Source organism: Ruegeria sp. C2 (genome assembly GCF_056537765.1).
This window is the reverse complement of the sequence record NZ_JBQFRZ010000001.1, coordinates 565,774-681,116: the sequence shown is the minus strand read 5'-3', so window position 1 is coordinate 681,116 and position 115,343 is coordinate 565,774. Positions and strand designations below refer to the sequence as shown.

Annotated in this window: 105 protein-coding genes and 1 tRNA gene (2 of these 106 only partly in view); 59 read left to right on the top strand and 47 right to left on the bottom strand. The window is 57.7% G+C overall.

What is annotated here, in order from left to right:
• The 5 genes from ACR0IV_RS03385 to ACR0IV_RS03365 form a co-directional block, all read right to left on the bottom strand.
• Positions 1-17, bottom strand: the 5' end (the start) of a protein-coding gene (locus ACR0IV_RS03385) for an FAD binding domain-containing protein (protein WP_480657853.1). Its footprint begins 775 nt before the window's first position; the window shows 17 of its 792 coding nt (coding positions 1-17); the start codon lies at positions 15-17; its stop codon lies off the left edge, out of view.
• A 95-nt stretch (positions 18-112) separates the two neighbouring features.
• Positions 113-2,473, bottom strand: coding sequence for a xanthine dehydrogenase family protein molybdopterin-binding subunit (locus tag ACR0IV_RS03380; protein WP_480657854.1), 2,361 nt, complete (start codon positions 2,471-2,473; stop codon positions 113-115).
• A gap of 52 nt (positions 2,474-2,525) precedes the next feature.
• A complete protein-coding gene (locus ACR0IV_RS03375) occupies positions 2,526-3,011 on the bottom strand; it encodes a (2Fe-2S)-binding protein (protein WP_480657855.1) in 486 nt (161 codons plus the stop codon).
• A 154-nt stretch (positions 3,012-3,165) separates the two neighbouring features.
• Positions 3,166-4,167 carry a molybdopterin-binding protein gene (locus ACR0IV_RS03370; protein ID WP_480657856.1) on the bottom strand — a complete coding sequence of 334 codons (1,002 nt, stop codon included), beginning with the start codon at positions 4,165-4,167 and terminating at the stop codon, positions 3,166-3,168.
• Positions 4,164-5,132 (bottom strand): XdhC family protein, encoded by a 969-nt coding sequence (locus ACR0IV_RS03365; protein ID WP_480657858.1) that lies wholly within the window; start codon positions 5,130-5,132, stop codon positions 4,164-4,166. The genes ACR0IV_RS03370 and ACR0IV_RS03365 overlap by 4 nt, the downstream gene beginning before the upstream one ends.
• A gap of 207 nt (positions 5,133-5,339) precedes the next feature.
• Between ACR0IV_RS03365 and ACR0IV_RS03360 the strand changes: the two genes are divergently transcribed.
• Entirely contained in the window at positions 5,340-5,840 is a 501-nt protein-coding gene (locus ACR0IV_RS03360) for a hypothetical protein (RefSeq protein ID WP_480469971.1), read from the top strand.
• Here ACR0IV_RS03360 and ACR0IV_RS03355 read toward each other — a convergent pair whose 3' ends face one another.
• Positions 5,841-7,100 (bottom strand): vWA domain-containing protein, encoded by a 1,260-nt coding sequence (locus ACR0IV_RS03355; protein ID WP_480657859.1) that lies wholly within the window; start codon positions 7,098-7,100, stop codon positions 5,841-5,843.
• 58 nt (positions 7,101-7,158) lie between these two features.
• Entirely contained in the window at positions 7,159-8,067 is a 909-nt protein-coding gene (locus ACR0IV_RS03350; RefSeq protein WP_480657861.1) for an AAA family ATPase, read from the bottom strand.
• Between the two features lie 136 nt (positions 8,068-8,203).
• Here ACR0IV_RS03350 and pyrC point away from each other — a divergent pair, with 136 nt between their 5' ends.
• Complete coding sequence (gene pyrC, locus ACR0IV_RS03345) at positions 8,204-9,241, top strand: dihydroorotase (protein ID WP_480657863.1); 1,038 nt, start codon at positions 8,204-8,206, stop codon at positions 9,239-9,241.
• On the opposite strand, the gene ACR0IV_RS03340 is transcribed toward pyrC, so the two are convergent.
• The gene (locus ACR0IV_RS03340; protein WP_480657864.1) at positions 9,238-10,533 is read right to left on the bottom strand and encodes an MmgE/PrpD family protein; all 1,296 of its coding nucleotides are present in this window, start codon (positions 10,531-10,533) and stop codon (positions 9,238-9,240) included. The genes pyrC and ACR0IV_RS03340 overlap by 4 nt on opposite strands.
• Before the next feature lie 38 nt (positions 10,534-10,571).
• Positions 10,572-11,015, bottom strand: coding sequence for a type II toxin-antitoxin system RatA family toxin (locus ACR0IV_RS03335; RefSeq protein ID WP_480469976.1), 444 nt, complete (start codon positions 11,013-11,015; stop codon positions 10,572-10,574).
• Positions 11,016-11,087: 72 nt separating this feature from the next.
• Here ACR0IV_RS03335 and hpt point away from each other — a divergent pair, with 72 nt between their 5' ends.
• On the top strand, positions 11,088-11,627 hold the full coding sequence (gene hpt, locus ACR0IV_RS03330) for a hypoxanthine phosphoribosyltransferase (protein WP_480469977.1): 540 nt from the start codon (positions 11,088-11,090) through the stop codon (positions 11,625-11,627).
• Between the two features lie 171 nt (positions 11,628-11,798).
• On the opposite strand, the gene ACR0IV_RS03325 is transcribed toward hpt, so the two are convergent.
• Entirely contained in the window at positions 11,799-12,944 is a 1,146-nt protein-coding gene (locus ACR0IV_RS03325; protein ID WP_480657867.1) for an amidohydrolase, read from the bottom strand.
• Positions 12,941-13,891: a lipoyl synthase gene (gene lipA, locus ACR0IV_RS03320; RefSeq protein ID WP_480657868.1), complete on the bottom strand. Its 951-nt coding sequence runs from the start codon at positions 13,889-13,891 to the stop codon at positions 12,941-12,943. Before lipA ends, ACR0IV_RS03325 begins: the two co-directional genes overlap by 4 nt.
• Positions 13,892-14,155: 264 nt before the next feature.
• Between lipA and ACR0IV_RS03315 the strand changes: the two genes are divergently transcribed.
• The gene (locus ACR0IV_RS03315; RefSeq protein WP_480657870.1) at positions 14,156-14,704 is read left to right on the top strand and encodes a redoxin family protein; all 549 of its coding nucleotides are present in this window, start codon (positions 14,156-14,158) and stop codon (positions 14,702-14,704) included.
• A 50-nt stretch (positions 14,705-14,754) separates the two neighbouring features.
• On the opposite strand, the gene ACR0IV_RS03310 is transcribed toward ACR0IV_RS03315, so the two are convergent.
• Positions 14,755-15,678, bottom strand: coding sequence for a hydrogen peroxide-inducible genes activator (locus tag ACR0IV_RS03310; RefSeq protein WP_480657872.1), 924 nt, complete (start codon positions 15,676-15,678; stop codon positions 14,755-14,757).
• Positions 15,679-15,722: 44 nt separating this feature from the next.
• Entirely contained in the window at positions 15,723-16,820 is a 1,098-nt protein-coding gene (locus tag ACR0IV_RS03305) for a DUF6456 domain-containing protein (RefSeq protein ID WP_480657874.1), read from the bottom strand.
• Positions 16,821-17,061: 241 nt separating this feature from the next.
• Between ACR0IV_RS03305 and ACR0IV_RS03300 the strand changes: the two genes are divergently transcribed.
• Positions 17,062-17,361, top strand: a complete 300-nt coding sequence (locus tag ACR0IV_RS03300; protein ID WP_480657876.1) for a DUF6477 family protein — start codon at positions 17,062-17,064, stop codon at positions 17,359-17,361.
• On the opposite strand, the gene ACR0IV_RS03295 is transcribed toward ACR0IV_RS03300, so the two are convergent.
• Positions 17,362-18,906: a trimethylamine methyltransferase family protein gene (locus ACR0IV_RS03295; protein WP_480657878.1), complete on the bottom strand. Its 1,545-nt coding sequence runs from the start codon at positions 18,904-18,906 to the stop codon at positions 17,362-17,364. It lies immediately after the preceding gene.
• A gap of 135 nt (positions 18,907-19,041) precedes the next feature.
• On the bottom strand, positions 19,042-19,482 hold the full coding sequence (locus ACR0IV_RS03290; RefSeq protein WP_480657880.1) for a GNAT family N-acetyltransferase: 441 nt from the start codon (positions 19,480-19,482) through the stop codon (positions 19,042-19,044).
• A 70-nt stretch (positions 19,483-19,552) separates the two neighbouring features.
• Between ACR0IV_RS03290 and guaA the strand changes: the two genes are divergently transcribed.
• The 9 genes from guaA to ACR0IV_RS03245 all read left to right on the top strand — a co-directional run bounded on the left by guaA (position 19,553) and on the right by ACR0IV_RS03245 (position 28,857).
• Entirely contained in the window at positions 19,553-21,112 is a 1,560-nt protein-coding gene (gene guaA / locus ACR0IV_RS03285; protein ID WP_480657882.1) for a glutamine-hydrolyzing GMP synthase, read from the top strand.
• Positions 21,113-21,207: 95 nt separating this feature from the next.
• Positions 21,208-22,113 carry a DMT family transporter gene (locus tag ACR0IV_RS03280; RefSeq protein ID WP_480657883.1) on the top strand — a complete coding sequence of 302 codons (906 nt, stop codon included), beginning with the start codon at positions 21,208-21,210 and terminating at the stop codon, positions 22,111-22,113.
• A gap of 118 nt (positions 22,114-22,231) precedes the next feature.
• Complete coding sequence (locus ACR0IV_RS03275; protein WP_480469988.1) at positions 22,232-23,449, top strand: OmpP1/FadL family transporter; 1,218 nt, start codon at positions 22,232-22,234, stop codon at positions 23,447-23,449.
• Positions 23,450-23,546: 97 nt separating this feature from the next.
• Positions 23,547-24,443, top strand: a complete 897-nt coding sequence (locus tag ACR0IV_RS03270; protein WP_480657884.1) for a DMT family transporter — start codon at positions 23,547-23,549, stop codon at positions 24,441-24,443.
• 49 nt (positions 24,444-24,492) lie between these two features.
• The gene (locus ACR0IV_RS03265; RefSeq protein ID WP_480658567.1) at positions 24,493-25,365 is read left to right on the top strand and encodes an ATPase; all 873 of its coding nucleotides are present in this window, start codon (positions 24,493-24,495) and stop codon (positions 25,363-25,365) included.
• 38 nt (positions 25,366-25,403) lie between these two features.
• The gene (gene metA, locus ACR0IV_RS03260) at positions 25,404-26,321 is read left to right on the top strand and encodes a homoserine O-acetyltransferase MetA (protein WP_480657885.1); all 918 of its coding nucleotides are present in this window, start codon (positions 25,404-25,406) and stop codon (positions 26,319-26,321) included.
• On the top strand, positions 26,311-27,264 hold the full coding sequence (locus tag ACR0IV_RS03255; RefSeq protein WP_480657887.1) for an alpha/beta fold hydrolase: 954 nt from the start codon (positions 26,311-26,313) through the stop codon (positions 27,262-27,264). Before metA ends, ACR0IV_RS03255 begins: the two co-directional genes overlap by 11 nt.
• A 49-nt stretch (positions 27,265-27,313) precedes the next feature.
• Positions 27,314-28,183, top strand: coding sequence for a polyphosphate kinase 2 (gene ppk2 / locus ACR0IV_RS03250; RefSeq protein WP_480657888.1), 870 nt, complete (start codon positions 27,314-27,316; stop codon positions 28,181-28,183).
• 59 nt (positions 28,184-28,242) lie between these two features.
• Positions 28,243-28,857, top strand: a complete 615-nt coding sequence (locus ACR0IV_RS03245; protein WP_480469993.1) for a TetR/AcrR family transcriptional regulator — start codon at positions 28,243-28,245, stop codon at positions 28,855-28,857.
• A 4-nt stretch (positions 28,858-28,861) separates the two neighbouring features.
• Here ACR0IV_RS03245 and ACR0IV_RS03240 read toward each other — a convergent pair whose 3' ends face one another.
• From ACR0IV_RS03240 to ACR0IV_RS03185, 12 genes are all read right to left on the bottom strand, one after another.
• A complete protein-coding gene (locus tag ACR0IV_RS03240) occupies positions 28,862-29,920 on the bottom strand; it encodes an adenylate/guanylate cyclase domain-containing protein (protein ID WP_480657889.1) in 1,059 nt (352 codons plus the stop codon).
• A complete protein-coding gene (locus ACR0IV_RS03235; RefSeq protein ID WP_480657891.1) occupies positions 29,917-30,285 on the bottom strand; it encodes a group I truncated hemoglobin in 369 nt (122 codons plus the stop codon). Before ACR0IV_RS03235 ends, ACR0IV_RS03240 begins: the two co-directional genes overlap by 4 nt.
• Before the next feature lie 168 nt (positions 30,286-30,453).
• On the bottom strand, positions 30,454-31,224 hold the full coding sequence (locus tag ACR0IV_RS03230; RefSeq protein WP_480657893.1) for a hypothetical protein: 771 nt from the start codon (positions 31,222-31,224) through the stop codon (positions 30,454-30,456).
• Positions 31,225-31,614: 390 nt separating this feature from the next.
• Positions 31,615-31,704: transfer RNA gene (locus ACR0IV_RS03225), tRNA-Ser, on the bottom strand.
• A 57-nt stretch (positions 31,705-31,761) separates the two neighbouring features.
• Positions 31,762-34,197 carry a DUF3772 domain-containing protein gene (locus tag ACR0IV_RS03220; RefSeq protein ID WP_480657894.1) on the bottom strand — a complete coding sequence of 812 codons (2,436 nt, stop codon included), beginning with the start codon at positions 34,195-34,197 and terminating at the stop codon, positions 31,762-31,764.
• Positions 34,197-35,231, bottom strand: coding sequence for a cysteine synthase A (locus ACR0IV_RS03215; protein WP_480469998.1), 1,035 nt, complete (start codon positions 35,229-35,231; stop codon positions 34,197-34,199). Before ACR0IV_RS03215 ends, ACR0IV_RS03220 begins: the two co-directional genes overlap by 1 nt.
• Before the next feature lie 69 nt (positions 35,232-35,300).
• The gene (locus tag ACR0IV_RS03210; protein ID WP_480657895.1) at positions 35,301-36,416 is read right to left on the bottom strand and encodes an NUDIX domain-containing protein; all 1,116 of its coding nucleotides are present in this window, start codon (positions 36,414-36,416) and stop codon (positions 35,301-35,303) included.
• Between the two features lie 30 nt (positions 36,417-36,446).
• Positions 36,447-36,887 carry a TrgA family protein gene (locus ACR0IV_RS03205; protein WP_480657896.1) on the bottom strand — a complete coding sequence of 147 codons (441 nt, stop codon included), beginning with the start codon at positions 36,885-36,887 and terminating at the stop codon, positions 36,447-36,449.
• 15 nt (positions 36,888-36,902) lie between these two features.
• A complete protein-coding gene (locus ACR0IV_RS03200) occupies positions 36,903-38,111 on the bottom strand; it encodes a class I SAM-dependent methyltransferase (protein ID WP_480657898.1) in 1,209 nt (402 codons plus the stop codon).
• Positions 38,112-38,180: 69 nt separating this feature from the next.
• Positions 38,181-39,605, bottom strand: a complete 1,425-nt coding sequence (locus ACR0IV_RS03195; protein WP_480657900.1) for a cryptochrome/photolyase family protein — start codon at positions 39,603-39,605, stop codon at positions 38,181-38,183.
• 47 nt (positions 39,606-39,652) lie between these two features.
• Positions 39,653-40,879, bottom strand: a complete 1,227-nt coding sequence (locus ACR0IV_RS03190) for an aminotransferase class V-fold PLP-dependent enzyme (RefSeq protein ID WP_480657901.1) — start codon at positions 40,877-40,879, stop codon at positions 39,653-39,655.
• Between the two features lie 13 nt (positions 40,880-40,892).
• Positions 40,893-41,069, bottom strand: coding sequence for a hypothetical protein (locus ACR0IV_RS03185; RefSeq protein WP_480657902.1), 177 nt, complete (start codon positions 41,067-41,069; stop codon positions 40,893-40,895).
• A gap of 84 nt (positions 41,070-41,153) precedes the next feature.
• Between ACR0IV_RS03185 and ACR0IV_RS03180 the strand changes: the two genes are divergently transcribed.
• Positions 41,154-41,534 (top strand): VOC family protein, encoded by a 381-nt coding sequence (locus ACR0IV_RS03180; protein ID WP_480657903.1) that lies wholly within the window; start codon positions 41,154-41,156, stop codon positions 41,532-41,534.
• 36 nt (positions 41,535-41,570) lie between these two features.
• On the opposite strand, the gene pyrH is transcribed toward ACR0IV_RS03180, so the two are convergent.
• Positions 41,571-42,314: a UMP kinase gene (gene pyrH / locus ACR0IV_RS03175; protein ID WP_480470004.1), complete on the bottom strand. Its 744-nt coding sequence runs from the start codon at positions 42,312-42,314 to the stop codon at positions 41,571-41,573.
• Positions 42,315-42,411: 97 nt separating this feature from the next.
• Between pyrH and miaA the strand changes: the two genes are divergently transcribed.
• On the top strand, positions 42,412-43,305 hold the full coding sequence (gene miaA, locus ACR0IV_RS03170) for a tRNA (adenosine(37)-N6)-dimethylallyltransferase MiaA (RefSeq protein ID WP_480470005.1): 894 nt from the start codon (positions 42,412-42,414) through the stop codon (positions 43,303-43,305).
• A gap of 102 nt (positions 43,306-43,407) precedes the next feature.
• Here miaA and ACR0IV_RS03165 read toward each other — a convergent pair whose 3' ends face one another.
• Complete coding sequence (locus ACR0IV_RS03165; RefSeq protein ID WP_480470006.1) at positions 43,408-43,635, bottom strand: hypothetical protein; 228 nt, start codon at positions 43,633-43,635, stop codon at positions 43,408-43,410.
• Between the two features lie 12 nt (positions 43,636-43,647).
• Here ACR0IV_RS03165 and ACR0IV_RS03160 point away from each other — a divergent pair, with 12 nt between their 5' ends.
• The 4 genes from ACR0IV_RS03160 to ACR0IV_RS03145 all read left to right on the top strand — a co-directional run bounded on the left by ACR0IV_RS03160 (position 43,648) and on the right by ACR0IV_RS03145 (position 50,141).
• Entirely contained in the window at positions 43,648-45,318 is a 1,671-nt protein-coding gene (locus tag ACR0IV_RS03160) for an ABC transporter substrate-binding protein (RefSeq protein ID WP_480470007.1), read from the top strand.
• Between the two features lie 118 nt (positions 45,319-45,436).
• Complete coding sequence (locus ACR0IV_RS03155; RefSeq protein ID WP_480470008.1) at positions 45,437-46,483, top strand: ABC transporter permease; 1,047 nt, start codon at positions 45,437-45,439, stop codon at positions 46,481-46,483.
• Positions 46,484-46,496: 13 nt separating this feature from the next.
• A complete protein-coding gene (locus tag ACR0IV_RS03150; protein ID WP_480470009.1) occupies positions 46,497-47,960 on the top strand; it encodes an ABC transporter permease in 1,464 nt (487 codons plus the stop codon).
• A 93-nt stretch (positions 47,961-48,053) separates the two neighbouring features.
• Entirely contained in the window at positions 48,054-50,141 is a 2,088-nt protein-coding gene (locus tag ACR0IV_RS03145; RefSeq protein WP_480657904.1) for a dipeptide ABC transporter ATP-binding protein, read from the top strand.
• Between the two features lie 55 nt (positions 50,142-50,196).
• Here ACR0IV_RS03145 and ACR0IV_RS03140 read toward each other — a convergent pair whose 3' ends face one another.
• Positions 50,197-50,775 (bottom strand): lytic transglycosylase domain-containing protein, encoded by a 579-nt coding sequence (locus ACR0IV_RS03140; RefSeq protein ID WP_480470011.1) that lies wholly within the window; start codon positions 50,773-50,775, stop codon positions 50,197-50,199.
• Positions 50,776-50,975: 200 nt separating this feature from the next.
• Between ACR0IV_RS03140 and ssb the strand changes: the two genes are divergently transcribed.
• Both ssb and ACR0IV_RS03130 read left to right on the top strand, forming a co-directional pair.
• A complete protein-coding gene (gene ssb / locus ACR0IV_RS03135) occupies positions 50,976-51,464 on the top strand; it encodes a single-stranded DNA-binding protein (RefSeq protein WP_480470012.1) in 489 nt (162 codons plus the stop codon).
• Between the two features lie 19 nt (positions 51,465-51,483).
• Positions 51,484-52,554: a site-2 protease family protein gene (locus ACR0IV_RS03130; protein ID WP_480657906.1), complete on the top strand. Its 1,071-nt coding sequence runs from the start codon at positions 51,484-51,486 to the stop codon at positions 52,552-52,554.
• Positions 52,555-52,563: 9 nt separating this feature from the next.
• Here the strand turns inward: ACR0IV_RS03130 and aroB are convergent, their stop codons facing one another.
• Both aroB and ACR0IV_RS03120 read right to left on the bottom strand, forming a co-directional pair.
• A complete protein-coding gene (gene aroB / locus ACR0IV_RS03125) occupies positions 52,564-53,676 on the bottom strand; it encodes a 3-dehydroquinate synthase (RefSeq protein WP_480657907.1) in 1,113 nt (370 codons plus the stop codon).
• Complete coding sequence (locus tag ACR0IV_RS03120) at positions 53,676-54,266, bottom strand: shikimate kinase (RefSeq protein WP_480657908.1); 591 nt, start codon at positions 54,264-54,266, stop codon at positions 53,676-53,678. Before ACR0IV_RS03120 ends, aroB begins: the two co-directional genes overlap by 1 nt.
• 218 nt (positions 54,267-54,484) lie before the next feature.
• On the opposite strand from ACR0IV_RS03120, the gene ACR0IV_RS03115 reads away from it, so the two are divergent.
• From ACR0IV_RS03115 to ACR0IV_RS03075, 9 genes are all read left to right on the top strand, one after another.
• The gene (locus ACR0IV_RS03115) at positions 54,485-56,011 is read left to right on the top strand and encodes a hypothetical protein (protein WP_480470017.1); all 1,527 of its coding nucleotides are present in this window, start codon (positions 54,485-54,487) and stop codon (positions 56,009-56,011) included.
• A 2-nt stretch (positions 56,012-56,013) separates the two neighbouring features.
• Positions 56,014-56,970 carry a site-specific tyrosine recombinase XerD gene (locus tag ACR0IV_RS03110; RefSeq protein WP_480470018.1) on the top strand — a complete coding sequence of 319 codons (957 nt, stop codon included), beginning with the start codon at positions 56,014-56,016 and terminating at the stop codon, positions 56,968-56,970.
• 63 nt (positions 56,971-57,033) lie between these two features.
• Positions 57,034-58,341: an HlyC/CorC family transporter gene (locus ACR0IV_RS03105; protein WP_480470019.1), complete on the top strand. Its 1,308-nt coding sequence runs from the start codon at positions 57,034-57,036 to the stop codon at positions 58,339-58,341.
• 39 nt (positions 58,342-58,380) lie between these two features.
• Positions 58,381-59,136 carry an HpcH/HpaI aldolase family protein gene (locus ACR0IV_RS03100; RefSeq protein ID WP_480657910.1) on the top strand — a complete coding sequence of 252 codons (756 nt, stop codon included), beginning with the start codon at positions 58,381-58,383 and terminating at the stop codon, positions 59,134-59,136.
• Between the two features lie 73 nt (positions 59,137-59,209).
• Positions 59,210-61,618: a GcvT family protein gene (locus tag ACR0IV_RS03095; RefSeq protein ID WP_480657911.1), complete on the top strand. Its 2,409-nt coding sequence runs from the start codon at positions 59,210-59,212 to the stop codon at positions 61,616-61,618.
• A gap of 31 nt (positions 61,619-61,649) precedes the next feature.
• On the top strand, positions 61,650-62,252 hold the full coding sequence (locus ACR0IV_RS03090) for a nucleotidyltransferase family protein (protein ID WP_480657913.1): 603 nt from the start codon (positions 61,650-61,652) through the stop codon (positions 62,250-62,252).
• Positions 62,253-62,999: 747 nt separating this feature from the next.
• The gene (locus ACR0IV_RS03085) at positions 63,000-64,436 is read left to right on the top strand and encodes a DegQ family serine endoprotease (RefSeq protein WP_480657915.1); all 1,437 of its coding nucleotides are present in this window, start codon (positions 63,000-63,002) and stop codon (positions 64,434-64,436) included.
• A 166-nt stretch (positions 64,437-64,602) separates the two neighbouring features.
• Entirely contained in the window at positions 64,603-65,283 is a 681-nt protein-coding gene (locus tag ACR0IV_RS03080; protein ID WP_480470024.1) for a response regulator transcription factor, read from the top strand.
• Positions 65,276-66,637 (top strand): sensor histidine kinase, encoded by a 1,362-nt coding sequence (locus ACR0IV_RS03075; protein WP_480470025.1) that lies wholly within the window; start codon positions 65,276-65,278, stop codon positions 66,635-66,637. The genes ACR0IV_RS03080 and ACR0IV_RS03075 overlap by 8 nt, the downstream gene beginning before the upstream one ends.
• 58 nt (positions 66,638-66,695) lie before the next feature.
• On the opposite strand, the gene ACR0IV_RS03070 is transcribed toward ACR0IV_RS03075, so the two are convergent.
• The gene (locus ACR0IV_RS03070) at positions 66,696-67,919 is read right to left on the bottom strand and encodes a cytochrome P450 (protein ID WP_480657917.1); all 1,224 of its coding nucleotides are present in this window, start codon (positions 67,917-67,919) and stop codon (positions 66,696-66,698) included.
• Positions 67,920-68,016: 97 nt separating this feature from the next.
• Between ACR0IV_RS03070 and ACR0IV_RS03065 the strand changes: the two genes are divergently transcribed.
• On the top strand, positions 68,017-68,364 hold the full coding sequence (locus ACR0IV_RS03065) for a TfoX/Sxy family protein (protein WP_480470027.1): 348 nt from the start codon (positions 68,017-68,019) through the stop codon (positions 68,362-68,364).
• Between the two features lie 57 nt (positions 68,365-68,421).
• On the opposite strand, the gene ndk is transcribed toward ACR0IV_RS03065, so the two are convergent.
• Together ndk and ACR0IV_RS03055 are read right to left on the bottom strand one after the other, a co-directional pair.
• Entirely contained in the window at positions 68,422-68,844 is a 423-nt protein-coding gene (ndk, locus tag ACR0IV_RS03060) for a nucleoside-diphosphate kinase (RefSeq protein WP_155143779.1), read from the bottom strand.
• A 102-nt stretch (positions 68,845-68,946) separates the two neighbouring features.
• Positions 68,947-70,149 (bottom strand): multidrug effflux MFS transporter, encoded by a 1,203-nt coding sequence (locus ACR0IV_RS03055; RefSeq protein ID WP_480657918.1) that lies wholly within the window; start codon positions 70,147-70,149, stop codon positions 68,947-68,949.
• 109 nt (positions 70,150-70,258) lie between these two features.
• Between ACR0IV_RS03055 and ACR0IV_RS03050 the strand changes: the two genes are divergently transcribed.
• The 7 genes from ACR0IV_RS03050 (at position 70,259) to ACR0IV_RS03020 (ending at position 77,193) form a co-directional block, all read left to right on the top strand.
• Positions 70,259-72,112 carry an ABC-F family ATP-binding cassette domain-containing protein gene (locus ACR0IV_RS03050; RefSeq protein ID WP_480657920.1) on the top strand — a complete coding sequence of 618 codons (1,854 nt, stop codon included), beginning with the start codon at positions 70,259-70,261 and terminating at the stop codon, positions 72,110-72,112.
• On the top strand, positions 72,109-72,729 hold the full coding sequence (locus ACR0IV_RS03045) for a MarC family protein (RefSeq protein ID WP_480657921.1): 621 nt from the start codon (positions 72,109-72,111) through the stop codon (positions 72,727-72,729). Before ACR0IV_RS03050 ends, ACR0IV_RS03045 begins: the two co-directional genes overlap by 4 nt.
• A 42-nt stretch (positions 72,730-72,771) precedes the next feature.
• A complete protein-coding gene (locus ACR0IV_RS03040; protein ID WP_480658568.1) occupies positions 72,772-73,353 on the top strand; it encodes a retropepsin-like aspartic protease family protein in 582 nt (193 codons plus the stop codon).
• Between the two features lie 48 nt (positions 73,354-73,401).
• Positions 73,402-74,022 (top strand): ImuA family protein, encoded by a 621-nt coding sequence (locus tag ACR0IV_RS03035; protein ID WP_480657922.1) that lies wholly within the window; start codon positions 73,402-73,404, stop codon positions 74,020-74,022.
• A gap of 62 nt (positions 74,023-74,084) precedes the next feature.
• On the top strand, positions 74,085-75,299 hold the full coding sequence (locus tag ACR0IV_RS03030) for an MFS transporter (protein ID WP_480657924.1): 1,215 nt from the start codon (positions 74,085-74,087) through the stop codon (positions 75,297-75,299).
• A complete protein-coding gene (locus ACR0IV_RS03025; protein WP_480657925.1) occupies positions 75,296-75,892 on the top strand; it encodes a YceI family protein in 597 nt (198 codons plus the stop codon). Before ACR0IV_RS03030 ends, ACR0IV_RS03025 begins: the two co-directional genes overlap by 4 nt.
• Before the next feature lie 80 nt (positions 75,893-75,972).
• Positions 75,973-77,193, top strand: coding sequence for an MFS transporter (locus ACR0IV_RS03020; RefSeq protein ID WP_480657926.1), 1,221 nt, complete (start codon positions 75,973-75,975; stop codon positions 77,191-77,193).
• A 5-nt stretch (positions 77,194-77,198) separates the two neighbouring features.
• On the opposite strand, the gene ACR0IV_RS03015 is transcribed toward ACR0IV_RS03020, so the two are convergent.
• On the bottom strand, positions 77,199-78,086 hold the full coding sequence (locus ACR0IV_RS03015; RefSeq protein WP_480657927.1) for a hypothetical protein: 888 nt from the start codon (positions 78,084-78,086) through the stop codon (positions 77,199-77,201).
• A 211-nt stretch (positions 78,087-78,297) separates the two neighbouring features.
• On the opposite strand from ACR0IV_RS03015, the gene metG reads away from it, so the two are divergent.
• The 3 genes from metG (at position 78,298) to ACR0IV_RS03000 (ending at position 84,614) form a co-directional block, all read left to right on the top strand.
• Positions 78,298-80,016: a methionine--tRNA ligase gene (gene metG / locus ACR0IV_RS03010; protein WP_480657929.1), complete on the top strand. Its 1,719-nt coding sequence runs from the start codon at positions 78,298-78,300 to the stop codon at positions 80,014-80,016.
• A gap of 278 nt (positions 80,017-80,294) precedes the next feature.
• On the top strand, positions 80,295-81,473 hold the full coding sequence (locus tag ACR0IV_RS03005; protein ID WP_480657930.1) for an efflux RND transporter periplasmic adaptor subunit: 1,179 nt from the start codon (positions 80,295-80,297) through the stop codon (positions 81,471-81,473).
• 3 nt (positions 81,474-81,476) lie between these two features.
• Positions 81,477-84,614: an efflux RND transporter permease subunit gene (locus ACR0IV_RS03000; RefSeq protein ID WP_480657931.1), complete on the top strand. Its 3,138-nt coding sequence runs from the start codon at positions 81,477-81,479 to the stop codon at positions 84,612-84,614.
• A 47-nt stretch (positions 84,615-84,661) separates the two neighbouring features.
• Here ACR0IV_RS03000 and glpD read toward each other — a convergent pair whose 3' ends face one another.
• Positions 84,662-86,230: a glycerol-3-phosphate dehydrogenase gene (gene glpD / locus ACR0IV_RS02995; RefSeq protein ID WP_480657932.1), complete on the bottom strand. Its 1,569-nt coding sequence runs from the start codon at positions 86,228-86,230 to the stop codon at positions 84,662-84,664.
• A 182-nt stretch (positions 86,231-86,412) separates the two neighbouring features.
• Between glpD and ACR0IV_RS02990 the strand changes: the two genes are divergently transcribed.
• From ACR0IV_RS02990 to ACR0IV_RS02975, 4 genes are all read left to right on the top strand, one after another.
• Positions 86,413-87,183 carry a DeoR/GlpR family DNA-binding transcription regulator gene (locus ACR0IV_RS02990; RefSeq protein ID WP_480657933.1) on the top strand — a complete coding sequence of 257 codons (771 nt, stop codon included), beginning with the start codon at positions 86,413-86,415 and terminating at the stop codon, positions 87,181-87,183.
• A 92-nt stretch (positions 87,184-87,275) separates the two neighbouring features.
• Positions 87,276-87,638: a DUF3302 domain-containing protein gene (locus ACR0IV_RS02985; RefSeq protein WP_480470041.1), complete on the top strand. Its 363-nt coding sequence runs from the start codon at positions 87,276-87,278 to the stop codon at positions 87,636-87,638.
• A gap of 21 nt (positions 87,639-87,659) precedes the next feature.
• Complete coding sequence (locus ACR0IV_RS02980) at positions 87,660-88,805, top strand: HlyD family secretion protein (protein WP_480470042.1); 1,146 nt, start codon at positions 87,660-87,662, stop codon at positions 88,803-88,805.
• Between the two features lie 11 nt (positions 88,806-88,816).
• Complete coding sequence (locus ACR0IV_RS02975; protein ID WP_480657935.1) at positions 88,817-90,367, top strand: efflux transporter outer membrane subunit; 1,551 nt, start codon at positions 88,817-88,819, stop codon at positions 90,365-90,367.
• A gap of 3 nt (positions 90,368-90,370) precedes the next feature.
• Here the strand turns inward: ACR0IV_RS02975 and mprF are convergent, their stop codons facing one another.
• Positions 90,371-92,977 carry a bifunctional lysylphosphatidylglycerol flippase/synthetase MprF gene (mprF, locus tag ACR0IV_RS02970; protein ID WP_480657936.1) on the bottom strand — a complete coding sequence of 869 codons (2,607 nt, stop codon included), beginning with the start codon at positions 92,975-92,977 and terminating at the stop codon, positions 90,371-90,373.
• A gap of 89 nt (positions 92,978-93,066) precedes the next feature.
• The gene (locus ACR0IV_RS02965) at positions 93,067-93,495 is read right to left on the bottom strand and encodes an Lrp/AsnC family transcriptional regulator (RefSeq protein ID WP_480470045.1); all 429 of its coding nucleotides are present in this window, start codon (positions 93,493-93,495) and stop codon (positions 93,067-93,069) included.
• Positions 93,496-93,581: 86 nt separating this feature from the next.
• On the opposite strand from ACR0IV_RS02965, the gene rocF reads away from it, so the two are divergent.
• Genes rocF through ACR0IV_RS02950 form a run of 3 tightly spaced genes read left to right on the top strand, consistent with a single transcriptional unit; the run spans position 93,582 to position 96,472 of the window.
• Positions 93,582-94,502 carry an arginase gene (rocF, locus tag ACR0IV_RS02960; protein WP_480657937.1) on the top strand — a complete coding sequence of 307 codons (921 nt, stop codon included), beginning with the start codon at positions 93,582-93,584 and terminating at the stop codon, positions 94,500-94,502.
• Positions 94,502-95,422 (top strand): citrulline utilization hydrolase CtlX, encoded by a 921-nt coding sequence (gene ctlX / locus ACR0IV_RS02955; protein WP_480657938.1) that lies wholly within the window; start codon positions 94,502-94,504, stop codon positions 95,420-95,422. Before rocF ends, ctlX begins: the two co-directional genes overlap by 1 nt.
• Positions 95,423-95,428: 6 nt before the next feature.
• The gene (locus ACR0IV_RS02950) at positions 95,429-96,472 is read left to right on the top strand and encodes an ornithine cyclodeaminase (protein ID WP_480470048.1); all 1,044 of its coding nucleotides are present in this window, start codon (positions 95,429-95,431) and stop codon (positions 96,470-96,472) included.
• Between the two features lie 264 nt (positions 96,473-96,736).
• Here ACR0IV_RS02950 and ACR0IV_RS02945 read toward each other — a convergent pair whose 3' ends face one another.
• The 3 genes from ACR0IV_RS02945 to ACR0IV_RS02935 are packed head-to-tail and all read right to left on the bottom strand — an operon-like array spanning position 96,737 to position 99,849.
• Positions 96,737-98,140, bottom strand: a complete 1,404-nt coding sequence (locus ACR0IV_RS02945; RefSeq protein ID WP_480657939.1) for a TRAP transporter large permease — start codon at positions 98,138-98,140, stop codon at positions 96,737-96,739.
• A 3-nt stretch (positions 98,141-98,143) separates the two neighbouring features.
• Complete coding sequence (locus ACR0IV_RS02940; protein ID WP_480657941.1) at positions 98,144-98,773, bottom strand: TRAP transporter small permease subunit; 630 nt, start codon at positions 98,771-98,773, stop codon at positions 98,144-98,146.
• A 59-nt stretch (positions 98,774-98,832) separates the two neighbouring features.
• Positions 98,833-99,849 carry a C4-dicarboxylate TRAP transporter substrate-binding protein gene (locus ACR0IV_RS02935; RefSeq protein ID WP_480657943.1) on the bottom strand — a complete coding sequence of 339 codons (1,017 nt, stop codon included), beginning with the start codon at positions 99,847-99,849 and terminating at the stop codon, positions 98,833-98,835.
• Positions 99,850-100,246: 397 nt separating this feature from the next.
• Between ACR0IV_RS02935 and acs the strand changes: the two genes are divergently transcribed.
• The 8 genes from acs (at position 100,247) to ACR0IV_RS02895 (ending at position 109,643) form a co-directional block, all read left to right on the top strand.
• The gene (acs, locus tag ACR0IV_RS02930) at positions 100,247-102,211 is read left to right on the top strand and encodes an acetate--CoA ligase (RefSeq protein ID WP_480657945.1); all 1,965 of its coding nucleotides are present in this window, start codon (positions 100,247-100,249) and stop codon (positions 102,209-102,211) included.
• Positions 102,212-102,218: 7 nt separating this feature from the next.
• A complete protein-coding gene (locus ACR0IV_RS02925) occupies positions 102,219-102,902 on the top strand; it encodes an adenylate kinase (RefSeq protein ID WP_480658570.1) in 684 nt (227 codons plus the stop codon).
• Positions 102,903-103,085: 183 nt separating this feature from the next.
• Positions 103,086-103,370, top strand: a complete 285-nt coding sequence (locus tag ACR0IV_RS02920) for a DUF4212 domain-containing protein (protein WP_480470054.1) — start codon at positions 103,086-103,088, stop codon at positions 103,368-103,370.
• 7 nt (positions 103,371-103,377) lie between these two features.
• Entirely contained in the window at positions 103,378-105,162 is a 1,785-nt protein-coding gene (locus ACR0IV_RS02915; RefSeq protein WP_480470055.1) for a sodium:solute symporter family protein, read from the top strand.
• A 108-nt stretch (positions 105,163-105,270) separates the two neighbouring features.
• Positions 105,271-107,094 carry a DUF294 nucleotidyltransferase-like domain-containing protein gene (locus ACR0IV_RS02910; RefSeq protein ID WP_480657947.1) on the top strand — a complete coding sequence of 608 codons (1,824 nt, stop codon included), beginning with the start codon at positions 105,271-105,273 and terminating at the stop codon, positions 107,092-107,094.
• Between the two features lie 27 nt (positions 107,095-107,121).
• On the top strand, positions 107,122-107,640 hold the full coding sequence (locus ACR0IV_RS02905; RefSeq protein ID WP_480470057.1) for a hypothetical protein: 519 nt from the start codon (positions 107,122-107,124) through the stop codon (positions 107,638-107,640).
• 2 nt (positions 107,641-107,642) lie between these two features.
• Positions 107,643-109,055, top strand: a complete 1,413-nt coding sequence (locus ACR0IV_RS02900) for a 3'-5' exonuclease (RefSeq protein WP_480657949.1) — start codon at positions 107,643-107,645, stop codon at positions 109,053-109,055.
• A gap of 87 nt (positions 109,056-109,142) precedes the next feature.
• The gene (locus ACR0IV_RS02895) at positions 109,143-109,643 is read left to right on the top strand and encodes a flavin reductase family protein (RefSeq protein WP_480658571.1); all 501 of its coding nucleotides are present in this window, start codon (positions 109,143-109,145) and stop codon (positions 109,641-109,643) included.
• Here ACR0IV_RS02895 and ACR0IV_RS02890 read toward each other — a convergent pair.
• The 4 genes from ACR0IV_RS02890 to ACR0IV_RS02875 are packed head-to-tail and all read right to left on the bottom strand — an operon-like array spanning position 109,640 to position 112,006.
• Entirely contained in the window at positions 109,640-110,119 is a 480-nt protein-coding gene (locus ACR0IV_RS02890) for a DUF6505 family protein (RefSeq protein WP_480657951.1), read from the bottom strand. The two genes, ACR0IV_RS02895 and ACR0IV_RS02890, sit on opposite strands and share 4 nt — an antisense overlap.
• Positions 110,116-110,814 (bottom strand): biotin/lipoate--protein ligase family protein, encoded by a 699-nt coding sequence (locus ACR0IV_RS02885; RefSeq protein ID WP_480657952.1) that lies wholly within the window; start codon positions 110,812-110,814, stop codon positions 110,116-110,118. Before ACR0IV_RS02885 ends, ACR0IV_RS02890 begins: the two co-directional genes overlap by 4 nt.
• Positions 110,811-111,872 carry an Mrp/NBP35 family ATP-binding protein gene (locus tag ACR0IV_RS02880; RefSeq protein WP_480657953.1) on the bottom strand — a complete coding sequence of 354 codons (1,062 nt, stop codon included), beginning with the start codon at positions 111,870-111,872 and terminating at the stop codon, positions 110,811-110,813. The genes ACR0IV_RS02885 and ACR0IV_RS02880 overlap by 4 nt, the downstream gene beginning before the upstream one ends.
• Positions 111,869-112,006, bottom strand: a complete 138-nt coding sequence (locus ACR0IV_RS02875; protein ID WP_480470063.1) for a hypothetical protein — start codon at positions 112,004-112,006, stop codon at positions 111,869-111,871. Before ACR0IV_RS02875 ends, ACR0IV_RS02880 begins: the two co-directional genes overlap by 4 nt.
• On the opposite strand from ACR0IV_RS02875, the gene ACR0IV_RS02870 reads away from it, so the two are divergent.
• Positions 112,005-112,733, top strand: a complete 729-nt coding sequence (locus ACR0IV_RS02870; protein ID WP_480657955.1) for a hypothetical protein — start codon at positions 112,005-112,007, stop codon at positions 112,731-112,733. The two genes, ACR0IV_RS02875 and ACR0IV_RS02870, sit on opposite strands and share 2 nt — an antisense overlap.
• Here the strand turns inward: ACR0IV_RS02870 and ACR0IV_RS02865 are convergent.
• Positions 112,727-114,682: a 4Fe-4S binding protein gene (locus tag ACR0IV_RS02865; RefSeq protein ID WP_480657956.1), complete on the bottom strand. Its 1,956-nt coding sequence runs from the start codon at positions 114,680-114,682 to the stop codon at positions 112,727-112,729. The genes ACR0IV_RS02870 and ACR0IV_RS02865 overlap by 7 nt on opposite strands.
• A 251-nt stretch (positions 114,683-114,933) precedes the next feature.
• Between ACR0IV_RS02865 and ACR0IV_RS02860 the strand changes: the two genes are divergently transcribed.
• On the top strand, positions 114,934-115,343 hold the 5' portion of the coding sequence (locus ACR0IV_RS02860; protein WP_480470066.1) for a DUF3305 domain-containing protein. 145 nt of this gene lie beyond the right edge of the window; only the first 410 of its 555 coding nucleotides appear in the window; the start codon lies at positions 114,934-114,936; its stop codon lies off the right edge, out of view.

The window sequence follows — 115,343 nt, the reverse complement described above, 5'->3', positions numbered from 1 at the left end:
AACTCGAAACTGTACATTTCGCTTTTCCTTTCCGAAAGGCGCGGATCCGCCCTTCATCTGGCTATAAATATCCCGGGGGTCCGGGGGCTGGCCCCCGGTCCTCCCTCTCAACTCAGCTGTTCATCGCAGCCCATACGCGCGACGGGCTCATCGGCATGTCAATGTGATCAACCGCCTTGCCAGCCGAATTCAGCGCATCCAGCACCGCATTGACCACTGCGGGCGGCGAGCCAATGGCCCCGGCCTCTCCACAGCCCTTCACACCCAGCGGGTTGTGCGTACAGGGCGTCTGGCTGGAATGATCGACGCCATAGAAAGGCACATCATCCGCGCGCGGCATCGCGTAATCCATGTAGGATGCGCTCAGCAGCTGGCCATTTTCGTCATAGGCACAGTTTTCCAACAATGCCTGACCGATGCCCTGACCAATGCCGCCATGCACCTGGCCGTCCACGATCATCGGATTGACGATGTTGCCAAAGTCATCAGCTGCGGTGAACGCCTCGATACTCACCTTGCCGGTCTCGGGATCTACCTCGACCTCACAGGCATAGGCCCCAGAGGGGAAGGTGAAGTTGGCCGGATCATAGAACGCGGTTTCCTCCAGCCCCGGCTCAACTTCCAGCGGGAAGTTATGAGGCACATAAGCCGTCAAGGTTACATCGCCCCAAGCCACCGACTTGTCGGTACCTGCCACGCTGAACTGACCGTCCTTCAACTCGATATCGGCCTCGGATGCCTCCAGCAGATGGGCTGCGATCTTCTTGGCCTTGTCGATCACCTTCTCGGTCGCCTTCACCATGGCCGAACCACAGACCGCCAGAGACCGGGACCCATAGGTACCCATCCCAAACGGGATCTTCGAGGTATCGCCATGCACGATCTCGACCATCGACTCATCGATGCCGATCATGTCGGCCACAACTTGTGGGAAGGCGGTCTCATGCCCCTGCCCGTGGCTATGCGCGCCAACCATGACGCTGATCGAACCGGTCGCGTTCACCCGCACGGTTGCTGCATCATAGAGACCCGCTCGGGCCCCCAGCATTCCAACGATGTTCGACGGAGCAATCCCACAGGCCTCGATATAGCAGTTAATGCCCAAGCCCCGCAGCTTGCCATCGGCCTCACTCTGTGCACGACGCGCAGCAAAGCCCGCCAGATCAGCAGCGGCCTCCAGCTTGTCCATGGTCCCGTTGTAGTCCCCGGTGTCATAGGTCAACGCCACCGGCGTGTCATAGGGAAACTGCGTGATGAAGTTCTGACGGCGCAGCGCAATCGGATCAACACCCAACTCGCGCGCCGCCTTATCGATGACACGCTCCAGCTGATAGGTCGCCTCAGGTCGACCCGCGCCGCGATAAGCATCTACCGGCACCGTGTTGGTGAACATCGCCTTCACGTTCACCTGAATGACCGGCGTCTTGTAGTTGCCCGCCATCAGCGTCCCATGCAGCCAGGTCGGAACCGAGCTGGAGAAGGTCGACAGGTAGGCACCTAGATTTGCATAAGTGTTGGTGCGCAGACCGATAAAGTTATTATCCGAATCCAACGCCAGTTCGATGGTGCTGACATGATCCCGGCCATGCGCGTCCGACATAAACGCCTCGGACCTGCTGGACGTCCACTTCACCGGACGACCACAGGCCTTGGCGGCAAAGGTGCAGAACGCCTCTTCCGCATAGTGGAAGATCTTGGTGCCAAAGCCACCGCCAACATCCGGGGCCACCACACGCACCTTGTGCTCGGGCAGGCCCAGAACAAAGGCGCACATCAGCAGGCGGATCACATGCGGGTTCTGCGAGGTGGTGTAGAGCGTGTATTCATCCGTCCCACGCTTGTACTCACCCACAGCCACGCGCGGCTCCATCGGGTTGGCGACCAGACGGTTGTTGACCAGATCCAGCGTCGTCACATGGGCAGCATTGGCAAAGACCTCATTGACCTTGTCATTGTCCGCTTCACCCAGATGCCAATCATAGCAAATGTTGTTCTTCAGATCGTCATGGATGAGCGTCGCGCCGTCCTGCGCGGCAGCCTTCATATCCATGACGGCAGGCAGCTCTTCGATATCCACGTCAATCGCTTCGGCAGCGTCGCGGGCCTGTTCGAGGCTGTCAGCCACAACCGCCGCGATCGGGTCGCCCACATGACGGACCTTGCCCTGCGCCAGAATCGGATGCGGAGGTTCCTGCATCGGCGCGCCGTGCCGGTCGGTCACTTCCCAACCGCAGGGCATGCCGCCCACGCCTTCAAAATCCTTGCCGGTGAATACCTTGACCACGCCGGGCATGGCCTCAGCCGCCGAGGTATCAACGCTGTTCAAACGGCCATGTGCGATGTCGGATCTCAGAAAATATACATAAGCCTGACCGTGTACGTTGATGTCGTCGGTGTAATTGCCTGCTCCGGTCAGAAAGCGTACGTCCTCGCGCCGCTTGGAACTGGCTCCGATGCCACTGTCTTTGGGCATTGCTTGTTCTCCTCCCTGGGAAAAGAATTTTCGTCGAAAATTCTTGCCCGCCTTATTCGGCGGCGATGCTTGAAACGTCCTGGCCCGATGCGGCCATGATCGCTTTGACGATGTTATGGTAGCCAGTGCACCGACACAGGTTGCCTTCCAGATACTTCCGGATTTCACCTTCCGTCGGGCGCGGGTTCTCTTTCAGCAGCGCAGCCGCACTCATCACCATACCCGGCGTACAGAAGCCGCACTGAAGCCCATGGTGATCCTGAAACGCCTGCTGGATCACATTCAGTGAACCATCCGCATTCGCCTGCCCCTCGATCGTGCCAACATCGGCACCGTCTGCCTCAAGCGCCAGCATATTGCAGGACTTCACTGCTTCGCCGTTCACATGCACAACGCAGGCTCCGCACTGCGCCGTGTCACATCCAACATGCGTCCCCGTCAAAGACAGATGATCCCGTAGGAAGCTGGACAGCAATGTCCGCCCCTCCACGTCACCGCTAACGGCTTTCCCGTTCACGGTCATTGAGACCTGTGTCATGAAATCCTCCCTATTTGGAATTTTCCTTTGCGCCCAAGTTAAACACGGGAATTTTTGTTTGAGAACAAAAATATTTGCCCGTTTTTTAGGCCGATCAGCCACATAACCCTGTAATGATGAAGCAAGCCCGAAAAACGGCAAAGATGCCGTTACGTCACTTTACTTTCGCTGCACGCGGTTGCGGCCTGCTTGGGATCTCTTTCAGCAACCCACCAACGCCCATCGCTGCGATATCTGTTCCTGTTGTTTCGATCCCGCATGCCACGCGCGACAGAACCCAATCGGCTCCGTTCAGCGCAGGCGAGCGGGCGCAGCCGGGCAAGCCGATGACGGGACGGCCCTGCAATCCGCCGAGGAACAACAGGTTTCCGGGGTCAACGGGCATGCCGAATCTGTCCACATCGCCACCGGCAAGACGCACTGCTGTGGGCGCGACGTCATCCACGTCGGACGTGGCCGAGCCCGTGAGGATCATTGCAACGTCGCCTTGCAGCGACCTGAGCCCCTCCGCAAGTTCTTCCGTCTTGTGCTGAACGATCCGAATATCTGTCAGATTCATCCCCAGCGCCTCGACCCGACCGCGAATCGCGGCGATCCCTTTTTCGTTGGACGGGCCGCCGGGGATATCTGTCACGATCAGGCCCGCTGTCTGGAATCGCGGCATGGTCAGTCGCACGCCCCCCTGCGCCAGATCTGCAGCGCGCTGCACATCCAACCGAGGCACGGCGTAAGAGATCACCTTGACCGTCGCAACCATCCCGCCTGCGCCCATCTGCCGATATTGCGGCACCGTCGCCACGGTGATCATTGGGTGAACCTGATTGAACTTCTGTATGGCTTCAACGTCCAGCTCCACCACGCCCGGCCCATCCGCCAAAAGGTTAACCCTGCCTGTAAACGCCTTTGTGACACGCAGATTGGCGCTCGCAGGATCCGGAGCAAGAGCTGTCGCCAACATCGTTGCTGCTTCATCTTCGTGGCAATCACCGGGTTCCAAACGGGCAACAATAACCTCATTCAAACCGGCACGCGCCAGCAGGTCGATGTGTTCAGCCGTCAGTACGATTCCCTTGCGCAGTTTTTGATCTTCTGCCTTGACCGAGTGCGCCAGTATCGCACCGCTGGCTTCAGATAGGGGTACCGGTCCGAACTTCACGCCTTGCCTCGCAATACGGCGGTCATCTGAGCGAGAATGGCGACCGCTATTTCCGAAGGGCTGGCCGCGCCAATGTCGAGTCCAACTGGGCCGTGTATGCGCCCAATCTGAGCGTCGGAGAACCCGGCTTGCTTCATCCGATCTACGCGCTTGGCATGTGTGCGCGTCGACCCAAGCGCGCCGATGTAAAACACACCGGCCTCCAGCGCCGCCTGTAATGCCGGGTCATCAAGCTTGGGGTCATGTGTCAGCAACACGAGGGCCGTACGCGAATCGAGCCCCAGTTTGATCACGGCCTCATCGGGCCAATCCGTCAGGATGGTTTCTCCGGGAAAGCGGGCATCCGATGCAAAAGCCTCTCGCGGGTCGACGATCGCAGGGTCATACCCCGCGATCCGCGCCATCGGCACCAGCGCCTGAGCGATGTGGACTGCCCCAACCACAATCAACCGCAGCGGCGGGTTGTGGACGGCAACAAATGTCTGCCCGTCCTCTTCAAACCCGGACCGGTCCATCCGCAACCGTTCAGCATATGCGTTGCGACGCAAGGCACGGTGGCCGGTTTCAACATTCACTTCGTAAGCCAAAGGTTCGCGCCGCGCGCGCGCCGCAACCAGCTCGGCCAACATCGGTTCTGGCAGGACTTGCCCGACAGGTTCGACTAAAACCCGAATAGTGCCGCCACAAGCCAATCCGACCGCAAAGGCATCCTCGTCGCTGACGCCAAACTCCAGCAACCGCGCCTCACCTTCGTCAATGGCTTCCAGTGCCTCAACGATCACCGCCCCTTCGACGCACCCGCCAGAGACCGAACCCTCGATCTGCCCATCACCTGCGATGACCAACTGCGCGCCGACACGGCGTGGCGCGCTGCCCCAGGTTTCGACCACCGTGGCAAGGGCTGCCTTCTTGCCCGCGCGATACCACTTCAGAGCAGTTTCCGGGCTGTTGTCGAATCGTTCCATTGAGACCTCCGGCCTAGTTCCGGTTCAACATAGTTAGCTTTGCAGCAATGAAAAGCGGTCAGCAGGTAGAGTTTCCGGCGCTAAAGAGCCGATTTTACGATCACATTCACAAAGTATTGATCGATGCAGGACCACCCTCTAGCTTGCTTGTATCACCGGACCCGAACCGGTGCATTCCCCTTCATATTCCAAAGCGGAGACAATGAGTTGAAACGCATTCTTACACTCGCGGCGGCAATCGGTCTGGCGACGGCCAGTACCGGTTGGGCAGACACATTTCTGAGATATGGCGAAGTCGAAGGCTGGAAGGTCTTTATCGATCAGGAAAAGAAGTCCTGCCTGATCGAAGCCGTTGATGATTCCGAAAACGTGGTTCAGATGGGCCTGACCGAAGATCGCGGTGTGGGCTACGTCGGCGTTTTTACGAAGGCCAAAACCAACATCAAAGCCGGTGAGAAAGAAGCCGTGGCCATTCTGATCGGTGACAACATCTATGTCGGCGAAGCCACTGGCATGAAAGGCAATATCACCAAGGGCTATTCCGGCGGTTATGTCCTGTCGGACGATCCACAATTCGCCGATGATCTGGCCAAAAAGAAGGTCATGGTGGTGTTTCCCGAGAAAGAGTTTGCCTTCACCGTTGACCTCACCGGCACCTACAAGGCCATGGAAATGGCGCGGAAGTGCAACGAAGAACAGCTCTCGTAGTCAACCTTCGGAAAGCGCGGCCATCAGCCGTGCTTTCTGCCCCTGATCGTCGGGCTTAGAGATCACATTGGCGAGATCTTCCAACGAGGCGATCGAATGCCCGGCGCGGAAACTGTCGACATGGGGCAGCATGGTTCTGACCCCCTGCGCCTTGGGTGCAAACCCATCCCAGCGCAGCAACGGGTTCAGCCAGATCAAACGCTTTGAAGACAGGTAGAGACGTTCGATCTCTTTCTCCAGCTGTTCAGGCGCGCCACGTTCCAGCCCATCAGTGATCAGCAGTACGACGGCGCCCTGCCCCATCACCCGGCGAGACCAGTCGCGGTTAAACTGATGCAGACACTCCCCAATCCTTGTGCCACCTTCCCAGTCCTGCGCCTCGGCCCCGGCAGAGGCCAGTGCCGTATCGACGTCGCGCTGATGCAGGTGCCGGGTGATATTGGTGAGGCGCGTACCGAAGGTGAAGGCATGCACCTTTGCCCAGCCCGCCCCCTTGGCATTCGAAACCGTGTGCAGGAAATGCAGGATGATGCGGCTGTATTGGCTCATTGACCCAGAGATATCGCACAACGCCACAAGGTTCGGCCAACGTGGTTTGGGCTTGCGCAACGCGATCTCATGCAGCTCTCCACCCTGACGCATGGCCAAACGTAGCGTGCGCGCGCGGTCGAGCCGATGCCCCAGATGGCTGGCCTGCGCCCGGCGCGATGCGATGGGTTTGACCGGTAAGGTCAACCGCGCCAGCAAGCGCTTGGCTTGTGCCATTTCTTCGGTGCTCATCTGTTCGAAATCAAGGTTGCGCAGCCGTTCCTCGGACGAGGCTGTCTGGGTCGCATCAATCTCGATTTCTGTCTCGCCCTCCTGCTCGGGCAATTCGGGCTGATCCCGTTCGACCCCCTCAAGCAAGGCCTCAGCGGCGCGTTTTTCGCCAGCATCCGCCTTGCGTTCCTCCTGCACGCCACGAATGGCGGGCAGCATCATGGCCATCATATGCTCCATATAACGCGGGTCACGCCAATAGAGGCGGAAGACCTGCGCGAAAACCGTGCGATGTTCGGGCCGGTTCACGAAACAGGCGTGTAGGGTCCAATAGAAATCCTGTTTCTTGGTGAACCCAGCAGCCTCAACGGCACGGATCGCATCCACCATGCGGCCCGTACCAATCGGAAGACCCGCCTTGCGCAGGGCGCGGGCAAAATGGGTGATGTTCTGCGCCAGCTTGGGGTGGTCGGGGATGTCGAGTGGAAGCTGTTCGGCCATCAGTGTACATAGGGGCACTGCCCCCATGCCCCCACAGTATATTTAAACGGGCGCGACATCAGGCGGGTTCGAGTGTAGCTTTGGCTTCATCCAAAATACGTTTGGCCTCAGAGCCTTGCAGTTTCTGGATGTCGTCCTGGTATTTCAGGATCGCGCCCAGTGTGTCTCCGATCACTTCAGGGCTGAGGTTGATCACGTCGAGCGCAAGCAAGCATTTGGCCCAGTCGATGGTTTCCGCCACGCCCGGCTTCTTGAACAGGTCCTCGGTTCGCAAACGCTGGACGAAAGCAACAACCTCCCGGCTCAGCGCCTCGGCCGCTTCGGGGGCGCGGGCGTGCAGGATTTCGATCTCGCGGTCGAAATCAGGGTAGTCGACCCAGTGATAGAGGCATCGGCGTTTCAGGGCGTCATGGACCTCGCGTGTGCGATTTGATGTCAGGATGACGATGGGCGATTCCGGCGCTTTGACAGTGCCCAGCTCCGGGATAGTCACCTGAAAATCGCTAAGAGCTTCGAGAAGGAAGGCCTCGAACGGCTCATCGGTGCGGTCTAATTCATCAATCAGCAGGACCGGCGCGCCGTTCTCATCCGGGCGCATCGCTTGCAGCAAGGGGCGTTCGATCAGGTAGTCGTCCGAGAAGAGTTCGGTCTGCAATGCCGCTCTGTCGGCCCCACCCGAAGCCTCGGCGGTACGGATCGCCACCATCTGCGCCGGAAAGTTCCATTCGTAGACGGCCGAGGATGCATCGAGACCCTCATAACATTGCAACCGGATCAGGCGGCGGTTCAGACCAGCGGCGAGCGCCTTGGCAATCTCGGTCTTGCCAACGCCTGCCTCGCCCTCAAGAAACAGGGGACGTCCGAGTTTCAGCGACAGGAAGACGACCGTCGCCAGAGCGCGTCCACAGACATAGCCCTGGGCGCTGAGTGTTTCCTGCACGGCATCGATGGAATTTGGTTGCGGCATGTGATCCCCTCAATCGCTGCGCCCAACAGGTCATGGTAGCGTGCGCGCGTCAAGACCAAGGCTTTTCCGGGATTTACGACGATCTGGTCGGTTGACAAGGCTTTTCCCTCTGAACCGGCTGTGCTAGCCGGGGGCCATGACCGATACGCTCACGATCCGCCGCCCCGACGACTGGCATCTGCACCTGCGCGATGGCGCGATGTTGCAGGCCGTCCTGCCCGAAACCGCGCGTCATTTTGCCCGTGCAATCATCATGCCGAACCTTGTGCCGCCTGTTGTGCGCGGCGACCACGCCGCCGCCTATCGCGACCGTATCATGGCCGCCCTGCCCGACGGCTTGACGTTTGAGCCGCTGATGACGCTGTATCTGACCGAGGACACGGATGCCGACGATGTAGCAGCCGCCCATGCCAGCGGGCTGATCAAGGCGGTCAAGCTGTATCCGGCAGGCGCGACGACCAACTCTGCCTCGGGTGTGCGCGATTTCGACAAGGTGCGCCCGGTGTTGGAGAAGATGGCCGAAATCGGTTTGCCACTTTGCGTGCACGGCGAGGTCACCGATTCCGAGATCGACATCTTCGACCGTGAGGCCGTATTTATCGACCGAATTCTTGATCCGATCCGTAAGGCAACGCCGGGACTGCGTGTCGTGATGGAGCATATCACCACCGCGAACGGCGTGGATTATGTCAAAGCCAATGACACTGATCTGGGCGCAACGATCACCGCGCATCACCTGATCATCAACCGCAACCATATCCTGGTGGGCGGCATCAAACCCCATTACTACTGCCTGCCAGTTGCCAAACGTGAGGAGCACCGGCTGGCTCTGCTGGCTGCGGCTACCTCAGGCGATGCGCGGTATTTCCTTGGCACGGACAGTGCCCCCCATACGGATGACAACAAGGAAATGGCATGCGGTTGTGCCGGGTGCTTTACGGCCACCAACACCATGTCACTGGTGGCAGAGATGTTTGATCGCGAAGGCGCGCTGGACAAGCTGGAAGGCTTTGTTTCCCTGAATGGCCCTGCGTTCTATGGCCTGCCAGTGAACGAAGAGACCATCACTCTGAAAAAAGGCGAGCCGGTCGCGTATCCATCCAAGATCGAAACGGGCGACGGGCCTGTGACCGTATTCGATCCAGGCTTTCCGCTGCATTGGCGCGTTGCCTAATCGGATAGCCTGTCTGCCAAATCCGCTGCGCGCCCGCCGGTGCGCAGCATGGACCAGATAGCGTCTGCTTCATCTCCGCCAATCAGTTTAGCAGCCTTGCCCCGCACACGATCCTCCCGATCCGAAAGTGACATCGGGGCCAGCAGATCATGGCTTGCCTCCAGCCGCGCACCATCGCGGCGCAGCAGCGACAGGTGAGCTTGCGTTTCGGATAGACTCTCATCCGCCTCAACGGTGATCCGATCTCGCAGGGATTGCAGACGCGGGTCGGCGCATATTTTGTCAGAATAGCTGCCCGGTAGTGCCGTGTCATAGCCAAGCGATTGCATCGCCAAAACAGTGCGATACGAGAACTTGGCCCCAAGCCCCGTCGAAGGTTCCAACTGATTGCAGACGCTCATCCAGCGGGGGTGAGTTTTGACCTTGATTTCCGCAACCTCAGGCTCGGCGATATCAAGATCAAGCGCTGCCTCAAGGGCCGCGTGCAGACCATGGCAACAAGCGTGGAACTTATGGCTGACGGTCTCAAACAGCCATTCATCACCCAATCCCTGCAGCGCACTGTCGGCATCGTCTGTACCCAGATGCGTGGCACCGAAACCGTATGCCCCTCCGAGAGCATCGGCATTAGGTAGAAATCCGTTTCGAATCAACAGCGCCGCTTCCACCCCGTTCGATGCGGCGATACCTGCGTTGTAAGGTTTGCCCATGGTTCCAAATTGCGCTTTTAGACCAGACGCACGTGTCGCGGTCAGACCAATAAGCGCAGACATCTGTGCCGCATCGAACCCCATGATACGCCCGGCTGCGACAGCAGCCCCGAACGCACCGGCAGTTGCGGTCTGGTGATATCCGGCCTGATAATGCGCGCGCCCCAGCCATAACCCGATCCGGATCGAAGTTTCCATACCGATCAGGGCAGCCTCAAGGAAGTCGACCAGAGGGCGATCCTCCCACGCCGCAATAGCCAGCGCTGCGGGGACAACAGCCACCGAGGGGTGGCCGATATGGGCGAAATGGGTGTCGTCATAGTCCAGCGCGTGGGAAATGGTGCCGTTCACCAGCGCAGCCGCACGTAAAGGTGCGGCGCCTCCACCGAATAATCGGGCCTGTTCCATGCCGCCCTCAGACAGGACCATCTGCCGTACAATCCGCGACACCGGCTCCTCTGCCCCCGCGCGCCCGACAGCAAGCCAATCCAAAACGGACAAAGAGGTCACGATGCGTGCTTGCTTCGTGGTTGAAACGGGGCCTGCAGCAAATTCAGCAAGCGTAGAAGTCAGGATGCTCATGCAGCGCAGTCTAGCGCGCACTGCCCGGTCGTAAAGCCTCAGCCGTAGAGGTCCGCCGCGCGCTGTTCGAAGGCACGCACAATCCGGTGCATCGCCTCGTTGAATACGACACCAATAATGCCTTGCAGCACCGCGTTCTTGAATTCGAAATCAACGTGGAACGAGACGTTGCATCCCTCATCCGTATCTTCGAACTCCCAATCCGAACGCATGTATCTGAAGGGTCCATCCAGATATTCGGTATCAATCCGTTTATGCGCATCGAACAGCGTGACCCGGCTGCCAAAACGTTCGCGGAACACTTTGAACGAGATGACCAGATCAGCCTCCATCACCTTGCCGTCCCCTGCAGCATAGGTGCGGCGGATACGGGCTGCGGCGCACCAAGGAAGAAACTCCGGGTATTTCGCCACATCCGCGACCAGATCATACATCTGCTGGGCGGTGTAAGGCAGCGGTCGGGTTTCAGAGTGTGTTGGCATGATATCCGGGATTCACTGGTGACAATGGCGCGTGATTTCGTATGTTGCGCGCCAAAGATCAAGGGGGCAGCGATGAGTGACCGCGCATATGTGATAGATGAGATGATCTCGGCCAAGGCCATTGCCGCGCGGATCGAGGCATTGTGCCGCGAAATCACAGAGGAATTCGGCGGCACCGACAAGCTGATTGTCGTGGGACTGCTTCGCGGCAGCTTCGTTTTCATCGCGGACCTTGTGCGCGAGCTTGATCTGCCAATCGAGGTCGATTTTCTTGAGGCATCTTCTTACGGAGACTCGATGGAGAGCAGCCGGGAGGTCCGTATTCTCAAAGATTTGCGTGGCGCTATTGAAGGGCGCGATGTGCTGGTGGTCGAGGATATCGTCGATACCGGCCACACGCTGAACCACGTCACCAAGCTGCTGCAAAGCCGCAAGCCCGCGCGGCTGAAATCTATCGCATTGCTGGACAAACCAAGCCGGCGCGAAGTTGACTTCCGTTCAGACTGGATCGGGTTCGAAATTCCGGATGAATTTGTTGTGGGCTACGGTATCGATTACGCCCAACGCAACCGCAACCTGCCCTTTATCGGCAAGGTTCGGTTCGTCGAATAGCACCAGAAATGAACCTGCGCCATTTCCTTCGCATGACCTTATGGGCGCGCAATCCGCCATCTGAGCGCCGCGTGAAACTGGTTTTGGGCGTCATCTTGTTATGCTTGCTGATTGTAGGCATAGAATTTATGGGCTGGTGGCCGGACTGGGCGGGCAGCGAGCCGAGAAAACTCAGGCCGTAAGGGTACGCTCAATCGCAGCCAGAAAAATGCCGGTGCCTATCGGGATCAGCGCGTCGGGAAAATCATAGTCGGGATTGTGCAATTGCGGATGATCCCCTCCTGCACCCAACCAGAACATCGCTGATTTCGCACCTTTGCCGAACTGACCAAAATCTTCGGAAAACCGTTGGGGTTCTTTAACCAGCCTGTGCCACACGCCCTGCGCATCACAAGCATCCGACAGGATCTGAGCGGCCTCTTCGTCGTTCGTGCAAGCCTCGAAGATGTCGTCGTAAGTGATCTCAACCGTCAGCCTTTCAGCCTGTGCGGTGGATTCGACCAATGTCTCGGCCTCTTCGATCAAACGCTCCATTCGGGCATCCGAAACCGTGCGCAACGTCACCCACAGCTCGGCATATCCCGGTGCAACGCCAAAAGCGGGCTCTCCCAATTGTGCATGGGTAACGGTGGTCAGCGCATAGTCAGCATCCAGCGCACCACCCAGCCCAAGCCGCGCCAGCGCAGGCATTAACTCCGAGATCGCCAGCGCCGGAGACACCCCATCCTGCGGCGCCGCGGCATGAGAGGTTTTTCCAGTCAGTGCAATCCGCATCCCGCGCGATGCACAGTTGGTCGGACCGCTGCAGATCTCAACCGCTCCGTGATCAAGCCCCGGAAGATTGTGTAGTGAGAACACGTAATCTGGGGCGATGTCTTTAAATTTCGGATCGCTGCGAAAGGCTTTGGCACCCTTCCCGGTTTCCTCGGCGGGCTGAAAGATCAGCACTACCCGGCCTCGCGACGAGCGCTTTTCACCCAGCATGAAAGCGACGCCAAGGACCATCGCCATATGGCCGTCATGACCGCATAGATGCCCCTTACCAAGGTATTGCGATGCATATGGCACCTCCGAGATTTCCTGAATTGGAAGGCCATCCAGCTCGCAACGGATACCAACGGTCGGTCCGGGTTTGCCACTATCATAAACCGCTGCGACCCCGTAACCACCGATTTCAGTTAAGACAGTGTCGGGATCGCACGCCTGCAATAAGTTCGCGATGCTCGTAGCTGTCCCGCGCTCGTCACCTGAAATCTCTGGCACCTGATGTAACTCATGGCGCTTTTCAATAAGCCAGCTCTGAAGCTCAGGGTTCACACCTGCCCCAGTTTTTTCTGGCGCGCATCGCGCAGGCGGGCAAAATCATCCCCTGCATGATAAGAGGACCGTGTCAGAGGCGTGGCCGATACCATCAGGAATCCCTTGCCATAGGCCGCCTTTTCATACGATGCGAACTCTTCCGGTGTGACGAAACGATCAATACCGTGATGCTTCGGGGTTGGCTGGAGATACTGACCAATTGTCAGGAAATCGATATCGGCTGCGCGCATGTCATCCATGACCTGACGCACCTGCTGCTCGTCTTCACCCAATCCGACCATGATGCCCGACTTGGTGAAGATCGACGGATCCATTTCCTTCACACGCTGCAACAGACGCAGAGAGTGGAAATAACGCGCGCCCGGGCGCACCTGCGGATAAAGCCCCGGAACCGTTTCGAGATTGTGGTTGAACACATCCGGCTTGGCTTCAACCACGATTTCCAGAACGGAAGGATCACATTTGAGGAAATCCGGCGTCAGGATTTCAATCGTGGTCTTGGGCGAACGGTGGCGTACCGCGCGAATGGTCTGCGCGAAATGCTCAGCCCCGCCATCTTCCAGATCATCGCGATCGACCGAGGTGATCACCACATGGTTCAACCCCAGTTTCTGTACTGCATGGGCGACACGTCCGGGCTCAAACGCATCCAGCTCATCCGGTCGGCCGGTGGCAATGTTGCAGAAGGTACAACCGCGGGTACAGATCTCGCCCATGATCATCATGGTGGCGTGACCCTGGCTCCAGCACTCACCAACATTCGGGCAACCAGCTTCTTCGCAGACGGTCACCAGATTGTTGTCACGCATGATCTTGTGGGTTTCGGCATACCCTTCGCCACCCGGAGCCTTGACGCGAATCCATTTCGGTTTGCGCGGGGCCGCATTGTCAGGCCGATGCGCCTTTTCCGGGTGTCTTTGCTCGGGAATTTTCAGATCACGCACAACGGGCTTTCCTGACTTTGGGTCAATTCACTTCGCGCTTAACATAAACCGACTGCAGAAGTTAGGCCAGTGACGCATAGCCGCTATGCGCCTCAACTACGCAAGCGCAGAAACATAGACACAGCTTACAAATTTTCCTGTTTATTTTCAATGGTCATGACTAGATCTTAGATATTTGGCATCTGCAGCATATCTATTGTTGAAGCTGATTTAGAATCGTTTTAACTCTCGCATCAAACATATGTGAATCACAGGAGTTTGATGATGAAAACCGGTGCAAAACTGCCTGAAGTGACCTTCCACACGCGTGTTCGCGATGCCTCGATCGAAGGCCCGAACCCTTTCCGCTGGGAAGACAAAACCACCGCTGATTATTTCGCAGGTAAGCGCGTCATCCTGTTTTCGCTGCCGGGTGCGTTCACGCCGACCTGCTCGACCTATCAGCTGCCAGGTTTTGAAAACGGCTTCGCGGATTTCACTGCTAAAGGGATCGATGCAATCTATTGCATGTCCGTGAATGACAGCTTTGTCATGAACAAATGGGCAGCGGATCAGGGCCTGCAGAATGTTGATGTGATCCCGGATGGTTCGGGTGAGTTCACCCGGAAAATGGGCATGCTGGTCGACAAAGACAATCTGGGTTTCGGCATGCGCTCGTGGCGCTATGCGGCCATCGTCAACGATGGCGTGGTCGAAGCATGGTTCGAAGAGCCCGGCCTGATGGATAACTGCCCCGAGGATCCTTATGGCGTGTCATCGCCCGAAAACCTGATGAAGCATCTGGATGAAGCGCGCGAACCCGCGCTGGCTTGATCAGGTGTGATTGCATGACAAGGTCCGCCGTTTGGCGGGCCTTTTTTTGATCAGGTGCGGGTTTGCGCGACGACGTCTTCTCCGACCTGCCGGATCACCTCGGACAAGCGATCGAACCAGCCCTCGCCTCCAGTCGAAGAACGCCGCACCAGACCAATCGTTCGCGCTGGTTGAGGGGCCGCAAAGCGCAGCAAACGCAAGCCCGGCACCGCGTCGGCCTCTGCCCTGGCTGCCAGTTCCGGCATCAGGGTCAAGCCAAAGCCCTCAGCCACCAGTCGCGACAGAGTGGCCAAGGACGAGGCCCCCATATTGATCTGCCCGCTGGCCCGATCCTGACCGCAAACCTCAAGCGCTTGATCGGTCAGACAATGCCCATCCTCGAGCAACATCAACTGCGCCGCTTGTAGATCCAGAGGACGCAGGGCCTCGGGGCTGATAGTCAGTCGATTGAGGCGCGACTGACTGCCCGCCAGAAGGAAACGATCTTCGAACAAGGGTTCTTCGTGCAAAGCGGTCCCGCCTGTGGGCAGCGCCAACACCGCCGCATCGATTTCACCCCCCCGCAGCATCGCAAGCAAGCGTTCGGTCCGGGCCTCACGTATTCGGACACGCAACGAAACATCGCCAGAGCGCAACCCTGCCAATACCCCCGGCAACAGATAGGGCGCGACGGTTGGAATGATGCCAATCGACAAGGACCGGTGCCCACCGGAATGGTCACGCGCGAACCGATCTAACCGATCAGCGGCTATGAGCACCTGATCAGCATGATCCAGAACATCTCTGCCCAAAGGCGTGAGTAGAATGTCACGGGCCTGCCGTTCAAACAGAGGGCCGCCCATCGCTTCCTCTAGCGCTTTGATCTGAACTGACAGCGCAGGCTGAGAGACATGACAAACCTGCGCTGCGCGGCCAAAGTTTCGCTGCTCGGCAACAGCGCGGAAATATTGCAACTGGCGGAATGTGAAATTCATAATCTTGGATTATCACTTTTCGCCAGAACCACAATATCTATATATCAACCGATCATACGGTCGCGTTCAGTCTGCTCTTCATAATGCCGCTTGAGCCGTTGCAAGGCGATACGCAGCACGATCTTGCCCGACCGCGCCGACCAGCCCATGCGCTTTTCTGCAAGCTCTAACCCCTCAAGATAACAACAGCAGCGCAGTGCAACATCGCTGAGCCCCGGCCCCAGGTCCGACAAAGCACGCGCCACACGATCGCGCGCACCGGACGACCCCCGTCCGATAGGCGCATCCGTTGTGAAATCTCCTCGGCCACCACCGGTCAGAAAACGATCCCAGTTCTGCGTGACCTGAGGTCCGATTTGCGCAAGTTCGAAATCCTCGCGCAAGCGTTCACCTGCACCGACAAGTGTTTCATCAAGAAACGGCTTTCCGTCCCGGTCCCGTCGACGCGCAAGGGCGATCAACGGGCTTTCGGCTGTGCTATAGCGGGCTCGTGCCGACGTCTTGGGCTGGAGTTTCGATCCTACACCAGCGGCCTGAAACGGAGCTTGCGCTTCGGCCATGCCGAACTCACTCTGCGCGCGGGCACGATTTTCGGAATCGGCCAGCAGATGGCTCAGCGCCGAGCGGCCCGACGTTGTAATCCGGTACCGTGAAATTCGCCCCGGATTGTCGCATGAGATCCAATCTTTCAACGCCAGGGCTTGCGCGATCTTGCAGTCAACGACAGCTGTTCGGGTCGTTCCACAATCCCCACTGTCGCGCACTACAACCGCCTTATCCATATTCTCTGCCACGGCCAGCACCGCACCAGATTCACATAGTCGGCGGAGTACCCGCAGGGCTTCGCGTTCGAACGCATCATCTTTTGGCTCATCAGATGGATAATCGGGGGTAGGATACCGGGCCGAGGCCTCTTTCATAGGGGCGAAATGGGTCTGCGCCAATGATCGCAACGCAGCATCGACCAGCGGGTCGTCACGGCGCATCTCAACACGGCGAATTTGTCTTAAGATGGTCGACGCATGGCATCCCGCCGCCCGGGCGATATCTCGAATGGACCGGCCCGACTCGGTATGATCAAGATATCGTTGCGCCCCTTCAGGGACCCAGGTCGGTACGTTGAAAGCCACGCTGTTTTCCATAGTTCAATGCCCTCGTCGACAAAACAAACTGACAGTTTTCGCCGTCGGATTCTTAGTTAACCAAATCTAACTAGAGTTGCTTTCGTTACTCGTTCGTTAATCACAGACGGCACGGAGCAGAATTGATTCAAAAAGATAAACAGTCATGAAACCATCGTTCGGAGGGAGCATAAACAAGGCAACACCCGCTTAAGTTGTGCGACATCTTTGGCATCAGAACAAAAAACGAAGGAACGCTGCCGTGCAGGACCTGATGACCATGATCGCCACACTCCGCCGCCCACGCTTGCTAAGCCGAGCCGCGAAAATCGGAGCAAAGGACTATAATCGGGACCGGCACTTGCAACGCGTTTTGGGCTACGGGTCGATACCCGGCACAGGATCGGCGTTGATCCGCCTCATGGAATTGGAGCGGGAGCTTGATCTGCAAAGGCAGGAAGATGACGCAGCCTATTCTCTGGTGCGTCATCTGGATATTTTGATCGCTCTGATCGGCGAGGCACAGCTGTTTCAAGCCAGCCGTACCACGCGGTATCAGTGATCAGGTGAAAGCATCCGGCATGGACGCCTTTTTCTCAGCGACATAGGCATCAAGCGCGGCCTTCACATCGGGATCGAGCTGCGGCTGCTGGTAATTGGCCAACAGATGCTCGACCCGTGCCGAGGCAAGCGTCCGTGTATCGCGGGCACCTTCTTCTTCCCAGGTCTCGAACGGCTTGTAATCCAGCAGATCGGTCTTCCAGAACGCCTCTTTGAAGTTCGCCTGTGTATGCGCGCAGCCCAGATAGTGGCCACCGGGCCCGACCTCTTGGATCGCGTCCATAGCCTGCGCATTTCCGTCATAGGCCACACCTTTGGCCAGACCGTGCAAGACACCCAGTTGGTCGGCATCCATGACGAATTTCTCAAAATCCGCCACCAGACCACCTTCAAGCCAACCGCAAGAGTGCAGCATGAAGTTCACACCCGACATCAGGCCCATGTTCAGAGAGTTCGCGGTCTCATACGCGGCCTGCGCGTCCGGCAATTTCGAGCCGCAGAAAGAACCGGCCGAGCGATAGGGAAGTCCCAGTCGCCGCGCCAATTGGCCTGCACCATAGGTCACGTGCGACGCCTCGGGGGTCCCGAACGTGGGCGCGCCTGAGTTCATGTCGATCGACGATACAAACGCACCAAAGATGGCCGGAGCACCGGGGCGGATGATCTGGCTATAGGCCACGCCTGCCATAACCTCGGCCAGCACCTGCGTCAGCGTTCCTGCCACAGAAACCGGTGCCATTGCACCGCCGACGATGAACGGCGAAATAATGCAAGCCTGGTTGTTGGCTGCATAAACTTCCAGCGAACCCATCATCACATCGTCGAATGTCATCGGCGAGTTGATGTTGGTCAGTGAGGTCATGACGGTGTTGTTCTGCACGAACTCCTTACCGAACAAAATCTCACACATCTCGACCGAATCCTGCGCACGGCTGGGATCCGTAACCGAACCCATGAACGGCTTGTCCGACAGAGTCATATGCGCCATCAGCATGTCCAGATGGCGCTTGTTCACCGGGATATCGGTCGGCTCGCAGACGGTACCGCCCGAATGGTGCAACCACTTGGACATATAGGCGAGCTTCACGAACTTGCTGAAGTCATCCATGGTCGCATAGCGACGTCCACCTTGCACATCGCGCACGAACGGAGGGCCATAGACTGGTGCCAGGACCATGTTACGGCCACCGATGACAACCGATTTCTCAGGGTTGCGGGCGTGCTGAGTGAACTCGCTTGGGGCGGTTTTAATCAGCTCACGCGCCAGACCGCGCGGCAGGCGAACACGCTCTCCCTCGACATCGGCACCGGCATCTTTCCAACGCTCCAGTGCGGCCGGGTTATCTACGAAATTGACGCCAATCTCGGCCAATACGGTTTCCGCATTGGTTTCGATGATTTCCAGCGCCTCTTCATTGAGGACCTCGAAATTGGGGATGTTGCGTTCGATGTATTTCGCGGTTTCGATCTTGACCGCCGTGCGCTCGGCCCGTCGGGCGGCGCCACCGCCACCCCGTGCCCGACGCCGGGTGTTTGCCTCTGCCATTGAGAAAATCCCGTGGTTAGTTGGTTTGGTAAGTGTGTTACATGAACGGCCAACACCGTCACAGGTAGATTACGGCGCAATAGAGGTAAAAGCGACATGTGCCACGCCCTGCGATAAATCTCCTGTGTTCGGGCGCTACGTCACGTTTTTCTGCATGACGACCGAGTTGCCGGAGATTTCGGCCTCGTGCCAACCCAGATGCGCATACATTGCTCGGGTGGCGTGCATCAATCGATGGGTCCGTAGACGCAGAATTGGCAGCCCGGCCTGTGCGGCATCGGATTCTGCGGCAGCAAGTAATCTGCTCGCCACACCTCGGCCCTGCGCCTTTGGTGAGACGGCGAGATTGAAGATCATCATGGCATCGGCTTGTTGATCAAAAACAATGACACCCCAAAGCTGCCCGCTCTCTTCCGCGATCAGAACTTGATGATTTGCGATCTCTTCCGAGACCCCAGCCGCAACATCCGGCAGGTCATCGATCTCGCGCGCCGCTTCTGCATAAGCGCTGGTGATACATGCCTGTATCGCTTTAGCATCGCTTTGTGCTGCTGTTCTGAGCTTCAGGATCGTCAACTTTCAACCTCCTCACTCAATTGACGTCATTGCGCTTGCACAAGCAAGGCTTGCGACCTAATAGCCAGTCATGACCCAAGACACCCACGACCGCCTTCTGATCATCGACTTCGGCAGCCAGGTGACACAGCTGATCGCCCGCCGCCTGCGCGAGCTGAACGTCTATTGCGAAATCCACCCTTATCAAAGCGTCACGATGGACTTTGTCCGAGAAATGGCCCCTAAGGCCGTGATCTTCTCGGGCGGCCCGGACAGCGTCACCCGAGAGGGTTCTCCGCGCGCACCGCAAGAGATCTTTGATTATGGCGTGCCGATCCTGGGCATCTGCTATGGTCAGCAGGTGATGATGCATCAACTGGGCGGCAAGGTTGAAAGCGGGCACGGCACCGCCGAGTTTGGCCGCGCCTTCGTGACCCCAAACAGTACGCTGGACATCCTCGATGGCTGGTTCGCAGACGGTGATGAGCAGGTCTGGATGAGCCACGGCGATCATGTAAGCGAAATCGCTCCGGGTTTTGAGGTGTTCGGCACCTCACCGAACGCACCCTTTGCGATCACGGCTGATCCCGATCGTCATTTCTATGCCGTGCAGTTCCACCCTGAGGTGCATCACACACCCAAAGGTGCAAAGCTCTATGAGAACTTCGTCAAGCTCGCCGGATTCAACGGCGACTGGACCATGGGTGCCTATCGTGAAGAGATGATACGCAAGATCCGCGAACAGGTCGGGGACAAAAAGGTCATTTGTGGCCTTTCGGGTGGTGTCGATAGCTCCGTCGCGGCCATCCTGATTCACGAAGCGATCGGCGATCAGCTGACATGCGTGTTTGTTGACCACGGCCTGCTACGTAAAAACGAGGCTTCCGAAGTCGTTGGAATGTTCCGCGACAATTACAACATTCAGCTGATTCACGCGGATGAAAGTGAGCTGTTCCTCGGCGAACTGGACGGGCAAAGCGACCCCGAGACCAAACGCAAGATCATCGGCAAACTGTTCATCGACGTGTTCCAGAAACATGCCGACACCATCGAAGGCGCCGAGTTTCTGGCGCAAGGCACTCTTTACCCCGATGTGATCGAGTCAGTCTCGTTCTCGGGTGGCCCTTCGGTGACCATCAAGTCTCACCACAATGTGGGCGGACTGCCCGAGAAAATGGGCCTGAAGCTGGTCGAACCCCTGCGCGAGCTGTTCAAGGATGAGGTGCGCGCCCTGGGTCGCGAACTGGGCCTGCCGCAGAGCTTTATTGGCCGCCACCCGTTCCCCGGCCCCGGCCTGGCGATCCGCTGCCCCGGCGAAATCACTCGCGAAAAGCTGGAGATTCTGCGTGAGGCGGATGCGATTTACATCGATCAGATTCGCAAGCACGGCCTTTACGACGAAATCTGGCAGGCCTTCGTCGCCATCCTTCCGGTTCGCACCGTCGGCGTCATGGGAGATGGCCGCACCTATGATTATGCCTGCGCCCTGCGCGCGGTGACTTCGGTTGATGGCATGACGGCGGATTACTACCCGTTCAGCCACGAATTCCTCGGTGAGACTGCAACGCGCATCATCAACGAAGTCAAGGGCATCAATCGATGCACTTATGACATTACCTCTAAACCACCGGGAACCATCGAGTGGGAATGAACGAAAAGCCGGGTCACAGCCCGGCTTTTTATTTTGCAATCCCGGACAAAACGCCCTTTAGTCAGCGTGTTATACCCCGAAACGGCGCTTAAACGATGGATGAGAGCAAAACGCAGATCGGCAAAGCCGCGCTCTGGATGACCGGGGCGATTGCCTCGTTTTCCTCCATGGCTGTGGCAGGCCGAGAACTAAGCGTGGTGCACGATACGTTCGAGATCATGTTCTACCGCAGTCTCGTCGGTATCTGCGTAGTTGCGCTGGTACTGAGCGTGACACGCAAGTGGCATCAGGTCACAACCAAACGTCTGGGGCTACATGGCGCACGAAACCTGCTGCATTTTATTGGACAGAACCTTTGGTTCTACGCCGTCGCTGTCATCCCCTTGGCGCAGGTCTTCGCCCTTGAATTCACAAACCCGATCTGGGTCATCCTGCTGTCCCCGTTGTTTTTGGGAGAACGCCTGACTGCCACGCGTGTGACAGCAGCGTTCATAGGGTTTGCAGGCATCCTCATCGTGGCACGACCGGGCGTGACCTCGATCAGCCCGGGCGTTATTGCAGCCGCCCTGTCTGCAATCTTCTTTGCCCTAACCAACATCTCGACCAAATCCCTGACGCGCATTGCCAGCATCGGCTGCATCATGTTCTGGCTGACAGTCATGCAGGCGGCGCTTGGCCTCATCGCCTCGGGGTTTGACGGTGACATTGCGCTGCCCTCGTTCAACACCGCCCCTTATCTGCTGCTGATCGGGTTGGCGGGATTGCTGGCGCATTACTGCATCACCAATGCATTGGCGATCGCTCCGGCGACGGTCGTCGTGCCATTCGATTTTGCCCGCCTCCCGACCATTGCGATTATAGGTATGATCCTCTATCAGGAGCCGCTGGATCAGTGGACGCTGCTGGGTGCTGTGGTGATTTTCTCAGGCATCTTCCTGAATGTTTGGTCCGAGAATCGTGCCAATTTGGCAACACACGCTCACCGTGCCGACGCAGACTAACGCTCCGTCACCGGTTGACCTTGTTTTAAGTATTAAGACAGTAACACCCGGTAACGAAGCCGGGTGTGCATGTGAGGGTGCACATAACAGGCAAATGGACAGAGTTAGGGAGGAATAAATGAAAAAAGCGCTGTTCAAGGCGTGTGCGCTGTGTGTCGGGGCCACAGCTGTGCAAGCGGGCGGTCTTGACCGAAGCGGTCAGGGTGTCAACATTTTGTTCGAGGAAGGGTCCGTCGCCCAATTCCGACTTGGTTACACCAACCCAAGCGTAAGTGGCTCGATGGAGGACCGGATTACCGGCAGCCCGACATTCGGCGAAACCATCGATTCTGGTAATGTCGCAAACGACTTCTTTACACCGCATCTTGCCTATAAGACATCTCTGACTGAAAGACTCGACTTCGCTCTGGTCTACGACCAACCTTTTGGCGCCGATATCGACTACTCAGCAGATTATCCGCTGTCTCAGAACGTGCTGTCCGGCTTTCCTGGAGGAAGCACAGACGTGCTGCGAGCGAAGGCAGACACAGATGCTGTCACCGCGCTACTGCGGTACAAGTTGGATAGCGGATTCAGCGTAATCGGTGGCGTTCGGGCGCAGCGCTTGAAAGCAAGCGTTTCGGTACCGATCGCGGGCGCAGGCACCACGCCGCCGCAAGGCGGATACCGCGTCGAAACCGACGATGAAATCGACTTTGGATATGTTGTCGGCGTCGCTTGGGAACGACCTGACATAGCAGCCCGTGTAGCCTTGACCTATAACTCGAAGATCACACACGATCTGTCGCAAACCGAAGCGAACGATTTCATCAACGGATTCATTCCTCCCGGAATTCCGACGATAGGTCGTACAAGCGCCGACTCGACAACCGAAGTCGTAACCCCGCAATCCGTCAACCTCGACTTTCAGACGGGCGTCGCACCAAAGACACTGCTGTTCGGGTCGGTTCGCTGGGTTGACTGGCCGCAGACAGTTTATGCTCCGCCGGTTTACGAAGGTCTGACCGGGATTAATCTGGTCGATTATGAAGAAGCCACGTGGACCTACTCGCTCGGCCTTGGCTACCAGTTCTCTGAACAGTTCTCGGGCGCAGTGACCTTGGGCTACGAAAGCTCGCAAGGTAACTCGGTTTCGAATCTAGGCCCAACAGACGGGTTCTGGAGCATCGGCCTAGGCGGCACCTACTCCTTTGAGAAAGCTCAACTTTCGGGCGGTGTACGCTATACGGATATCGGTGATGCGACCGCAAATGGAACCGGCCCGGACAACCGCGCCACCTTTACCGGCAACAGCGCCTGGAGCGTCGGGTTCCAGATCACATATTCTCTGGACTGATATAGCCAGAAAACCAACTGCAAAGCCCCGCCCAATCGGCGGGGCTTTTTCGCATGTTTCGGGTCGATCACTTGTCAGAGAGATGCCAGAACAGGCCATGGCTGTTCAGAAATCACTCTCTCCTCGCGCATGGGCCGAACTGATCCTACTCGGAGTAATCTGGGGCGGATCCTTTCTGTCGATCCGCATCGCATTAGATACGATCCCATTCGTAACGTCCGTATTTCATCGTGTCTTCTGGGCTTCTCTTGCGCTTTGGATCGTCATCTGGCTGCAAAAGCAGACCATTCCCCGCGATCCACGCATCTGGGGCGCATTTCTGGTGATGGGAGTTCTGAACAATGTGTTGCCCTTCTCTCTTATGGCCTGGGGCCAGCTTCATGTCGAAGTCGGGCTGACCTCAATTCTGAACGCCACGACAGCCGTCTTTGGTGTTCTGCTTGCCGCCCTATTCTTTCGTGATGAACGCCTGAGCAAGACACGCTTGCTGGGGGTCGTGCTGGGTTTTCTGGGCGTTTCAATTACAATCGGCCTCAACCAGTTTCATACCTTCAATCTGGGCAATCTTGGGCAACTGGCCATTTTGTTCGGCACACTTTCCTACGCCCTGGCCGCAGTCTGGGCCCGCAAGCAACTGGGCGATCTCTCTCCGCAGATCGCTGCCGCGGGAATGCTGACGACCTCGACCCTCATCATGCTGCCGGTCACGCTAATGGTAGACGGTGCCCCTACCCTTGCGCTCCCCGCGGTGACATGGATCGCCATCGCATATTACGCATTGGTGGCTACGGCGGGTGCCTATCTGCTCTACTATCGCGTGCTCCAACAAGGGGGCAGCGGCAATGTATTGCTGGTAACCTTGATCATCCCCCCGGTCTCAATCTTGCTTGGCGCTCTGGTCAGGGACGAAGCTCTGCCCCCGCGCGCCTTCGTTGGTTTCGCTATCTTGGCACTAGGGCTGCTAATCCTCAGCCAATCCCGCAGACGCGATTGACGCCGCCAACCGCCCGATTTAGCTAATGCAAAACAAGGGACGGCGGATGATGATCTATAGCTCGGCAAAAGACTGGCGCGAGGCCGAACGGAAAAAAGTACTGTTCTTCGGCATGTCCGGACTGGGCAAATCCTATGTCTCGAACACTCTGCGTGAAGCCGGGGACTGGTTCCACTATTCCATCGATTACCGCATCGGCACCCGTTACATGGGCGAATACATCACCGACAATGCCAAAGCCGAGGCGATGAAGGTTCCATTTCTTCGTGAACTGCTGTTGTCGGACTCGATCTATATCGGATCGAATATCAGCTTTGAAAACCTGACGCCGGTATCGACCTATCTGGGCAAACCCGGCAACTCGGAACTGGGTGGCCTCGAAATCTCTGAATATCAGCAGCGACAGGAGCAATTCCGGCTGGCCGAGATTCACGCCCTGCTGGACACCAAGTATTTCATCGAACGCGCCAAACGCCTTTACCATTATCCGCATTTCATCTGCGATACCGGAGGCTCGATCTGCGAATGGGTCGAACCCGACGATCCCAATGATCAGATCCTCAGCGAACTCTCCAACCAGACTCTGATGATCTGGATCAAGGGCGACGACGCGCATACCGAAGAGCTGATCCGCCGCTTTGACAAAGCCCCTAAACCTATGTCCTATCAGGCCGAGTTTCTGGCTCGCGTCTGGGCCGAGTATTTGGCCCTCAACGATTGTTCCGGGGATGAGGTCGATCCAGACGCCTTCATCCGCTGGACCTATGCCCAAGCTTTGGCCCATCGGCAGCCGCGATATGCGGCCATGGCGCGCAACTGGGGCGTCACAATCGAAGCCGACGACATCGCCAAGGTGCGCGACAGCGGTGATTTCGATGAGTTGATCGAGCGCACTCTTGAGACCCGCGCCAACCCCACCTAAGTTCCAGACTTCTTTCGCAGTTTCAGCAGCGTGACCATATGCCTATCAAAATACCCTCAGACCTGCCCGCCTTTGACGTCCTGACCAATGAGGGCGTCATGGTCATGGCCGAGGATCAGGCAGCACGTCAGGATATACGCCCATTGCGTATTGGTCTGTTGAACCTGATGCCCAAGAAGATTCAGACGGAAAATCAATTTGCGCGTCTGATCGGTGCGACCCCCTTGCAGATCGAACTGTCTTTGATCCGCATGACCGAGCATAAGACCAAGAATACCGCGGCCGCGCATATGGCCGAGTTCTATCACCCCTTTCAGGAGGTGAAGGATCAGAAGTTCGACGGCCTGATCATCACCGGCGCTCCGATCGAGCATCTGGAATTTCCCGATGTCACCTATTGGGAAGAGATGTGCGAAGTCTTCGATTGGTCTCAGACCAACGTGCATTCGACCTTTGGCGTCTGCTGGGGCGGAATGGCGATGATCAACCATTTCCACGGCGTTAAGAAACACATGCTGGATGCCAAGGCCTTTGGTTGCTTCCGTCACCGGAACCTTGCATCCGCATCACCATATCTGCGTGGATTTTCCGACGATTGCGTCATTCCTGTCAGCCGCTGGACCGAGATGCGACAGGATGAGATCGATGCAGCGCAGGGTCTGACCACCCTACTGGGAAGCGACGACGTAGGCCCTTGCCTGGTCGAAGACCCCGAACATCGCGCGCTCTATATCTTCAATCATTTTGAGTATGACAGCGACACACTCAAGCAGGAATATGATCGTGACGTGGCCAACGGCACGCCGATCAACGTACCGATCAACTATTATCCCGATGACGATCCAAGCCAGGATCCGCAGAACCGATGGCGCAGTCACGCGCATCTGCTGTATGGCAACTGGATCAACTCCATCTACCAGACAACCCCGTTCGATCTGACCAAAATTGGCCAGTAAACTTCTCATATCCCTTTGTGTCGTGGCCGCAGGTCTTGCAGCAGCGACTGCTTGGCGCGGCGCCCAACGGGAAGCGCGGGCCGAAGCCTCGTTTCCACCAGAAGGGCAAATCGTCGAAGTTGACGGGGTTGCGGTGCATGCCGTGGTCATGGGCGAAGGCCCGGACGTCGTGTTGATACACGGCTCCAGCGGCAATACACGAGATATGACCTTTGCACTGGCCCCGATTCTGGCAGAGAATTATCGCGTCATCGTCTTTGACAGACCTGGCCTTGGGTATTCCGATAGCTTTAATCCCAGCGGCGAAACAATTGTAGAGCAAGCAGAAATATTGCAACGCGCCGCAGCACAGCTTGGCGCAGAAAAACCCATTGTTGCCGGACAAAGTTATGGCGGATCGGTTTCTCTGGCATGGGCTGTGACTCGGCCAGAAAGCATCTCCGCACTCGTCCTGATCGCCCCGGCCGCCATCCCATGGGAGACCCCGCTTGACGCTTTCAACACCATTGGCGCGACTTCGGTCGGGAATGCGCTGGCTCTGCCCTTGATTTCCGCCTATGTGCCAGATTGGTATGTCACCAAGGCTTTGGATAAGGTTTTTGCACCCCAGAAGGCTCCGGAGGGCTATGCCGAGCATTTCGGTCCAGGCTTGACGATGCGCCGCGCGTCAATGCACGCAAACGCGAAACAGCGTGCAAACCTGTTGGATGAAGTGACCGAGCTTCAACCGCGTTATGGCGAAATATCGGTTCCGACGGAAATCGTCCACGGCACCGCGGATGATACCGTTGGTCTAAGCTGGCATTCCGAGCGTCTGATCGAACAAATCCCAGGCGCCGAACTTATCGAACTGGACGGAATCGGCCACATGCCACAAGTCGTTGCCGCCCCCGAAGTCGCAGCCGCCATTGACCGCGCTGCCGAACGCGCGGGTTTGCGTTAGGGCGATCCGTAATCCATAGTAAGATATGGATTTTATGGCGAGGCTGCACATGACCCGAACAGATCAAGGCGCTATCGAAAGTTACTTCCGAAATGAAGCGCCGAAAGAGGTTCGAGCCGCCATCGAATACTCCGGGAAAGGCGACATCCTGAACCCGTCCTACCCATATTCCGACAAGATGAAGGGGAAGGATTACGATGAACAGATGGATGCGCTTCAGATCGAACTGGTAAAGATGCAATCTTGGGTCAAAGCGACGAATCAGCGGGTTGCAATCCTGTTTGAAGGCCGGGATGCTGCAGGAAAAGGCGGGACAATCAAACGGTTCCGGAAAAACCTTAATCCACGCGGAGCGCGCAACGTGGCGCTCAGCAAGCCTTCGGATGCGGAGCGCAGTCAGTGGTATTTTCAACGTTATATCTCTCACCTACCCTCAGCGGGTGAAATCGTGTTCTTCGATCGAAGCTGGTACAACCGGGGTGTCGTTGAAAACGTTTTCGGCTTTTGCACCACAGACGAACGTGAGAGGTTTTTTCGCCAGGTTATTCCATTGGAGAACGGGTTCCGAAATGACGGCATTCACATGTTCAAGTTCTGGCTGAATGTCGGGCGCGCTGAGCAGTTGAACCGGTTCCTCGCCCGCGAGACTGACCCGCTGAAACAATGGAAGCTCAGTCCGATTGACGTGGCCGGGATAAGCAAATGGGATGAATACAGCCAGTCGATTTCAGAGACGCTCACGCGCAGTCATTCCGACGACTGTCCTTGGACGATCATCCGATCAGATGACAAGAAACGTGCGCGACTGGCGGCTATTCGCACTGTGCTAAGCGCTCTGGAGTATGATGGAAAAGACCCAGAAGTGGTTGGCATTCCAGATGACAAGATTAGTGGCGGCCCGGACATCTGGGATGCTTGAACGCGCTGGTTCCGGGCACAGCCCATACATATATAAGAAAAAACGCGCCTGAGGCCGGGATGACAAAACGCGGATATCACCACGGGAACCTGAAACAAGCACTGATCGAAGCGGCCTTGTCGCTGATCGAGCAGAAAGGCCCAACCGGTTTCACCCTCTCTGAGGCTGCCAAGACTGCCGGCGTCACACCAGCTGCCGTTTATCGGCACTATGAAGGGCGCGAGGACCTGATCGCCGAGGCCGCCCGACAAGGGTTCGAGATGTTCGCGGACCTGATGCAGTTCGCCTATGATAAAGGGCAACCCTCGGCACTGGCCGCATTTGAGGCAACGGGCCGCGCTTATCTGGCCTTTGCCCGCAAGCACCCGGGGCATTACATTGCTATGTTTGAAAGTGGAATTTCAGTCAATCGAACGCCAGAGCTCGCCCTTGCAGCCAACCGGGCGAAAAGCGTGCTCGAAAAGGCAGCAAGCGATCTTTCGCAGCATATACCACCCGAAAAGCGCCCGCCTGCGTCGATGTTCAGCGCGCATATCTGGGCGATGAGCCATGGAGTGGTTGAACTTTTCGCGCGCAATACTGGCGCAAGCTCTCCGTTTCCGCCCGAGGACCTTCTGGAGACCGGAATCGGCATCTATCTGCGCGGTTTGGGGCTGGTGGATCAGGACGACTAAAGCGTCAGAACACCCGGCTGGGCTTAGGCGTGTTCAGGCGTGATGTAACGTTGATCAGATCCATATGCCCCATACCCTTGATATCGACCGGCCCGATATCAGTGATCTGGAATTCATCGATCAGCGCGTATTTCATCTCTTCAGGCGCTACGATCCGCATCGGATTGGCAAAGACCTGCAGACGAGACGCAATATTCACCGCCGGGCCGAAAACATCATAGACGTATTTCTGAATCCCTACGACCGAGCCCACAGCAGGCCCCATCCCCAACCCGATCCGAGCCTGCCATTTATGCGGATGGCTTTCATTGCGACGCTCAAGATACCGTAGGAACCGAACCGCGCAATGAGCGACTGCGGTCGCATGGTCCGGGGTCTCATCCGGCATTCCGGAAACGGCCAGATAAGCATCACCGATGGTTTTGATCCGCTCACAGCCAAACTGTTCGACGATGCGATCGAAGGCTGTGAAAATATCGTTCAACTCGCTGAGCGTGACCGTTGGATCAGTCTTGGCCGCAAAATCAGTGAAACCCACGAAATCGAGCATCACCACCGATACTTGATCAAACAATTGAGGGGTAACAACGCCGAAGGTCTTGAATTCTTCATAGACCGCTTTCGGCATAAGGTTCAGCAGCAACCGTTCAACGCGCTCTTTCTCACGCTCCAGCTCACGCGTGTTCCGCTCGACCATTGTCGAATAGCTGTCGATCATGCTTTCCAGTTCGCGGATTCGGGTGATGTTCTGGCACTCAACCACCAGAACCTGTTCATCCAAACCATTGGCGAGAGAGACCGTCGTGGCAAAGATCAGCGTCCGGCGCTTGGGCTTAATCTGCAGTTCCACTGAATAGCGCAGGCCGGATTGCTTTACGTCCTCAAGCTCTTTCCGGTCCAGGCGGGGCAAAATATCCAATAAGGTCTGCCCTTCCTCCGGCGTTCCGAACCATTCGGCAAACGGCCCGTTATGGAACACAAAGGTCAAATCCGATGCGCGCAGCACCGCGACACCGACACCAATCGCACGCAACAAATGCTCGTTGATGGCGAGAATGCTCATGCAGCGTTCCGGGCTACGATAATTGACCGCTTGCTCTCAATCGCGTCCAGCGCGACGTTTATGTCTGGCTCTGACATACCGTGCATCGCCAACGCTTCGCTAAACAGCGCAGCCATTTCATCGAAATCCGAGTGCGTGATCTTCAGATGCCGATGAACCGCTTCTATCCGGTCATCGCTAAACGAAGCCGGACCTCCGACCAACGATGAAACAAATTTTGTCTGATGATCAATCAGACGCGGCATGTCGATATCATCGAAATAGTCCCCGATTTCATCGGATTCCAACGCCATCTCGTAGAATGACATCACAATGCGGCTGATGGTTTTGAAGCCACCATACTTTTCATAGATCGTCTGACTCACAACACAAAACCGAATGATTAGTGGCAATAACACTAGAAGGTTATATCAAACTGACAGTTTTGTTAACTTTTTTGAACCAAGGCTGACGATAGCGTGTTGAAAATATCGCCAACATATATTCTGCGGCAAATTCTGATCGTCGATTGTACGAAAGAAAACACGCAGGCGTCACGGCACCCCAGCACGATCATAGTCCTGAGCAACCTCAAGAGCGACCTTCTTGAAGTAGTTTGCCTGCTCATAAGGAATTACAAGTTTCTGATTGTCACCGTGGATGAAGGTGTTTGGTATCTCGCGCGGGTTTCTCTGATAAACGACTGCCCAGACCAGACAAGTTACTGCGTATCTGCCCAATTTGTTGACATGAATGTCGTCCTCAAAGATATCACCGATGCTGCTGAGGCCCGGAGCCTTTCCCGCCTCGATGTCATCGTAGATGCGCATCATCAACTTGTGGCCCGGTATCATGTAAATCAAAGGCATGCCCTCCGGCCGAACCGCATTGGCATGATCTTGCATCTGCTCCCAACGAGCTCCCTCGATATCCAGGCGTTCTCGAAACGGTATATGGCCTTCGCCGTCGGGTCGTACATCTCCGGGATTCTGCCACCACACCCAAGTGCTATAAAGCATGACTTCGGCACCCTTCCCATGATTACCGTTCTGCCAAGCGTGTTTGACCCATTTCTCGACGTAATCGAGTGTATCTACTTTGAATGCTTGAGGGTCGGGGTACAAAGGAACGCCTTCCGTCGTAACGAGAAGCTCAAACCTGCCAATATCTTGACGCGCGTCAGGCGCCCCATGCTCTACTGGATTATGCCAACGCCATTTCAGTCCAGCGCCGGGAGTAGTTGATTTTGCAATGTTGTCGTAAGGTTGAGTGCCGCGCAGCGCGCTTGTCGCGAGTATGAGCAGTCCGGGCCAAGGATAAACCATGTAAGTATCCGAAAGGCTATGCCCGCTATGTATTTGTTTTACATTTACCGGATTGGCCTGACGCGGAGGATAATCTGAGGACCATGCAGGTTGTGAAACACCCATACACAAAAACAAACCCACTAAACTCAAAGCAGTTCTATACATTACGCTCCAACCTCACTTTTACTGATATCAGTCTTCAACATCCGCCCGAAAACAAAACACCAGTTCGGCGATGATTTCGAGTCAATCTCGTTCGTCTATCGGATACTCGCTCTTTCTTTTTACCAAAATATGGCAGGTGTTCGTCTAAAATTCGCAACGTGGACGAGGCAAAATAGTCTCGCGATCACGAATGCACATTGCATTGTTTGACCTCGACAAATTATCGGCAGCGGCTGTGGAATATGGCGGAGAGACAGGGATTCGAACCCTGGAGACGGTTTCCCGCCTACACACTTTCCAGGCGTGCGCCTTCGACCACTCGGCCACCTCTCCGTGCCGGCGATATTTGGACCATCGAAACCAGATTTGCAAGGCCCGATTGCAGTCGAATTACAGCTCTTCTCCGTCCGGCGAATCCAGATCGGTTTCAGTCAGACCAGCAGGACCCTTGCGGTGATCTGCGGGCTTTTCCTGCGTCATTGCTTCCGCCTCTGACGATCGTGCGTTGTCATCACGCAAGACTTCGGCATTGCGCAGCCATACATCTCGTTGGGCGAATGGAATCTCGATTCCTTCTTCGACAAAGCGGCGGTTGATCTCGTGGTTCATATCGGATTTGACCGACAGAACCCAGTTCACGTCGCGCAGAATCGCACGGATCTCAAAATCCAGAGAATCCGCTCCGAATCCCTGGAAAACAACACTGGGCGCGGGGTTCGCCAGAACCATCGGGTGAGAATTCGCAATCTCACCCAGAATAGTTTCGACCTTGCGGGTATCTGTCCCATAGGCCACGCCCACAGGCACGATCACCCGACCAATCGTATTTCCGCGCGTGTAGTTGGTGACCACGCCGCTGATCAGATCCGAGTTCGGAACGATCACATCCGTCCGATCAAAGGTTTCAATCCGTGTTGAACGGACCGAGATATCGCGGACATACCCCATCATCCCGTTCACATCGATCCAGTCACCCTTCGAGATCGGGCGTTCAACCAGCAGGATGATGCCTGACACAAAGTTCGAAACAATGGTTTGAAGCCCGAAACCAATACCAACCGACAAGGCCCCTGCGACAATCGCAAGCGAGGAAAGATCAAAGCCCGCGACAATGATCGCAATCAGTGCGGCCAGGAAGATACCGACATAACCGGTGCCAGAAACGATTGCGTTCTGACCGCCGGGGTCAATCTTGGTCTTGGGCAGCAGCGAGTTTCTCAGACCGCCTTGCAGCAATCGGGTCAGCGTATAGCCAATGGCAAACACCGCGACAAAGACCAGAAAATTACTGGGCGATATCGTGACGCCGCCGATATTGAACCCCAGCAATAGTCGCGACCAGGCCTCCAATAGATCGGTCTCGCGCGCGCCCCAGTAGATGGCCAGAATGGGAAGCGCCAGTATCGCCAATGCAAACCCGACCAGAACCGAGAACAAAGAATCACGCGCGGCCTCACCCTGCCCCGTTAGCCAGCCATAAACCATGCTGAAGAACCGCTGAACAATGACCAGCGCCGCGATCAAGACCAGAGTCTTCACCGCCGGAAAGACGATCCCTTCGGCTGCGTTTATGTAGCCGAAAATCGCCAGAACTGGTGTGGCAACTCCCAACAGGAACAGAGCTCGTCGTAGAAACTCAATCAGTTGACTGAAGCCCGCCGCGCGACGAGGCGCGTCTTGCTCGGATCCATCATTTCTCACATCGGTCTGACGAATCTGGCGCACCCGCAACAACAGCAGAGCCGTCGCCAATACGACCGGGAATCCAACTACAGCCCGTGTCGCATCCGAGATGTTCTCGATCTGCTCGAACAACTGCACCAGTTCGTGCAGTATGAGCATGACAGCCAAAAGATCGACATAAACTCGAATTTCCCTGATTTTGCCTTGAGATAGACGCTGAAAATCCTGCGCGGCGCCCATCAGATAGATCTGTCTGCCGATCCAGTCGAAATAGAAGATGATCGCGGCCCAGTACGGTATGTTGTCGAACAACAGCATGCCACGCAGTCCCAGCACACCGGTCAACATTACCGCTTCGACCAGTGCCCAGACGCCAAGCCATGGCAACAAAATGCGAAAGAGTGAGACAACGAATGTCCAGACACCGCTGCCTTGCCCCCCAAGCGAGCGCAGATACGCACCGCCTTTCTCGGACCAGTACCGCCCATACAGAAGCAAAACCGCCGAGACTACGAGCAGCGCAAAAATGCCCAGACTGCGTTCGCGTATCTGTTCACGCACCACGTCAGTCTTCAAATTCTTGGTGGTCTCGTTGACCAGGCTGCGGGTGGCTTCTTTTACATCATTCCATGCAGGCCCCCAATAAACTGGGTTGACCGGAGATGGTCCCCTCTCAAGCATCTCTTTTGCCTGCCGGTCGCGGATGATACGGTCAATTTCACTGATCAGGCCGTTCGCCCGGCTGAACGCTTCTTCCGAGATGATGCGTGGGACTCGAAGACTATTGAGCTGCGTTTCAAGATGCTCGCGCAGCTTTGCTATGTCTTCAGGTTCCGTTTCACCATCGGCTGGGGGATCACCCAAAGCCTTGAGCTGGCTTTCCAGTGTCTGAATTCGATCGGTATTGGCACCACGAGCCTTGTTGAAGTCTTCGCGGTAACCATTTATTTCCGAACGCAGATTTTCGAGCGCAGCATTCGACGCCCGATTGGCGCTGATCACCGATTCTGCGCGGTCCGCCGTGCTGATCCATCCCTGATAATATTCGCTCTGCCGGTCGGTCAGCTGGGCCGAGGCCATGCCGCCCAGCCCAATTAGACATAAGGCGGCGAGGATCAGAAACAGGCGGACCTGTCGCAACATCACACGTCCTCGAATACACCGGGGATGCTGCGCGGCGCTTCGGTCATCCAGTCGGGAACCGGCAGTTCCTTTTCGCGCAGGAATTCAGGGTTGAACAGTTTCGATTGATAACGCGTGCCATAGTCGCACAAGATGGTGACAATGGTGTGACCCGGCCCCAACTCCTTCGCCAACCGAACCGCGCCCGCCATATTGATCGCGGTCGAACCGCCCATGACCAGCCCCTCTTCGCGCAGCAGATCGAAAATATAAGGCAGCGCTTCGTTATCGGTGATCTGGTAGGAATGATCAGGGGTGAACCCCTCAAGGTTCTTTGTCACCCGCACCTGCCCGATGCCCTCTGCGATCGAGCCGCCCTCCATCGCGATCTCACCGGTTGTGTAATAGGAATAGAGCCCTGCCCCCATCGGATCAGCCAGACCAATCTTGACACCCTTGGGCTGCAGCGCATCGGCGACGCCCGCAAGGGTCCCGCCCGAGCCAACGGCACAGATGAAACCATCAACCTTTCCACCTGTCTGTTCCCAGATTTCGGGACCAGTGGTTTCGACATGCGCCTGCCGGTTTGCCACATTGTCGAACTGGTTGGCCCAGATCGCGCCATTGGGCTCAGTCTGGGCAAGCTCTTCGGCAAGGCGGCGTGAATAGTGCACAAAGTTGTTGGGGTTGCGATAGGGTGCGGCAGGTACCTGCACCAACTGCGCCCCGGCCAGGCGCAGCATGTCCTTTTTCTCTTCCGACTGGGTCTCGGGGATCACGATCACCGTCTTAAAGCCCATCGAGGCCCCAACCAGCGCAAGGCCAATACCGGTGTTACCAGCGGTGCCTTCGACAATTGTGCCGCCCGGTTTCAAATCACCGCGCGCGATAGCGTCGCGGATGATATATAGCGCCGCGCGATCCTTGACCGACTGGCCAGGGTTCATGAATTCGGCCTTGCCCAAAATCTCGCAGCCAGTTTCGTCGCTGATGCGGCGCAGCCGGATCAAAGGTGTTTTACCGACCGCGTCGGCAAGGTCTCGTGCAATGCGCATGGCACCCTCTTGTCATTTGGTATTGCAGAAGATTTACAGGCGCCCCGCCGCAACCACAAGTCGCGATAGTTAAGCCCGCAGCCGATCACGGTGTCGCGCCAGCCAATGTGCCAATGTCAAAAGCTTCAGGTCTTTGAAAACATGGGCATCTACCTTGTCCATGAATGTACCAAAGGGCAGTATTTTACTGCGAATATCCTCACCCTCGGTGGCCACACCTACACCTTCGACCGTGCCAGTCAGATCGGCCAGCCCAACATACAGATAGACATATTCGGTCGAAGACCCGGTGGATGAATATGCACCCCCGACATATTCCAACCTATTCAGCGATACATGTGCCTCTTCTCGCACTTCGCGATACGCCGTCTGTTCCGGGGTTTCTCCGGGATCGACCATACCCGCAACCGGCTCCCACAACCATGGATCGGAATCGTCGCTCATGAAAACCGGCGCACGGAATTGCTCGACCAGCAGCACTGTATCACGCACCGGATCATAGGGCAGTACAATCGCCGCTGCCCCTTGCATCAACGCGCTACGCCGCAAAACGGGGCTCATTGAACCATCGTATTTACGATGCTGCAGGTCCATTTCGCCCATACCGAAATAACCGACATAGGAACGCTCATGATGCTTTACGATCACATCTTGTTCGGCATCGCCCTGATCTTCGTTGCCCCGTTGGCGGTTGAGCAATCGGGCCCAAGCGCGCATTAATATCGAAGGATAGCTCTGCGCGACCAGCGCAGTCTCGATTGTTCCATAGAGGGCCATGACCTCTTCCGCGGCCAACAGGCTGACCTCGGCCCAGCGATCAACCCAGTCCTGCAAAGACCACGCTTGGTCCCGCGTCCAAAGATCCGGCTGAGGATAAAACACACGAGCCGGAAGGATCGATCCATCTTCACACTCAACCTGCTGAGGGCTCAGATCGTAATCAAATCCGCCCTCATAGAAAGCCAGCCTTTCCAAATCCTCGACACTCAGATTCTGAACCAAAAGTCCGTCGGCGGTGCTACCTTTCTCCTTCAAGATCATCGGGAAAATCTGATCTTTGACGCCATAAACCGCGTGATCTTGCAGCACGACGGGCGTTACGACCATTTCTGAAATCGGGCGGCCAAGCACAAGCTCAAGCAAAGGGAGATGCCGCAAGGTGCCGTAAAAAAACAGATTTGACATCAATCAGTGCCCCAACCGGATCACGCGTGTTTATTTCCAGCGGCGGAAGGCGATTTCGGTCAGTATGCCACTGATCACCGCACCGATCGCAAAGGTCCAGAGAATCTCAGGTGCCAGCAGTTGCTGGCCAAACTCTACGCCGATCTTGAAGATCGCAAGCAACGCCTCAAACGGCCCCCCGTATCGATGGCGCATCGCCAGACTGAACATCTCGTAGGTGCCCTGCACGAACAGACCCCAGAACACCAAGGAAGCCACTCCGGTCAGACCATTGTTGATCCCGGCAGTCCAACCGCGCCCGGCGCGCTTACCCATAACGACCCAGCCGCAAACAACCCCGAGGGCCATGTTGACATAGGTAAAATACCCATAGTCCTTGCCCTCTTCCCCGTTGCTGATCACCATACCCGACACGAGAAACGCCACCACCAGCAGGCAAATAGCTGCGACAAGACGTGAGGCTGTAGGCATTCGGTTTTTCCGTCTTTAACTCGGTTTGGCTACAGTGATCTGTGTCACATCACAATTGCCGGTGTCAAAGGCTGCGCCACACGCGGTCAAATAATAATTCCACATGCGGCGAAAACGCTCATCAAAGCCCATGTCCGCGATCTCATCCCATTTGGCATTGAACGTCTCGTACCAGCGCCGAAGCGTCAGATCATAACTTTTGCCGAACTCCTTGGAGCGCACAACACTCAGCCCCGATTGTGCGATCTGTTCTTTCAGGATCGTCGGCGCAGGCAGCATACCCCCGGGAAAGATGTATTTCTGAATGAAATCAACGCCGTTCTTATAAACGTCCCAGCGATGATCCGCGACCGTGATGATCTGAAGGGTCGCTTGCGCTCCTGGCTTCAAACGATCACGCACAGTGTCAAAATAGACAGGCCAATACTTCTGACCTACGGCCTCGAACATCTCGATCGATGCGATCCCGTCATATTGTCCCTGTTCGTCGCGATAGTCCTGCAGCTTGAATTCCACAAGATCAGAAAGACCTGCCTTATCAATGCGTTCTTGCGCAAACTTCAATTGCTCCTGACTTATGGTCAGGCCGGTCACGCGCAGGCCGCGTTCCTTGGCAGCATACTCGGCAAACCCACCCCAGCCACATCCGATTTCAAGGATATGGTCACCAGGTTTGGCCTCCATCTCATCCACCAGGCTGGCGTATTTCGCAGTTTGCGCCTTTTCCAGGCTCTCCTGCCCGGTTTCGAAGATTGCGCTGGAATAGGTCATCGTGTCGTCCAGCCACAAACCGTAGAACTCGTTCCCCAGATCATAGTGGTATGAGATGTTCTTTTTTGCCTGCGACTTGTGATTGCGATGCAACCAGAACCTCAGGCGTTCATAAGCGCGAACCAGAAACTTTCCGGTGAAATCATCATAGACTGTTTCCGTTCCGAGATGCACAAGGTCCATGAAGCTGCGCAGATCGGGCGTACTCCAGTCGCCTTCCAGATAAGCGTCGGAAAAACCCAATTCGCCCTCTCGTACAAGGCGCGCAAAAACATCCGGGTCATGTATGTCGATATGGGCAACAGGGCCGGGCTTGGGCGCGTCCGAGCGGAAAACGCGGCCATCCGGCAGGGCAATATCAAGCCGCCCGGACTCCATCCGCTTCAGCATCTTGAAGACCTGCGCAAAATACCTCGGCAGGTTGTCCTGCCCATCTGTGGACGTCAGAAACATCCGCTCTCCCCTCTGCGGTTGCGGGTTCAGGCTAGGACGGGATTCGGTTTCTGGCAAGTTTTCAGTTCCTTACTGGTTTTTGCGACGTTCATAGAGGCTCAGCGCACGGGCACGTCCATCGGTCAAAGACACGACCGGTTTCGGATAGCTTTCTTGTGCCGACAAACCCCAGGGTCGGGGAACAGCTTCGAAATAGCTCAGTGCGGTTGCCGAGGGCTCAGCCCGCCCTTCCGCGATCCATCTATCCAGATATTTGGCATTTGGATCAAAGCGTTCTCGTTGCGTGTTCGGGTTGAATATCCGAAAATAAGGTGCAGCATCCGGGCCCGAACCTGCCACCCATTGCCACCCCATCGCATTCGCAGCGGGATCCCAGTCAATCAGGCAATCGGCAAACCAGTCCATTCCGATTTTCCAATGCGTTGTCAGATGCTTGGTCAGATAACTTGCAACGATCATCCGCGCACGATTGTGCATCCGGCCAGTCACATACATCTCGCGCAGCCCGGCATCCACAAGCGGAACGCCTGTCCGGGCTTGCATCCAGGCCTGTACCTCAAGCCTGTCCGGATCGGTGTTCCAGAGGAATGCGTCCCATTCCGGCTTCCAGTTGCGATGCAACAGATGCGGCCAGTGGTACATCAGGTGATAGGCGAACTCACGCCAGACCAGTTGCCGTAAGTAAGCCTCGGCCCCTGAGACACCCATCTGAGCAGCAGCCTGCACCCGATGCCAAACCGTGCGTGGACCGATTTCTCCGAGCGAGAGGTATTCGGAGAGATCAGAAGTGCCAGCCACATCCAGCCGATCCCTTTGATCAGAATAGAAGCTAAGGCGGTCCAGAAATGCAGCTAGCTGATCCAAGGCCGCGTCTTCACCTGCCCTTACATACCGACCGACGATGCGCGCTCCGCGCTGCATCCTTCGATCCAACTGCCACTCGGACAGCAGATCTGACGACGGCCAGTTCTGTGGTGCCGGTACCCGGACGGGCATCTGTTCGGGTGGCGGTACGTCCCGGTCTCGCACTGCGCGCCACATCGGAGTGAAGACTCGAAAAGGCTGACCTGCCTTGGTTTCAACAGCCCAAGGCTCGAACAACAGATTTCCGGGAAACGAGCGTACTTCGATCCCCTGCTCTGAGAGCGTGGATTTGATCTGCTTGTCTCGCGCGATTGCCCCGGGATCATAGGCCCGCGTCCAGTAAACTGCGCGGGCACCGGTTTCGGTCACCAGCTGTTGAAGAACGTCCAGAGCGTTACCCCGGCGCAGGATCAGACGGCTACCGACGCCTCTGAGAGTGCGCGAAAAAACCTCTAGGCCCTTCTCCAAACGCCATTTTGGTGCCGCGCCGAGGGCGTGAACCTGATCATCCAGAATATAAACGGGAATGATCGGGGCACCCGACTGTACCGCAGCGCAAAGTGCGGGATGATCGCAAAGCCGAAGATCGCGGCGAAACCATAGAATGACTGCAGGCTGCTCTGTTGCCATATCCGACCCATGTTTTCCTCAGTGTACGAAACGGGACAGATAGTGGATCACAAAACGCGATCAAGCGCCTCCAAAAGCTGACTAATTTCCTGTTCGGTGGTGTAATGCGTGAAACTGAGCCGCAAGACGCCCTGTTCAGGATCGACGCCCATCGCCTGCAAGGGACGGACAGCGTAGAAATCACCGCCCCCGGCCATGACGCCATATTTGGCAAGTTCGGCGGCAACAGGTTCAGCCGCTGTGTTCAGCGCCAAAGCAACCGTGGGCGCGCGGCGTGTCGCGTCCGAGGGTCCGATCAGACGCAGGGCGTTTCGGTCCTTCACCGCATCAAGCAGAGGCTGAAGCAGCGTCACCTCATGCGCACGCATCAGGTCGTGCACAAATGCGCCGCGCGCAGCGGCACCGGTATCAGGCCCGGCATGATGAGCGCAAAGCTGATCCAGATAGTCGGCCATCCCGGCGCTGGCCGCAATCTGGGCATGATCAGGGCCAGCCGGAGTAAACCGTTTATAAAGCGATGCCGCGTTAAAATAGTGCGCCTGATTGGGCAACATCTCACCCAGGCTGCGGCGGATGACCATAAGGCCCTGATGTGGTCCATATGTCTTATAGGCCGAGAACAGATAGATGTCGGGGCCCAGATCACCGACATTCGGCAATCCATGCGGCGCATAAGATACGCCATCGACGCAGACAAACGCGCCTGCGGCGTGTGCAATCGCAGTGATTTCGGTCACCGGGTTGATCTCACCCACCACGTTCGAGCAATGCGGAAAGCAAACCAACCGGACCTTGTCGTCCAGAAGGTTCTCAAGACCCCGTGGGTTCAGCGAGCCGGTGTCAGGGTCGATCTGCCATTCACGGATTTCGATGCCGTCATCCGCCAGCCGACGCCACGGGCCGGAATTTGCCTCGTGATCCTGATTGGTGACAACAATGGCGTCGCCCGGCCGCATCCATTGCCGGAAGGCCTGCGCCAGCACGTAAGTATTCTGTGTGGTCGATGGGCCAAAGCTCAGCTCATCCGCTTCGACCCCCATCAGCGCAGCCAAACGGGTGCGGGCCTCATCCATCTCGGCCCCTGCAAGCTGGCTGACTTCGTAAGGCGCATAGGGCTGAACTTTGCGTTGTGTATAAAACCGAAACAGGCGGTCGATCACCGGCTTGCAGGTATAAGAACCGCCAGCGTTCTCGAAAAACGCCTGCCCCTGCAGGCTGGGCTCGGCAAAGGCGGGAAACTGCGCCCGCACAAAATCGATATCAAGGGATGTCATCCCGCGTCTCTCCTTAGTCAGCGTCCACGTCTTGGCGGACGATCCGCGCATGATCCCGGACCGTTCCGAAAACATGGCAGGTCTTCCAGCCAAGCCGCGCCCCTATCGCTGCGCTGAGGGATCGTCGGCAGCCCTTCGGGTGAAACGCGTTCACCCGATTGACCGCGCCAACTAGCCAGAGGATTTTCATTCAGTCAAGCCGATGATCTGATGCCACAGCCTGTCATCAGATCATGCAACACTCGGACCACCCTGAATTCCATGAGGCACGACAATGAACTATATTCCAAAGGATTTTCTGGTCTGGGGCGAACTGCCCGTCCGCGATTTGGACAAAGCCATCGCGTTTTATTCCGACGTGACCGGAGCCGACCTACAGCTTGATCCGAACTGTCCCACACCAATGGCGGTTTTCAAACCCGTAGACCCTGATAAGGGTGTCGCCCTGCATCTGTATCCCGGCAAACCTGCAGAAAACGGTCAGGGACCAACCCTGCACCTGGCCGCCAGTGGTCGCCTGGAAGACGTCATGAAACGGGTTGAACGCGGCGGCGGACAAGTGGTCTCGGACCCCGTACAAATCCCCGCCGGACGCTTTTTCTATGCCACGGATCCCGACGGGAATTCTGTAGGCTTCTTTGAGGGCCAGACCTGACAAAAATGGCCGGGCGTAATCGCCCGGCCTGGTCCTTTAGCCTTGCACCTTGGTATAAGTGCCCTCGCCAGCCAAGATACCCCGGAATCCACCGGGCTCATCCAGGCCGAAAACGATAAGAGGCAGGTTGTTGTCACGCGCCAAAGCGATGGCTGAGGCATCCATGACGCGCAGGCGCTTGGCCAGAACATCGTCATAGCTGACGGTGTCATAGCGGACTGCATCTGCATTGGTCTTGGGATCTTTGTCGTAAACCCCATCCACGCCATTCTTACCCATGAAAATGGCCTCACACGCCATTTCATTGGCGCGTAGCGTGGCGGCGGTATCCGTGGTGAAATAAGGATTGCCGGTGCCCGCAGCAAAGATGCAGACCCTTTTCTTTTCGAGGTGACGCACTGCCCGGCGGCGAATGTAGGGCTCGCAGACCTCATCCATCCGAATGGCCGAGATAACGCGGGTAAAGACCCCTACCGCCTCCAACGCAGATTGCATAGCCAGCGCATTCATGACCGTGGCCAGCATGCCCATGTAATCTGCGGTCGTCCGCTCCATCCCCTGCGCTGATCCGCTGAGGCCACGGAAGATATTGCCTCCGCCGATCACCATGCAGATTTCGACACCCAGATCATGGACCGATTTGACCTCTTGCGCGATGCGCTGGACGGTGGGCGGATGCAGGCCGAATCCCTGATCCCCCATCAATGCCTCGCCCGATATCTTCAACATGACGCGATTGTACTTTGTTTTCGGGGTCTCGACGGATGAGGGAAGGGTCATGTTGCGCTCCGGGCTGGCACGGGGTTATTTTCCGGCGCAAAATGAAGCAAAACTTCCGCAGGTTCAATGCGGATAGTCAGGAATAGGGCAAGTAACGATGGCCGACACGACTGCCGACCGGCTATGGAGCCAGTTGCCCTCGATTCCGGACGACAAACCTGTACTGATTGCGGGCCCGACAGCCTCGGGCAAGTCCGCGTTGGCGTTGATGATTGCCGAGCGTTTCGGTGGCGTAATCGTGAACGCAGATGCCAGTCAAGTTTACGAATGTTGGCGCGTCATCTCTGCCCGGCCGTCGTCCGAGGAGGAGGCGCGCGCGCCGCACCTGCTCTATGGCCATGTCGCTTGGGACCAGACCTATTCGACAGGGCATTGGGTCCGCGAAGTCACGCCGCTGTTGAAGAGCAAAACGCGTCCGATCATCGTCGGCGGAACGGGCCTGTATTTCTCGGCGCTGACTGAGGGTATGGCCGACATCCCTGCAACTCCGCCTGAAATCCGGGAGCAAGCCGATGCATTGTCGTTGGAAGAGTTGATCGAAGGTGTGGACCCCGAAACGCTTGCTAGACTGGACCGTCGCAACCGCGCCCGCGTCCAGCGCGCGTGGGAGGTTCAGCACGCCACTGGTCGACCTTTGTCTGAATGGCAGGCCGATACCCCGCCGCCGGTCCTGAACCTGCAGGATACTGTCCCCATCGTTTTCGACGCCGAAAAGGATTGGCTGCTGGACCGGATCAATCGCCGGTTTGACCAGATGTTGGAACAGGGCGCGATAGAAGAAGTCGCTGCGATGCGCGACCTCTATGACCCCGCCCTGCCCGCCTTCAAGGCAATCGGCGTACCTGAACTGATGGCATATCTTGACGACCGGATGTCGCTGACTGACGCACGCGAACGGGCCACGATTGCGACACGTCAGTTCGCCAAACGGCAGCGCACCTGGTTTCGGGCTCGGATGAAGGCCTGGCATCAGTTGAATGCTGCAATTTAGATCATTTGGTCAAAAACATTGAAATAACAGAAGCTTGACCATCAACCGAATTTGCGAGCAATCACAGGTTCGACAATGTCGGCGCGACTGCACAAGCAAGTTTCAGATTGATGCCCTATCCATTGCACTTTCCTTTCGGATGTCGCTTTTGTACAAATGATGACGATTTCCGACATTGACGGCAGCAAAAAACTGGTGCCGAATGCCCGCATGGGGATGTTCAGAAATCCAGAAATAGAGTGCGCGGCCCAGATAACCGGCAAGAACCGGCGGCACCAGGGTCAGGATCAATAAATCCGCACTATAAAATCCAAAAAAATTCAGTGTCACAGGGAGACATCTATGGAAAATCAGACAATCAACGGAAAGCCGATGCATTGGGCGGCAGAGATGCACGCGCAGGAATATCGTAATGGCGACCTGAATCGCCGCGAATTTCTGGCTCGTGTCACTGCGCTGGGTGTGGCCGTTCCGACCGCTTACGGGATGATCGGCCTCCAATCACCGGCTGCCGCGCAAGAGGCGCAGCGCGGTGGCACAATCCGCTATCAGATGGAAGTACGCGCGCTCAAGGATCCGCGGACTTATGACTGGACTCAGATTGCGACCTTCACCGCAGGCTGGCTGGAGTATCTTGTCGAGTACAACAATGACGGCTCGTTCAAGCCAATGCTGCTGGAAAGCTGGGAAGCCAATGACGACGCGACCGAGTACACTCTGAACGTCCGCAAAGGCGTCAAGTGGAACAACGGCGACGACTTCACTGCCGAAGACGTGGCGCGCAACATCGAAGGCTGGTGCGACGCATCGCTTGAGGGCAACTCGATGGCGTCCCGCATGGCGTCGCTGATCGACGATAGCACTCAGAAAGCTGCAGACGGTGCGATCACCGTTGTCGACTCGCACACTGTGAAGCTGAAGTGTAGCGCACCGGATATCACCATCATCCCAGGTATGGCCGACTATCCGGGTGCCATCGTCCACAGCAGCTTTGACGCAAACGACATGCTCTCCAACCCTGTGGGCACCGGCTTCATGATCCCTGAAAGCCATGAAGTTGGCGTCAAGGGCGTTCTTGTCCGCAACGAGGACTTCGACTGGTGGGGCTATGAGGCCGGCAAAGGCGGCTATATCGACCGGATCGAATTCATCGACTACGGCACCGACCCGGCCGCGTTCCTGGCCGCCTACGAGGCCGAAGAGATCGACATGAACTGGGAGTCGGTTGGTGAATTCGTCGACATCTTTGACGGCATTGGCCTTGTTCGTTCGGAAATCCCGTCGGGTTTCACGATCGTAATCCGTCCGAACCAGCTGGCGGAAGATGCGGACGGCAACAAGATCTATGGCGACAAGCGTGTACGTCAGGCTCTGGCTATGGCGGTCGACAACGAAGTGTGCCTCGAGCTGGGTATGTCAGGTTACGGTATCCCGGCAGACAACTGCCATGTTGGCCCGATGCACCCCGAATACGATTCGGCGATAACCCGTATTCCTTACGATCCCGCAGGGGCCAAGGCGCTGATGGACGAAGCCGGCATGGGTGATTTCGAGCACGAAGTTCAGTCCATCGATGATGACTGGCGCCGGAATACCACCGCTGCTGTAGTCGCCCAGTTGAACGACGCGGGCATCAAGGCCAAGCACACGGTTCTGCCGGGCTCGACCTTCTGGAACGACTGGACGAAATACGCCTTCTCATCGACCAACTGGAACCACCGCCCGCTGGGCACTCAGGTTCTGGCGCTGGCCTATAAGTCGGGTGTGGCGTGGAACGAGTCCGGTTTCGCCAATGAAGAGTTCGATAAGCTGTTGGCCGAGGCGAACTCGATCGCGGATGTCGACATGCGCCGCGAGGTGATGGCCAAGTTGCAGGCGATCATGATTGACGAAGGTGTGACCATCCAGCCGTACTGGCGGACCGCGATGCGCCACCATCGTGACAACATGGTCGGCGTCGAAAAACACATCGCGGACCTACCGCAGTTGTATAAGTTCGGCCTGACATCCTAACCCAAGAAACAGGGGCCGCGCCGATTGGCGCGGCCTTTTCGTCCTGAACACGGCGACAAAAAATCAGCGATGCCTGAAGTAATCTGCAGTTCACGCAGGCCGACCAACAGGGGCTAATATGGGACTTTTCATTCTAAGGCGCGTAGGCATCATGCTTTTGACAGCATTATGTCTGACATTCCTGGTCTTCTTTCTGACCAATCTCTATCCGAACCTCGAAAAACTTGCCAAGACGCAAGGCAATTTCCGGATGTCGGATGAGCAGGTCGAGAGCTATCTCGAAAAAAACGGTTACCTCCAATCCACGCCGATCAAATATGGCGAGTGGCTGGGTGTCCTGCCTTCGTTCCGTTACACGAATGAGGACGGCACGGTTCAGGGCAGATGCATTCTGCCGGGCAAAACTGCCGAAGAGTCCCCCAATTTCTGCGGTATTCTGCAGGGGTACTGGGGATATTCGACCGTCTTCAAGGACGAGGTCTCAACCGTGGTTGGCAACAGGCTCGCTCTGACCGGTCGACTGATGCTCTGGGTGATGCTGCTGATGGTCCCTTCGGCGCTGATCCTCGGCATCTTGGCAGGCATGAAAGAAGGCTCGGCAACTGACCGGACACTTTCGACCTTTGCCATTACCACGACGGCGACACCAGAATATGTGTCAGGCGTAATCTTTATTGCGATCTTCACGTCCTCTGCTGTCGGTCTGAAATGGTTCAAAGGCACCGCAACTCAAGCGATGGAGAACCCGACGTTTGAGAACTTCTTCTTACCCGTCCTGACGATTGCACTTTATGGGATGGGCTATATCGCCCGGATGACCCGCGCCTCAATGACGGAGGTGATGACGGCGCAGTATATCCGAACCGCACGTCTGAAAGGTGTGTCCTTCCCGAACATCGTCATGAAGCACGCGCTGCGCAACGCGCTGATCGCACCCTTCACCGTCATCATGCTGCAGTTCCCGTGGCTGCTGAACGGCGTTGTGATCGTCGAGACCCTGTTCAACTACAAGGGCTTTGGCTGGGCGCTGGTGCAGGCGGCGGGCAACAACGACATCCAGCTCTTGCTGGCGATTTCGGTCGTGTCGGTCTTTGTGGTGCTGGTGACGCAGCTGATCTCGGATATCGGCTATGTCTACCTCAACCCGCGCATTCGCATTTCATAAGGAGGGTTAGATCATGGAACCACTTACCTGGACCGGCTCTATCGCCTTCCTGAATCCGCTGCTGGCCTTGGCACTTGGGCTTATGGTGCTGTCCATCGTCGTCTGGATGCTGGCCAGCATTGTGCTACCCGAGGACCAGATGACGGTAAACCCGGACGGCACGTTGACCTCAAGCTCAAGCGTTCGGAACCTGATACAGGCTGCACTACGCTACAGCTTTCTGGCCAGCGTGGGACTTGCGGTCGCCTACATCGTGCTGGGCATTCTGATGGGCACAGGCGCCGGTATCATCGGTGCCATATCCCAACAGTTCCTGCCGGTATGGCTGTCACTGATTATCCTCTATGCGATGTCAATCGCGTTCAAACGCAAGCTGGGCCTTTATGGCAAGCTGTTCGACAGCCCTATCGGCATGATCGGTTTCGGCCTTGTGATGTTCTGGGTCTTCACAGGGATTTTTGGGGCGCTCGATCTTATCGTCACTCATGATCCGCTGGCGCAGATTTCAGGCATGAAGAACAAGGTGCCGGGTACGCCTCTGCCCAATCTGGAGGACGGCCAATACGCCTGGTACCTGCTGGGCGGGGACAACCTGGCCCGAGACGTCTTTAGCCGTATGGTCAAAGGTGCCTGGATCGTTGTTCAGATCGCGCCACTGGCGACGATGTTTGCCTTCATGGTCGGTATCACTCTGGGTCTGCCCGCAGGCTACTACGGTGGTCGGTTGGACACGCTGCTGTCATTCCTGGCCAACCTGATCCTCGCCTTCCCGGTGATCCTGCTGTTCTACCTGTTGGTCACACCCGAGATCGTGGCAACCGGTGTGCCGAACTATATGGCAGCGGTACTGTTCGTATTCCCGATAATCTTCCTCGGCGTTTTGCTGAACTCACGCTACTACACGCGCCCAAACTTCCGGACGCCGTTGCTGATTGGGGTTCTGGGTGTCGCGCTCTGGCTTTATCTCTCGTTGATCTCGACTGGGGGCTACATCATCAGCACCGACAGCTACCGCATCTGGGGCCTTCCTACCTATCTGGATCTGTTCGACATTCCGGGCGGTATTCTGGTGGTGTTTGTCTCGGTCGTCTTCGTCAACTCACCCACGGTGTTCCGTATCGTGCGAGGACTGGCGCTGGACATCAAAACCCGCGACTACGTCGCTGCAGCCCAGACCCGTGGCGAGGGTCCGTGGTACATCATGCTGTGGGAAATCCTGCCAAACGCTCGCGGTCCTCTGATCGTCGATTTCTGCCTGCGCATCGGCTACACTACCATCCTTCTGGGAACCTTGGGTTTCTTCGGGCTGGGTCTGCCACCGGAAAGCCCGGATTGGGGTTCGACGATTAACGAGGGGCGCAAGCTCTTGTCGATCTACCTGCACCCGGCCCTTCCACCCGCGTTGGCCTTGTTGTCGCTGGTTCTTGGATTGAACCTGCTGGCGGATGGTCTGCGCGAAGAAAGTCTGAAGGACTGATTGTGATCGAGGCCGGGGGCTCTGCCCCCGGACCCCCGGGATATTTTTAGCCAGATGAAGGGGATCCCCCGGACTCTCGCGAGGAGTAACAAGATGAACAAACTGGCGGATTATGACGGGCCAATTCTGGAGATCGACAAGCTATCGATTTCGTTTTTTACCCGTCTTCGCGAAATCCCCGCTGTGATGGATTTCTCGGTCAGCGTACAGCCCGGCGAGGCTGTGGGGCTGGTTGGCGAATCCGGTTGCGGCAAGTCCACTGTTGCGCTTGGGGTCATGCAGGACCTCGGTAAGAACGGGCGAATTGTTGGTGGTTCGATCAAGTTCAAGGGTCGTGACCTGAGTGAGATGACCACCGAGGAGTTGCGCGACATTCGCGGCAATGAGATCGCAATGATCTATCAGGAGCCGATGGCTTCGCTGAATCCGGCAATGAAAATCGGCAAGCAGCTGATGGAAGTTCCGATGATCCACGAGGGCGTCGGCGCCGAAGAGGCTTATGCGCGCGCCCTTGAGGTTGTGACCGATGTCCGCCTGCCCGATCCCGAGCGGATGCTGAATTCATTCCCGCATCAGCTTTCCGGCGGTCAGCAGCAGCGGATCGTGATTGCGATGGCGCTGATGTCGAAGCCGGCACTGCTGATCCTGGATGAGCCGACGACCGCGCTGGACGTGACCGTTGAGGCCGCGGTGGTCGAACTGGTCAAGGATCTGGGCAAGAAATACGGCACATCGATGCTGTTTATCTCGCACAACCTCGGGCTTGTGCTGGAAACCTGTGACCGGCTCTGTGTGATGTATTCGGGTGAGGCGGTCGAACGCGGCTCGATCAAGGATGTGTTCGACGAGATGCAGCATCCGTATACGCAGGCGCTGTTCCGCTCGATCCCATTGCCGGGGGCCGACAAGAACTCGCGTCCGTTGGTGGCCATTCCGGGAAACTTCCCCCTGCCCCATGAACGGCCACCGGGCTGTAACTTTGGGCCGCGCTGCGATTACTTTGAAGAAGGGCGTTGTGATGCCAAGGACATTTTGATGGAAGCCGTGCCCGGTAATGACCGGCATCACACGCGCTGTCTGAAGTTCCAGGAGATCGACTGGAACGCTCCGATCACTGTGGGAGAGCAGAAAGAAAAAGGAGAAATCGGCCGGACTGTTCTGAAGATGGACAACCTCAAAAAGTATTATGAGGTGGCGGCCAATGCCCTGTTCGGTGGCGGCGAAACCAAGGTGGTCAAGGCCAACGAGACGCTGAGTTTCGAGGCGCATGAATCCGAGACACTTGCCATTGTGGGTGAATCCGGCTGTGGCAAATCCACGTTTGCGAAAGTGTTGATGGGGCTTGAGACAGCCACTGACGGCCAAATCCTGCTGGACAATCGCAACATCGAAGCTGTGCCTATTGAAGAGCGCGACGCCAAAACCGTTGGCGAGGTTCAGATGGTGTTCCAGAACCCGTTCGACACGTTGAATCCATCGATGACAGTGGGTCGCCAGATCATCCGGGCGCTTGAGATCTTTGGTGTTGGCAATTCTGAGGCCGAGCGGAAGAAGCGGATGCTGGAATTGCTGGATCTTGTGAAGCTGCCGCGCGCTTTCGCCGACCGGATGCCGCGCCAGCTGTCTGGTGGTCAGAAGCAACGTGTAGGTATCGCGCGCGCCTTTGCCGGTGACGCGCGGATTGTTGTGGCGGACGAGCCTGTCTCGGCGCTGGATGTGTCGGTGCAGGCGGCGGTGACCGACCTGTTGATGGAAATCCAGCGGGAACACAAAACCACGCTGCTGTTCATCAGCCACGACCTGTCAATCGTGCGCTATCTGAGCGACAGGGTGATGGTGATGTATCTGGGTCATGTGGTCGAGCTGGGTACGACCGATCAGGTCTTCGCCCCGCCCTATCACCCCTATACCGAGGCTTTGCTGAGTGCTGTTCCCATCGCGGATACGTCGGTTGAGAAACAGCATATCGTGCTTGAAGGCGACATCCCCTCGGCCATGAATCCGCCGCCGGGCTGTCCGTTCCAGACACGGTGTCGCTGGAAATCCGAGGTGCCGGACGGGCGCTGCGAATCCCATGTGCCGCCGGTTCAGACGCTGGCGGACGGCCATCAGGTCAAATGCCATCTGGCTGAAGACATACTGGCGCGCATGGAGCCCGTCATCAAAGTTGCGGCGGAATAAGCCGTCACAACATCAGAAGAGAGGGCCGGTTCAATACCGGCCTTTTTTCGTAGGGTTATCCGCCCCAGATCACTTTCACGTAGTTCTGGGTTTCTTTATATGGCGGGATACCGCCATGCTTCTCGACAGCTTTCGGCCCAGCATTGTAGGCCGCGAGCGCCAATGGCCAGGATTTGAACTTACGGTACTGCCACGACAAATACCGAGCGCCGCCCTCCAGATTTTGAATCGGATCATGCGGGTTTACGCCAAGCAGCCGCGCCGTCTGCGGCATCAGCTGGGCAAGGCCCAATGCCCCCTTATGTGACTTGGCAGCCGGATTCCAACCGCTTTCCTGCTGTACAAGACGCAGGAACAAATCCTCGGGGATATTGTGTTGACGGGCAGCTTTCCGGGCATGTTCCAGAAATTGCCCCCGATAGTTGCCGGTATAGCGTTTGGAGAACTTTCCGCGCTCGGTCTTGGGTTTGAGCCGTTCCGACCCGCGATATTGCGTGGCTGCGCGATTATCCAGAACTTTGGACTGTTTCAGGAAAATGTCTTTGCGGTTCTTCGAGGATAGTGTCTGTGCCTGTGCAACCGAGGCCACCAGACAAATACTCAAGATCGAAAGACCACCAACCAGAAAACGCATTAATGCTAATCCTGCACGCTCAACAACCAGACGGATTATAGTAAAATCAGCTGGAAATGAAAGCTTGGTAAAGATCATGCTAATATTTTCCCGCTTAACGTTGCACTGTGTTTCAACCAAGACCCGGCCCGTATAGGGTCACCAACAGAACAATGCGCCAGATTCGGGCGCAATCCATGACGAAAAGAACGAGGGAATATATGGCAGGTTCAGTCAACAAAGTCATTCTGATCGGCAATCTCGGTGCCGACCCTGAGGTGCGGTCGTTCCAGAATGGTGGAAAAGTGTGCAACCTGCGCGTCGCGACGTCCGAAACCTGGAAAGACCGCAATACCGGAGAACGTCGGGACCGGACCCAGTGGCACTCGGTTGCTATCTTCTCGGAACCTCTGGTCCGGGTTGCCGAGCAATATCTGCGTAAGGGCAGTAAAGTCTATATCGAAGGACAGCTGGAAACCCGGAAGTGGCAGGATCAATCGGGCCAAGACAGATACACGACCGAGGTGGTCCTGCGGCCCTATCGCAGCGAGCTGACAATGCTGGACGGTCGCGGTGAAGGCGGCGGCGGTGGCGGCGGAGGTTATGGCGGCGGCCAAGCTGGCGGTGGCTATGGCGACCCATATGGAAGTCAATCCAGCGCCCCTACCCCCGCATCGGGCGGGATCGATGACGACGAAATCCCGTTCTAAACCAAGACGGAGATAAAAAATGGCATGGTCCTTCTCGCTCGGCCGATTACTCGGTTCGGAACTGAGGGTCCATGTCACCTTCTTCCTTCTGTTGGCATGGGTCGGATTCGCCGCTTATTCCAGCGGAGGTTTACACGCTGCCATCCACAATCTTCTGTTCGTTCTGGCGCTGTTTGCCTGTGTTGTAGCTCATGAGTTCGGCCACGCCTTAATGGCCCGACGCTACGGCATTCGAACCCCCGACATCACGCTTTTGCCGATCGGCGGACTGGCCCGGTTGGAAAGAATGCCGGAAAAACCGATGCAAGAGGTATGGGTCGCGCTCGCCGGGCCCGCCGTGAACGTGGTGATCTGGCTTGTTCTGGTGTTGCTCGGCGCTGGAACCCAGCTTGAAACCTTCGCTCAGATTGAATCAACGCATGCCGATCTACTGACCCGATTGGCCTATGTGAACCTGCTGCTGGCCGCATTCAACCTGATCCCGGCCTTTCCGATGGATGGAGGACGCGTGTTTCGCGCCCTGCTGTGCCTGAAAATGGATCGGGTCAAGGCAACCCGTTTCGCAGCGGTCGGCGGGCAGATTGTTGCGGTTGGATTGGGGTTCCTCGGGCTAACGTCGGGCAATCCGATCTTGGTTCTGATTGCAATCTTTGTCTTCGTCGCCGCTAATGCCGAGAGTCAGGATGTCGCCATGCGCTCAGTCGCGCGGCGGGTTCAGGCGCGCGACGCGATGATCACCGAATTCCACGCGCTTTCGCCCGAGGATACGCTGGCAACCGCAGCGCAGGCCGTCATCCACACCACGCAGCATGAGTTTCCGGTGCTGGATCACGAAGGCGAGTTGTTGGGGTTTGTTACCCGAGACCGCCTGTTTACCGCGCTTGCTGGCGATCACCCACGCTCGGAACTGGCCCTTTCGATTGTTGAGCCCAACATACCCAAGGTTTCCCTGACAAGTGGGCTGAACAAGGTTCTGGACGCGTTACACGAGGGTGCACCTGCCATTGCGGTATGCACAAAGGCTGGCAAGATGGTCGGATATATCACCCGCGAGAATATCGGCGAGCTGATGATCATACAGGGGCGCTGAGCCGCGTAGTCAGCACATCTCGAGCGCGTCTTCGAGCACTGAGATCACCGCGTCCTTCGGAACGTCCGATGTGACAAACGCCTTCCCGATGCCGCGCGTCAGAATGAAACGCAGCTGTCCATCGATCACCTTTTTATCCTGGGCCATCAGATCGACCAGAGCCTCAGCGTTCGGTAATTTTCCGGGAATATCGGCCAGATCGGTCTTCATGCCCATGGCGCGCAGATGCGCCCGCACGCGGCTCGGGTCTTCCTGCGAACACAGCCCCAATCGCGAGGAAAGCTCAAACGCCAGCGCGCAGCCGATGGCGACACCCTCACCATGCAAAAGACGGTCGGAATAGCCAGTCGCCGCCTCCAGCGCGTGGCAGAAGGTATGGCCCAGATTCAACAACGCGCGATCACCTTGTTCAGTTTCATCGCGGGCAACAATATCCGCCTTCATCTGAACCGATCTGGTTACTGCCTGAACGCGAGCCGCCATATCGCCAGAGGACAGGCTTGGCCCGTTTCGTTCGAGCCATTCGAAGAATTCCGCGTCCCCCAGCAGGCCATACTTCACCACTTCGCCATAACCGGCCAGAAAATCGCGCGCCGTCAGTGTTCCCAACACGGCAGTATCCGCCAGCACCAGCGAGGGTTGGTGAAACGCTCCGATCAGGTTCTTACCCTGAGGTGCATTGATCCCGGTCTTGCCCCCAACCGAGCTGTCGACTTGCGCCAACAGAGAGGTTGGGATTTGCACGAAGCGCACACCGCGCCGCATCACGGCTGCGGCAAAACCTGCCAGATCACCGATAACACCGCCTCCGAGCGCGACGACGACATCGTTGCGCTCGACTTTCTCAGCCAGCAGCCATTCAACCGCACGTTCGAAATGCGGCCAGCTTTTGGTGGCCTCTCCGGCGGGAAGCGACAATGCTGTCATCTCGATGCCGGAGGTGGCCAAGCCGCTTTGCAGAGCAGTCAAATGTAAATCAGCGACCCTCTCATCCGTTAGAACCGCAACACGAGGGCGCGACAGCAACGGTGCGATACGCGCGCCTGCCTGCGCCAATAGGTCCGGGCCGATCTCGACATCATAAGAACGCTCGGCCAAGTCTACATGTACGGTCTGATGCATTAATTCCGTTCCAAAACATCCGGGCGCGTCTCAAGCGCGGCTACAACCCGGTTCACCATATCTTCGATCGCAGTCTCGCCATCCGAATCTGCGACGAGATCGGCCTGTTCATAAACGGGCACGCGTGCCTGATACAAATCACGCAATGTCGCATAGGGATCCGCGGTGCGCAGCAAGGGTCGCGTATCCTTATGCTTAACGCGGTTCCACAGCACATTCAGGTCAGCCCGCAACCAGACCGAAACACCCCGGTCCGAGATCATCTGCCGATTGCCCTCAGCAAGAAATGCCCCGCCCCCCGTTGACAGGATGCCCTTCTGCTCTTCATCCAGCAGCCGCCCGATCACCTGAGTTTCCTTGCCGCGAAAGAAGCGTTCGCCATCGCGGGCGAATATCTCGGGGATGGTCATATTGGCCGCCGATTCGATCTCGGCATCGCTATCGAGAAACGGCACACCCAGACGCGCCGCCAATGCACGCCCCACAGCCGTCTTTCCTGCGCCCATCATGCCAACCAAAACAACGGTTTTGTGCAATCGAAACCGATCAGAGGTGCCGGGGCGCGACGGGTTATGCTTAATTTCGCTCATTTCATCGTGAATGACGTGATCTTGGAAAAAATGCCAGTTATAACTTGGGCAAAACCAAAATTTGAGGCAGCGTTCACCCATGGGCCGTTTGATCAAGTTCCTGATATACCTCATCTGCCTGGGATTCATTGGGCTGATCGGGTATGCATATGTCGGGCCATTCTTTGGTGTAGACTTCTCTGCGCCCCAAAGCGAAATCCGCGAACCGGTCACTCTGAATGCCGACTAGAGCCACCTTGCTGGCGCTTATTCTTGCCGGAACCGCCCAGGCACAAACGTCAGAGCCCTTGTCGGTTATCGACTGGCTGACCGATCCGCCCCAGAATCTGCCTGGCACCGTTCTGTTGGAGCCGCCAGTGACCCAGACCGGGTTGCAACCCGAAGTGCAGGTGACCCCGCTTGAAGCGCTGTCACCGCCGTTGGGTTTGGTGCCATCTTCCGTAACCGGCCTGCCAGTGGATTTATGGCAAGGTAGCGAACCTGAACGCCTAGCAGAACTGATTGCCCGTGTACCGGTCAAGGCCAACCCCGCGATGCAGCGCCTGCTGTTCACCCTGCTTTTGACCGAGGCGCGCCCGCCTTCGGGCACGCAGTCGCAGGATACCTTATTGAAGGCACGACTGGACCGCCTGATGCAACTGGGCGCATCGGACCCGGTTCAATCCTTGGTGCAACTTGCAGGGCCGACCGACACGCAGGACCGCTTCAAGCGCTGGTTCGATGCGACTTTGCTGACCGGGGACGAGGATCGCAGCTGCACCGCGCTCATCGCGCAGCCGCATCTGTCACGAGATTACGCCGCACAGATCTTCTGCAAAGCCCGGCGTGGAGATTGGGCGTCGGCCGCGTTGACGCTTGAAGCCGCGCATGCGCTTCAGGTTCTGCCCGATGACGAGCTTGCCTTGCTCGACCGTTTCCTCAGCCCCGAGCTGTTTGAAGACGCCGAATATCTACCTCAGCCTGAAAACCCTGACCCGCTGACATTTCGCCTGTTCGAAGCCATCGGTGAACGCCTGCCCACCGCCTCACTGCCCCGCGCATTCGCCAATGCAGACCTGCGGGACGTGGCCGGATGGAAAGCGCAGGTTGAGGCGGCCGAACGTCTGACCCGCATCGGTGCGCTCACGCCGAACCAGTTACTGGGTCTTTACACAGAGCGCTCTCCTGCTGCGTCAGGCGCGGTCTGGGATCGTGTCGCCGCAATCCAACGCTTTGAGACCGCGCTGAATACCGGAAACCCCAAAGCGATTGCCAAGACCCTGACCGCTGCATGGTCACAGATGCAGACCGTAGGCCTTGAGGTTGCCTTTGCCGAGCTTTTTGCCCCGCAGCTCGCCCCGCTGACGCTGCCAAATCCCTCCGCCGAGGATCTGCGCTGGCGGATTCTGTTGCTGTCTGAACTTTATGAAGACGCCGCGCAGGCTGCGCCAGACGGTTCCGATGCGAATGCGTTCCTGGCTGCTCTGGCGGTTGGCGATCCCGGACGCGCCGAAGCGCCCACTCCGTTGGCGGATGCAATTTCGGAAGGGTTCGCATGGTCTGCGCCGATCCCCTCGGATATCAATGCGCTGCTGAACAACGATCAGCTGGGGGAGGCCATTCTGGAAACGATGCAGCTGTTCGCCCATGGTGCGCGTGGCAATCTGGTCGATCTGACCGCCGCGATCGCCGCGTTCCGCCGCGTGGGCCTCGAAGACACTGCTCGCCGGGCAGCGCTGCAGTTGATGATCCTCAACGGGACCTGAGTATGGCCGCGCCTGCCTCACAGGAGTTGTGGATCTCCACTTTTCTCGAAGCACAAGCAGCCGAACTTGGCGCTGCCACCAACACGCTTCTGGCCTATGGGCGCGACCTCAAGGATTTCTCGGGCTGGCTTGAACGTCGCAAAACCAATTTCGCAGACGCGGACCGGGACAGGATCGAGACCTATCTGATCGACTGCGATGCACAGGGGCTTTCCCGTTCCACGCGCGCAAGACGACTGTCGGCGATCAAGCAGATCTACCGCTTTGCATTCGAAGAGGGCTGGCGCGAAACCAACCCGGCGATCCAGATCAAAGGCCCGGGCCGCGCCAAACGCCTGCCCAAAACGCTGGACGTGATCGAAGTTGACCGGCTGCTCGCTGCCGCACGCCGTACCGGAAGGACGCAGGCAGACAAGGTGCGCAACACCTGCCTGATGGAACTGCTCTATGCCACCGGCATGCGCGTAACCGAACTGGTCTCACTGCCGGTTTCTTCCGCCCGTGGCGATCCGCGCATGCTGTTGGTGCTTGGTAAGGGCGGGAAAGAGCGGATGGTGCCACTGTCCCCAGACGCGCGCGATGCGCTAGCTGTCTGGCTGGTGGTACGGGACGAGGCCGAAGAACAAACAGTAGCCAAAGGCGGCCAAACCTCGCGCTTCCTGTTTCCCTCGCGCGGGAAATCCGGTCATCTGACCCGGCATATGTTCTTTCTGCTGATCAAGGATCTGGCGGTTGAGGGTGGCGTTTCGCCCGAAAAAGTCACACCGCATACGCTGCGCCACGCCTTTGCGACCCATCTGTTGGCTAACGGGGCTGACCTGCGCTCGATCCAGACGCTGCTGGGGCACGCGGATGTGGCCACGACCGAGATTTACACTCACGTGCTAGATGAACGCCTGTCAGAACTGGTGCTTGAACACCACCCTCTGGCAAAAGACGACACCCCCGATCAGGGCTAACCCCTTGATCCAAGGGGGCCGCACCCCCATAACCGATGCAGAAACAAACATATTCAAGGACCGATGGAACCCACCTCTTCTCTGCTTGATGGCGCATTCTGGATCACCTCAGGCTCTATTCTCCTCCTGCTCGTACTCTCGGGCTTCTTCTCTGGCTCGGAAACGGCGCTTACGGCATCTTCGCGCGGGAAACTGAGGACGCAGGCAGATAAAGGATCGAAGGGCGCGCAGAAGGCGCTTGATATCACCGACGACAATGAGCGTCTGATCGGTTCCGTCCTGCTAGGCAACAACCTCGTGAACATTCTGGCGGCCTCGCTGGCGACCGCGCTTTTCACCCGGCTGTTCGGTGAAAGCGGTGTCGCGCTGGCCACGCTGGTGATGACCCTTCTGGTTCTGATCTTTGCCGAGGTGCTGCCCAAGACCTATGCGATCACCAATGCCGAAAAGGCTGCAGCGCTGGTCGCGCCCGTCATCAGCATCGTAGTCACAGTGTTCTCACCCGTGGTGGCTGCCGTGCGCCTGTTTGTGCGTGGCGTGCTGCGCCTGTTCGGTGTGCAGATTGATCCTGACAGCAACATCCTGGCCGTGCGCGAGGAGATCGCGGGGGCGCTGCAACTGGGCCACTCTGAAGGTGTGGTCGAAAAAGAAGACCGTGACCGCATTCTCGGCGCGCTGGATCTGGGCGACCGTACGGTTGAAGAGATCATGCTGCATCGCTCGAATATCGAGATGATCGACGCCGATGATGAACCCGAGGCAATCCTGCAGCAATGTCTGGAAAGCCCGCATACCCGCCTGCCCGTCTATCGGGATGAGCAGGAAAACATTGTGGGTGTCGTCCATGCCAAAGACCTGTTCCGCGCTATGTATGCGCAGGTTGGCGGCGCGGATGGAGATACCGAGCGGCTCAAGAACTTCGACATCGCGAAGGTGGCCAACGATCCCTATTTCGTACCCGAAACCACCACTCTGGACGACCAGATGCGCGAGTTTCTTAGGATGCACAGTCACTTTGCGCTGGTGGTGGATGAATACGGCTCGCTGCGCGGACTGATCACGCTGGAAGATATTCTGGAAGAAATCGTGGGCGAGATTGCCGATGAGTTCGACATCGACGAAGAGGTGCCCGTCACCCGGACCGATGATGGCCAATATCTGGTCGAAGGCGCGATGACCATCCGGGACGCCAACCGCGCACTCGACTGGTCCCTACCGGACGAAGAGGCCAACACGCTGGCCGGTCTGGTAATCCACGAGGCGCAGATGATCCCTATCGTTGGCCAGGTATTTTCGTTCCACGGCTTCCGGTTCGAGGTCACAGCACGCGAAGGGAACCGGATTACCGGGCTGAAAGTCCGGCCTCTCTGATCTATGGTTTCATAATACTGACTTGAGGAGATGTGCCGGATGCCCAGCTTGAAACGGAAACTCTGGCACAGTGATGACCGACTCAGTTGTGTGGTCTGTACCATCCCCTCGGCAGTCGTGACGCAGGCAATCGCAGCCTGTGGCGTCGACTCGATTGTCGTCGATCTGGAACATGGCGCGGTCGATTATGCCTCGGCCCACGCCATGATCGCCGCGACCGCAGGCACAAATTGTGCGCCTTTGGTGCGGGTGGCCGAGAATGACCCCGCGCAGGTGAAACGCGCGCTGGATCTTGGAGCGGAAGGGATCATGTTCCCCCTGATCCGCACGGCAGACGAGGCGCGCCAAGCCGTGGCCAGCCTGCGGTATCCACCCGACGGGACGCGCGGGTTCGGCCCGTTCATCTCTCAATCGCGCTGGGGCAAGGATTTTGGGACCTACGCCCCCGAAATTCAGCCCGAACTGATCTGTTGCCTTCTCGTTGAAACCGCCGAAGCCGTAGAGAATATCGAAGAAATCTGCGCCGTTCCCGGAATTGATCTGCTGATACCCGCTCAGTTTGATCTAAGCACCGATCTGGGCCTCATGGGGCAATTCGATCATCCTGAATTTCTGGCTGCGGTCGCGCGTATCGAAGCTGCGGCCAAGAAAGCGAATCTGCCCCTTGGCAATGTCGCCCTGACCGAGGACCGCGCTCGTAGCTTGTTTGACAATGGTTATCGGCTGGTCGGCGGCTTTGACGCCCTGTGGCTGCGGGAAAAGGCGCTGCAAATCCGGGGCTGGTGCAATACGTAAGCAATGTCGCAAACAGGACAGTATTGCCTCTGAACCGGATACAGGCTTCCGAAAAATCTGAGGGAGTTCCAACGTGAAAACTACTACCCGCGTTGCGGTTATCGGCGGTGGGGTCGTCGGCTGTTCCGTTCTGTATCACCTGACCAAATTGGGCTGGTCTGATGTCATGCTGCTGGAACGCTCGGAACTGACAAGCGGTTCAACCTGGCATGCAGCGGGCGGGTTTCACACCTTGAACGGCGACACCAATATGGCTGCACTTCAGGGTTACACGATCCGGCTTTACAAGGAGCTGGAAGAGATCACTGGTATGTCTTGCGGCCTGCATCATGTTGGCGGTGTTACGTTGGCCGATAATCAGGACCGCTTCGACATGCTGCTGGCTGAGCGTGCCAAGCATCGTTTCATGGGGCTGGAGACCGAAATCGTCGGTCCCGACGAAATCAAGAAGATCGCCCCCATCACCAACACCGAAGGCATCCTCGGTGCACTATACGATCCGCTAGATGGGCATCTGGACCCGTCTGGCACCACCCACGCCTATGCCAAGGCCGCGCGAATGGGGGGCGCCACGATTGAGACCCACTGCATGGTGCGCGAGACCAACCAGCGCCCGGATGGCACCTGGGATGTGGTCACCGACAAGGGCACCATTCATGCCGAACACGTGGTTAATGCTGGTGGCTTGTGGGCGCGCGAAGTTGGGGCGATGGCGGGCATCTACTTTCCGCTCCACCCCATGGAACACCAGTATCTGGTCACCGATGCCATCCCTGAGATTGAGGCGATCATCGACGCGGGCGGCGAGCATCCGCATGTGATGGACCCGGCGGGCGAAAGCTATTTGCGGCAGGAAGGGCGCGGTCTGTGCATCGGCTTCTATGAACAGCCCTGCAAGCCCTGGGCTGTGGATGGCACACCATGGGAGTTCGGGCATGAGCTGCTGCCCGATGATTATGACAAGATCACCGACAGTATCGAATTCGCCTATCGCCGCTTTCCGGTTCTGGCCGAGGCTGGAGTCAAATCGGTCATCCACGGGCCATTTACCTTTGCGCCAGATGGCAACCCACTGGTGGGGCCGATCCCCGGCGTGCGCAACTACTGGTCAGCTTGCGGCGTCATGGCTGGCTTCAGCCAGGGTGGCGGTGTCGGCCTGACGCTGGCGCAATGGATGATCGAAGGCGAACCGGAACGGGACGTCTTCGCGATGGACGTGGCCCGCTTTGGTGATTGGATCAGCCCCGGCTACACACGCCCCAAGGTGGTCGAGAACTATCAGAAACGATTCAGTGTGGCCTATCCCAACGAGGAACTGCCAGCCGCGCGCCCAAACCGCACCACGCCGATGTATGACATCTTCTCAGACCTCGGCGCGGTCTGGGGACAGCAATACGGGCTTGAGGTTCCGAACTATTTCGCACAAGGCGATGAGCCGGGATATGAAACGCCCTCATTCCGCCGCTCGGACGCGTTTGACGCCACAGGGCGCGAGGTACGGGCGGTGCGCGAAGGGGTTGGCATCAACGAGGTGCACAATTTCGGCAAGTACCGCATCACCGGGTCCGGTGCGCGGGGCTGGCTCGACCAGCTCATGGCGGGCCGGATTCCGAAACCCGGCCGCCTGTCTCTGACGCCGATGCTATCGCCCAAGGGCAAGCTGATCGGCGATTTCACCGTCTCATGCCTGAGCGAGACCGAGTTCCAGCTGACCGCCTCATATGGCAGCCAAGCCTTTCACCTGCGCTGGTTCCAGCAGAACGCTCAGGACGGTGTGCAGGTCGAGAATATCAGCGATCGCCTGAACGGTTTCCAAATCGCCGGGCCAAAAGCGGCCGAGGTTCTGGCCGGTTGCACGCGCGACGACATCAGCACTCTTCGCTTCCTTGACGTGCGTCGCATGACGGTCGGCATGACTGACTGTATCGTTCAGCGCGTCAGCTACACCGGTGATCTTGGCTATGAGATCTATTGTGATCCTATGGCGCAGCGGCAGCTTTGGTGGACCTTGTGGCGGTCAGGGCAACCGCATGGCATGGTCCCCTTCGGGATGCGCGCAATGATGAGCCTGCGATTGGACAAGTTTTTCGGCTCGTGGATGCGGGAGTTCTCACCCGACTATACAGCTGCCGAGACCGGGCTGGATCGGTTCATCTCTTTCTCGAAATCCGCCCGGTTCATTGGGCGCGCGGCAGCCGAAGCCGAACGCCCGGCCCGTAAGTTGGTGGCTTTCGAGGTCGACGCTGATGACGCAGATGTCAACGCCTATGAACCGATCTGGCTGGAGGGCGAGGTTGTCGGTTTCTGCACCTCAGGCGGCTATTCCCACTACGCTCGGAAATCTATCGCGATGGGTTTCCTGCCTATCGAACGTGCGACGGAAGGTCAGGAAGTCGAGATTGAAATCCTCGGGCAGATGCGCGGTGCACGTGTGATCACCACCCCCCTGTTCGACCCGGATGGAGCACGAATGCGGGGGTGACTCGGCGCACAACCGCGGGCATGGTCGCTGGATGAGCGCGATTCCCATTATTCTTCTGGCCGCCGGGCAATCCAGTCGCATGGGCGGTGCGGATAAGCTGTTGCAACGGATTGACGGGGTTCCGCTCCTGCGTTGGTCCGCCCTTGCAGCATTGGCCGCTGGCCCAGTAATCGCCGCCCTGCCGCCCAGGCCGCATCCACGCTATGCGGCGCTGGATGGGCTCGATATCACCCGCGCCGAAATTGCCGACGCCACAGAAGGCATGAATGCCAGTCTGCGTGGCGCGATGGCTCTGGTCCCGGCAACCGCGCCTGCGGTGATGGTACTTTTGGCGGATTTGCCTGACCTGACATCAAGTGATCTCCGCTCCGTACTGCTGTCGAGGTCACAGTATCCGGATAATCTGGTTTGGCGTGGTGCGACCAACGATGGCGCACCCGGCCATCCGGTGATTTTCGATCAAGCGTTGTTCCACGCTCTCAAGGAATTGACCGGCGACACCGGCGCCCAGGAAATCGTTAAACAGTGCAAGGGCAAAGTTCACTTGCACTGCCTGCCGGACAATCACGCTCTGCTGGATCTGGATACGCCAACGGATTGGGAGAAGTGGCGATCAAACCGAACGCTGAAATGAACACGGCCCGGTCGCGAACGACCGGGCCGGTTGCCCAAAAACAGGACTACCACTTTCACCAATCTCTCTAGCGCGGTCAGATCACCAAACAGGTTGTCTGACTATACGCTGCCGAACCTAAACAAGACCCCCTCGTTAACATGCCGCTCAGCGCTATGGAGACTGAGATGCGCCTTCAACACCCCCTAGTGTCTCAGGCCCCCCTCACTTGGGCAATTACATCGTCGCCTATCAGGTGCTTTCAAACAACGTAAAATTGGAAGAATTGGTAAATTTCCACAAAATCGACTTGGCGCTTGCGCAACAATGCAACAGTCTGGAATCTCGCTTGAGTTGTACATTAAGCCGCTCACCACATTACCTAATGTGAATATGGCCTTTGGGGCCTATTGTTTCCAATTTGTTTTAAGGCATCTTTACCAATCGCCAGAAACACGTCCCTCGGGGAGAAACAACTTTAAGGTGATCTTCGGTGATTTGACCAGAGGTGCGGTTTATTTGTTAACGAAACTGATTCAATTCGGCGCTTTTTCCTGACTGTCGACGATGTCGGCAACAATCGACCGATTCGCCCTACGTAAGCTTGGCTGATTCCCGCTCATGCGCCGTTGGTGAACAACCGCATAGGAAGGACAGAAAACGGCAAAATTAAGGTTTCTTAATTTTTCACTCAGGAACTGCAAAGATTGACTGGGCATCTCCTGTCTCAAGCGCGGGCTCAACCGCCATACAAAGACAGGAGTCAAAATGAGCATCCGTAAATCCTCACTGCTTTTCCCACGCACGACTAGCTGGATGGGCGCAAGCGCACTGGGCGCGGCCATGCTGGCCACCACCGCCCTGCCCGCGATGGCAGACGAGGCGCTGGCAGATCTGGTTGAAACCGTATCACCCTCAGTCGTTACGATCATCGCCAAGCAAGACACAGCACCAGTCCCGACGCAGGGACAGGAGTTCGATTTCGAAGGGCACCCCTTTGGTGAGTTCTTCAAACGCTTCGGCGGACCGGAAGGTTTCCAGATGCCGCAGCGTGGTCCGAGCCAAGGTCTTGGCTCTGGTTTCGTCTTGGACGAGGCTGGATACATTGTCACCAACCACCATGTGGTCGACAACTCGACGGAAATAACTGTCCGCTTGAGTGACAACCGCACCTTCGAGGCAGAGATCGTAGGCACCGACCCGCTGACTGATATCGCTGTTTTGAAGATTGATGTAGGCGAAGATCTGCAAGCCGTACAAATGGGCGACAGCGATGCCATCCGAGTGGGTGAAGACGTGGTCGCCATCGGCAACCCCTTCGGGCTCAACTCAACTGTCACAACGGGTATCGTGTCGGCTAAGGGCCGCAATATCTCGGAAGGACCTTATGCCGAGTTCATTCAGACGGATGCGGCCATCAACAAGGGCAACTCGGGCGGTCCGCTGTTCAACATGGAAGGTGAAGTGATCGGCGTGAACTCTGCCATCTACTCACCTAGCGGCGGCTCGGTCGGCCTCGGATTTGCTGTGACCTCAAACATCGTGGATCACATCACTGCGGACCTGCGCGATGACGGTCAGGTCAGCCGCGGATGGCTGGGTGTGTCGATCCAGAATGTCAGCCCCGAACTGGCGGCAGCGATGGGCGTCGAGACGGCGACCGGCGCGCTCGTGTCCGATGTGGTGACCGACAGCCCGGCGGATGGCGCGCTGCAACAAGGTGACGTGATTCTCAGCTTCAACGGAGAACCCGTTGATTCCAGTAGTGATCTACCGATCCTGGTTGGCACCACCAAGGTGGGTACTGACAGTGTTCTGACAGTTCTTCGCAATGGAAAAGAAGAACAGATTGAACTGACCATTGGCCAGCATCAGTCTGCCTCAGCCGAGACCGACAGCGTAGTCGAGGACAAGTTCGAAGGCACTTCGCTGGGTGTGACGGTTGCTCCGCTGACCGAAACGGCACGTGCGGAAATGGGCGTGGGCGAGAATGTGGACGGCGTGGTTGTTACTGACCTCAAGCCCGAAAGCCCTGCCGCAAAGGCTGGATTGCAGCGCGGCGATGTGATCGTGCGGCTGGGTAATCTGGACACCGCAACCCCGGACGCGTTGAAAGACGCACTGGAGAGCGAAAAGACCGATCCGGCTCTGGTGCTGATCAATCGCGACGGCAACCAAATCTTCGTCGCGGTCGAGATCGCCTGAGCCACAACACCTAAGCGCGCCACATGATGGGGAAATCTGGTGCGCTTATTCCGGAGGGTGCGGATTGTCCACGTACCACTGGGACAGCCGGGTGCGGCATCGCACCCGGCATGTTTTTTTCAAAGAGTATCTGTGTTTATATCCTATTGGGAAAGGAGCCCCGACCATGAGCAGACGCCTGTTGATTGTTGAGGATGATCAGGAGACCCGTGATTTCATCGCCAAAGGCTTTGGCGAGGAAGGCTATGTGGTCGAAGTCGCGTCGGATGGCCGAGAGGGCCTTTATCATGCGACTGATGGCGGTTTCGATGCCGTTGTTCTGGATCGAATGCTGCCGGGGCTGGATGGTTTGTCGCTGATCAAGTCCATGCGGGCTGCGGGGTTGAAAACACCCGTGTTGATGCTGACCGCGATGAGCGCGGTTGATGAACGGGTCAAAGGCCTCCGTGCCGGGGCGGATGATTATCTGGTTAAACCATTCTCATTTCAGGAATTGCACGCCCGGATTGAGGCCTTGCTGCGCCGTCCGCAGGAAGCAGAAGAAACTCCGACTCTGGCTTGCCGCGATCTTGAAATGGACCTGCTTACGCGTAAAGTCACACGCAACGGGCGCGAGATCACCCTCACCCCGCGTGAATTCCAGATATTGGAGTACTTCCTGCGCCGCAAAAACCGCGTCGTCTCTCGCACCATGCTGCTCGAAGGCGTCTGGGATTATCACTTTGACCCCAACACAAATGTGGTCGACGTCCATATCTCGAAACTACGCCGCCAGCTTGATGAAGAAGGTGCCGACCCGATGATCGAGACGGTACGGGGCGCTGGTTACATGGTCTCGGATGCCTGACCTGCGCCTGTCGCTGAGGAATGCGCGCACCCGGCTGGTCATGGCCAGCATGGTGCTGAGTACATTGCTGACCGCAGCGGTACTGGTAACCGTTTACGTAACCGCCAATCGCACAATCTCGGATGAGACACGCTCGGTTGTACAGGCAGAACTCACGGGTCTGGCGGATGAATACGAACGCCTTGGCATGATCGGATTGATCACCGCGATAGAACGTCGCCTGCCCACCGCAGCCCAGCGGGACGCCCTATATTTGCTTACAGGTCGGCAAGGCACCAAGCTGGCAGGCAACCTGGCACATTGGCCCGAAGGGATCACGCCGGGCAGCGGCTGGGTCGAGTTGCAATTGCGCCGCGAAGACAGCGACCAGACGGTTCCAATATCGGCTGCGTCCGTTCGGCTTCCCGGTGGCGAACGGTTGCTGGTCGGACGCGATGCGTTGGCGCGCCAGCAGTTCGACCGCGCTCTGTTTCGGTCCGTCGCATTGGCGCTCGGGACTGCCCTTGCGTTGAGTCTGCTGACAGGTTGGCTGCTGACACGTCTGGTGTTCTCACGTCTCAAAGATATCGCTGACACGGCCGATAACATCGTTTCGGGCGATCTGGCTTTGCGTATGCCATTGCGCGGTACGGGTGACGAGTTCGATCAGGTCTCGGGCACGCTCAACAACATGCTGGATAAGATCGAAGAGCTGATCAGTAATCTTCGAACCACTTCGAATTCCATTGCGCATGATCTGCGTTCACCGCTTTCGCGCCTGCGCCAGCGGGTCGAGTCGCTGGCTGAGCCTGACAAAAGCGACCAGGAGCGTGATATCGATCTGGCCCGCGCTACAAGTGAGATTGATCATTTGCTACGGGTTCTCAGCCAACTTACCGAAATCTCGCGCGCCGAAGCCGGTCTGGGCCGCGAGCAGTTCGAACCAGTGAATTTACAGCAACTGGTTAGCGACGTGGTCGAACTCTATGAACCCGTCGCCGCAGATCAGAATATTCGGTTGGAGGTCAAAGGCAGAACCGAGCCGATACAAGGTCACCGCCCTTTACTGTCACAGGCCCTCTCAAACCTCCTGGAAAACGCCATGCGCTACGCTCCGGCGGGTACTGCGATCACCATCGAAATCCGCGAAGATGGCGCCTTCACATTGCTGAGCGTTCGTGACCGTGGCCCCGGTGTGCCCGAGCGTGATTTGCCAAGATTGCAGATGCCCTTCGTCACTCTGGACCCTGCCCGCACCGAGCGCAATGCGGGCCTCGGGTTGGCACTGGTGGCTGCAATCTCGCACATGCATGGCGGCAAGTTCATTGCAAAGAACCGAAAGCCCGGTCTGGAAACTATTATAAAGCTGGCGTGAACGTCGCGAAGCGCATTAACAATGGCAGTTAATACACTGCTGTATCAAATAAATAGCGTTAAAGAACTGCAGGTAAAGCAGCGTAACCCCGGAAGCGGATACGACCGCCTTGTTTGCGATCAGGTAAAAGCTTGTACTCGGGGTATCTGTGCAGAAAACGACCCAGTGCGATCCGCCCTTCCAGCCGAGCGAGCGTCAGGCCAACACAGACATGCGGACCACCTGCGAAGGCCAGATGCCGGTTGGGTTTGCGGGCAATGTCGAACCGGCTCGGATCATCGAACACCGCAGGATCCCGGTTGGCGGCGCCGATGCAGAGGTGCAGATTGGTGCCTTTGGGTATATGCAGGCCCTCAAGTTCTATATCAGCCGTGGTTTCACGATTGCCGAACTGGTTCGGTGAGCGGAAGCGTAAAACCTCCTCAACCGTCGAGTTGATCAGCGCGTCATCGTGCAACAGACGCGCGCAATGCACCGGATGATCATGCAGCAGCGCCAAACCGTTGCCGATCAAGTTGGTCGTTGTTTCGTGACCCGCATTCAGGATGAAGATGCAGTTCTGCAGCAGTTCAATCTCGCTGAGTTGTGCATCCGCCCCCTCACCCCGGATCAAGCGGGTCAATACGTCCGTTTCCGGGTCACCCGGATTGGCACGACGGCGCGCAACGAGGTCTTCAAGATAAGCTTTGAACTCGGTCACCGCCCGATGCCCGGTCTCCAACTGTACCTCGGTCAAAGACGGTTCCAGCGCGCCCAGAATAGCCAGAGACCAGTCGCGCAGCGGCCCGCGTTCTGACATGGGCACGTCCAGCAGGTTCCCGATGATCTGAATTGGAATCGTCGATGCAAAATCCTCGATCAGGTCCACCTGATCCCGGCCTGCCATCGCATCCAACAGCGTATCGACGGTTTGGATCAACCCCGGCTCCATTCGTGCAATGGCGCGGGGTGTCAGGGCCGAGGTCATGATCTTGCGCACCCGCGTGTGCAACGGCGGGTCAGAGAATACCAGAGAAGTGGTATGGTGTTCGAAGAGTGGTGAGCCCGCTCCGAATTTCGGTCCAAAGGCGGCCTTCTTGTCCGATGAATAAAGCGTGGTGTCGCGATAGACGCGATCCAGATCAGCGTGGCGCGACAAAAGAACAGATCCATCGGGCTGCGGCAGCACCGGCGCGTGTTCCAGTAATGCATCATAGATCGGGAACGGATCATCGCTAAAGCCCACAGGTGGGTTCATCAGGTCCAGATTTTGCGCCAATTCTTCGTAACTTACACGACTCATTGCATCCTCCCTGCCCCGTCACTTGCCTAACGCAAGGAACAGACTCAGACAACTCTGCCCGGGTGACATTCGACAAGGCTCGGGCTATGACAGAGGCATGTCTGAACCGGTCTCTTCGATCAGAAACCTTGGCCCCGCCTTCGAGCAAGCCTGCGCGCGCGCGGGCATTCATTCCGCTCAAGAGTTGCGGGACTTAGGCGCGGATGAGGCTTATGCGCGCCTTCTGCAATCCGGCTCGCGCCCGCATTTCATTGGCTACTATGTGCTTGTGATGGGCCTGCAGGGCCGACCGTGGAACGACTGCAAAGGCGAAGAAAAGAAGGCACTGCGCAAGAGGTTTGATGCGATCAAGGCCGGGGTGAGCCGGGCGCCGGAAAGCCAGATGGTCTCGGATCTGGACGCCGTGGGCGTTCGTGTGACCGCTGCGGACCTCAAACCCGTTTGAGAAAGAAAAAGGCCGCCCCAAAAAGGAGCGGCCCAATCTGTTCACCGATGTGGAGGCTTAGCCAACCAGCTCGATGCCCGAGAAGAAGTAGGCGATCTCAACCGCTGCTGTCTCAGGTGCGTCCGAACCATGGACCGAGTTTTCGCCAACTGATTCAGCGAACTCAGCGCGGATGGTGCCAGCTGCTGCGTCTGCAGGGTTGGTTGCGCCCATGACTTCACGGTTCTTGGCAATGGCGCCTTCGCCTTCCAGAACCTGAACAACAACAGGGGCCGACGACATGAATTCGCACAGTTCGTCATAGAACGGACGCTCGGCATGTACTTCGTAGAACTTGCCAGCTTGCTCTTTGGTCATGTGGATGCGCTTTTGCGCGACGATGCGCAGGCCCGCTTCTTCGAATTTGGCGTTGATCTTGCCAGTCAGGTTGCGGCGGGTTGCATCGGGTTTGATGATCGAGAATGTGCGTTCCAGTGCCATATCGGCCTCTCCTTACAATGTGGCGCGGGTCCGCGCCGAAATCCATCGCGCGCCGCCTAACATGGTATTTGCTTCAAGAAAAGTAGAATGATGCCTTTGCGGTCAGATCGTATCGGGAAGCGGCTCCAGACGATCCACGCGACGCACATAGAGTACCGCAAGAAGGCCGATGAAACTGCTGCCGCACATCATGCTCAGCACCAGATAAGGTCCGTTTTCCGGGCTGACAAACGCGCCGGTCATCGACGTCAAGATCGCCCCAAGCGCCACGATCATCGCACCTGAAAGCCCCGCCGCACTGCCGGCCAGCTTGGGGCGCACGGACATGACACCGGCGGTCGCATTGGCGTTTGTCAATCCGTTGCCGAACCCCACACAGATGGCCGACCCGAAGAACACCCAGACTGACCCCAGGCCAGCTATGAACAGAAGTAACCCGCAAAACGGTCCGGTCGAGGCCACGATCCGCCCGATCAGGATCATTGTGGTCAGTCGTGTGCGTGCCGCGATCCGTCCCGTCACAAAATTACCGACCATGAATCCGCCCGTGATGATGCCGATCCCAAGACCCAGCATGGCCGGACTCAAATCGAACCATGCCGCAGCCACCAAAGGCGCTCCGGTGATGAAGCTGAAAAAACCCCCTATCGAGAACGATACGCAAAGGGCATAGCCCCAGAATCGGCGCGCTCGAAAGAGGTGTGGGTATTCGCGCAATTGGGCCGAGAAGGTTGAGGCGCGGATGAGATTTGTCTCGCCCATATCAAGCCACAGAAGGGCCAGCAGCCCTGCCCCCAACAGCGAATACAGAACAAACCCCGCGCGCCATCCAAACAGCATGTCCAACGCGCCGCCCAACATCGGACCCAACATCGGCGCAAGCGCCATCGCCATGGCGATATAACCCAGTTTGCTCGCGGCCTCATTCGGAGGATATCGGTCCCGGATCGAGGCGCTGGACAACACCGATCCTGCCACGACTACCGCCTGCAGCAGGCGAAAGCCCAGGAACAGCCAGATCGACTCGGCCATGACGCAGCCGATCGAGGCAATGACGAAGATCGTCATGCAGATCAACAGCACGGGCCTGCGTCCAAAGCGATCTGACAGCGGTCCCATGATCAACTGTAGCACGGCAGATACGGCCAGATACCCCGCAACCGTCAGGTTCACGAGGCCGTAGTCCACCGCGAAATCCTCGCTCATATGCGCCAGTGAGGGCAGAAACATATTCAGGGACAGCACAGACAGCGCCGTGGCAAAGATCAGCGTGATCAAACTGGGGGGCGTCTGGGCCGCGCGCATGTCGAAAACCGTTTCAAAAAAGCAAACGAAACAGCGCTAACACATTGCCTGGCGTTTGAACATGCCAAGCCGCTGGCGGCGGCATCGTGGCTCTGCTAAGAGCGGCCTCATGTTACGGATCGAAGATATCACCTATGCCGTTGAGGGCCGCCCTTTGTTCGATGGGGCCAGCGCGACTATCCCTGATGGTCACAAGGTTGGCCTTGTGGGCCGCAACGGGACCGGCAAGACCACTCTTTTTCGCCTCATCCGGGGCGAGCTTGCATTGGAGTCGGGCAATATCTCGGTCCCGAAGCGGGCGCGGATTGGAGGAGTGGCGCAAGAGGTACCTTCTTCCGATGTTTCGTTGATCAATACTGTCCTCGCCGCCGATACCGAACGCAGCGCGTTGATGGCCGAGGCCGAAAGCGCCGAAGACCCCGCGCGCATTGCCGATATCCAGACCCGTCTGGCCGATATCGACGCCTGGTCGGCTGAGGCACGGGCAGCGTCGATCCTTAAAGGTCTGGGGTTTGATGACGAAGATCAACTGAAACCCTGTTCCGATTTCTCGGGCGGCTGGCGGATGCGCGTGGCACTGGCGGCGGTGCTGTTCTCTCAGCCCGATCTGCTGCTACTGGACGAACCAACCAACTATCTGGATCTCGAAGGCGCACTGTGGCTTGAAAGCTATCTGGCGAAATATCCTCACACGGTGATCATCATCAGCCACGACCGCGGTCTGTTAAACCGCGCCGTTGGGTCGATCCTGCATCTGGAAGATCGCAAGCTCACCTATTACGCAGTCCCTTACGACAAGTTCGCCGAACGCCGGGCGGAACGTCTGGCGCAAGCGGAGTCGGAGAACGCCAAGGCCAAGGCCCGCATCGCCCATCTGCAGAGTTTCGTGGATCGCTTCCGTTATAAAGCGTCGAAGGCCGTACAGGCCCAGTCCCGCCTGAAGATGATCGAGCGCATCCAACTGGTTTCAACCCCGCAAGAGGCCGCCTTGCGCGCGTTCTCGTTTCCCGAGCCCGAGGAGCTATCGCCGCCGATCATCCAGATTGAAGGCGGTGTGACCGGCTATGGCGAGATTGAGGTACTGCGCCGCCTGAACCTGCGGATTGATCAGGACGACCGGATCGCATTGCTGGGCAAGAACGGTCAGGGCAAGTCGACCCTGTCCAAGCTGCTTTCCGACCGCCTGCCCCTGATGGCAGGCAAGATGAGCCGCTCTAACAAGCTGCGCATCGGTTATTTCGCGCAGCATCAGGTGGATGAGCTTTATGTGGACGAGACCCCTCTGGACCACTTACGACGCCTGCGTCCCGACGAGGCTCCGGGCAAATGGCGGTCGCGTCTGGCCGGGTTTGGTCTGAACGCGGATCAGGCCGAGACTGTGGTCGGTCGACTGTCAGGCGGTCAGAAAGCCCGCCTGTCACTGCTGATCGCCACCATTGACGCACCGCATATGCTGATCCTCGACGAGCCAACCAACCACTTGGACATCGAAAGCCGCGAAGCGCTGGTCGAAGCACTGACTGCATATTCCGGCGCGGTTGTGCTGGTCAGTCATGACATGCACCTGCTGTCGCTCGTAGCAGACCGGCTGTGGCTGGTCTCGGACGGGACGGTAAAGCCGTTTGACGGCGATCTGGAGACCTATCGTGCCCTGCTGCTGGCCCGTGACAAGCCGGTGAAAGAGAAACCGCAATCCGCCAAGCCCAAGCGCCCCTCGCGCGATACCATGCTGGCGCTGCGCGCTGATCTGCGCAAATGCGAGGATCGGATCGAGAAACTGACGGACATGCACGACAAACTCTCGGCCAAACTGGCGGACCCGGCATTATATGAGGATGACAAGATCAACGATCTGGAAACCTGGAACCGAAAATTCGCCGAGGTCACTGAAGCGATGCAAAAGGCCGAAACCCTCTGGGTCGCGGCCGCCGAACGCTTGGAACAGGCAGAGAATGCAGCATGATTGAAATGGCCTTCTTCATCACAGCGTTCACCACCATGTTCGTGGTGATCGACCCGTTTGGCACCACACCGATCTTCGTCGCCCTGACGCAAGACATGGATGCCGCGACGCGCCGCAAGATCGCCATCCGCAGTTGCCTGACTGCGGTGTGTATCCTGATCGCCTTCGCCGCATTTGGTGAGGCTGTACTGGGCTTTGTCGGCATTTCAATGGAGGCCTTCCGCGTGGCCGGTGGTGCGCTGCTGTTTCTGACCGCGCTCGACATGCTGTTCGACCGCCGCACAAAACGCCGAGAGGATCGGGCCGAGGAGGAAGAGCATCCTGACCCGTCCGTTTTCCCTCTGGCCATTCCCCTGATCGCTGGACCTGGGTCAATTGCCACCATCATCCTGCTGGCTGGCCAGAACCCGGGCATTCAGGGTATTGCCGCCGCCTGTGCCGTGATGCTGGCAGTCATGATCGTGGTTTTCATGTTCTTTCTGGCCGGGGGCGTGATCGCTCGCATTCTGGGCAAGACGGGGCTGAACGTGCTGACCCGGCTACTGGGCATGCTGCTGGCCGCGCTGTCGGTGCAGTTCATTCTGGATGGTCTCAAGGCCTTTGGTTTCGCTTCCTGAGCCCCCATATATATGGCTAACCAACTGAGTACGGGTGACGGAATGGATGGCGAGAATATCGGGCGTTTAACCTATCTGGTGTTGCTGGCTGCTGCACTGCTGATGTGGTTCATCACCCAAAACCGTCAATCACTGGGCAAGACGATGCAACAGGTCGCCGCCTGGGTGTTCATCTTTGTCGGCGTCATTGCCGTGATCGGGCTTTGGGATGACATCCGCTCGACCGTTGGCCCTTCGACTCAGCTGACTGTGACTGATCACCGGATCGAGGTGCCCCGGTCATATGATGGGCATTATTACCTGCCGATGCTGGTGAACGGCAAAGCGGTGACCTTTCTGGTCGATACCGGTGCCAGCAACATTGTCCTAAGCGACAAGGATGCCGCGCGCGCCGGGATCGATACTGCGCAGCTGACCTATCTTGGGCGCGCTGCGACTGCGAATGGTATGGTACGCACAGCTCCGGTGCGTTTGGAAAGCCTCGCGCTCGGGCCGATCACGGACCGCAATGTGCCGGCGTCGATCACCGAGGGCGAACTGAACCAGTCGTTGCTGGGTATGGCGTATCTGCAGCGCTTCTCGAACGTCCAATTCGCTGATGGACGTCTGATATTGTCGCGCTAATGACATTCCTCAATTGAGAACAAAGTGAGAACATGCTAATCTGCTGGCATGTCCACCCAGCTTCTTGGCCGCAAACCCGCACGCACCCCGCCCGGGGCGGTTCTGCATCCACAGATCAGCCTGCAACTGGCCCGTGTGCACGAGGCCTGCGGCCCCGCGCGCCGCAGCTTTGCCATGTGGCTGGCAGGGCAGACGCAAGGGCCAGTGATGTGGATTTGCCCCGAATGGGAGATCGGGCAATTGCACCCCGAAGGTATGCTTCCCTTTGCCGATCCCTCGCGCTTTCTGCTGGTGCGCCCATCGAAGGCCGAAGACCTGCTGTGGTGTATGGAAGAGGCCCTGCGCAGCGGCGCAGCCCCGCTTGTCATCGGCGATCTGCCCGGCCCGCCGGGGCTGACCCCGGTCCGGCGCCTGCATCTGGCCGCAGAACAGGGCGGCGCGGTGGGGCAAGCTCCGCTGGGAGTGTTGTTGACCCCCGATAACGGAGGTGCACAAGGGATCGAGACGCGCTGGCATATGGCCCCTACCTATTGCGATGCGGGCCAAGGCTGGACCCTGACCCGCCGCCGCGCCCGTTCGCAACCGCCTGCCAGTTGGATCGTCACGCGGACCACCGATCAGACCACGATGCATCTGCAACGAACCGAGACCAAAGACACGACTGAGTGACAGCCGACCAGTCACGCAACTTGTGACTGGTCAAAACCGCAGTCGCGCCCTAGCGTTCCGGGATGACCCACGCGATCCATGATAGCCGCTATTCCTGGCTGCGCCTGCTGATCACTCTAGCCATTGCCACAGTGGTCAATGTGGGCATGTGGGCCGTCATCGTAGTGATGCCCGCCATCGAAGCACAATTTGGCGCCGGACGGGCCGAGGCGTCGTTGCCTTATGTCCTGACCATGATCGGCTTTGCGCTCGGCAATATGTGGCTAGGCCAGTTGGTGGATCGGCTGGGCGTGACCAAAGCCTTGATCGGCGCGGCAGCTCTGAGTGCCATCAGCTATCTACTCGCCACGCTGGCCCCGAACATGATGCTGCTGTCGCTGGCGCATCTGTTGTTGGGGCTGGGTACAGCGGTTGGGTTTGGGCCACTGATCGCCGATATCTCTCACTGGTTCATGCGACGGCGCGGGATCGCCGTGGCTCTGGTCGCAAGCGGAAATTATTTGTCGGGTGCTATCTGGCCCACTCTGCTTTCAGGCATTCTGGAGCGTGAGGGCTGGCAAGAGGTCTATCTGGCCCTCGCCCTGATCACTCTGGCCACCGTGATCCCTCTGTCCCTTTTGCTGCGCCGCCCCCTGCCCGTCGATGCACACAGCACCGCCGCTGCCGCGGCCCAGGTCCGAGCGCAGAGCGTGGGCCTGTCGCCGCGCGCGCTGCAATACATCCTCGGGCTTGCCGGGATCGGCTGTTGCGTGGCGATGTCGATGCCACAGGTTCACATCGTCTCGTATTGCGTGGGGCTGGGCTATGGTCCGGCGGTCGGGGCCGAGATGCTGTCACTGATGCTGCTAGGCGGCGTGGTGAGCCGGGTAATCTCGGGCCTTGTGGCCGACAAGCTGGGTGGGTTGACCACCTTGCTGATCGGCTCGGTCCTGCAATGCATAGCGCTGTTTCTGTTTCTTCCCTATGACGGGATGGTCTCGCTTTATGTCATCAGCATGCTCTTTGGTCTTGCGCAGGGGGGCATCGTTCCCAGCTATGCGCTGGTGGTGCGTGAGTACATGCCCCCGCAAGAAGCGGGCGCTCGAGTCGGGTTTGTCATGATGATGACCATCATGGGCATGGCACTTGGCGGCTGGATGTCGGGATGGATTTACGACGTAACCGGAAATTATCAATTGGCCTTTATCAACGGCATCCTCTGGAACGGCCTGAACATCGCCATCCTGCTAACACTGATGAAGCGGTCACGCCCCCGAGGACGAGAGGCCATGGCATGACATATCTGAACCGACGCACCCTGATCGCGGGGCTGTCTGCCCTGCCCCTCGCAAGCGCCGCGCAAACGGCTTTGATTCCTTATGTTCTGGCACCCAAGGGAACCTCCGTCGGTTTCACCTTCGATCTTTCGGGCGTGGCGCAATCAGGGACAATGCCGATCCGGTCCGCCGATATTCAGATCGACACCAAACGCCTTCAGAACAGCCAGGTCGATGTGGTGCTGGACGTGGCGGACGCGCGCACCAAATTGCCCTTTGCCCGCGGTCCGATGCTGGGCCAAAGCGTGCTGGACGCAAAAAGCCACCCGACGATCCGCTTCACTTCGACCAAGATACAACTCGGCCCCACTGGTCGCATATCTGAGGGCGCGACTGTCACTGGTGATCTCACCGTACGCGGGGTGACACGACCCGTAACGCTGATGGCCAACCTCTACCGGATGCCAGGAAGTGCCGTTGACGATCTGGATGTCTTGTCCATACGGCTGGTCGGTGCGCTGAACCGGCATGAGTTCGGGGCCTCAGGCTATCCTGATCTGGTGCAGGAGACTGTCGGATTGAATATTCATGCCGAGATTCTGCGGGAGAGCTGAGTTAGAAAAGCAGAAAAACGACCTGCTAAAGTCGAATAGTTGCGCGAAAAATCTGAGCGTGTCGCCAAGTTGATCCCATCATGCGCACGATCATTTCCTTTGCCGCCCTGTTTCTTTCAGTCATTCTGCTGCAGCTTTCGACCGGCGGCGTTGGCCCGCTGGACGCGATCTCGGGCCTGACGCTGAACTTCTCTACGGAACAGATCGGCCTTTTGGGTTCGGCGCATTTCCTGGGCTTCTTCATCGGTTGCTGGTGGGCCCCGCGCCTGATGGGCAGCGTCGGCCACTCCCGTGCATTTGCCGTCTGCACGGCCTTGGGTGCGATGGGTCTTCTGGGGCATACCCTGACGGAAGACCCGCGCATCTGGGCCATCCTGAGAATCGCCTCGGGCACCTGCGTCGCAGGATGCTACACGGTGATTGAAGCCTGGCTGAACGCCAAGGTCACAAACGACTCGCGCGGTCGCGTCATGGGCAGCTATCGCATCGCGGACCTTGGTGCGTCGCTCTGCGCGCAGTTGATCATCGCGGTTCTGCCGCCGGCGTCATATGTCTCGTACAATCTGCTGGCGATCTTGTGCTGCGCCTCGCTTTTGCCTCTGGCCCTGACGCGGGCCAGCCAACCCCAGACCCCAGACGCCCCACGACTGCGCCCTCGGATGGCATGGCAGAACTCACCACTGGCCGTGGCCGGAGTGATCGTCTCGGCGCTCAGTTCGGCCTCGTTCCGGATGGTTGGTCCGGTCTACGGGCAGGAGGTTGGGTTGGGCGTGGACCAGATCGCGTTCTTCCTCGCCTCATTCGTTCTGGGTGGCGCGCTGGCGCAATATCCGCTGGGATGGCTCGCCGACAAATACGATCGTCGATGGGTGCTGATCTGGCTGTCGGCTGCGGCAGTATTGAGTTGCGGCATCACCATGGCTGCAAGCGGGGCTGGAACGCTGGGCGTGATGCTGGCCGCCGGATTCTTTGGCCTCACCACTTTTCCGATCTTCTCGGTCTCTTCAGCCCACGCCAATGATTTCGCCACCACCGAACAACGCGTTGAGCTGTCTGCGGCGCTGATGTTCTGGTATGCGCTCGGTGCCATCGCCTCGCCCTATGTTTCTTCGACGCTGATTCAACAGTTCGGGCCAGGCGCATTGTTTGCTTTTGTGGCCGTAGGTCATCTGGGGCTGATCATGTTCGGGCTGGCCCGGATGCGGTCGCGCCCAACACCGGACGAGCGAACGAACTACGTTTACGCCCCACGCACATCCTTCACCATCGGACGCCTTCTGAAACGGTCGCGGGAGGAATAGAAACCCTATTCCAAAGGTGGAGTCGACTGGATCATTTCATCCAAAATAGCCCCGGCTTCATACCCAAGCAGATCGACTTCCATCCGCCTTGGATCACCAAACGCCCAGGCCCCCACATGTCGCTGCATGCGGTCATACCCGACATAATCGGCCATAGCTTGGTTTCCGTGCGCGTTCTCAGCAAACATAACCTGTCCGGCAGCAACCTTCTGGGGCATCACCCGTTCCAGATACAGCTCAACAACGTTAACCCCCGTCACATTCGAGCCTCCGTGATGAACGACATAAATCTTGTCCCAATCATCCTGACTGAGTTTCGCGCGGGCATCTGAGACGGCCTTGTGCAATGCGGTCAGCTCAACACGCGCGGCCTCTCGCATATTGGCTGCCCAAATCGGTCGCATGTCATTTATCGCCTTTGATACATCCTGAGGGGTCAGCGTTCCGCGGTCGATCGCTCCGCGGACAAATGCATGGGCTGTTTCCAGCATTTGCCGTTGTTTCGCGATCACGTCCTTTGAAAGATCAAGCTGATCAATTGACGCCAGCAACGTATCTATTGCTTGCGCGATCCCCTCAAAATCTTCCTTCCAACGCGCATCTCCAGCCTCATCCTCAGGCCATGGAGTGACCGCACCTATGATCCCCAACAGAACGTGCGATGTGGATTTGAAGATCAGATAGTCTGAATCCTTGCGCGGATAAGAAACCTCGCCATCCTCGGTCATGACGGTTACGTCGCGGGCAATGACCATGACCGGCCGGGTTTGCGCCGTCAGTACAGCCTGACCCCGTTTGAAAATCGAGAGCATCGCTTTGTCGAAGGTATCAATAGCGGTCAGGGCATCGCTTTGTTCTGCCGATGGGCTGGTCGGCGATAGAAGTGTGGTCATGAAAATGACGGCTACGCGGATACACCGCGCCAAATACGAGTGATGCATAAATTCCCCCGTAAAATCACTTGCGGGACCATCATACACAGATCAGGGATTTCGCGAAGGTGGCGTTTGTATGGGTTTCTGAAGCTTCAACGCTGAAACCGGGCTTTTGCTAATCCCTCACATACTGTAGACGGGCGCGCAGTTAGTTACGTGGAAACGCAAAATGGCCCGGATTCTCATCACCTCGGCGATCCCCTATATCAACGGGATCAAGCACCTCGGCAATCTGATCGGCTCGCAACTGCCTGCCGATCTTTATGCACGTTATCAGCGTGGCCGGGGGAATGAGGTCATGTTCCTGTGCGCCACGGATGAACACGGCACTCCGGCCGAGCTGGCAGCAGCCAAAGCAGGTAAGCCGGTAGCCGAGTATTGCGCCGAGATGTATGGTGTTCAGGCCGACATCGCCAATCGCTTTGGCCTGAGCTTCGATCACTTTGGCCGCTCGTCCAGCGAGCAGAACAAGGTGCTGACCCAGCATTTCGCGGGCAAGCTGGATGAGGCCGGACTGATCCGCGAGGTCAGCGAAAAGCAGGTCTATTCAAATGCCGACAAACGCTTTTTGCCAGACCGCTATATCGAGGGCACCTGCCCCAATTGCGGCTATGACCGCGCGCGGGGCGATCAGTGCGAGAATTGCACCAAGCAGCTGGACCCGACGGACCTGATCGAGCCGCGTTCGGCCATCTCGGGCTCGACCGATTTGGAGGTGCGCGAGACCAAGCATCTGTACCTGCGTCAATCCGCGATGAAAGATCAGCTGGATGCGTGGATCGACTCCAAAACAGACTGGCCGATCCTGACGACCTCAATTGCCAAGAAGTGGCTGCATGACGGAGACGGCCTGCAAGACCGCGGCATCACCCGCGATCTGGATTGGGGTGTCCCGGTCAAGAAAGGTGATCAGGACTGGCCCGGAATGGAGGGCAAAGTCTTCTATGTCTGGTTCGACGCACCCATCGAATATATCGCTTGCGCCAAGGAATGGGCAGACGCGAGCGGCAAGCCGGACGCCGAGTGGGAGCGTTGGTGGCGCACCGACAAGGGTGCCGATGATGTGCGCTACGTGCAGTTCATGGGCAAGGACAACGTTCCATTCCACACGCTCAGCTTCCCGGCAACCATTCTGGGTTCGGGCGAGCCGTGGAAGATGGTCGACCACCTGAAATCGTTCAACTATCTGAACTATGATGGGGGTCAGTTCTCGACCAGCCAGGGGCGCGGCGTGTTCATGGATCAGGCGCTGGCCATCTTACCCGCTGATTACTGGCGCTGGTGGCTGCTCAGCCACGCACCCGAGAGCAGCGACAGTGAGTTCACATGGGAGAACTTCCAGCAATCGGTGAACAAAGACCTTGCCGACGTGTTGGGCAACTTCGTCAGCCGGATCACCAAGTTCTGCCGCTCGAAATTCGGCGAAGCCGCACCCGAAGGCGGTGCGTTTGGCGAGCGTGAGCAGGCTTTGGTCGCTGAATTGACCAAACGCGTGCGGGCATACGAAGGCTTTATGGAGGCGATGGAAGTTCGCAAGTCCGCTCAGGAATTGCGGGCCATCTGGGTAGCGGGCAATGAATATCTGCAATCGGCAGCCCCGTGGTCGACCTTCAAGGAAGATCCGGAACAGGCCGCCGCGCAGGCGCGGCTGGCTCTGAACCTGATCCGGCTTTACGCCGTGCTCAGCGCGCCCTTCATTCCCGACACATCTGCACGGATGCTGAGCGCGATGAACACGCTCGACACCAGTTGGCCAGATGATGTGGAGGCCGCTCTGTCCGCCCTGCCCGCTGGTCACGAGTTCACCGTACCTGATGTGCTATTTGCCAAGATTGCGGACGAACAACGCGAAGAATGGCAGGAAAAGTTCGCCGGAGTGCGGGACTAATCTAACCTAACTCACCTTTCTCAGACCGGGGGCTTGTATTGGCCTCCGGTCTTTTCGTTTTGGGGTTCTTCGTCTTGCACGCCACGCCGCACGGCTGAGCTTCCGCACCTAACCCTGCCGTCCGGCTGAAAAATTTCCGCAGCTTGATACGGCGCTCGCTTCGTCAACACGCTTGAGAAATTATGTCAAAGCGGCCATCCTGACCAAAATGTGTTCGACTCGTCGCAGCAACCGTTCTGCTGCGGCGCGTTTTCTGTAATCTTGACGAGGCATTCATCATGTCCCCTGAATTTGCACCTACGCCCCTTCACCGCCGCGGATCGGCCAGAGCTCTGGGCGCAACCCTCGCTCTGTTGTTCGGTTTCGGGCTCGCGCAGAGTGCGATTGCGCAGGACCAAAGTGAAGCACCTGCCCCCAAGGTCTCGATCGCGGCAGCCTATACGCAAGAGATCACGGATGAGGCGACCTTCATCGGGCGCGCAGAAGCCATTAACAAAGTCGATATCGTCGCGCGTGTCAGTGGATTTCTGGAAAGTCAGGAAGTTGAGGACGGCGCGCTGGTGAATGAAGGCGATCCTCTCTTCAAGATCGAACCTGACCTTTACGAAGCCACGGTGCAATCGCGAAAGGCGGATCTCGACCGGGCTGAGGCCAATCTTGAACTGGCCAAAGTCGACCTGGCCCGTAAGGAAGAGCTTTACAAGCGCGAAGCAACACCCGAATCCGAACGCGATATCGCGCGAGCCAACGAATTGGTGGCCGAGGCTGAAGTCAAAGCTGCGAATGCCGCCATTCAACAGGCCGAGCTGGACCTGAGCTATACCGAAATCCATGCGCCCTTCACCGGTCGTCTTGGACGCGTTACGACAAGTGTCGGGGACGTGGTTGGCCCCAACAATCCGCCATTGGTCAACCTCGTCAGCGAAGCGCCGATCTATGTGAATTTCTCGCTGAACGAAAAACAGTTTACGACCGTTCTTCAACAAGTTGGCGAAAGCGCGGCATCTCTGGCCGAAAGCAACAAAAGCCCGAATGTCCACGTCACCCTGCCCAATGGCACCGAACTGAATGAAACCGGCGAGATCATCTTTGTCGACAACCGCATCGACCCTCTGACCGGGGCGATCACGGTGCGCGCTCAGTTCGACAATACCGACCGCCTGATCATCGACGGAGCGTTCCTGAACGTCCAGATCGAAGCACTTGAGCCCACGCTGCAGGTGTTAATCCCCCAGGCTGCGCTTCAACGCGATCAACGTGGCGAGTTCGTTCTGGTCGTAAATGACAAGCAAATGGTTGAGCAGCGCTATATCACCACCGGTGACACGGTGGATTCGGCCATTATCGTGTCGGACGGTCTGCGCGAAGGCGAAAGTGTGATCGTCGAGGGCCTGCAACGGGTACGCCCGGGCGTGGCCGTCGACGCGGTTGTCGCCTCTGAACAGCCGGGAGAATAATCGATGTTCTCTGCCCTGTTCATCAGCCGGCCCAAGCTGGCACTTGTCATTTCGCTGGTCCTGACCATTCTGGGTGGGATCGGCTATCTGGTTCTGCCGGTGGCGCAGTTCCCGGACATCACGCCTCCGGTCGTGAGCGTAACCGCCAACTATACCGGCGCGAACGCCGAAACCGTGGAAAACACTGTGGCCGCCCCGATCGAGGCGCAAGTCAACGGTGTAGACGACATGATCTACATGACGTCGACCTCGTCGGATAATGGTTCATACTCGCTGAACGTTACGTTTGAAGTGGGAACCGATCCTGACATCGCATCGGTAAACGTGCAGAACCGCGTGGCGCAGGCGATGGCATCCTTGCCATCCGAGGTGACCTCATCGGGCGTAGTGACGCAAAAAGCGTCGACCAACATGCTGCTGCTGATCACGCTGACCTCGCCCAACGGCACTTATGACAGCGTATTTCTATCGAACTATGCCTCGATCAACCTGAAAGACGCGCTGGCGCGGGTTCAGGGTGTTGGTAAGGCGGACGTTCTGACCAATCTTGAATACGCCATGCGCATCTGGATGGACCCGGACAAGATGGCGGCGCTGTCGATCACTCCGGGTGACGTGATCAGCGCTATCCGCGAACAGAATATCGAGGTATCTGCTGGTTCAATCGGTTCGCCACCTGTACCCGAAGGTCAGACCTTTCAATACACGATCAAGACCAAGGGTCGCCTGACCTCGGCGGATGAATTTGGTGACATCGTGATCCGGACAGGAGATGCGGGCGCGATTGTGCGTGTGAAAGATATCGCACGCACCGAGCTCGGCGCACAGTTCTATTCGGCTTCGGGCTACTTCCAAAGCGTTCCCGCAACGGTAATCGGCATCTATCAAGCGCCCGGGGCCAACGCGCTGGCGGTGTCTGAACGTGTCGAGGCTGAGCTTGAACGCCTCTCGCGCTCTTTCCCAACCGATGTGGAATATTCAGTCCCGTTCAATACAACCGACTTTGTCGAGCAATCGCTGAATGACGTGGTTTCGACGCTCATCCTGACTTTCATTCTGGTGATCACGGTTGTGTTCATCTTCCTTGGCAGTTGGCGCGCAACGATCATTCCGGCGGTGGCGATCCCAGTGTCATTGATCGGGACATTCGCGTTCCTGCTGGCCTTTGGCATGTCACTGAACACGATCTCACTGTTCGCGCTGGTGCTGGCAATCGGGATCGTGGTGGATGACGCCATCGTTGTGGTGGAAAACGTCGAGCGTATCATCGCGGAAGAGGGCCTACCCCCGGCGGAGGCCACGCGCAAAGCCATGGGCCAGATTACCGGTCCGGTGATTGCAACCACGCTGGTTCTGCTTGCGGTGTTTGTACCGGTGACCTTCATGCCCGGCATCTCAGGGCGGCTTTATTCGCAATTCGCGGTCACGATCTCGACCGCCGTTGTAATCTCATCGATCAACGCCCTGACGTTGTCCCCGGCACTGTGTGGACTGGTCCTGAAGGCGCGCTCGGGTCCCCCCAAGGGGCTGCTGGCCGTGTTCGAAGGGTTCATTGGTACAATGCGTAACGGCTATACCGCGATCGTGCGCAAGCTACTGATCTTGCCGGTGATCTCATTAGGCATCATCGCGGCCTTCGCGGCTGGTACAGGGTCCATCATGGGCGCCACCTCGAAAGGCTTCATTCCGCTTGAGGATAACGGTTATCTGTTCGTCGATGTCCAGCTGCCCGACGCAGCAACGTTGGAACGGACCGAAACCGTCTCGGCGCGTTTGGACGCGCAGATTCAGGAGATCCCAGGTGTTGCAAGCACCGTTCTGGTGAACGGGTTCTCATTGCTGAACGGCACCACGACGAACGGGGCGGCCATTTTCGTCAACCTCACCAACTGGGAGGAACGACAGGAACCCGATCTCAGCGCCGATGCCATTCTGGGCAAGGTGCTGGCGATTGCAAACCAGGAATCGGCAGCCTCAATCGTAGCCTTCAACCCACCCCCAATTCAGGGCCTCGGTATGTCTGCCGGTGTTGAAATGGAGGTACAGCAAACCGGGGGCGGCTCGCCCCAGGATCTTGCCTCGGCAGTTGGGTCTTACGTTTATGCAGCCAACCAACGACCCGAGATTGCGCAGGCTTACACCACCTTCCGCGCAAACGTACCGCAGCTGTTCGTTGATTTGGATCGGGAGAAGGCCAAAACTCTGCAGGTCTCGGTGGCTGAGATATTCCAGACCATGCAAGCGCAGCTTGGCTCGTATTACGTGAACGACTTCAACCTGTTTGGTCGAGTCTATCGCGTGATGATCCAGGCCGAAGGCTCGTACCGGAACAAGGTCGAAGATGTTTCAAACCTCTACGTTCGTTCCACCAAAGGCGAAATGGTGCCGCTGGGCACGCTTATCGATGTCGAGAACGTGCTGGGGCCGGTTCTGCTGAAACGGCACAACCTGTTCCGCTCGGCCACAGTGACGGCAGTTCCCGCCCCCGGTCTTTCGACCGGTGACGCAATCAATGTCATGACCGAGGAATCGGCGAACGCCCTGCCCGCCGGCTATGCCTTTGAATGGACCGGCACGGCGCAACAACAGTTGGCCTCTGGCAACCTGGTTGTCGTGATCCTCGGGTTGGCGATCTTGTTCGGATACCTGTTCCTTGTAGGCCAATACGAAAGTTGGACCATGCCTGTATCGATCCTGATGTCGGTAACGGTGGCCCTGTTCGGCGCGGTCGCGGCAGTCGCGATCGTGGGCAGTGACATCAACCTTTACACGCAGATCGGGATGATCATGCTGGTTGGTCTAGCTTCAAAGAACGGGATTCTGATCGTCGAATTCGCGATGGAGCAAAGGGCCAAGGGCTTGTCGATCAAAGAAGCGGCTACCGAAGCGGCCCATCAGCGTTTCCGCGCTGTTATGATGACAGCTTTGTCCTTCCTGCTGGGCGTTGTGCCGCTGCTGGCCGCGAACGGTGCTGGCGCGGCAAGCCAGAAGGCCATCGGGGTTGCGGTGTTTGGAGGAATGCTGGCAGCAACGCTGTTCGGGGTAATCCTTGTTCCCGTCCTTTATGCTGTAATGCAAGGGTTGCGGGAATGGGTCAAAGGCAGCAAGAATGATCCCGGACCCGAAGAAGAAGCCGCATGATCGGATAAACAAAAGACGCCCCGCAAATCTACGGGGCGTTTTTCATTTCAGCGATCAGCCATCCAGCTCTCGATCCGTGTGACCTGTTGAGGTGTCAACCGTAAACCCAGCTTATTACGCCGCCAGATCACATCCGTTGCGGTGCGCGCATATTCCTTGTCGATCAACCAATTCAACTCAGCCTCGGTCAGCGTCGCCCCGAAATCCTCACCCAGATCAGACTGATCCTGTGCCGCGCCCAAAACCGCGCGCGCCTCGGTGCCGTAGGCCCGTACCAACCGTCGGGCCCAGACGTCTGTCAGAAAGGGATAATCTGCCATCAGGCTTTGGATCAAGGCATCGACTCCATCGACCGGGAAATCCCCCCCCGGCAATGCCACACCCGCTGTCCAGGGGCCCGACACGCCTGAGAGATGTTCGGCCACTTTCTCAAGCGCGCTTTCCGCCAGACGACGGTATGTTGTGATCTTCCCGCCGAAGACATTCAGCACTGGCGCCCCGCCCTCGGCATCGACTTTCAACGTATAATCCCGTGTCGCAGCCGTCGCGCTGCTGGCCCCGTCATCGTATAAAGGCCGAACGCCCGAATAGGTCCAAACGACATCTGCGCGAGTCACCGGTTTCTTGAAGTATTTCGAGGCAAAGTCGCAAAGATACTCCTGCTCCGCCTCGGTACAGACCGGAGGTTCAGAAGGATCGGAATGATCCTGGTCCGTTGTCCCGATCAGGGTGAAATCCTGCTCATAAGGGATGGCAAAGATGATCCGTCCGTCCTCGCCCTGAAAGAAATAGCATTTGTCGTGGTCATAGAGCTTCGGTGTCACGACATGACTGCCACGCACCAACCGAACCCCCTCGCGTGAGTTCATGCGGATCTTGGTCTGGATGATATCGCCCACCCAAGGTCCACCGGCGTTGATCAGCATCCGCGCATGGACGGTTCTGGTCTTGTCACTGTCGCGGTCGCGCAGGGTAATCTGCCAGAGATCGTCAACACGTTCTGCCGAGACGACCTCGGTCCGCACCATGATCTGCGCGCCGCGCGCCTCGGCGTCGCGGGCGTTCAGGACCACCAGACGAGAATCCTCGACCCAGCAATCGGAATATTCATAGGCCGTTTCAAACTTGTCCTGCAGTGGCCCGCCTTCTGGTGCGCTCCGCAGCTTCAAAGATCGCGTTCCGGGCAGGATTTTCCGCCCCCCAAGATTGTCATACAGAAACAGACCCAACCGGATCAGCCAGGCCGGGCGTCGGCCCCGCATCCACGGCATCACCGTACTCAGCAGTTTTGAGGTCGGCGTTTCCGTATCGAACCGCATATCGGCGTGATAGGGCAGTACAAAGCGCATCGGCCACGAGATATGCGGCATGGCGCACAGCAAAGTTTCGCGTTCGATCAAAGCCTCGCGGACCAGACGGAATTCAAAGAACTCCAGATACCTGAGCCCCCCATGGAACAGCTTGGTCGAGGCCGAAGAGGTGGCCGAGGCCAGGTCGTTCATCTCGGCCAGAGCCACCGACAGCCCCCGCCCCGCCGCATCGCGCGCAATGCCGCAACCGTTGATGCCACCACCGATAATGAACAGGTCGGTTACCTGAGTGTTGTCCGATGACATTTCTATGCGATTCCCCAATTCAGCAGCTTTGTGCGCATTAACCCGATACACATTCGTTTCGTCAAGTTTTGCTTTCGCTTTTCATCGCCTTCAATCTAATTGCGGCAATTACTGCATTCCGAACTTGCCACGCTCAGGAAAAAGAGCAAAAACGAAAGCAAGAGCAATGCCGGAGATCATCCATGTCCTTGTCCTTTCGCCAATCGGACATTCTTGAAATAGCCAAGGAAGAAGGCCGCGTTACCGTCGAAGGGCTCGCCGATCGTTTTCAGGTCACTGTTCAAACAATTCGGCGCGATCTGTCCGATCTGTCCGAGGCCGGATTGGTCGATCGGGTACATGGCGGAGCTGTGCTGCGTTCGGGCGTTTCGAATATCGGTTATGAAGACCGTCGCGCCCTGAACCAAGAGGTTAAGGCCCGCATCGCAGAACGTTGCGCCGCCGATATCCCGGATGGCAGTTCGGTCTTTCTCAATATCGGAACCTCGACCGAGGCCGTCGCTCGGCAATTGCGGCAGCACAAGAACCTGATGGTTGTTACCAACAATATGAATGTCGCCACCATTCTGGCCGAGAACCCGGATTGCGAGATCGTTGTTGCGGGCGGCGTACTGCGCCGATCGGACAGTGGCCTTGTGGGGAATCTCGCCGTGTCGACCATTCGTCAGTTCAAATTTGATCACGCGATTATCGGTTGCTCAGCGCTCGATACCGATGGCGATCTGATGGATTTTGACCTGCAAGAGGTGCTGGTCAGCCAGACCATCATCGCCCAAGCGCGACAAATCAGTCTGGTGGCGGATCACTCCAAGTTCAGCCGAACGGCCCCGGCCCGCATCGCCTCGTTGGCGAATGTAGATACCATCTATACCGACGCCCCCCTGCCCGGAGATCTGTCGATAAAATGCGCCGAATGGCAAACGCAGATCATACAATGCGATAGCAATCCGTAGACGATCACTTTGTCCAGAACACCCATAAACTGATTGACGAAGCGAAGCGCACAACTGAGGATGCAGTAACCTTCCCGACAGGAGGCGCGAGCATGGGACTTTTGGGGCAGCCGCTGGGCTTCTACGACTACCTTACGTTTTTAGCATTGATCCTGCTGCTGGCCGCGGTGATGGCTCTGTTCCTGTTCATCATGGGCCTGCCCGGCCGTATCGCGATCAAGCGAAACCATCCGCATGCCGAAGCGGTCAAGATGATGGGATGGATGGGGTTCCTGGCCATCGTTCCATGGGTCCACGCATTCATCTGGGCCTTCCATGACGGCGTGACCGTGGATGTACGTCGCGGACCGGACGAGGAGCGCAAAGCCATCCGGGATGAGATCAAGCGACTGGGCGGCACAGTGAAACCGGAATATCAGGACCGGCTTGACGAAGACGATACGCAGAAAAGCTAAGACCAAAGGAAACTATAAAATATGTTCGTCGCCCTTGGCATTACGCTTTTCTATCTCATTTTCGTCTGGTTCATTTTCTTCAAGGCGAAGTGGCTGAAGTTCAACATCATGTGGGGCATCGTGTCCTTCTGGGTTGGCGCGCATCTGCTTTTGATCTTCCTGGTTGCGCTGCGGTTCTTTCAGCCCTTTTCGATCGACAGCCACGTCGTGCGCTCAACCATCCAGATTGTCCCGCGCCTGACTCAGCCAACCATCCTGACCGAAGTTCTGGTCGAACCGAATACGTGGGTCACGAAGGGCGAGCCACTTTATCGCTTTGATGACACCGTGTTTTCGCTGGCCGTCGACAAGGCGAATGCGCAACTGGTGGCCGCGCAGCAAAACGCTCTGATCCTTGAACAGGACGTTATAGCCGCAACCGAAGCCGTTGAACGCGCCAATGCGCAGCTGGCCTATGCCCTGACCGAGCAGGCCCGGTACGAAAACCTTGTCCCTGCGGGAGGTGCGCGGCAAGACGAACTGGATCGCTGGAATGAGCAAGTGGCTGAAGATCAGGCCAAGGTCAAAGAGGCCGAGGCAAATCTGGAAAAGGCCAACCTGGCAGAGGCCTCGCAGATCGATGGTGTGAATACAGGGATTATCGAGGCGCAGTCACAATTGGCCGAGGCCGAGTATTTCCTTGAAAATACAACTATCTACGCGCCTGAAAACGGCATGATCGTCTCACAGCAGGCGCGCCCGGGTATGGTGGTCGGTGAGATACGGCTTGGCGCGATTGCCAGTTTCGTGACCGAAGACAGCCCCTATATCCTCGCCACTTTCCGACAGCAGAACCTGAAATTCGTCGAAGTCGGACAGCCGGTCGAGGTCGCCCTGGACCTCTATCCCGGCGAAATCCTGACCGGCAAGGTCGAGGCTGTTTGGTGGGCTACGCGTCAGGGCCAATATCTGCCCTCGGGTCGCCTGCCCGGCTTTGAACTGCCAAAACTGCCTGGCCGCATCGCGGTACAGATTTCGGTCGACGTGCCCGAAGGCCATACTTTCCCAGCGGGTGGTCACGCCGCCGTGGCGATTTACACCGGCATGGGCAAAAGTTTCGAGTTCCTGAGGCGCATCAATATCCGCCTCTATTCCTTCGCCAACTTTATCCGACCTCTGGATATCTGAGGATGCGCGCCATGACACTCCGCCGGTTGTTAGGCACTGCCCTATGTGCTGCCACTCTCGCCGCTTGCACGCCGGTAGGCCCGGATTTCGTGCGCCCGAACTCGCCGGTCGTGAAACAGTGGATCGAGGTCAACAGCCCCAGCGCAGGTCAAAGCGGCCTGACCTCACGCAGCGCGCCTGTGGTGCGGTGGTGGGAGACGTTCAATGACCCCACGCTGAACAAACTGATCGCCGAGGCCTATGTCCAGAACCTGACCTTGCAGGTCGCAGGTGCCCGTGTGCTTCAGGCCCGCGCACAGCTTGGCATCGCGTTCGGAGAGCTCTACCCCCAATCGCAAGCGATCGGAGGATCACTGCAGCGACGCCAGATCAGCGACAACCTCGGTCCGGTTTCGGATATTCGGCGGATCATCCCTTTGGATACCGAATTCTCAACCTCGCAAGTCGGGTTTGATGCGCAGTGGGAGTTGGATGTATGGGGCGCACAACGACGCGGCGTGCAAGCGGCACGGTCCAATCTCGCCCTGCAGGTGGCCAACTATGACGATGCGCTTGTAACGCTGACCGGCGACGTGGCCGCACTGTATATCAACGTCCGCTCCTTGCAGGAGGCTTTGGGCATTGCGCGCGAAAATATCCAGATCCAACAAGAATCCGCTGATCTGACCCAATTGCGCTTCAACAATGGCGTGACCACCGAGCTGGACGTACAGGAATCGACGGCGCTGCTGAACAACACCAAAGCGCTGGTGCCTCAGTTGGAGAGCGATCTGCAGCAAGCCAAGAACGCGCTGGCCGTATTGCTTGGCAAAACCCCGTCGCAAATGGCCGGCCTTCTGAGCGGCTCCGGTCGCATCCCGTCAGCGCGCTCAAACGTGGCCGTGGGCGTTCCGGCAGAGCTGCTGCGGCGGCGTCCGGATGTGCGCGCGGCGGAACTGGCCGCCGCGACGCAATCGGCTCAGGTTGGCATCGCGCTGGCCGACTTGTATCCGCAGTTCATACTGTCCGGCTCGATTGGACTACAGGCCTCGGGCGGGCGCGATTTGTTCAGCACCAACAGCACCACAGGTCTGGCCAATGCAGGCGTGGTCTGGAACGTATTGAACTATGGTCGCATCAAGAACAATGTCCGGGTACAGGACGCCGCCTATCAGGCGCTGATTGCGAATTATCAGAACACCGTCCTAACCGCATATTCCGAGGTCGAAAGCGCCATGGTCGCCTATGCGCAGGCACGCAAGCAAGTGGCGTTCTATGAACGCAGCGTCGAAGCGTCACGCCGGGCTGCCGATATTGCGGTCGATCAATACCGCGACGGTATCGCCAGCTATTCGCGCATCCTGAACACGCAAACCGCGCTTCTGCGCTCGCAAGCAAACCTGATTGAAGCCCGGCAAGAGGTCTCGTCAAATCTGGTCGCGATCTACAAAGGTCTAGGCGGAGGCTGGCAGATCCGGCAAAATCAGGAATTCCTACCCGAAACGGTACTGGCCGAAATGGCCTATCGCACCGATTGGGGTGATTTGTTGGAGAAAACACCGACCGGGGCCAGCCTGAACTGACCGCTATTTCGTCAGCCCGCGCAATCCGCCAGAGATCAGGATATTCACCTCGTAGAGGATGCGAGGCGCGGCCAACCCGCCGGGGCTGGCCAGATAGTTCGGGCTCCATTCCGGGTCGAACTTCTGCTTGAAGCTGCGCAGGCCTTCGAAGTGATAAAACTGCTCGCCGTGCTCATAGACAAACCCGCCGATGCGGTTCCACAGCGAGGCCAGTTGCCGGTTCTCGATCCCCGAAAACGGCGCCGCCCCCAGCGAGAACCAATGGAACCCCTGCTCTGCCCCCCAGGACATCATCTCGGCAAAGAGCGCATCCATGACAAAGCTCGGACTTTCGGGCTCATAGCGCATCAGGTCCAGCGACAGTTCAGACTTATGTCCTCCCTGAAACAGGTTCGCAAAGGCCATGATCTTACCGGTTTCGTCCCGCAAAACCGCGTGATCGAAATACGAGAGGTACTTTTCGTCAAAACCCCCTAACGCGAACCCCTTCTCTTCACCAGCCTTCCGGGCCAGCCAATCGTCCGAGATTTTGCGTAGCTCCGGCAGCACCGGGGCCAGTTCTTCTTTTGGAATGATCTCGAACACATAGCCTTCGCGTTCCGCCCGGTTCTTGGCCTGACGGAACCGTTTGCGGGATTTCCCGTCCAATGAGAAATCGGTCAGTGGCACGCGGGCCACTTCGCCGATCTTGAGGATTGACAGACCAAGGTCCAGAAACGTTGGCAGGTATTTGGTCGAGACACTGTAGAAGGCACATAGCTTACCTTCGCGATCTGCCATTTCGCGCAGCTGCCATATCAGCTGCTGTCCCGCCTTTTCATCGCCTACCGGTTCGCCCTTGGTGATCAACGCATTGCCGGTATCGGCATAGGCCAGAAAGGCGGCCTGATCTTCGGAGATCAGGAATTGCTTATCTCCGGTCAGCGAAATCTGAGACTCAGTGTCCTCGCTTTCCATCACCAACCGCTCGACCACCTCAGGGATTTCGGTACGGCTCGGGGCCGGTACTTCACGCCCGAATAGCGAGTTTATCGCGACCACCCCAAGGATCACCGCAACCACGAGGCTGGAGCGTAAAAAGCGCGAAGCATCACCGTTCCACGCGAACTCCCACCAGAGCGCGTTCTGGTATTCGACATGGGAATAGGCAAATAACCCAATCCAGAAGATCACCAACAACAGTGCCAGCACGCTGACCAGCCAAGGGATGTTCAACCGGAAAATCGACGCGCCGCTGACCCGGTAGAACGCGCCCCGGAACATCGCCAGCAGTCCGATAGTGCCAAGCAGAGAAAGCGCCTCATGCGTGTCGAGCCCCTTGGTCAGCGAGGCGACAAATCCGGCCATCATCAACAGCATTGCGACGACCCATGCGCGATAGAGCTTTCGGAACAACCCGCGTGACACCAGTAACAGCAGGACACCCACGGCACTGCCCGCCAGATGCGAAGCCTCAACAAACGAGAGCGGCAGCACTTCGCGCAAAACGCCAAGGTTCTGCGAACTCGCAGGCAAGGCCCCCGAAACCAACAAGATGATCCCCGCGACTGCCGCAACACCGGCAGCCACCATCGGCACAATCGGGCGAATGGCGCGATAGACCCATGTCGCCGCGCCGCCGATCTTATGTCTTTGTGTCAACACCGAGGCTCCGGCGATGGACAGGCTTGCAATTCCGAACGGGCAGAATGTGTAGACGACCCGATACAGCAGCAGTGCGGCAATCACGTCTGAGCGGCCGGAAGCTCCCAACCCAGCGATCAGCGTTGCCTCGAACACGCCGATCCCACCCGGAGCATGGCTGAGGATACCGACTGCGATGGCGGCGATATAGATCGTGAAGAAATAGGGATAGCCTACACCCAGATCATCCGGCATCAGCACATACAGCGCCATGGAGGCACCAAACAAATCCCCCACCGCCGCAACCGTCAGCAGGCCAGCCAGTTTTCCGCCCGGCAGGTTAAAGCCAAAGCCGCCATATCCAATGCGCCGACCACCCCGGGACAGCCAGATAAACAACGCCGCAAGACCAGCCAGAAGACACAGGCCGCTGACGGTTTCGGTGGTCTCTCCAATCGGCAGCACTTTCGAGATGCCGTCAGGATGAAAGGTCAGAAGAATTCCAAGAAGCAGGATAAGCCCCATCCAGAACGCCACCCATGAGGTTGCGATCACCCCGGCCACGCGCCCCAGATCCAGCCCCAGCGACGCATAGATGCGATAACGGATGGCAGTACCGGTGATGTAGGAAAAGCCCAGGCAGTTCGAAACCGCATAGCCGCTGGCCCCGGCCATCCCCGCGATGGGAAGCGGTACTTTCCCGCCAGCGATACTCTGCACCGCCAGGACATCGTAGAAAGACAGCGACAGAAAACTGAATGCGGTCCAACAGAGCGCGAAGAACATCACCTTCCAAGAGGTCGCCGCGATGTCGGTCTTTACATCCGCCCATTTCACATGAGCCGACAGATCGTGCAGAACAAACAATGCAATCAGCGTGATCATCACAGGCACAGCGACCCGGACCAGTGGCTTTTCGAGCAATCCGGTCACACGTTCGGCCATTTTTTGGACCCGCGACTCGTCGATTGTCGCCTCTGAAGTCATTCTGCGTATCCCTGCCCTGTTGCCAGTTTCGGCCTCAGTTCAGAGCTTTACACAAATATCCGAGCCATCAAAGCATGTTGCGCCTGAATTCACGTCCGTCCTTTGCGCGTCGAAAGCAACAGGTTGGTCTCGGATCTTGTGATCCCCTCCATCCGTCGGATTTCGAACAGAACTTCATCAAACTCTACAAGCGTGTCAGTCCCGATCTCAACAATGAGATCCCAACTGCCATTCGTAGAATGGACAGCGCCCACCTCGCGCATTGCCGCGATCCGGGATCTGATCCGTTCGGTCCCGCGACCCTCGATCTCAAGCATCATCAACCCGCGCACCGGGCTTTCCGAAACGCCCTGACGGGTCACAACCGTGAAGCCCACTATTTCGCCCGATTGCTTGAGGCGTTGCAGGCGGCTGCGAACGGTTGTCCGGGTCACGCCCAGCACCTCTGCCAGCTCCGACAATGAGGCCCGTGCATCCCGATGCAAGGCATTCAGCAAGCGGTTATCCAGTTCGTCCATCAATAATGCCCAAATCGAATTCCATCAATTCATTTTGACCATTTTGATCCCTTTTCTCAACCCATATCGCGTTTCTATACAGACATATGGACAAGAAAAATCTCATTCTGGCCGGAGCCCCAATGGATTCCGGCAAACGCCGCCAAGGCTGCCGCATGGGGCCCGACGCCTATCGCGTGGCCGGACTTGAACAGGCTTTGACCGATCTGGGGCACACTGTTTCGGATATCGGCGACACGCAGCCGGATCATGTGGAAATAGCCGAGCATCCGCACCTGTTCGCGCTGCCCGAATGTGTGGGCTGGACGCAGGCGCTGCATCGAACGGCGCAAGACGCTGCGCAACAAGGGCTGCCAATATTCATGGGTGGCGATCACGCGCTGTCGATGGGCACGGTTTCAGGCATGGCGGCGCACGCGCAGAGCATTGATCGCCCCCTGTTTGTGCTGTGGCTCGACGCACATAGCGACTTTCACACACCCGGCAGCACCGGCAGCGGCAATCTGCATGGCACCCCCGTGGCCTATGTCACCGGGCAACCGGGGTTTGAGGCTTTCGCGCCCCTCGCCGCCCCCATCCCTACAAATCGTGTTGGCATGATTGGCCTGCGCTCGGTCGATCCCGCCGAACGCGCAGCCCTTGAAAAAGATCACGCCATGCTGGCCGATATGCGCAGCATCGACGAACACGGTATCAAGGCACCGCTTCTGGCTTTCCTCGACAGAGTGCAGGCTGCGAACGGCATCCTGCATGTATCGCTGGACGTGGACTTTCTGGATCCCTCGATTGCACCCGCGGTCGGCACCACCGTCCCCGGCGGCGCGACCGAGCGCGAGGCGCATCTGGTGATGGAGCTGCTGCACGAAAGTGGCCTCGTCTGCTCGCTGGATCTGGTCGAACTGAACCCGTTTCTCGACGAGCGAGGCCGAACTGCGAAACTGATGGTTGATCTGGCTGCCTCGCTGATGGGGCGTCGTATCTTTGATCGCCCGACACGGAGTTTTTGATGATTTCCCTGCAATCGCCTTCCGCTGTTGTAATGGTGCGCCCTCATGCATTCGCTTCGAATCCTGAAACGCGAGACGACAATGCATTTCAAACGCTTGCAGACCAATCCGAAGCAGCAACATCAGCTGCCGCCCGAGATGAACATGACGAAGCGGTCGCCCAACTACGTGCCGCAGGTGTAAACGTCCATGTCTTTGACGATGACGGTGCGCTCAATACACCCGACAGTGTCTTTCCCAACAATTGGTTCTCGACACATCCAGGTGGTCATGTTGCCATCTATCCGATGTTCGTTCCATCGCGCAGACGCGAGCGAAGGGCCGATGTGATAGAAATGCTGAAGCAGGAGTACCGCGTTCAGGACGTTATTGATTATTCCGGTCTTGAACAGGATGACCTTGCTCTGGAAGGAACAGGAGCGATGGTCCTGGATCACGTTGGCCGCATCGCTTACACCGTCAAATCAAATCGCGCCGATCCTGTTTTGCTTGAAAGGTTCTGCACTCATTTCAACTATGAACCTATCGCTTTCGATGCGAAGGATGCCCAGGGGCGTGATGTTTACCACACCAACGTTCTGATGGGAATCGGTACGAACTATGCTCTGATCTGCCTGGACATGATCTGCGGTCCGGAGCGCCGCGCGACCGTTCGGTCACGGTTAGAGGAATCAGGTCGAACTGTAATTGATCTATCGCATGAGCAGATCGCAAACTTTGCCGGAAACGCGATTGAACTCAGCGGTCGGGATGGCCTGCTTTTGGCGTTGTCCAGCCGCGCCCAAAAGGCGCTTACATCCGCTCAAATTGCTATAATCGAAAAGAGCGCCGCGCTGTTGCCGCTCTCAGTTCCGACAATTGAAACAGCTGGTGGATCAGTGCGCTGCATGATCTCAGGCATCCATCTTTCCCGCCGATAGGAGTCTTTGATGCAACCCTCAGATAAGGCCCTTGTGCCCTTCGTATCCGTCGACAACATGATGCGCCTGATCCACCACGTTGGGTTGGAACGGATGGTCACTCAGATCGCCGCGCAGATCGAGGCCGATTTCAAACGCTGGGAAAGCTTCGATAAAACGCCACGCATCCCGGCGCACTCGCCTCATGGCGTAATCGAACTAATGCCTACCTCGGACGGAGAGGCTTATGGGTTCAAATATGTCAACGGCCACCCCAAGAACACTTCTGAGGGTTTGCAGACCGTAACCGCCTTTGGCCTCCTGGCTGATGTCTATACCGGCTACCCGACGCTATTGACCGAAATGACTATGCTGACCGCCCTGCGTACGGCGGCCACCTCGGCCCTCGTGGGTAGCTATCTTGCCCCGAAATCCGCTAATGTCATGGCAATGATCGGAAACGGGGCGCAGTCCGAGTTTCAGTGTCTCGCGTTCAAGGCCATATGCGGGATCGACACAGTTCGTTTGTACGACACCGATCCGAACGCCACCGCGAAATGTGCCGCCAATCTGCAGGAAAAAGATCTGACAGTGATTTCCTGTAAAACGCCCGAAGACGCAATCGAAGGCGCCCAGATCATCACGACCTGCACCGCCGACAAGAAATACGCGACGATCCTGACTGACAACATGGTTGGCCCGGGCGTCCATATCAATGCAATCGGTGGCGACTGCCCCGGCAAAACCGAGCTGCATCGGGATATCCTTTTGCGTTCGGATATCTTTGTCGAATACCCCGAACAGACACGCATCGAAGGCGAAATCCAGGCTCTGGAAGCGGATCATCCGGTGACCGAAATGTGGGAAGTCATGACAGGTAAGGCAAAGGGGCGTACCGACGACCGCCAGATCACCCTGTTCGACAGCGTCGGCTTTGCGATCGAGGATTTCTCAGCCCTGCGCTATATCAAACGCGCGATCGAAGGAACTGACTTCTTCGAGCCGCTGGACATGCTGGCTGATCCCGACGACCCGCGAGATCTGTTTGGGATGCTGATGCGGGCGAAATAGCGCTTTGTCGGTGCAGCCACGGGCGAGCATGATCAATGGTGATGGGGGCTCTGCCCCCGCCGCCCTTTGGGCGCCTCCCCCGAGATATTTATAGCCAGATGAAGAACGGATCCTTAACCAACACATCGAAAAATGGTCGGGTGGTACAGGCAGGGATGATGACTGCGCTAAGTGAAGTTCTCTGGCTTGATGGTCAGAGAGCGGATCCTTTCTTCATCTGGCTATAAATATCTCGGAGCGCGAGGCAGAGCCTCGCAAAATCCTCTATCCCGCAAGAGATGGCAGGTAGAGAACGATACCCGGGAAAGCCACAAGCAATGCAATTGTCAGCGCATCTGCAATGAAGAACGGTGTCACGCCTTTGAAGACATCCTGAACGCTCAGGTCGGGGCGCACTCCGGCAACAACAAAGCAGTTCAGTCCGATGGGGGGCGTGATCAGACAAAACTCAGCCATTTTCACCACGAGGATGCCAAACCAAATCGCGCACATCGGGCCGGACATGCCGAAAGCGCTGTCGGCAGCACTGATGCTCTCGCCCCCGTTCAGAGCCATCACCGCCGGGTAGACAACGGGCAGCGTCAGCAGCAGCATTCCGATCGCATCCATGAACATACCCAATACCGCATAGGCCAGCAGGATGCAGATCAGGATCAGCATCGGTGACATCTCAAGTGAGGTGATCCAGTCCGAGAACGCACCCGGTAAGTCGGCAAAGCCCAGAAAACGGACATAGATCAAAACGCCCCAGATGATCGCAAAGATCATTGCCGTCAGCTTAGCCGTTTCCAACAACGCCGATTTGAACTCAGGCCAGCGCATGCCGTGGAACAGCGCAAAGCAGAAAACGATGAATGCGCCGATTGCCCCGCCTTCAGTCGGGGTGCCCCAGGCTTTCTCGCCAAACGGGTTGTAGACGAAGCATATGATGATCAGGATCACCGCGACGATGGGCAAGGCGCCGGGCAAAGCGTTGAAACGCTCTTTCCAGCTGAAACCGGTGACCGGAGGTCCGACCGATTTGAAAACAACTGCGATGCCGACGATCAGCAGGCCGTAGATAATGGCCGAAAACGCCCCCGGTATGAATCCGGCAAGCAGCAATTTGCCTACATCCTGTTCAACGATGATGGCGTAGATAACCAGGATCGCCGAGGGTGGGATCAACGAGGCGAGCGTACCGCCTGCTGCAACAACGCCCGCCGCAAAGCGTTTGTTATAGCCGACCGACAGCATCTCGGGGATTGCGATGCGGGCAAACACCGCCGAAGTCGCAACTGATGCGCCTGAAACCGCTGCAAAACCTGCTGTTGCGAAGATGGTTGAAACGGCCAGCCCGCCGGGCACCCAAGCGATCCAGCGCTTAGCGGCCTCGAACAACGCGCGTGTCAAACCGGCATAATAAGCCAGATAACCGATCAGGATAAAGGTTGGGATCAGGCTGAGTGTATGCGAGGCCACCTTTGAATGGGGCACCTGACCAGCAGTCTTGACGGCAACGGTAACTGCCTTGCCGAACCGATCAGGGTCGTAGCCGAATTTGGCCCAGAAAATCCAGATCAGGCCAATCAATCCTGCGAGTCCGGCAGCAAAGGCCACGCGCATTCCTGTGATGACGAGAACCAGCAGCAGCCCAGTGACCCACAGGCCGATATCGATCGTGTCCATGGGTCAGTTCTGCCTTTCGTACTGTTCGGCTTCGGCGGCCGCCTGAGCCGCTGCATCCTGTATGAGCGGAACAGCAACAGGGTGCTCAGCGCCAGTGACCAGCGCACAGCCATAACCCCAGATCTGCAAAACCAACCGCAGGCATAGCACCGAGAACGCGACCGGCGCGAGCAATTTGGCTGGCCAGAGGGGAATACCGATATCGATCGAGCTGTCGCGGCTCCAAAGCGGAGCACCGAAGTCAAACGACCGGTCGAAATGGGACCAACTGCCCCAGACAAGCGCAAGCATCAAGAGCAGGATCAACAGGACCGAAGTCAGCTCGAACAACCAAAGAGCACGCCCCTTCAGCCGGGAAATCACGATGTCCATGCGGATATGCCCACCATCGCGCTGAACATAAGAGATGCCCAGAAAGGCAATCAGGGGCATGGCCTGCTCGATCCAATCGACATACCCCGGCAAAGGCGCATTCAAGGCATTACGGCCGCTGACCGAGATCACCGCCAGCACCATAAGGCTGAACACCGCCAATCCACTTATCAGTGCCAGAAAACGCTCTAACCTCAATAGTTTCAGGTCCAGACGGCTGATCAGACTGCCATCCTGCAGCACCGTGGCATGTCCTGCCATCTTTGCATTCCTTCGCTGTCGGGAATGGCCGGGCGCCAAGCGACGCCCGACCTGGGCGATCAGTTACCGCCGCGTTGCTGCTGCAAGGTGGCCTGCACAAGATCATATAGATCCTGCGCGGGAAGACCTTGCTCCGTCATGTCCGCGATCCACTTCTCGCGGATAGGGTCCGCGGCCTTGGCGCGGAATTCTTCGATCACGGCGTCCTCGATCATCACTTTCTGAACGCCCTTCTCTTCCAATACGCTATCCCATTGCTCCAGCAGCCCACCATAATTGGCCAGGTAATGCGCAATGGCTTCGTCGATGGAACTGTCCAGCGCTTCCCGATGCTCGGGGGGCAATGCGTCATAGGCATCGATATTGACCACAACCGGACAGTTCACAGTGCCGGGGTTCAGGTTAGCAGTCCACCAGTCAGCCTCGTTGATCGTACCGAAGGATAGATGCGCGTGCTGAGCGAAGGCCACGGTATCGACCACACCGGATTCCATCGCATTATAAGCTTCGGTCGCAGGGACAGAGGTAGGCACGCCGCCGACTGCCTCAAAAGCCTGACCCAAACCGCCTGTGGCACGCACGCGCATGCCATCGAAATCGGCCAGTTTATCGCGCGCATCGCCGGTACCAACAAGGTTATACTGCGGCATGGGTGAGGTCATGATGATCCGCGCGTTCCACTGCGCCATCTCGTCCTTGACGGCGGGATGATCATAAACTGCGTGGCTGACTGCCACTTCTTCGTCCAGATTGTTCACGCCCAGAAACGGCAGTTCCAAAACGGTGATCGCACGGTTCTTGTCGCGGTGATAGCCGGCACAGAACTGCGCCATCTCGAACGCGCCAATCTCGATCCCATCTAGATTCTCACGCGGCTTCGAAAGGCCACCATAGCTGACATTGATAGTGAACTCGCCGCCCGTTTTCTCGCTGACCAGTTCAGCCAGTTTCTCGACATGTTCAGTGAAAGCGCGACGCTTTCCCCAAACCGAGGCATTCCATTCAGTCGCTGCGGCTTCGGCAACAAACGCAAAGCTCAGCGCGGCGACAGCCGCACCGCTCAACATCTTGTTCATCGTATTTCCTCCCATTGGTGCACCCCCTGACGAGGCGCTTGAAAATGAAGCTAGCGCTAAGTCCTTGATGTGCCAACCCCTGCTATCGGGCGCACATCGGCACTGATCTTCCCCAGGGGAAACACAAAGTAGCGCAAACCATGCAGAAGCAGCATAAGTAAAAGTTACACGCTACTATTTGTTTTGCATGGCTTTTTACACATATTGTGAAATTTATTTACATACCGGGAGGGATTTCAAAAATTTGTTTACAAACAAATCCAAGGATTACGGTAATTTATTTATTTCTTTTCTGCTCTCCGTATTATTCGAGTCGGGGAGGAACCGGATCGACATTGCCTGATCGGCGGCAGTATCAATCCAATGTAATCCAGTTCTAGAGGGAGGAGCCTCAACCATGACTACCGCTGCTCAGGCAGATGCCAAGACTTATCCGCCATCCGCAGAAACCGTCGCTCGTGCGCATGTGGACGCCGACAAATACGCAGACATGTATGCGGCTTCAATCAACTCCCCAGAGGCCTTCTGGGAGGAACAAGGCAAGCGTGTCGACTGGATCAAACCCTTCTCTCAGGTCAAAGACGTCAACTATGATTTTGGCTCGGTCAAGATCAACTGGTATGCTGACGGGACGCTGAACGTCTCGGCGAACTGTCTGGACCGCCATCTGGCCACACGCGGAGATCAGACCGCGATCATCTGGGAGCCGGATGATCCGCAGGACCCGGCCCAGCACATCACCTATGCCGAACTGCATCGCCGCACCTGCCGCATGGCCAACATTCTGGAATCGCTGGGCGTGCGCAAAGGTGACCGCGTTGTCATCTATCTTCCGATGATCCCCGAGGCCGCTTATGCCATGCTGGCGTGCGCGCGCATCGGCGCCATTCACTCGATTGTTTTCGCAGGTTTCTCGCCTGACGCCTTGGCCGCACGGGTCAATGGTTGTGACGCAAAGGTCATCATTACAGCGGACGAAGCGCCACGCGGTGGCCGCAAGACGCCTCTGAAGTCGAACGCTGATGCCGCCCTGCTGCACTGCAAAGACTCAGTGAAGTGCCTGGTGGTCAAGCGCACCGGTGGACAGACCACCTGGATCGACGACCGCGACTATGACTACAACGAAATGGCGCTGGAGGCGGATGACTACTGCGCCCCTGCCGAGATGAACGCCGAAGATCCGCTGTTCATCCTGTATACCTCGGGCTCGACTGGCCAACCGAAGGGTGTTGTGCATTCGACCGGCGGTTATCTGGTCTATGCCTCACTGACGCATGAAGTCACTTTCGATTACCACGAAGGCGATGTCTACTGGTGTACAGCCGACGTCGGCTGGGTCACCGGCCACAGCTATATTGTCTATGGTCCTCTGGCCAATGGCGCGACCACGCTGATGTTCGAAGGCGTACCGACTTTTCCGGACGCGGGGCGTTTCTGGGAAGTTTGTGCCAAGCACAAAGTGAACCAGTTCTACACCGCTCCTACCGCAATCCGCGCTCTGATGGGTCAAGGCAACGAGTTTGTCGAAAAGCACGATCTGAGCGACTTGCGTCTGCTGGGCACCGTGGGTGAACCGATCAACCCCGAGGCTTGGAACTGGTACAATGACGTCGTCGGCAAGGGTAAGTGCCCCATCGTTGACACGTGGTGGCAGACCGAAACCGGCGGTCACATGATGACCCCCCTGCCCGGCGCACATGCGTTGAAGCCCGGCTCAGCTCAGAAACCGTTCTTCGGCGTTCAACCAGTGGTTCTGGACCCGCAATCGGGTGTCGAGATCAACGGCAACGGCGTCGAAGGTGTTCTGTGCATCAAGGACAGCTGGCCCGGCCAGATGCGCACCGTATGGGGTGACCATGAGCGGTTCGAGAAGACCTATTTCTCGGACTACAAAGGGTACTACTTCACCGGTGACGGCTGCCGTCGTGACGAAGATGGTGACTACTGGATTACCGGTCGTGTTGACGACGTGATCAACGTCTCGGGTCACCGCATGGGCACCGCTGAGGTGGAAAGCGCCCTGGTTGCACATGCCGCTGTGGCTGAGGCCGCTGTTGTAGGCTATCCTCATGAAATCAAAGGACAAGGTATCTACTGCTATGTCACTTTGATGAATGATCGTGAGCCTTCAGATGAGTTGCTGAAGGAACTGCGCACTTGGGTTCGGACCGAGATCGGCCCAATTGCCTCGCCGGACGTGATCCAGTGGGCCCCTGGCCTGCCCAAGACGCGCTCGGGCAAGATCATGCGCCGTATCCTGCGCAAAATCGCCGAAAACGACTTCGGCTCGCTGGGTGACACCTCGACACTTGCGGATCCATCGGTCGTTGACGATCTGATCCAGAACCGCGCGAACAAGTGAGGGTATGATGGACGCTGCCACGACCACAACCCCCGCTGTTCTGATCCTTCTCGGCCCTCCGGGCGCCGGGAAGGGAACGCAGGCTCGTATGCTCGAAGACAAGTTCGGGCTGGTTCAACTCAGCACCGGCGACCTGCTGCGCGAAGCGGTTGCCGCCGGTACTGAGGCTGGTCTTGCCGCCAAAGCCGTGATGGAGGCCGGCGATCTGGTCAGTGACGGGATCGTCATCGCCATCCTGCGCGACCGTATGGCCGAGCCGGACTGCACCAAGGGTGTCATTCTGGACGGCTTCCCCCGTACCACGGTTCAGGCCGAAGCTTTGGACGGTTTGCTGGCTTCCGGCGATCAGAAGATCAACGCCGCCATCAGCCTCGAGGTTGAAGATGCCGAGATGGTGACACGGATTTCAGGCCGTTACACCTGCGCTGGATGCGGAGAAGGTTATCACGACACGTACAAACAGCCTGTCGAAGACGGCAAGTGCGACAAGTGCGGCCATACTGAGTTCAAGCGCCGCGCGGATGACAATGCCGAGACGGTAGCATCGCGTCTGGCGGCCTATCACGCGCAAACCGCGCCATTGATTGACTACTACCAGAACCAGGGCGTGCTGAAAGGCATCGACGCCATGGGGCAGATCGACGACATCGCCCGTGACCTTCAGGGTCTTGTTGGCGACGTCATGAGTTAAGGGGAGGAGATAAGCCCACAGGGCTTTGATCCTTACAACAGAATACTTCAATGGACCCGCCTTGGCGGACCGGAGAGGTTTTGCCTGACGTCACGGGGCGTTTGGCACATTCGAGAAGCGGCCTAACGCACTGGAGGAGTTGGGCAACGGGCCGCCAACGAGGAAGCGAAGGAGGAACCCGCGATGGCGGATAATTCGACTAACTCCGCGCAGGCTGCAGAGTCCGATAAGGGCTATTGGCAGGCCAACCTGCGCCTCATCTACATCAGCCTCGCGATCTGGGCGCTGGTGTCTTTCGGATTCGGCATTCTGCTGCGTCCGCTGCTGTCCGGCATCGCCGTCGGTGGTACAGATCTGGGCTTTTGGTTCGCTCAGCAAGGATCGATCCTGGTCTTTCTGGTGCTGATCTTCAACTACGCCTGGCGCATGAACAAGCTGGACGCTGAATACGGCGTGGACGAGGAGTAAGCGAGCCATGGACCAGTTTACCATCAACTTGCTGTTTGTGGGCGCGTCCTTTGCGCTCTACATCGGCATCGCGATCTGGGCCCGTGCGGGTTCCACATCGGAATTCTACGCCGCCGGTCGCGGCATTCACCCGGTCACCAACGGTATGGCGACAGCGGCTGACTGGATGTCTGCGGCCTCGTTCATCTCGATGGCGGGCCTGATTGCCTTTACCGGCTATGACAACTCGACCTTCCTGATGGGTTGGACCGGTGGCTACGTGCTGCTGGCTCTGCTGCTTGCGCCTTACCTGCGTAAGTTCGGCAAATACACCGTCTCGGAATTCATCGGTGATCGTTTTTACAGCCAGACCGCACGTATCGTTGCGGTGATCTGCCTGATCGTGGCTTCGGTAACCTATGTGATCGGTCAGATGACCGGTGTGGGCGTGGCCTTTGGTCGTTTCCTCGAGGTTTCGAACACGTCCGGTCTGCTGATCGGTGCGGGCGTCGTGTTTGCCTACGCGGTGTTTGGCGGAATGAAAGGCGTGACCTACACTCAGGTCGCTCAGTACTGCGTGCTGATCACCGCCTACACCATCCCGGCGATCTTCATCTCGCTGCAGCTGACCGGTACTCCTATTCCGGCGCTGGGTCTGTTTGGTGACACCGCCAGCGGTGAACCCCTGCTGACCAAGCTGGACGCGATCGTGACCGAGCTGGGCTTCAACGAGTACACGACTCACCACTCGAACACGCTGAACATGGTGCTGTTCACCCTGTCGCTGATGATCGGTACGGCTGGTCTGCCGCACGTCATCATGCGTTTCTTCACCGTTCCCAAAGTGTCTGACGCACGTTGGTCGGCGGGCTGGGCACTGGTCTTCATCGCTCTGCTGTATCTGACCGCTCCTGCAGTTGGTGCAATGGCGCGTTTGAACATCAGTGACATGATGTGGCCCAATGGTGGCATCGAAGGTGGCGCTGTTTCGGTCGAAGAAATCGACACCGATCCGCGTTATGACTGGATGGCCACGTGGCAGAAAACCGGTCTGCTGGATTGGGAAGACAAGAACGGCGACGGCAAGATTCAGTACTACAACGACAAGTCTGAAGCTATGCAGGCGATTGCGGAAGAAAAAGGCTGGGTCGGTAACGAGTTGACCAAGTTCAACCGCGACATCCTGGTTCTGGCCAACCCCGAGATTGCCAACCTGCCGGGTTGGGTGATCGGTCTGGTCGCTGCCGGTGGTCTTGCGGCTGCTCTGTCGACCGCTGCGGGCCTGTTGCTGGCGATCTCGTCGGCCGTGTCCCACGACCTTGTCAAAGGTGCGATCAACCCGTCCATCTCTGAAAAGGGAGAACTACTGGCGGCGCGTATCGCAATGGCGGTAGCCATCGTTGTTGCAACCTATCTGGGTCTGAACCCACCGGGCTTTGCGGCACAAACCGTGGCCTTGGCCTTCGGTCTGGCGGCAGCCTCGATCTTCCCGGCGCTGATGATGGGGATCTTCTCGACCCGCATCAACAACACCGGCGCGGTTGCAGGTATGCTGGCAGGTCTGGTCGTGACCCTGGTCTACATCTTCCTGCACAAGGGCTGGCTGTTCATTCCGGGCACCAACTCGTTCACCGATGCTGATCCGCTGCTGGGTCCGATCAAGTCGACCTCGTTCGGTGCAATCGGCGCGATGATCAACTTTGCGGTTGCCTACACTGTTGCAGGCATGACCAAAGAGACTCCGCCGGAGATCGTTGAATTGGTCGAAAGCGTACGCATTCCCCGTGGTGCGGGCGCGGCTCAGGATCACTGAGTGTAATGCGGTCGGCGGCTCTTGTCTTCGACCGCATCTTTCGACTTACTGTTCCCGCCCGGCACACCACCGGGCGGGATTTTTCATTCAGAACTCCGGAGAGCGTAGATGCCCCTGTCCCATGACGAAATCACCCGGTTTCTGAAGTCCGTACACCCCTATGACGCCCTGCCGCCCGAGGTTCTGGACAATCTGGTAGACCAGATCGAAGTTTGGGAGCTGGACGAAGACAGTTCGATCTACGAACTCGGCCATGCAATGCCCGGAGTGTTCGTTATCTACGAAGGACAGGTTGAAATTACTGATGAGAACGGTGCCGTTGTCTCTCATCTCGGGCTCAGGAATTCCTTCGGTGAACGCGGGCTGCTGAAAGACGGCAAGGCCGCGACCAAAGCTCGTGCGCATACACCTTCGGTTCTGATTCTGTTGCCCCCTGATCTGGTGCGCAAGCTGATCGACGGGCACGACGTTATCTCGAAGTTCTTCAACAGGACCCGAGGCGAGCGAACCGGGCCGGACAGCCTGGCCACCAGTGCAATCGACGTTCTGATGGCACACAATCCTGCCACCTGCCCGCCCGACACCTCGGTTCAGAACGCCGCGCAAATCATGCGTGACCGCCATATCTCATCGCTCTGCGTGACCGAGGGTGACAAGTTGCTGGGTATCGCCACGCTGCGGGATATTTCGGGCAAGTTCGTCGCCGAAGCGATGCCAGCTGGCACAACCGTTTCGGCCATCATGACCGCCAACCCGATCACACTGGCCCCCACAGATATCGGCTCCGATGTGCTGCACGTGATGATGGAGCGCGGCATTGGTCACATTCCGATATCCGAAGCCGGGCGGTTGGTTGGTATCGTCACTCAAACCGATCTTACCCACTATCAGGCGGTCAACTCCGCCGAGCTGGTGGGCCGAATTGCCCGAGCCAACACCGCGCACGAGATGGCTTCGGTCACCGCCGAGATACCGCAACTGCTGGTCCAACTCGTCGCGGGCGGCAACCGGCACGAGATTGTGACGCGGTTGATAACGGACATTGCCGACACCGCTACGCGGCGCTTGTTGGCATTGGCCGAAACCGAGCTTGGAGCACCGCCAGTGCCTTACCTGTGGCTCGCCTGTGGTTCGCAAGGACGGCAGGAGCAGACCGGTGTCTCGGATCAGGACAACTGCCTGATGCTGGATGATAGCGTGACGGATGACGATATGGCCTATTTTGCAGCGCTGGCCAAATTCGTCTCAGACGGGCTGGATACCTGCGGCTATTTCTATTGCCCCGGTGACATGATGGCGACCAACCCGCGCTGGTGTCAGCCCGTGCGCGTCTGGCGCGACTATTTCAAAGGCTGGATTGCAAAACCCAACCCCGAGGCGCAAATGCTTGCCTCGGTTATGTTCGATCTGCGGCCCATCGGTGGGTCCTTTGATCTGTTTACCGACCTGCAGGCCAATACGCTGGCCGCGGCGAAGGCGAACTCGATCTTTGTCGCGCATATGATCTCGAACTCGCTGAAGCACACCCCTCCTCTGGGCCTGCTGCGCGGCTTTGCCACCATCCGCTCGGGCGAACATCGCAATACGCTAGACCTCAAGCATAACGGCGTGGTGCCGATTGTGGATCTGGCGCGCATCTACAGCCTGCAGGGACAGTTGACCGAAGCAAACACACGCGCGCGTCTCAGTGCGGCTGAGGCCAGCGGAGTTCTCAGCGCCTCGGGTGCGCGCGATCTTCTGGACGCCTATGACCTGATCGCTGAGACCCGGCTGGAACATCAGGCGCGTCTGGTAAAGGCCGGTGATGCGCCCGACAACTACCTTCCCCCGGCTGATTTGTCCGACTTTGAGCGAAGTCATCTCCGCGATGCGTTTGTCGTGGTAAAAACGATGCAATCAGCTGTTGGTCATGGCAAAGGAATGCTGGGCTAAGACAGCAGAAATGAACGGAGAGACATTATGTTTCTGGAACTGATCGGCACGATTTTTGCGGGCTTCGCGTTTGCGGGTGTCGTGATGGTGGTGAACAAGTTGACCGGAGGCCGCTTGCCCAAATGGGCCGCACCGGTCGCGGCGGGTGTCGGGATGATCGCGATGACGATCACCAGCGAATATTCCTGGTACGACCGCACCCGCGACCAACTGCCCGAGAGCCTGACAGTGGTGCAAGAGGTTGAAAGCCGCGCCTTCTATCGCCCCTGGACCTATGCCGTGCCCTTTGTCGATCGCTTCGCAGCAATTGATGCCGCCTCCGTGCGCACCAATACGAGCGTACCGGATGAGCGTCTGGTGGATCTCTATTTCTTTGGCCGCTGGGCACCGGTTTCAAAGATGCCCGTTGCCGTCAATTGCGCAGAAAACAGCCGTGCCAATCTGGCCGATGGTGCCGAGTTCGCCGATGACGGGCGCCTCCTGAACGCCAGTTGGATCAAGATCGATGCCAATGATCCCGTGATCGAGGCAACCTGCGGGGTCTGACCATGCTAAATCACCTGAGCCTGCGCCTGAGGATTTTTCTATTTTTCCTCCTGATTGCCGCAGGTGGATTGATCATAAGCGCACTGGCATTGTGGATCAGCTATGAGCGGGTCGACGATCCTGATCTCATTGGTGCGTACGTCTTCGCCGAGATTCTGATCGCCTTTGGGCTGCTCGCGCTGATCGTCGGTGTCTGGCTTTTGTTCGATGACAATGTTGCAAAACCAATCGAACGGCTTTCGGCCCAGCTGCGGGCGCGGGCCCATGCCGGGGTCAGCACGGATCTGGACCTGCAGGCCGCACGCTATCTGGGTGATCTGGCCCCCGCCGCCGCCGGGCTGGCCGAGCAACTGGCCGCCAATGCCATGAGCACGGCTGAGGCTGTGGCCGCGGAAACCGCCCATCTGGCTTCGGAGAAACAACGCCTCACGGCGCTGCTGACAGAAATCCCGGTTGCCATGCTTCTGGCCGGGCCCAAGCACCAGATCGTTCTGTATGATGCCCAGGCCGCTGAGGTTTTGGCTCAGATTGCGCATCCCCGGCTGAATGCCTCGCTTTTCGACTATCTCGAAGCAACGGGCCTGACAGATTCCTATGCCAAACTGATCAAAACCGGAAAAGACGTTCATTGCACTCTAACCAGCGTTGATGGGCGGCAAACCTATTCTGCCCGGATGAAACCCTTGGGCGATGCCCCGGGTTACATGCTGGTTTTTGATGACAGCGCCGCACAGATCGCCCCCGACGAGGCGCGCCCGCTGGTCTATGATTTTGAACTGCTCGATACATCCGGAGATGACGCGTTCGAAGAAAGGCATCTTCTGGACCTGTGTTTCGTGGTTTTCGATACCGAAACCACGGGCCTTCTGCCGCATAAGGACGAGATCGTACAGATCGGCGCGGTGCGCGTCGTGAAAGGCAAGATCGTCGACGGTGAACGGCTGGATACTCTGGTCGATCCCGGCATCCCGATACCGCCCGCCTCAACCAAGGTACACAAAGTCAGTGACAGGATGGTACAAGGCGCACCCGATATTGCCGAGGCTGGTCGCAGCTTTCACCAATTCGCTCGGGACGCTGTGATTGTTGCCCATAACGCGCCATTCGACATGGCCTTTTTACGCCGTCACGCTGACCGCATGGGGGTCGAATGGACACACCCCATACTCGACACCGTTCTGTTGTCGGCAGTGCTGTTCGGGGCGTGCGAAACGCATACGTTGGACGCAGTCTGTGAGCGGCTGGGCATAACCATCCCTGAAGCCCTGCGTCACACGGCTTTGGGCGATGCTGTCGCAACCGCTGAGGTGCTCGTTCGGATGCTGCCAATGCTGACGGCGCGCGGCATGGTGACCTTTGGCGACGTCATCGCAGAAACCCGCAAACATGGTCGGTTGCTTGAAGACCTGAACTGATCGGAAAATCCCGAATTCACGTAAGCTTTTCGTGGACAATCCCAGCGCCACATGGCACCTGAGACAGGCCCATTGAACGAGCGCGCGATGACGGAAAAGACATTCATTCCCGGCCCCGAGCAGAGCCTTGCCTTTCGCGAGGCCTTGGGCTGCTTCGGCACCGGCGTCACTGTCGTCACCACCAATACCGCAGAAGGCCCTGCTGCGATCACCGTGAACTCCTTTGCGTCCGTCTCACTGGACCCGCCGCTGGTTCTATGGTGTTTGGATCGGCATTCAAACCGATACGACGCCTTCAGCACCTGCGAGCACTATGCGATCCATGTGATGGCGCAGGACCAGCACGACCAGGCATTGCAATTCGCACGCAACGGGTTCGATTTTTCCCATGCCGATTGGCAGGAAGATGAGGCCGGACGGCCCCGTCTTGCGGACTGTCTGGCTCGATTCGACTGTCGCTTGTCCGCGCGTCATGAGGCAGGGGATCACCTGATCCTGGTTGGCCATGTCGAGCAGGTGATGCATCGCCCCGGTCAGGGGCTGATCTTCAAGCGCGGTCAGTTCGGTGGATTCGCTGACTTGATCTAATCGTCCAGAGATCCGTGAACTGCCAAGGCTTCAAGCTGCGTCTCTTGCGGCGTGATCACGCGAAACGCCTCGTGCACCCCTGCCCCTGTCAATTCTCGGGCAACGGTCAGTAAGGTATTCGGTGCGTGATCTTCGCACATCTCAGCCATATGTGAGATTTCGGTCCGCGCCACATCCATCGCCGCCTCAACCGAGGGCGCACCGTAGAACTGAACAAAATGCTCTGCCAGGTTTTGCGCCATCTGGTCTATCTCGGCCGGTTCGATTTGCGTAACGGCGACAAAGGTAACACGGCCAAAGGTCTCAAGCCCGAGCCAGCCATTCGCGAACGCTTGCCGCGCCTTGCCTTCCAGATCGCCCTCACCCCAGTTTGAGAACTCAAACCCGCCCGAGACGCACCATTCACCTGTACGCGCAGGTGAATGGAACACGTTCATGTCGCTCTCATCGAAATGGATCGCACGGGCCAATTTCATTTTGCAGTCTCCAACAATTCCGTCAGCGGGCGCAAATGCGTGTCATCGCCCTTGCGGATGAGCATCCCAAAGCGTTCATCAGTGCCCAGGAACACACCCTGATCCCCAATCGGCTCACCAACGCCGCGCAACAACCCCAACCATTCGCCATGCAGCGGGGCATTGCCCTCGTCCTGCCAACGGTTGAGCCATGTGAGCATATGGCGCGACCAGCTTTCAACCAGTTGATCCGCCGCGACATCGGCGCACCCTTCGTCATATAGCGCTGTGACGTCCGGTGTCTCGCCCGGCGCATCGCTGGTTTGCAGCAGCGCCAGTTCCCAGCCGATCACCAACCAATCGGGCACCTCGTCCGGAACCCGGCTTGAGGATTCGACGTGAAACTGACCGCATCTCGCGCCGTTCACACAGATCAGCCCGTCCCAGCCCAGATGCACCGCAACCTCGGGCGGGGCGAGCGCGCCGAGCGCGTTCTGGAACCCGACAGCGCACAGCGGTAGCATTGCCATCGCGTCCTGCAATGGGACTTCGGGCGCAAAGACGATGGCAACGCGCAGGCGATCCGCCTGAATGTTATAGACCACCGTCCCCCCGTCACAGCCCAGCGCCGCCATGGCCTGCGCCTGTTCGAACGGATCCTCACCGGCCTTGGCAGGATGCCCGCTGAGCAGAGGTGGAAAGACCGGCTGGGTCATGCGTTCCCCTTGGCGATCATATCTCGGGCGATCTTGCGGAATGACTCAGCCTGTGGGCTATCGGGTTTGCTGACAACGATGGGCGCACCCCCATCCGCAGCGACGCGAATATCCAGATGCAGCGGGATTTCCCCCAGCAGCGGCACGCCCAGCGCCTCGGCCTCGGAAGCCACGCCGCCATGACCGAAGACATGCTCTTCGTGCCCGCAATTGGAACAAATATGCGTCGACATATTCTCGATCATCCCAACAATCGGCGTTTTGAGCTGGTTGAACATGTCGATCCCCTTGCGGGCGTCAATCAAGGCAACGTCTTGCGGGGTTGAGACGACAATCGCCCCATCCACCTGAAATTTCTGGCTGAGCGTCAGTTGCACGTCGCCGGTACCCGGCGGCAGATCAACAATCAGAACATCCAACGCGCCCCACTGCACCTGACTCATCATCTGTTGCAGAGCACCCATCAGCATCGGACCCCGCCAGACGACCGCCTGCCCTTCGTTGGTCATGAGCCCCATCGACATCATGGTCACGCCGTGATTGCGCAGCGGCAGGATCGTCTTGCCATCGGGGCTGGCCGGGCGCCCCGAAACACCCAGCATCCGAGGCTGAGACGGGCCGTAGACATCCGCATCCAGCAGACCCACACGCCGCCCTTCAGCCGCCAAAGCACAGGCGAGGTTCGCTGAGACGGTCGACTTGCCGACGCCCCCCTTACCCGAGGCCACCGCAATAATGCGATCCACGCCCGGCACGGCCTGCGGGCCGGTCTGTGATGGCTTGGGCTTCGGCTTCAAATCCGGCGGAGCCTTGTCGGAATGCGCGGTCAGCATGGCCGAGACCTTGGATACCCCCTCAACCATCTGCGCTGCTTGTTCGGCCGTGGCGCGGACAGGCTCCATCTTCTCGGCTTGTTTCGGATCAATCTCCAGCACGAACCGCACGGTATCGCCTTCAACATTCAGCGCCCGCACGATGCCTGCGCTGACAATATCCTGCCCTGAAGCCGGGTCGGTGATCTTTTTCAGGTTCGCCAGAACCGCGTCACGGATGCTCATGCCATCTTTCCTTTGATCTGCCCTGTGCGAAAGGCATTGCGTATCGACAGGTTATAGTCGCCGCTCATTGCATGTGTCTCCGTCTCTTTCTGTTTATTTGACGCGTCGGGTTTGTCGCCGTTAGGTTTGGCCATGCGCTTTGTCCTGTTGTGCCTCAGCCTGACGCTCACCGCCACCCCCTCTTGGTCGCAAGAGGCGCTTGGCCTTGCCGCCCCGGACGAGGTGTCAGACTCGGGTCTTCTGCAACATATTCTTCCACGCTTCTCTCTCAAGACCGGGATACGCGTAGTTGCGGATGAAAGTGGCATCATGTCACTGGCCCCGTCCCCGCCCGGTGATCCGGTCTTTGCGCGTGACGGGGTAATCTATCACCTGCGCATCGATGACAGCGCCAAACAAATACGGTTCCGCGACTGGCTGCAATCCGACATCGGTAAACGCACGGTTGAAGGCTTTGCCCCTTCCGATGGCATCCCCTTCAGTGCAAGTTTCGAAATCGCCATTGTTACCGAAGAGGTCGAGGTCGACGGCAACGCGCTGCTGGGCGAAGATCTGTCGATGACCCATTGTGGGCGGTGTCACGTGATCGGCCCTCAGAACCGCATGAACGGTCTGGGCTCGACCCCTTCCTTTGCGGTGCTGCGCGCGATGCCAGACTGGTCCGAGCGGTTTCAGGCTTTCTTTGCTCTGAACCCACACCCCGCCTTCACGCAGATTGAAGGTGTCACCGAGCCCTTCCCGCCCGAACGCCCTTCGCCCATCCACCCGGTCGAGATGAGCCTTGACGATCTTGAGGCAATTCTGGCTTTCGTCGCCGCCCTCCGCGCCGCCGATCTGGGCGCTCCGCTGCAATTTCAGTGATCCTTGCGCTTTGAGAAATAGTCATCCGTGGTGACAACCCGTGGTCTGGCGGCAGACTGGAAGGGATTGTCGGTGCTGTGAAACTGCGCATTCACCCGGCAATCGTCGCACATCTGAATCATCCGTGCCTGATCCGAAGTCGCGAACATCGGATGCGTCCCTGACAGCTTCTCCATGATCCGCTCAACCGTCGATTTGACACCAAAGGCCGCGCCGCATTCGACGCATTCGAATGGTTCTTCCTCATTCAGCACCTGCTGCGACAGAGCTTTGTCGCTCAGATCAAGCTGAGGCACCAACGTGATCGCCTGTTCGGGGCAGATCGTGCGGCAGATCCCGCATTGCAGACAAGCGTCTTGCTGGAAGTTCAGCTGCGGCTTGTCCGGATTGTCGATCAGCGCACCCGAGGGACACAGAGAAACGCAGCTCAGGCACAATGTGCAGGTATCAGTGTTCACCGCAAGCGCGCCATAGGGTGCTCCTTCGGGCAAGGTCAAGGGTGCCTCGGCGTCCGGGTTCAGAGCCTGCGCCGCCAGACGTGCAATTTGACGGCGATTGCCCAGCGGCAGAACCGGTTCCGTCAAAGGCTGCGGCACCTCTTGTCTGTAAAGCAGATCAGCCAGCGCATCCGGGTCGGCCTCATCAATCAGGCTCAGCACGCCCTGCCCCGCGATGGCCTGCGCCAGCACAAGTTCCCGATCCAGCGCATCGCGTTCGGTTTTGGGGCCCAACAGAATATCGACACGGGCGAAACCATGCGCCAGACCGGCCAGCATTTCAGCGTGACCAAAACCTGAGACTACGTTTAGCTCCAACGGAATGACATCCGCGGGCAGCCCCCGTCCGAACCGGGCGGCCATGCGGATCATCTCCGCCCCATGCGCATCATGTACTAGCAAGCGTGGCGCAGTGCCGCCCGCGCGCCGGAATGTTCGCGCCAGAATATGCATCCGCGATAACACGGCTGAAACCGGAGGGTCTTCATAGGTTATGGCAGTCGACGGGCACAGGGCCGAACATTCACCGCACCCTGCGCAAATCATCGGATCAATCGCCACATGATCACCTGCCGGAGTGATTGCTCCGGTCGGGCAGATATCCAGACAGTTCGAACACCCCGTTTGCTCGGCCCGCGAATGGGCACAAAGGGTCTCATCCAGTCTGACATAGAGCGGTTTCTCAAATGTCCCGACCAGTTGCACCGCATCGAAAGCAAGACGCGCCACTGCCACCGCATCACGGGGATCGGCGCGCAAGTAGCCTTCGCGCTTGTCGGGGGCCGTCACCAGAGGCGTTTCACCGGTTAGATCGACGACAATATCGCAGCGCGACTTCGCCCCGTCACGGGGGGCGCTCCAGCTGAAACCTCCCCGCCCGCCAGGCTCCAGTTGCTGCACCTGATCCAGGTGCCAGGTGAAACCACCCAACGCACCCGTCAGGTTGCGCACCCGTGCCTTGGCGACATCAAACGAGCGGCTAAGGGGTTCGGCATCATCCGTCACAAGAACCGTCATCGCCAATACGCCAGCCAGTTGTTCGGCCAATGGATAGGCAACCTCACCGGGGCCAATAACGCAGCAGGTGCCTTCGCTGATGACATCAACGCTGGATGTGACCGGTTGCGGTACCATCGCCTCAGCGGCCAGTGCAGCCATTTTGGGTGCCGCGTCTGCGCCCTGCTCGGACCATCCGGCCCGGTCGCGCAGATCAACAAAACCAGGCTCTTCGACACCCAGTTCCTCGGCAAGTTCGTTGAAAACCGTACTTTCCTGCCCGCAGGCAATCACCACTTGTTCGCCGCTTTTGAGATATTCGGCCGCCACTGCAAGCTCGCGCGTACAGAGCGCAGTATGCACCCTGCTGCAATTCACCTCACAGGCCGAAGAAATGCCATCTGCATTCAGCGTTTGCGTCCCTTCGCAATCGCACAACACTAGCTTGCTGGCCATATCCCCTCCCGGCTCTGCTTGCTGACCGTCTGCACCTTAGACCTAATCCGCGCCGTGACAATGCGAAGGCCCTGCGAAATTCCAAAAATATGCACTATTTTTCACCATTCATCAGCGCCGCAGTCTACATTTGCGGATAAAGTAATAGTGAATACGACAGATTGAGACCTAACTGGACTTGGCAGGGCGTCACTTTATGTACCATAGTACATGCAGGCGAAGGCAGGGGAGAGCCTTCAGGGGAGGAGCCAGTGGCCAAGGCCGCAAGCCAGATTGAAATGCCGGTTGGCGTCGTTGTGCGCAAAACACCCGGGGTCACACGTTGGGCCCGATGGAACTGGCGCGCGGTCGCCTTACTACCTGGCGCCAGACCAGCCGATTGGCAGGAACTACGCCGTGAAGGTGAAGCCGTCGAATATCATGCTGCAACACTGACATTGACACTGTGGGCCGACGAGACCGAGGCTTACATGGTCAACCTGTCTGATGGGCAGCCGTCGCTGTATCTCGTGTTACGAGATGAGTTGAAGGGCGAAACCCCATTGAATGCCGTATTGATCACCGCTTCCCCCTACGAAGGTCAGGACTACGCCGATACCGGTGAAGAGATCGTCGAAAAGATTCCCATGACCGAAGGCCTGATCGCATGGCTACGGGATTT

Excerpts from the sequence above, each read along its gene's own strand:
- ACR0IV_RS03380 (WP_480657854.1), bottom strand. The coding sequence starts at position 2,473 with ATGCCCAAAGACAGTGGCATCGGAGCCAGTTCCAAGCGGCGCGAGGAC.
- ACR0IV_RS03375 (WP_480657855.1), bottom strand. The coding sequence starts at position 3,011 with ATGACACAGGTCTCAATGACCGTGAACGGGAAAGCCGTTAGCGGTGAC.
- ACR0IV_RS03365 (WP_480657858.1), bottom strand. The coding sequence starts at position 5,132 with ATGGAACGATTCGACAACAGCCCGGAAACTGCTCTGAAGTGGTATCGC.
- ACR0IV_RS03355 (WP_480657859.1), bottom strand. The coding sequence starts at position 7,100 with ATGGCCGAACAGCTTCCACTCGACATCCCCGACCACCCCAAGCTGGCG.
- ACR0IV_RS03350 (WP_480657861.1), bottom strand. The coding sequence starts at position 8,067 with ATGCCGCAACCAAATTCCATCGATGCCGTGCAGGAAACACTCAGCGCC.
- pyrC (WP_480657863.1), top strand. The coding sequence starts at position 8,204 with ATGACCGATACGCTCACGATCCGCCGCCCCGACGACTGGCATCTGCAC.
- ACR0IV_RS03340 (WP_480657864.1), bottom strand. The coding sequence starts at position 10,533 with ATGAGCATCCTGACTTCTACGCTTGCTGAATTTGCTGCAGGCCCCGTT.
- ACR0IV_RS03335 (WP_480469976.1), bottom strand. The coding sequence starts at position 11,015 with ATGCCAACACACTCTGAAACCCGACCGCTGCCTTACACCGCCCAGCAG.
- hpt (WP_480469977.1), top strand. The coding sequence starts at position 11,088 with ATGAGTGACCGCGCATATGTGATAGATGAGATGATCTCGGCCAAGGCC.
- ACR0IV_RS03315 (WP_480657870.1), top strand. The coding sequence starts at position 14,156 with ATGAAAACCGGTGCAAAACTGCCTGAAGTGACCTTCCACACGCGTGTT.
- ACR0IV_RS03310 (WP_480657872.1), bottom strand. The coding sequence starts at position 15,678 with ATGAATTTCACATTCCGCCAGTTGCAATATTTCCGCGCTGTTGCCGAG.
- ACR0IV_RS03305 (WP_480657874.1), bottom strand. The coding sequence starts at position 16,820 with ATGGAAAACAGCGTGGCTTTCAACGTACCGACCTGGGTCCCTGAAGGG.
- ACR0IV_RS03295 (WP_480657878.1), bottom strand. The coding sequence starts at position 18,906 with ATGGCAGAGGCAAACACCCGGCGTCGGGCACGGGGTGGCGGTGGCGCC.
- guaA (WP_480657882.1), top strand. The coding sequence starts at position 19,553 with ATGACCCAAGACACCCACGACCGCCTTCTGATCATCGACTTCGGCAGC.
- ACR0IV_RS03280 (WP_480657883.1), top strand. The coding sequence starts at position 21,208 with ATGGATGAGAGCAAAACGCAGATCGGCAAAGCCGCGCTCTGGATGACC.
- ACR0IV_RS03275 (WP_480469988.1), top strand. The coding sequence starts at position 22,232 with ATGAAAAAAGCGCTGTTCAAGGCGTGTGCGCTGTGTGTCGGGGCCACA.
- ACR0IV_RS03270 (WP_480657884.1), top strand. The coding sequence starts at position 23,547 with ATGGCTGTTCAGAAATCACTCTCTCCTCGCGCATGGGCCGAACTGATC.
- ACR0IV_RS03265 (WP_480658567.1), top strand. The coding sequence starts at position 24,493 with ATGATCTATAGCTCGGCAAAAGACTGGCGCGAGGCCGAACGGAAAAAA.
- metA (WP_480657885.1), top strand. The coding sequence starts at position 25,404 with ATGCCTATCAAAATACCCTCAGACCTGCCCGCCTTTGACGTCCTGACC.
- ppk2 (WP_480657888.1), top strand. The coding sequence starts at position 27,314 with ATGACCCGAACAGATCAAGGCGCTATCGAAAGTTACTTCCGAAATGAA.
- ACR0IV_RS03245 (WP_480469993.1), top strand. The coding sequence starts at position 28,243 with ATGACAAAACGCGGATATCACCACGGGAACCTGAAACAAGCACTGATC.
- ACR0IV_RS03240 (WP_480657889.1), bottom strand. The coding sequence starts at position 29,920 with ATGAGCATTCTCGCCATCAACGAGCATTTGTTGCGTGCGATTGGTGTC.
- ACR0IV_RS03230 (WP_480657893.1), bottom strand. The coding sequence starts at position 31,224 with ATGGTTTATCCTTGGCCCGGACTGCTCATACTCGCGACAAGCGCGCTG.
- ACR0IV_RS03220 (WP_480657894.1), bottom strand. The coding sequence starts at position 34,197 with ATGTTGCGACAGGTCCGCCTGTTTCTGATCCTCGCCGCCTTATGTCTA.
- ACR0IV_RS03215 (WP_480469998.1), bottom strand. The coding sequence starts at position 35,231 with ATGCGCATTGCACGAGACCTTGCCGACGCGGTCGGTAAAACACCTTTG.
- ACR0IV_RS03210 (WP_480657895.1), bottom strand. The coding sequence starts at position 36,416 with ATGTCAAATCTGTTTTTTTACGGCACCTTGCGGCATCTCCCTTTGCTT.
- ACR0IV_RS03205 (WP_480657896.1), bottom strand. The coding sequence starts at position 36,887 with ATGCCTACAGCCTCACGTCTTGTCGCAGCTATTTGCCTGCTGGTGGTG.
- ACR0IV_RS03200 (WP_480657898.1), bottom strand. The coding sequence starts at position 38,111 with ATGTTTCTGACGTCCACAGATGGGCAGGACAACCTGCCGAGGTATTTT.
- ACR0IV_RS03195 (WP_480657900.1), bottom strand. The coding sequence starts at position 39,605 with ATGGCAACAGAGCAGCCTGCAGTCATTCTATGGTTTCGCCGCGATCTT.
- ACR0IV_RS03190 (WP_480657901.1), bottom strand. The coding sequence starts at position 40,879 with ATGACATCCCTTGATATCGATTTTGTGCGGGCGCAGTTTCCCGCCTTT.
- ACR0IV_RS03185 (WP_480657902.1), bottom strand. The coding sequence starts at position 41,069 with ATGAAAATCCTCTGGCTAGTTGGCGCGGTCAATCGGGTGAACGCGTTT.
- ACR0IV_RS03180 (WP_480657903.1), top strand. The coding sequence starts at position 41,154 with ATGAACTATATTCCAAAGGATTTTCTGGTCTGGGGCGAACTGCCCGTC.
- pyrH (WP_480470004.1), bottom strand. The coding sequence starts at position 42,314 with ATGACCCTTCCCTCATCCGTCGAGACCCCGAAAACAAAGTACAATCGC.
- miaA (WP_480470005.1), top strand. The coding sequence starts at position 42,412 with ATGGCCGACACGACTGCCGACCGGCTATGGAGCCAGTTGCCCTCGATT.
- ACR0IV_RS03160 (WP_480470007.1), top strand. The coding sequence starts at position 43,648 with ATGGAAAATCAGACAATCAACGGAAAGCCGATGCATTGGGCGGCAGAG.
- ACR0IV_RS03155 (WP_480470008.1), top strand. The coding sequence starts at position 45,437 with ATGGGACTTTTCATTCTAAGGCGCGTAGGCATCATGCTTTTGACAGCA.
- ACR0IV_RS03150 (WP_480470009.1), top strand. The coding sequence starts at position 46,497 with ATGGAACCACTTACCTGGACCGGCTCTATCGCCTTCCTGAATCCGCTG.
- ACR0IV_RS03145 (WP_480657904.1), top strand. The coding sequence starts at position 48,054 with ATGAACAAACTGGCGGATTATGACGGGCCAATTCTGGAGATCGACAAG.
- ACR0IV_RS03140 (WP_480470011.1), bottom strand. The coding sequence starts at position 50,775 with ATGCGTTTTCTGGTTGGTGGTCTTTCGATCTTGAGTATTTGTCTGGTG.
- ssb (WP_480470012.1), top strand. The coding sequence starts at position 50,976 with ATGGCAGGTTCAGTCAACAAAGTCATTCTGATCGGCAATCTCGGTGCC.
- ACR0IV_RS03130 (WP_480657906.1), top strand. The coding sequence starts at position 51,484 with ATGGCATGGTCCTTCTCGCTCGGCCGATTACTCGGTTCGGAACTGAGG.
- aroB (WP_480657907.1), bottom strand. The coding sequence starts at position 53,676 with ATGCATCAGACCGTACATGTAGACTTGGCCGAGCGTTCTTATGATGTC.
- ACR0IV_RS03120 (WP_480657908.1), bottom strand. The coding sequence starts at position 54,266 with ATGAGCGAAATTAAGCATAACCCGTCGCGCCCCGGCACCTCTGATCGG.
- ACR0IV_RS03115 (WP_480470017.1), top strand. The coding sequence starts at position 54,485 with ATGCCGACTAGAGCCACCTTGCTGGCGCTTATTCTTGCCGGAACCGCC.
- ACR0IV_RS03110 (WP_480470018.1), top strand. The coding sequence starts at position 56,014 with ATGGCCGCGCCTGCCTCACAGGAGTTGTGGATCTCCACTTTTCTCGAA.
- ACR0IV_RS03105 (WP_480470019.1), top strand. The coding sequence starts at position 57,034 with ATGGAACCCACCTCTTCTCTGCTTGATGGCGCATTCTGGATCACCTCA.
- ACR0IV_RS03100 (WP_480657910.1), top strand. The coding sequence starts at position 58,381 with ATGCCCAGCTTGAAACGGAAACTCTGGCACAGTGATGACCGACTCAGT.
- ACR0IV_RS03090 (WP_480657913.1), top strand. The coding sequence starts at position 61,650 with ATGAGCGCGATTCCCATTATTCTTCTGGCCGCCGGGCAATCCAGTCGC.
- ACR0IV_RS03085 (WP_480657915.1), top strand. The coding sequence starts at position 63,000 with ATGAGCATCCGTAAATCCTCACTGCTTTTCCCACGCACGACTAGCTGG.
- ACR0IV_RS03080 (WP_480470024.1), top strand. The coding sequence starts at position 64,603 with ATGAGCAGACGCCTGTTGATTGTTGAGGATGATCAGGAGACCCGTGAT.
- ACR0IV_RS03075 (WP_480470025.1), top strand. The coding sequence starts at position 65,276 with ATGCCTGACCTGCGCCTGTCGCTGAGGAATGCGCGCACCCGGCTGGTC.
- ACR0IV_RS03070 (WP_480657917.1), bottom strand. The coding sequence starts at position 67,919 with ATGAGTCGTGTAAGTTACGAAGAATTGGCGCAAAATCTGGACCTGATG.
- ACR0IV_RS03065 (WP_480470027.1), top strand. The coding sequence starts at position 68,017 with ATGTCTGAACCGGTCTCTTCGATCAGAAACCTTGGCCCCGCCTTCGAG.
- ndk (WP_155143779.1), bottom strand. The coding sequence starts at position 68,844 with ATGGCACTGGAACGCACATTCTCGATCATCAAACCCGATGCAACCCGC.
- ACR0IV_RS03055 (WP_480657918.1), bottom strand. The coding sequence starts at position 70,149 with ATGCGCGCGGCCCAGACGCCCCCCAGTTTGATCACGCTGATCTTTGCC.
- ACR0IV_RS03050 (WP_480657920.1), top strand. The coding sequence starts at position 70,259 with ATGTTACGGATCGAAGATATCACCTATGCCGTTGAGGGCCGCCCTTTG.
- ACR0IV_RS03045 (WP_480657921.1), top strand. The coding sequence starts at position 72,109 with ATGATTGAAATGGCCTTCTTCATCACAGCGTTCACCACCATGTTCGTG.
- ACR0IV_RS03040 (WP_480658568.1), top strand. The coding sequence starts at position 72,772 with ATGGATGGCGAGAATATCGGGCGTTTAACCTATCTGGTGTTGCTGGCT.
- ACR0IV_RS03035 (WP_480657922.1), top strand. The coding sequence starts at position 73,402 with ATGTCCACCCAGCTTCTTGGCCGCAAACCCGCACGCACCCCGCCCGGG.
- ACR0IV_RS03030 (WP_480657924.1), top strand. The coding sequence starts at position 74,085 with ATGACCCACGCGATCCATGATAGCCGCTATTCCTGGCTGCGCCTGCTG.
- ACR0IV_RS03025 (WP_480657925.1), top strand. The coding sequence starts at position 75,296 with ATGACATATCTGAACCGACGCACCCTGATCGCGGGGCTGTCTGCCCTG.
- ACR0IV_RS03020 (WP_480657926.1), top strand. The coding sequence starts at position 75,973 with ATGCGCACGATCATTTCCTTTGCCGCCCTGTTTCTTTCAGTCATTCTG.
- ACR0IV_RS03015 (WP_480657927.1), bottom strand. The coding sequence starts at position 78,086 with ATGACCACACTTCTATCGCCGACCAGCCCATCGGCAGAACAAAGCGAT.
- metG (WP_480657929.1), top strand. The coding sequence starts at position 78,298 with ATGGCCCGGATTCTCATCACCTCGGCGATCCCCTATATCAACGGGATC.
- ACR0IV_RS03005 (WP_480657930.1), top strand. The coding sequence starts at position 80,295 with ATGTCCCCTGAATTTGCACCTACGCCCCTTCACCGCCGCGGATCGGCC.
- ACR0IV_RS03000 (WP_480657931.1), top strand. The coding sequence starts at position 81,477 with ATGTTCTCTGCCCTGTTCATCAGCCGGCCCAAGCTGGCACTTGTCATT.
- glpD (WP_480657932.1), bottom strand. The coding sequence starts at position 86,230 with ATGTCATCGGACAACACTCAGGTAACCGACCTGTTCATTATCGGTGGT.
- ACR0IV_RS02990 (WP_480657933.1), top strand. The coding sequence starts at position 86,413 with ATGTCCTTGTCCTTTCGCCAATCGGACATTCTTGAAATAGCCAAGGAA.
- ACR0IV_RS02985 (WP_480470041.1), top strand. The coding sequence starts at position 87,276 with ATGGGACTTTTGGGGCAGCCGCTGGGCTTCTACGACTACCTTACGTTT.
- ACR0IV_RS02980 (WP_480470042.1), top strand. The coding sequence starts at position 87,660 with ATGTTCGTCGCCCTTGGCATTACGCTTTTCTATCTCATTTTCGTCTGG.
- ACR0IV_RS02975 (WP_480657935.1), top strand. The coding sequence starts at position 88,817 with ATGACACTCCGCCGGTTGTTAGGCACTGCCCTATGTGCTGCCACTCTC.
- mprF (WP_480657936.1), bottom strand. The coding sequence starts at position 92,977 with ATGACTTCAGAGGCGACAATCGACGAGTCGCGGGTCCAAAAAATGGCC.
- ACR0IV_RS02965 (WP_480470045.1), bottom strand. The coding sequence starts at position 93,495 with ATGGACGAACTGGATAACCGCTTGCTGAATGCCTTGCATCGGGATGCA.
- rocF (WP_480657937.1), top strand. The coding sequence starts at position 93,582 with ATGGACAAGAAAAATCTCATTCTGGCCGGAGCCCCAATGGATTCCGGC.
- ctlX (WP_480657938.1), top strand. The coding sequence starts at position 94,502 with ATGATTTCCCTGCAATCGCCTTCCGCTGTTGTAATGGTGCGCCCTCAT.
- ACR0IV_RS02945 (WP_480657939.1), bottom strand. The coding sequence starts at position 98,140 with ATGGACACGATCGATATCGGCCTGTGGGTCACTGGGCTGCTGCTGGTT.
- ACR0IV_RS02940 (WP_480657941.1), bottom strand. The coding sequence starts at position 98,773 with ATGGCAGGACATGCCACGGTGCTGCAGGATGGCAGTCTGATCAGCCGT.
- ACR0IV_RS02935 (WP_480657943.1), bottom strand. The coding sequence starts at position 99,849 with ATGAACAAGATGTTGAGCGGTGCGGCTGTCGCCGCGCTGAGCTTTGCG.
- acs (WP_480657945.1), top strand. The coding sequence starts at position 100,247 with ATGACTACCGCTGCTCAGGCAGATGCCAAGACTTATCCGCCATCCGCA.
- ACR0IV_RS02925 (WP_480658570.1), top strand. The coding sequence starts at position 102,219 with ATGGACGCTGCCACGACCACAACCCCCGCTGTTCTGATCCTTCTCGGC.
- ACR0IV_RS02920 (WP_480470054.1), top strand. The coding sequence starts at position 103,086 with ATGGCGGATAATTCGACTAACTCCGCGCAGGCTGCAGAGTCCGATAAG.
- ACR0IV_RS02915 (WP_480470055.1), top strand. The coding sequence starts at position 103,378 with ATGGACCAGTTTACCATCAACTTGCTGTTTGTGGGCGCGTCCTTTGCG.
- ACR0IV_RS02910 (WP_480657947.1), top strand. The coding sequence starts at position 105,271 with ATGCCCCTGTCCCATGACGAAATCACCCGGTTTCTGAAGTCCGTACAC.
- ACR0IV_RS02905 (WP_480470057.1), top strand. The coding sequence starts at position 107,122 with ATGTTTCTGGAACTGATCGGCACGATTTTTGCGGGCTTCGCGTTTGCG.
- ACR0IV_RS02900 (WP_480657949.1), top strand. The coding sequence starts at position 107,643 with ATGCTAAATCACCTGAGCCTGCGCCTGAGGATTTTTCTATTTTTCCTC.
- ACR0IV_RS02895 (WP_480658571.1), top strand. The coding sequence starts at position 109,143 with ATGACGGAAAAGACATTCATTCCCGGCCCCGAGCAGAGCCTTGCCTTT.
- ACR0IV_RS02890 (WP_480657951.1), bottom strand. The coding sequence starts at position 110,119 with ATGAAATTGGCCCGTGCGATCCATTTCGATGAGAGCGACATGAACGTG.
- ACR0IV_RS02885 (WP_480657952.1), bottom strand. The coding sequence starts at position 110,814 with ATGACCCAGCCGGTCTTTCCACCTCTGCTCAGCGGGCATCCTGCCAAG.
- ACR0IV_RS02880 (WP_480657953.1), bottom strand. The coding sequence starts at position 111,872 with ATGAGCATCCGTGACGCGGTTCTGGCGAACCTGAAAAAGATCACCGAC.
- ACR0IV_RS02870 (WP_480657955.1), top strand. The coding sequence starts at position 112,005 with ATGCGCTTTGTCCTGTTGTGCCTCAGCCTGACGCTCACCGCCACCCCC.
- ACR0IV_RS02875 (WP_480470063.1), bottom strand. The coding sequence starts at position 112,006 with ATGGCCAAACCTAACGGCGACAAACCCGACGCGTCAAATAAACAGAAA.
- ACR0IV_RS02865 (WP_480657956.1), bottom strand. The coding sequence starts at position 114,682 with ATGGCCAGCAAGCTAGTGTTGTGCGATTGCGAAGGGACGCAAACGCTG.